Source organism: Novosphingobium sp. PhB165, from assembly GCF_004341845.1.
Classification (GTDB): Bacteria; Pseudomonadota; Alphaproteobacteria; order Sphingomonadales; family Sphingomonadaceae; genus Novosphingobium.
Genome location: NZ_SLVB01000007.1, coordinates 115,343 through 230,685, shown reverse-complemented (window position 1 = coordinate 230,685; position 115,343 = coordinate 115,343). Strand labels below are relative to the sequence as shown.

Sequence of the window (115,343 nt, the reverse complement as noted above, 5' to 3'; positions counted from 1 at the left end):
AGAAGGTCGTTGGAAAGAAGAACCTCGGCGAAACGCCAAAGATCCGCATTATCGATCTGACGCAGCGTCCGCTGAAGATCCTGAGCGTCGGCGACGGTCCGGGACATGGTCTCGACTGGTTCCACGCCGGCGGACGCGATTACGTGCTTCATTCCAATGAATGGGGAACCAGCCAGAAGCAGCCTTACGGCACGCCGGGTGACACCTGCCACCCATACCCACGTCCGACGGCCCTCGGATGGGGCTTCGAAGCCTTCATCAGCGAAGTGACGGGGGATCAGGCACGCGGCGTCTCCATGGTGCATATCGCCATCAATGATCCCCAGTTCTGCGAGGTCAGGAAGGCGTCGGGGCGTGACCCCTGGATCGCCTACCACCTGATCGACAATCCGCTGAACGCCAAGTTCGCCGCCGTCAATTTCGGCGACGCGGGGCTCAGGATTTTCGACATTCGCCAGCCGGAGAAACCGGTGGAGGTAGCCTACTTCAACCACGGGCCGCTCGTGCACGGCGGCATCGGTTATTACGACGCATCGCGCGGCCTTATCTATGCCGCCGGCACCAGCGGTTTCTGGGTGCTGCGCGTCGAACCCCAAGTAAAGGCCCGCTTGGGTCTCTAGGGCCACAGACGGCCCGTTGGGCCGCCCGGAACCCGCACACTGCTCAGTCGCAATTACAACCATCCCTATCCGAATAATCGGAGGGGAAAACCAGGTGAGGACAATCTATGCGCATGTACCGTGCGCTCGCGCTGGCGAGCGTAAGCCTTCTCGCGTCCGCAACATCGGCGATGGCCGAAGAGCAGGCCGCGAGCAACGAAACCATCAGCACCGACGAGATTATCGTCACAGCCCGCAGGCGCGAGGAGCGTTTGCTCGACGTGCCGAAAGCGCTCAACGTCGTGAGTCCCGAGCAATTGTCCCGGAACAACATCACGCGGTTCGAGGACGTTCAGCAGATTGTGCCCGGGCTCAATCTTCAGAACTCGAACAACGGCATGGTCCAGAACACGACCCTTCGCGGGGTCGCATTTGATGTGAATTCGGGGGTTAACGCCACTGTCGAGTTCTACCTCAACGATGCCGGTATCCAGCAGAACTACATCTACCAGTCGATGTATGACCTTGGCCAGATCGAGGTCCTGCGCGGACCACAAGGCACCCTACGCGGCCGCGCTTCGCCTTCCGGTTCGATCACGGTCAGTACCAAGTTGCCAGATCTCGATGACTTCGGCGGGTTCGTCAACGGATCGCTGGGCAGCAAATTCTACGGCAAGAACGCACAGGGCGCCGTGAACATCCCGGTTGTCGAAGGCGTCTTTGCGCTCCGCTTTGCCGGCTCGATCGACGACAACAAGCTCGACGGCGTGCGCAGCGCCTATCCGGACATCTTTCCGGACGGGCCCTATCGGCGTTCCTGGAGCGAACGCGTCAGCGCGCGCTTCCAACCGACCGACACGCTGGAATTCAATGTCGTCTACCAGCACCTCCTGTCGCATCAGCTAAGCTACATGCAGACACAATCGACCTGCCTGTTCGACCCGACCGTCTCCTGCGACGATCCCGGTAACGGCACCTCCTATGTCGGATTGGTCAGTGCCACGGACCGCCTATCAACCGTGAACGGCATTCGCCGTATTCGCCAGACAATGGATATCATCAACGGGCGCGCGGACTGGCACGTTCTTGGTCAGAAGCTGAGCTACGTCGGGCAGTATGCCGTCGCGCACCTTCGCCCTGCCACCCCGCAGGATTTCGGCGGGTACTATACCTCGAGTGCGGCAAGCGGCCTGACCTACGACGGGGTCACGGCCTCGCGTAACGAGTATCAGACGCATGAAGTGCGGCTTTCGTCCGAGCAGCGGATCGCCAAGATTTTCGACTATGTCGTCGGCTATTTCAGGCTCGATACGCCGACCGACAACGCTATCACCAACGCGCCGCAGATCATTCCGGCAGCGACGTTCCCATACGTGCAGCCGATCCTGCCCTTGCTCGGTATCGACGCTGCCACGGACTGCACACTTTTTGCGCCCTTCTACTCGTGCTCATCGGGTTCGAAGACCCTTCAACACGGGAACCGTACAGAATCGGCCTGGTTCGGAAATCTCACGGCACATCCCCTCGATAAGCTCGAGATATCGGGCGGTGCCCGTTACCTGATCGACAAGAATTTCTCGTACTTCCCGAGTTCCGCCATGCTTCCCGTTGACGACCGCCGCGACAGCGCGTGGATCTGGACGGGCTCGGCATCCTACCACTTTACCCCCGATTTCATGGCCTACGTCAACGCCGGATCCTCGTTCCGTCAGGGCACGCAGAGCATTGGGCCGATTGCCGCGGCGCTGGTTTCGGGCTCAACCGTCCCCGATGATGTTTACAACAAGTTCGTCAGCATTAAGCCGGAAACGTCGCAATCCTATGAAGGCGGCATCAAAGTGCAGTTCTGGAATCGTCGCGCCGGCTTTAACCTTAACTATTACCATCAGAACTTCCAGAACTTCCTCTATTCGGTGCCGATCAGCGTCTGGTTCGTTCTTGATAACGGCCTGGTGCGGACGACCAGCGGATTCCTTGCCAACGTCCCAGTCAAGGTCGATGGCCTTGAGGCCGACGGCTATGTGCGCGTGTCACCCGAATTCACTGCCGACTTCTCGCTCAGCTACGCGCACGGCAGGATCAAGAACGGCGTCGTCCCTTGCAACGAAGGGCTCCCCTCCACGCCGACAGCAGCACAGATACAGGCATCCGGAGGCAACATTGTTACTTGCCGGACAAGTGGACCCTCGTCATTCCTGCCTCCATTCACGATTACAGCCAGCGGCACGTACACCCACGATTTCTCAAGCACCGTGACTGGCTATCTGCGTGCACAGGGCACTTTCAACTCGCATAGCCTCTACAACGATCAATCGCCATTCGATTACCAGAACAGCTACGCAATTCTGAACGCGTTCGTAGGTGTACGCAGCCCTGATTCCTCATGGGATGTGTCGCTGTTCGTAAAGAACCTCACCAATACGAAGACGATACTGTCGACGTACGGTGGCAATGTCCCTGCAACGACGACCTTGCCGTCGCTTGCGGGAGGCGCTTCCTACAGCAGCGCCTATTCCTACACGAGCATTACGATGCCGCGCCAGATTGGGGTGACGCTGCGCTATGCATTCGGTTCCCGCTGAACCGCATATCTCGGCTCGGAACTGGCGGTCATTTGTGGCCGCCAGTGCCGAGCGGATCGCTCATTCATGGCCCGGACGAACGGCACCGGTTCGTCAGGTCTGCTCAGTTGCGTGGCCGACAAGGGCATACAATGGACGCGGCCTTCCGTCGTCAGCCGGGGCTTTTGCAGGACAGGGGGTATTAACCGTTGAAGGCAAGGGAAAGGCCAGGCTCATCCCAGCGAAGTCGGGCCAAGCGGCCCGTCCCGGAGAGAGTGACGTAGGCATCGCGCATATCGGCGCCGCCAAATGCGATGTTGGTGACGTAAGTCTCGTCCGGGAAGCAAGTTTTGCTCATCTGACCTTCCGGCGTGAAGGTGCTGATTGCGCCTTCATAGATGGTCGCAACACAGATGTTCCCGGCGGCAGTCACGGCGAGCGAATCGAAACCGACAGGGCCGGGAGCCGTCGCGATGTAATGAGGCTGCTGGGCTTCCGCCCGGTTCTCATAGCGATAGACCCGGGCCTGAAGGGTGTCTGCGACATAGACGTGCGACTGGTCAGGAGAGAGACCGACACCGTTGTAGGCAACCGCGCGCCGATTGACGGCGACAATCGACGAACCGTCACTGCTGGCCGCGAAAAGGCCGCCTGCGGGCCGATGCTCGGCGTAGGGATTGCCGTGCGCAGTGAACCAGAGGCGGCCGCTCGCATCGAAAACCAAATCGTTGGGGGCGTGAAGAGGCTTTCCCTCACAGGCGTCGTAGACGCGCTCGGTACGTCCGGTGCCGAGGTCGATCCGCTCAATCCAACCCTCGCCAAGAGGACTGTCCGCGTCGCGCCCGTTGTTGCAGACCCACAAGGCGCCGTCGGGGCCAATTGCTGCGCCGTTCGGACCGCCTCCGGTTTCGCAGACGGTTTCGGTGCGCCCATTCCAACAGCGTGTGACCCGCCCGGCCATGATCTCAACGACAATGACCGATCCGTCCGACATGACCACCGGACCTTCCGGAAAGACCAAACCTTCCGCCACGATATCCATGAATCCCTCCCTCGTTTTGCGAGAGAATTGCATTGCGAAATGACGCTTTCAATGCCGGAATCGAGATACGTTGTATGGCGGGCACGACGCTCTGGGGCACGGGTAGCTGTGCCCACGGAAGGACGTAGCTCGAATGGTTTGGGCCGTTTTCGAATGTGCGGCGATGGCAGTCTTGCCGCAGAAATTCGCGGTGGATGCGGAGCGCGTCCGGCTGTGCCGGAACTCCGCATTGGAAGGCCTGCGGTAGCCATCGTTTCTTTCATTTCAACGATCACGGGAGCAAGAAATGCAGCGTAAGGCGCGTCTCCTCATTGTGCAGGCTGCGTTGGCTATGGGCGTCTTTAGCGCCAATGCGCACGCAGGAACTTTGCTTGCCGGCACCGGCAAAGTCGAGATTACTCCGGATGCCGGTGATTTCCCCATTACTGCGCCGCGCGAGAAGGATTTCGTGGGCATCCACGATCCGGTCTTTGCGCGTGCGATCGCGCTGGGCGAAGATCAGGATCGTGTTGTCCTCATAAACCTCGAGGTGACCGCTGTGCCCGGCGGCCTCGATACGGTGAAATCCGTTGCTGATGCGCTCGGACTGCCGGTCAGCCACGTGATCCTCTTTGCGTCCCATACGCACAGCAATCCACTCGTGTTCTTTCACGGCGGGACGCCAAGCCCAACGCAGGCGCGCCTTATCGAGCGAACCATCGGCGGTGCCGTTGCGGCCGGCCGATCGGCGCTTGCAGTACTTCAGCCCGCGCGCATCGGCTTCGGCCGCGGGGAAGCCTTCGTAAATACGAACAACGGCGAATTGGCCGGGCAGGGAGGCATCCCCGATCCGCATGGTCCGTCGGACAAGACGCTCAATGTCCTTCGAGTGGAGAGTTTGGACGGCAAACCCCTGGCGCTTCTGGTAAACTATGCGACGCATGCCAAGTGATGTTTCGCAGCGTGACGAAAAAGGGCGGATACGAAGTCAGCGGTGATCTCCCAGGCGCCACTATGCGGTTGCTGGAAAACGCCGGATCAGCGCCGGTAGTTCTCTGGGCGCCTGGCGCTGAGGGCGACCAGCTTCCTCTGTTCAAGTCGCAGCAGCGGGCAGTTGGCAACCTGCCTGCGGTCGATCAGGGCGCTGCCGGCTGGGGGGTGCTTGATGTGCAGGCCCAGCGGCTCGCCCAGGCGGTCAACGATGTGCCGGTTCACATGCGGCCAGCCAAGCGTGACACCATCATCGCCGCCGATACCGGGACCGTCGCCTGTCCGGGACAGACCTGGCCTTACGACCTTGCGACGAACAGTTTCGGGCGGCCTCCCGTCCCGCAAGCCGATGTGACCATACCCCTCACCTGGCTACGTATCGACGACTTCGTTCTTGCCGGTATCGGCGGCGATCTTGGCAGCATGATCGGCAGCAAGGTTCGCAACGCTATGCCTCAAGCTAACTCGATGGTGATGACCCTGACTGCGGGACAAGTCGGCTACATCCTGCCGGACGAGGCTTACGCGAAACCTGGTCACGGCATCTACGCATCCCACCTGAAACCAGGCTGCGCCGCGCCGGCGCTCGTCTCCGCGTTCCGCAAATTCGGCGGTGGGAAATGAACTTGGGGCATTCGGCCCAAGTGCCTGATGGCGCTCGCGCCGATTGGGCGAACCGGGCGGTCCCAAGCAATTCAACTTTTCTTGAACGAAAGCACCTCACGTCATGATGACCTCGATCCTTCGCACGCGGCCCCGGACGGCTGTTCTGGTCGCAGCTCTTACCCTTGGTTCGTCAGGGGTGGGCACGCTCCCGGCGAGCGCCCAGGCCCCGGCTGCAGCAGCGTCGGCATCGCCCAAGGCGACAAAAACGACATTCGTGTCTCTGGGAATGGGGGTGCCGGCGGTCCTGTACGAGCCGGTCAACCCCGGACCGAAGGCGCAGATCGCCTTCTTCGTGATGCATGCGAGCGCTGACTACCTCACTTTTTCTGCCTGCAGCGAACTCTCGAAGCGTGGCTACCGCGTGCTTTGCGCCAACAACTCGACGGATAAGGCGAGCACTTTCAATGACGGGCTTATGGACGACGTCCTGCTGCAGGCGAAGCAAGGCGTAGCCTATCTGCGCAGGCTGCCGGGCGTAAGTAAAGTTGTCCTGTTCGGCCATTCAGGCGGGGCAACGACGATGACCGCCTACCAGGCCATTGCCGAGAATGGACCTGCATTCTGTCAGGACGCTGCGAAGCTTCATAAATGCTCAGATGCGTTGGCCGGATTGCCTCCGGCTGACGGGATAGTGCTGGCCGATGCGAATTGGGGGCAGGCGGCAATGGTGTTGTTCAGCATCGATCCGGCAGTCCGGGACGAGGCCAATGGACAGGATCTCGATCCCCCGCTCGACATGTACAACCTGGCCAACGGGTACAACCCCCAGGGCACGCACTTCAGCCCGGATTTCGTCCATCGCTTCCTCGCGGCGCAGGGCGCGCGTGCAAACGCCATTATCGGCAGGGCCGAGAAGCGGCTCGCTGCGATCGATGCGGGTCAGGGTACGCTTGCCGATGACGAATTGTTCCTCGTTCCTGGCGGGTCGGTCGTCGCAAACAAGCTGTTTCCGGCAGATACGAGCCTGCTGTCACATACCGTCAAGCCCTGGCCGTTGGTGCATTCGGATGGCACCGTCACCACGCAGATCGTCCATTCCGTGCGGGTGCCTTCCGGCGGTCCTATGGGGCTGATGCCTTCGAACACCTATCGCGCCGCGCTGAAGACCACGGTCAAGAATTACCTGTCGAGTTGGGCCATCCGGGTGACCGATGATTACGGATACGGAGAAGACAGCACTATCCACGGCGTCGACTGGCATTCGACCTATGCTGCGCCTCCCGGCAATGTCGAGGGTATTACCGTACCGTTCCTGACGCTGGGCATGACCGGAAACTGGGAAGGGATGGCTGCCGAGACGATCTACGGCCATGCCAAAAGCCGCGACAAGTCGATCGCCTTCATCGAGGGGGCAACCCACATGTATACGACCTGTCGTCGATGCGAGAGCACGCCAGGGCAATTCGGCGATACGCTGAAGACGACCTACGATTTCATCGATGGATGGGCCAGCAAGCCGGGCCGCTTCCAATAAGCCGGCAACATGCCGAGCCCCTGACATGGTTCCGTCCGAGGTGGGTCGCCTTTGTTCCGTGTGCCTTTTCGCACCGGTTCGAAGGCGGCCGGCGCCACGATCGTGGCCGGTCTCAATGATGGAACGGCACTGAAGGTGAGCATCGGGCTCGGTGTTCGGGCTGCAGTGATGAGCTAGAACGTAGATGCCGCAGGCAATGTGCCTCCTCATCGAATATTTGTGTTGCATCGCCCCTCGCGACTGGCCAGCTATCCGCCCCTGAATGGCCCGTCGATTTCCGGATGCCTGCGCCAGAATCGTGCTTGGCTGGGACCAGGCGTCAAGCGTGCACACTTTCGAGCATGGAACGGTGAATAGCGGTTTACTTCAAGTCCTGCTGGAGATGCGACCCGCGCTTGAGCGCTATCTGATGTTGCGGGGCGCGGGCGCGGAGGAGGCAGAAGACGTCTTGCAGGACGTGTCGCTCAAGCTCGCTTCCGCCTCGATCGGCCCGGTATCCGAAATGAAGGCATACCTCTATCGGATGGCGAACAACGAATTCCTGCTAGGGCGGCGGTCGCGGAATCGCAGGACCCGACGGGAAGAAGATTGGGTCGGGATGAACACCGGCGATCCGCCCGAACTCGACGAGCGACCGTCGGTCGAGGCGCAACTGATCGCCGGTGAACAGGTCCAGATCCTTCAATCCGTTCTTGATGGTTTGCCCGAACGAACCGCTTCTGTGTTCCGCCGGTTCAGGGTGGACGGCGAGCCGCAGCGACAGATCGCCGAGGATCTGGGGATCAGCGTAAGTGCAGTCGAAAAGCATCTGGCGCGCGCTTACGAGGCGATCGCGTCGATGCGGCGACGACTTGATGGGGACCATATGCCCGCGCGGCATCTCAGGTCGGGGGCACGACGCGATGGAATCTGAATTGCAGGATGGGATCAACCGGCAGGCCATTGAATGGCACGTGCGCTTGCGACACGGCGATGACGCAGTGTGGGCCGGCTTCGTGGAATGGCTTGCAGAGGATCCGCGCCACCAGGCTGCCTACGACTTCATCGAGCAGATCGATCTTGACCTCGACAAACTGCTGCCTCTTGTCCGCCTTGAAGAGCCCGCGGACAACGTGGAAGTCGGTCCCGTTGGCGGGCCTGCTCGCCGATGGCGCTGGATTTCCGCCGGGATCCTTGCGGCTTCGCTCGTTGGCGTCATGTTCATGTCGATCGGTACGGGCAAAAGCCGGTTCGAAATCGTGACCAGGCCCGGCGAGATACGCCAGTTGGCGATCTCGCCGGGGTCCGAAATCGTGCTGAACGGGAACACCAGGCTGACACTCGATCGCAAGGATCCCCGGTTCGCATCGCTGGCCCAGGGCGAAGCGCTGTTTCGCATCAAGCACGATGCCGCACGCCCCTTCACTCTCGAGGTCGGCGACAACCGCATCCGCGATGTGGGAACGGTGTTCAATGTTGTCCACGATCCGGCCGGCGTGCGCGTGGCCGTTGCGGAAGGCGAGGTTATCTACAATCCCGGCGCCGAAGCTGTGCGCCTCACCGCAGGTCAGGCGCTCGTCGATGCCTCGGCAGACAATTCCGTGCGTGTCAGCGACGTGGCCGCGCCCGCCGTCGGTTCATGGAAGACGGGGCAACTCGTCTATTCCAGCGCTCCGCTCTCGCAAGTGGCAGCGGACCTTGGCCGTTCCCTGGGCATGGAAATTACAGTGGTGCCGCAGATCGCGGACAGGCCTTTCTCTGGCACCCTGATCCTCAGTGGTGATGCTTCCAAGCAACTTCCCATGGAACTTCGGCGCATTGCGCGTGCGCTCGGGGTTGTGATTGAGCCCGCCGGAGGCCACTGGCTCATGAAGCCGCTCTGAAGTGTCGGCCAGCAGATGGGCAAGTCTCGGGGCGGTTTGTGCCGTTGGCGCATTCGCGGCAGGTAGTGCGCAAGCGCAGGATTTCCGCATTGCCCCAGGCCGCCTTGGCGACGTCGCCGCTTCGCTGGGCGCCCAGGCCCGCATCACCGTTGCCGTTCCCGATCCTGAAGTCGCATCGCGGCTCTCGCCTGGGGTGAAGGGCAAGGTTTCGATCCGGACTGCCATCGATCGTATCCTGGAAGGCACCGGAGCAAGGGCTGTCTTCCACGACGCGCGGACGATCAGCATTGTCGCTCAGGCGGTTCCGCGGGCGCCGGTGTCGTCAAGCTCCGAAGGGCCACCTGAAGCGCGCGGCAAGGACATCATCGTTTCCGCCAGCAAGCAGCAGCTCACGGTCGATACTTATCCGGGCTCGGTCGATGTGCTTGAACTTCCTGCACATTGGAGCGCGGCCCGGGCAGCGCAGGGGAGTGCCGCAATCACTGCCCTGGAGCCTTCGCTTGCGGCGACCGACCTTGGCCCGGGGCGCAACAAGCTTTTCATTCGCGGCATTGCCGACAGCAGTTTCAATGGCCAGACCCAGGCGACAGTGGGCGAGTACCTTGGCAATGTCCGCCTCAACTACAACGCGCCCGATCCCGATCTCGATCTCTATGACATCAAGCGGGTCGAGGTGCTGGTGGGACCGCAGGGCGCACTCTACGGGGCGGGATCGCTCGGCGGTATCATCCGTCTCGTGCCCAATGTTCCTGACAGCAGCGCATTTGCCGTAACGGCGGCGGCAAATCTCGGGTTTACCGAACATGGCGGCGTGAGCCGCGACGGGGCCGGAATGCTCAATGTCCCGCTTGCCGACGGGGTCGCCGGGCGGTTCGTGGTTTTTGGCGGGGTCGCCGCCGGCTATATCGACGCCCCTGAACAGGGCCGCAAAAACATAAACAGCGTTCGCCGATACGGGCAGAGGGCGAGTCTGAGGACCGACAATCTCGCTGGCTGGACGCTGGATCTCGGCTTCGTTTTTCAGAACATTACGGGCGACGACGGGCAATATACGCTGCGCGGTGATCCCCCGTTGACGCGGAACGATCCCATCCCCCAGCCATTCGTGAACAATTACCGCCTCGGATACGTCGAGGCACGGCGGATGATCGGATCGCTGGAGCTGAATTCAACGACTTCTCTCGGCTTTCACCAGCTTCGCGCGACCTTTGATGCGACGGGATACGATCGCACCGATACGCCCACCAAATACGATGAGCGCAACGACATCGTTCTCTTCTCGCACGAGACGCGGATCGCGGGAGGCAGCGCGCCGTCGCCGTGGGTCGCGGGCGCCTCGGTGGTGGTCAATTCGAGCGTGCTTTCAAGAGGCCTCTCGTCGGCCGAAGTTTCCTACGATATTCCCGGTGTGGTCAACGAGCAGGCCGAAATGGCGCTGTTTGGGCAAATATCCCGGCCGCTGACCTCAACCTTGACCGGCACCGTCGGCGGACGCCTGACCTTCAGCGACAACAAGGGCTATCTCACGGGTTCAGGCTTCGACGACTTTCCCGAAACACGGCGCCGTGCGGTGCGATTCTCCGGCACTCTGTCGCTCGATTGGCATCCCGACGGCCCGATCTCGGGGTTCTTCCACTATCAGCAGGGCTACAGGGCAGGGGGCCTTGGTTTCGGGCTTGCCGAGAATGGCATCGAGAGCCAGCGCTTCGACGCTGACGATCTCCACATGAACGAACTCGGCGTGCGTGTGGGAGACCCGGCAACTGACCGTCTAACTGTGCGGGCGGCAGTGTTCTTTGCGATTTGGAACAATATTCAGGCGGACCTCGTCGGCACGAGCGGGTTCCTTTACACCGCAAACATGGGGCAGGGGTTCATTCACGGGCTTGATGGCGAGCTCACGTGGCGGCCGCGGCGCGATGTAACGGTGACTGGCTCCGCGTTCCTTAACAACAGCCGCGTCAGCAAGCTCAGCAGCGATATCGTGATTGTCGATGAGAAAGGCGACATCGGCCGTACCTTGCCCAATGTCGCGCGCAGCGGTGCCCGGCTTGCGGCCGAATGGGGCAGCGATCTCGGGCCGCGTACCAGGCTCGAAGTCAGTGGATCGGTGCGATATGTCGGCCGCTCGCAGCTCGGGATCGGGGTACCGCTCGATGTGACGCAAGGCGGCTATGCCGAGGCCGATATCAGCGCACACGTCGCATTCGGGCATTTCGGCGTCACGCTTGGTGTGGACAACCTCACGGATACGCGAGGGAATACCTTCGCGTTCGGTAACCCCTTCGGCTTGTGGCGCCGCGATCAGATCACGCCGCTCCGACCTCGGACGATCCGGCTGGGCATCGACGCAGCGTTTTGATCTCGCCGGGCTCGCTCACTTGCCGCTTCCAGCACCGAATGCCGGTGCTGAAAAGGCGCAGCAAAGAAAGGGGCGGATAAGCGGCAAACTTTTTAGTGAGGGAGCGCTTCAGGGGCGGTGTCTCAGGTCGATGGTGAATAATGCCCCCCAAAATCCAAAGTCTGATCCGATGGACGCTGGACCACGGGCGGCGAGCCTAGCCATCCCTTCATAACCAGGCGCGCCCAGCGGCGCGCATCTCCCCGGAAAGCCGTTCGATGTTCCATGATCTTCCCAAGCGTGCGCGCCGCCTCGCCGGCTGCGCGATACTGGTTTCGGTGCTTTGGGCTCCCGGCGCTCACGCGCAAAGCTCCGTCCGCATGTCTCAGGCCAATACGTCCGATGGCAGCGACGACCATGTCATCATCGGCGCCGGCGTTTCCTACGCTCCGACTTATCAGGGTAGCAATGACTACCGCGTCCTGCCTCTGCCCGCGCTCGACGTCGATCTGGGGCCATTCTACGCCAACCTTCGCAACGGCATCGGCGTGAAAGTGATCAATACCGGCGGCGTGACGATTGGCGGCGGCGTTGCGATCATGCCCGGTTATCGGGCCAAGGACGTGCCGGAGGGCGTTGGCAAGCTGTCCTGGGGTGTCGGAGGCAGAATGTTTGCCAGCGTCGCTCAGGGCGGCGTGGTAGCAACGATCGGGGCCACCAAGGGCTTCTCCGGCGGGACGGAAGGGTTCGTGGCCGACGCGAGCATTTCCTACCCGGTTGCCGTCACGCCGCGTCTCATGGTGATTCCATCCGTCGGCACGACCTGGGCGGACAGCAAGTACAACGACCGCTATTTCGGGATCGACGCAGAGCAGTCGCTCGCGTCGGGACTGGCACAGTACAAGGCGGGCAGCGGGTTCAAGGATGCCTCCGCACTGCTCACGGCGAGCTACCGACTGACCGACCGTATCACGCTTGGCATTTCGGGCGGAGTCACGACGCTCCTAGGCGATGCGAAGGATAGCCCGATCGTCGAAAGCAAGACGCAGCCCACCGGCTTCCTGACCATGGGTTACCGCTTCCGGTAAGCGCGCGTCGGAGGCGCAACAACGATCCGGTTCCCGGAGCTGTTCGATTGGCAACCTCAACCTGCCAGATCAGCTCCGGCGCCCAATCGGGCCGCTGGCTGCTGGGGCTGGGGCTGGGCAAACAATTTCCCCGCGAAACGCGCGATTGCGAATGTGGGCACTATTTTCGCCCCGCAAAAGCGACAGACTAAGGCGGGAAGGGAGCGCGCGAGATGGCGAATCTCGAGCGGGCAAGGTGCTGACGTACAGCATGGCCGCTGCATTCCGCCGTTACGCGCAGCTTGATCGAGGCTGCACATGATTAGAATGATAACATCGGGCGAGTGGCTGATGCACTTGTGGCTGATCGGCACTGTTGCCTCGGCCATTGTGCTCGGCTTCTTTTCGGGCTTTTTCCGCGCGCATAAAATTCAGCCCAGAGGCTTCAAATGGAAGATCCTTGGCTTCGAGCTTGCGGTCGCGGTCTTGGGCGGATTCATCACCGGATTTTTGCTCGGTAACGCCAACCGGCTGCTCACCGCTCATGGCTTCATCCTGTTCCACAGCGAGCCTGTTGCCTGGTGGCGGGTCGCCATCGAATACGTGCTGTACTTCTTCCTGTTCGACACCTGGTTTTACTGGCTCCACCGGTGGATGCACAAGGAGCCGTTCTACTCGCTGATCCACAAGCTGCATCACAAGTCGACTTCTCCGAACCTGCTCACCACTTTGTCGGTCAATCCACTGGAATCGTGCATCAACGGCGGTTTCGTCCCGATCTATCTGACCGCGGCGACCTTGATCCACCTTCCGATCAGCACTGCCGCGGCAGCGCTGATCCTGCCGACAAACATCATCATGGGCCTCTATGTCCACGCCGGGTTCGAATTCTTTCCCAGGTGGTGGAACAAGAGCTGGGCGACAAAGTGGTTCATCACGACGACGTTCCACGATCAGCATCACAAATACTTCAACTGGAACTTCGGTGGCTACACCACGATCTGGGATCGCCTGTGCGGCACCAACCGCGCTAAATTCGAAAGCGATTTCGAAAAGATCTGCGATCGGCGCGGCGATTGGTGGAGGAAGCCATGGCAGCGCAAGCCGAATACGGTCGCGGCGCCGTCACCGGAGGCGTGAGCGCGGGCCGGAAAGGCAATATCACGAATTGATGAGGCGGCGTTGGGCAAAGGTCGGCGACCCTTGCCTCCGGCTGCCAAAACAAGGGTCGCTGGAGAGCGGCTTCGGCGTGCGAACATCTCAAGCCGCAAAAAGCGGCCAGCAGGGGAGGATTAGGATGCAGGTGAAGGCTAAGGCGTTCGCGGCCGCTGTCAGTCGCTTCATGGGAGGAACGGCGGGGATCGCCCTTATTGGCGCCACGTTCGGGATGGTTGAGATCCCGCAGGCGCAAGCGCAGCCGCAATCTCAGGCCACAGGTGTATCGCCCGCCCTTTGCGGGGCCGGCGATGTGCGTGAACCCGGCATCCAGGGCGAAGTTCCGACAGGCCAGACGGCAAGCTACAACTGCGGCGTCAAGGTTCTGGGCTCGCTCCCGGTCGTCGGCAATGTCGCAGGCGTCGGCCAATGCGCTTACGTGCGCACGGGCGGGCAAGGGGGAGCGCCCGGACCGATCGAGATCACGGTCATCGATGTGCGCGACCCGAAGAAGCCCGTTGTGGTCGGCCAGCCGCTTCCGCTTGAACTTCGTTCGGAAACCTTGCGGGTGGTGGCCACAAAAGACCGCGCGATCATGGTTTCCGGAAGTTCGGTTTACGACGTCAGCGACTGTCTGCATCCCAAGCTCGCGGGGCAGATCAAGTGGCCCGATACGACCGTGCCCGGCGTGCGCGCCAGGAACCTGCCGCACGACATTCGGATCAACCGCACGGCCACCAAGGTCTTTGCCTCATTCGGCGTCTGGGAGGCGGACATATCGGACCTGAAGGCCCCTGATACCTGGAAGGTCATCGATCATCGCTGCGAAGTGGCGGCACAGCTGCCCGGACCGTGGCAGGAGGTCCACCGCGCCTCGATCAAGGCCGGACGCAGCCTTTGCGATGACGCTGCAAAGGCCGCGCCGGCGGGCGCCAACTACTCGATGGGAGGCAGCCCATTGCAGGTTTCGATGTTGTGGCCGCAGGTCTCCCATTCTCCCGATTTCAACGCCGACGATACGCGGCTCTATGTCGGCGATCAGGCGGGCGGGAACGGGGCGCTCTGGGCGCCGGTGCCCAAGGTCCGCATCGTCGACATCACCAAGCGGCCATTCGAGGTCATCGGCGAATTGGACGGCGCCGGCCACGGCCTCGACTGGTTCCGCGCCGGAGGACGAGAATACGTAATTCACTCCAACGAGGGCACGAGCGCCATTCCGGGCAAGCCCCATGACGGAGACAGCTGCGCCCCCTATCCGCGACCCTATGCGCTGGGGTGGGCATTCGAAGCCTATATCAGCGATGTGTCGGACCCGGCGCGCGCTCACGACATCTCGATGGTGCAACTTGCGATCAACAAGCCCGAGTTCTGCAACGTTCGTAAGGCTTCCGGCCAAGACCCCTGGATTGCCTATCATCTGATCGACAATCCGATGGATGCCAAGTTCACGGCGGTAAACTTCGGAGATGCGGGCCTTCGGATCTTCGATATCCGCAATCCGGACAAGCCCACCGAGGTCGCCTATTTCAACCACGGCAGGCCCGTCCACGCGCAGGTTGGCTATTACGACGCAGCACGCAAGCTCATCTATTTTTCGGATGGAACCGGTTTCAAGGTGCTGCAGATCGAACCGCAGGTTCGCTCGCGCCTCGGGATTTGATCTCGAAATCCAGTATTTGAGGCATAAGAGAACATAGTTTCCAGGAGAGGAGACGCGCCATGAAGCGGATCATGATGGTGAGCATATTGGCGGCCGTGCTGCCGACGCAGCCGGCGCCGGCGAAGGCCGCACAGGAGAGCCCGCGCGCTGGTTTCTCGCCTGCCCTTTGCGGCTCCGGCGATGTTCGCGAGCCGGATATCCAGGGCAATGTGCCCAAGGGGCAGACCGCAGCCTACAATTGCGGGGTCACGCGGATTGGCGAACTGCCGATTGTCGGGGTGGTTCAGGGCTACGGCATGTGCGCTTACGTGCGCACCGGCAGCGACATGGGTAATAACAGGGGCGGAGAGGTTCACGTTATCGACGTGAGGAATCCCTCCAAGCCAGTGGAAGTCGGCCGGGTACCTGTAAAAATGGCTTCGGAAACCATGCGCGTGATGGTCACGAAGGAGCGGGCGGTCCTGGTCTCGGGCAGCAGTGTCTACGACATCCGGGACTGCATGCATCCCGTCCTGCTGGGTGAAATCAAGTGGCCACCGCTCACGATCGGTGACGGCCCCCCATCGGGCGGCGGCGGCGGGGCCGGCCTGCTGCCACATGATCTGCGGCTGAACCGTACAGGGACCAAAGTCTATGCCTCCCTTGGGTTGTGGGAGGCAGACATTACCGATCTCAAGGATCCGGAAAGCTGGAAGATCACCGATTACCGCTGCGATCTTGCTCCGCAGGTCCCCGGACCGTGGCAGGAAGTGCACCGCCAGGGGCAGAAGGCTGGCATCAATCTGTGCAACGATCTGGCCAACGCAAAGGGAGCCAATAGCCGGGTTGGTGTGAGCCGCATTCAATACGCGCTGGTCTGGCCGACATTGTCGCACTCGCTTGATGTGAATGACGACGGCACGCGCGTCTATCTCGGCGATCAGAAGATCGAAGGCCCGCACAATCTGGGTGAAACACCCAAGATCCGGATTGTCGACATCACCAAGCGGCCGGTGCAGATCGTCGGAGAAACGGATGGACCCGGTCATGGTCTCGATTGGTTCCGCGCCGGTGGGCGGGAGTACATCATCCACTCGAACGAACTGGGAAGCTCGATGGACGCCGCAGCCTCGCCCGGAATTCCCGGCGATACCTGCCGTCCTTATCCGAGGCCCAGCGCCGATGGGTGGGGTTTCGAAGTGTTCGTGAGCGACGTTACAAACGATCAAGCCCGCAATGTCTCGATGCTTCGGATCGCCATCAATGACCCCGAATACTGCGAAGCGCGCAAGGCTTCGGGTCTCGATCCGACGGTTGCCTACCACCTCGTCGACAACCCCGAAAAAGCGACTTTCGCGGCGGTGAACTTCGGCAGTGCCGGATTGCGCATTTTCGACATTCGCAATCCCGTGAAACCAAGCGAGGTGGCATACTTCAACCACGGTCCGATGGTGCACGGCGGTGTGGGCTACTACGATGCAGCGCGAGGTCTCATCTATGCTGCGGGAGGCACCGGCTTTTGGATTTTGAAGCTTGAGCCACAGGTCATCGCTCGGCTTGGGCTCAAGACCTGAGGTTCGCCGGCTTTTGCGCCCGATCGATTGTCGGGTCATAACTGCCGCGAATGGCGGTCCTGGGGAGGATTGGATGACAACGATTTTTTCGCAGTCTCGTCGAGACGTGATCCGGATCGGGTTGGGCGGCACCATGATGCTGACGCTACCCGGCAGCGCGTTCGCAGGCGAGGCCGTGATCGGCAAACCCATCGAGACGATGAGCGGCAAGGTGCGAGGTCGGCGTCGGGACGGGGTTTCCAGTTTCCTCGGCATTCCTTACGGTGACGACACTTCGCAGCGCCGCTTTCTGCCTCCGGTTGTAGCTCCTCCCTGGACCGGAGTGCGCGATTGCCTGGTCCTTGGCCATCAGGCGCCGCAGATGGATCTCGGCGCAACTACGGCGCCAGGCGCCAATCTCACGACGCCGTTCGTGCAGAAGGTGATGGCGGCGGGCGAGCAGGGCATGGAGGTAGGCAACGAGAGCGAGAATTGTCTCGTGCTCAACGTCTATACGCCCGATGCCTCGTCGGCGCGCAAACGACCGGTCATGGTCTGGCTCCACGGCGGCGGATTCGCGATCGGTTCGGCCGGCGATCCGCAGTACGATGGCTCCGCGCTGTGTCGCCGTGGTGATGTGGTGGTGGTGGGCATCAACCATCGCCTCAATGCGCCGGGCTACCTCTATCTCGGCGGGTTCCATTCGGACTTCGTCGACTCCGGCAACTCAGGTCAACTCGACATCGTCCTCGCCCTCAAGTGGGTCCGCGACAATATCGCGCAGTTCGGCGGTGATCCGGGTAACGTCACGATTTTCGGCGAGAGCGGAGGCGGCTCGAAAGTAAGCGTGGTCCTTGCAATGCCTGCAGCGAAAGGCTTGTTCCACAAAGCGATTATCCAGAGTGGCCCGGGCCTGACCATGGTCGAAAAGGCGGTGGCGGAGAAACATGCCGAGGCGACGATAGCGAAGCTCGGAATTGCTCCCGCCGAGGTCCACAAACTGCAAACAATCGATTGGAAGACCCTGATCGCGGCGGCTTCGGCCTCGCAGGCCGGACTTAGCAGGGTGATGGCGCCGCTTGTCGATGGGCGCTCGCTGCCACGTCATCCTTTCGATCCTACGGCTCCAGACGTTTCACGCGATGTGCCAATCATCATCGGCACGACGAAGGACGAGGCAACACTATTCTTTTGTGCCGACGCGCAATTCGGAAAGCTTAGCGAAGAGCAAGTGCGGCAGCGCGCGATGGCGATGGTGGGCGCCAAGGGTAATGTCGCGGTCGACGTGTTCAAGGCTTTGCGGCCTGATTACGCGCCGTTTTACTGGCTCACATCGTTGGCTACGGCTGAGGGCACCTGGATGAATTCGATCCGTCTCGCCGAGCGTAAGCTCGCTCAGAACGCGGCGCCAGTCTTCATGTATCGTCTCGACTGGACCGCGCCATTCGAAGGTGGGGCGCTCAAGAGCCCCCATGGACTCGATACTCCGCTCGTGTTCGACAACCCGCAAACCCGTCCGCTAATGAATGGTCCGGGGCCGGAAGCGGGGAAGGTGGCAGCCGCGATGGCGCAGGCTTGGGTCAACTTCGCGCATAGTGCCAACCCTTCACAGCGAGGGCTGCCCTGGCCGGCGTACGAAGCGCAGGAACGTCGGACGATGATATTCGATGTAGCAAGCCACGTGGCAGGCGATCCGGATCGACAGGCTCGCCTCTTCTTCGGCACCTGAGGCGCAAGAATCTTTGCCCATTTCACTCGACCGGAAGTGGCCGTGAAGCGACCCGCGACTTTCGGACCCAGGCTTAAAGACAGCTGCCGTTCCGCTCTGGTGTCCTAGGATGTCGCTCTGCAATGTAGCTTTAGCCTTGGTGTGGCGCATGTTGGTCGTCCCATCCCTCAGCCTTGCAGATCGCGTCCAACTGAGTGGACAGCTCCGCCAGAGTCACTTCGCCCAACCGGCGCAGCAGTATTGCTTCGGCCTCGCCCGTCGCCTCAGCCAGTGCATGATTGACGACGCGTTCCACACCGCAGGCCGGATCTGAATCGCCGCTGCCCAGCGCGATCACATCAGTCGCCCCGACCGAACGGTGCACATCAAGCAGGGTAATGGTCGTCGGGTCACTCACGAAGCTCCACCCTCCACCCCGTCCGCGCTCCGAGCTTACGAAACCCGCTTCGCGCAGGCCGGCCATGGTGCGGCGCACAACCACAGGGTTGGTACCCAGCATCTTGGCGATCTGTTCGGAGGTGAACGGCGTATTGTGCCGAGCCATGTGTAGCAGCACGTGGAGCATACGCGAAAGCCGACTATCGCCTCTCATATCTTCAGGCCGCCTTCGCCAAACGCAGTTCTTCCACCATCCGCTCAAGCAGATACATTGTGACGACGGGCCCCACCGTGGTGCCTGACGCTGCAGCCTGGGCGAGGTGCGCCCAGGGCTCATCGGCATTCCCGATCGCGAATATACCCGCACGGCTGGTCGCCCCGCCTGCATCGGTCTTCGCGAAGCCAAGTTCGTCCACTTCGCACAACGAAGCAGCAAGGTCCGACGCGGCGCGCGAGTGGAGTGCCACCCAGGTCGCATTGGCAGGGATGGTATCACCGTCAGCCGTGGTGACAGCAACCAATCGATCACCCTCGTGAACGAGCCCAGCGACCTCGTCGTTCCTGATGCGGATGCCAAGCAAGTCCAGCCGCTCTGCCTCGACACCAGTGAAATCATGTCTGCTCACCACTGTCACATCGGATGACCACATCCGTACCCAAGCGGCCATGTGCGCTAGGCGGGCGCCAATACCGAACACCACGAACTTGCCGTTCCGAACTTCATGCCCGTCGAAACAGGGACAGACGCGAAGGTCATCGCCCCACGCTTCGCGCACGCCGGAGATCGGAGGGAGCTCGTCGACGATGCCGGTTGCGAGAACCACAGTCCGAGCGGTCAGCGACCGATCATCCACCTCGATCTTAAAGCGCCCGTCGTCCAGCGGCACGATCCGCTCGACCCGCGCATGTCGGATTACCGCGCCATAGCGGGTCGCTTCCTCGCGCGCGGCGCCCAGGATCTCGGCGGGAGTCATCGCATCGAAGCCGACATACTCGCGCACCTGAGATACCGTCTCGATGCGTGTTGGGCCTCCATCGAAGACGATTGTTGATCGGCCTGCTCGGGCGAGGAACAACGCCGCACTCAATCCGGCAATGCCCGCGCCGACTATCACCGTATCCACCGTGTCACTCATGGTCATTGCTCCACCGGCGGCATCCCGCCTTTTGAATATCGTAACATCGTAAGTTACGAATCTGGAATGTGTCAAGGCAGTCGCATTCGTGTCGGCATCGGCCAACATGGAATGCGTCCCCAAAGGAGGGCCATCGATTATAGACGATAGACTCCCGAAGATTTCTGAGAGGGGGGCATCTGCAGTCCCGTACGCGGAAATACTGAACGAAGCAGTGGAGGCCGTGTCGCTGGCGGGATGCTCGGTTTCCCATTTTGTGGGGCAGCTTGCAGCGGCCAAGGGCTGAAAAACAGCAGAGTCAGGCGATCCAAGATATCGCTTTACTACGCAGTCTGAGTCGTAGGCGCAGCGAGCCAGTTCGCTATTTCCAACCATTCGCCTGATCGCTTTTCGGACTAAGTCGATTGTCAGTCTTCGGGATCGTCAAAAAGTCTGCTGACCATCTGGAATGGGCGCGACGCAGGCAGATAATTTGGAGTTCAAATTAGGGCTATTCAACCACGACAAGTCGTGGCGACTTAAGGGTGTTGCTTCCCGGTGGAGCAGCGAGTGCACGCCCTTGCCGTTGGCGAAATGTCGATGGGCTGGTGCCCACCGCACGGCGAAATGCGAAGGTGAAGCTGGAAGGGGACGCAAAGCCCATCTTGAACGAGATGGATTTGACGCTTTCTCCGTCCATCAGCAGCCGCTTTGCAGCCTCCATTCGTCGTTGCTCGATGTAATCGCCGAGTGAGCAAGCGCGGCTTACGCGAAATCCGCGCGTAAGCTGGCGAACGGAGAGCGAGCATAGGTCGGCAAGCTCCTTGAGTGAGGGGGCTGAAAGGTCCCCGGTCAATCTCTCGTCGATCAGCCTGAGCCGCCAGCCCGCGAGGCCCCCGACCATCGGTCGTCCGGTCAGTTCAAGCCCAAAACGCGCGATTTCGATCGCAAGCTCGCTGCCCAGAAGTTCGATCATACGCTGGGCGGCCAGTCCGGGATACCTGACTTCGGCGGTCATTCTGAACAGAAGCGCGCGGATCTGGGCACCTGCCACGTCGAGTGCGGCGGCAAGATGGCTGTCGTCCCAGTCGAGCTGCCGTCCCGCGATATCGTGGACCAGATCGGCATCGATCGTGCAGATCAGAGAGGCCTGACGACCGCGATCCCCGCGGATGTACAGTGCTTCTCCGGGAGGGATGACGAAGATGTCGCCCAGTCGCTCATATCGATGCGGGCCCCAGCGATCGCGATACCCACCTCGCGATTGCAGGGGGCGAGGGGTCAGGCACATGTCGACATGGTAGCCGTCTGCAACGGCATGGCGTTTATTGGTCGGCTCGGGAATATCGAAACGCACGATCTGTGCATGTATACCGGGCGCAGTCAGTCCGGCGTCCACCGCCATTGTCGGAAGCACGTTTGCCCCGATAGCAGTCATTGCATCTTACTCCCGATGCGCCTGAGGATGAAAAGCTTGGCGGGAAATCCGTCCGGATTTCCAAACTGAGGCCAGATCTCTACTCATTCGCGTGGAAGCGAACAAGCGCCCCGCAACAGCCATCGCACCAACGAAAACCTGACTTGCGGGCCTGGGACCGGCGCCGTGCCCGAATGGCGCGGCGCACTGGAGCGACGGTAGTTGCTCTTGATGCGTGTCACGAACAGGGGGTGTGCGTGCAAAAAATCGGCTTTTCATGCTGCCGGTTGAGCGAAGTCAGCAAGCCCTGTCCGGCGTGCAGATGGTGCTCGGCCTGCGCAGGCAGATCGGCTGCGATTGCCGAAACGACACCGCGCTCGGCTGCGGCGAGGCCGAGGTCGATCGGCTCGTGACACTCAAGGGGAGGGGCCGTTCGAGCGGTGTAGGCGACGATGGCTGAGGCCAGCGTCTTGGTGAGGCGGTCACCTGCGAGTTCGTCGATAGCGTGCTGGAGCGCGACCCACCGGCGTGGTTCGGACAACGGCAGCATCATATCCAGCGTCGATATACACCATTGCTCGCGGCGTTGCGCCGGCGCGGTGCGCAGTTTGGTGAGGGCCAGTCGCAAGATCCCGGCGCGGATGGCGAAAAGCGCTTCCCGGACCTGACCCGGGCTGGTTTGGCGGGAGGCCAGCAAGACGAAAATGCGCCGAACCACGCCCATGAAGCTGGCGGGTTTCAAGATGTACCCACCGCCCCGGCCGCGGCTGACCTGCAGCATGTCGAGATCTTCGAGGATGTTGAGCGCCTGCCGAAAGGTGCGGTGCCCCAGGCCGGTTTCACCGCAGAGTTTCGCTTCGTTGCCGATGCGGACGCCTTCTGCCGGGAGGGGGGAGCCCGCGTTGACGATGATCTCCATCGCAAAGCTTTCGGCGCGATTATCGGATCCGGCGACGATCGACATATCGTCCGACATCATGGCAGCGGCGTGCTTGATCAAGGCCCTGATTGCTTCGCCTGCCGCGGAACGCGGAAGCAGAGGCGCCAGAGTGGCGGCTGCGGCCTCCATCTCCTGCGGGGCGTACCCGTGCGTGCGAAGATAGATGGCAAGAGCTACGGAGGCAGTTTCTACACGAGGTGTCTGCAATTGCAGCCCGCCTCGGCAACCGCGCCGCATTCTCATCGATCCGCGTGCTTCCACAATGCGGATCGCGCCCCGAACTGCGTCGCGACTGGCCTTGAACCGCTCCAGCAGATCCGTCTCGGATCCCAGAGACTTGTTGAGTGGCCATCCGCTTTGCAGCGCAGTGCTTTCGAGCAGCCAGGCGATGTGCGAAGGGCCCTGAATGGGGCCGTCGTCAAATCCGATCGCAAAGGCCTCGATTTCCGGCGAGCTAATGGGCCCGCGAATGTTGGCACTATTTTCCACCCGCAAAACATAACACCTCGGTTCGACAGGTAAAGCGCAAGCCACGAAAGCTGGCGCCCAGAACAGGCGGGAGGGGTGGGATGAGCGATCTGCACATGAGCCGAAGAGAGCTTGTGGCTACAGGTGTCGGCGGCGGATTTCTGCTCGCGCTTCCGGCACGGTCCTGGGCTCAAGTGGCGGTACCCACATCGCCCATCGAAACGCGGCACGGGAGGGTTCGCGGCAGCCAGGTGGGCGGCGTCTCCAGGTTTCTCGGCATACCCTACGGGCAGGACACTCGCGGCACGCGGTTCCAGCCCTCCATCCCCCCGGCTTCGTGGGGCGGCGTTCGGGAATGCACATCCTATGGTCTGCGCGCGCCGCAGAGCGTGACCGGGGCCGCCAGGGCGCTGGATGGTGCCAACCCCGAATACCTTCGCTTCCTTGGCACTCTGTTCGGCGGGAGCACGGGCAAGCCAGAGTCTGATGAGGGCGAAGATTGTCTCGTGCTCAATGTCTGGACGCCGGATGCGTCCTCCCGCCGCAAGCGCCCGGTCATGTTCTATCTCCATGGCGGAGGGTTCACCATGGGCTCCGGGGGCGCTGAAATGTTCGATGGGAGCGCGCTGGTTCGCCGGGGCGATGTTGTAGTTGTGACGATCAACCACCGGGTGAGTGCCATGGGCTACCTCTACCTCGGCGACTTTCACGCCGACTTTGCCGATTCAGGCAATGTCGGTCAGCTCGATATCATCGATGCGCTGAAATGGGTGCGCGACAATATCGAAGCCTTTGGCGGCGATCCGCAGAACGTGACGATCTTCGGGGAGAGCGGCGGTGGCTTCAAGGTCGGCGCTCTGCTCGGAACGCCGTCGGCAAGAGGGCTGTTCCACAAAGCCATTCAGGAAAGCGGGGCGGGCGTCACCATGGTCGACCGCGATGTCGCAGTGGGCGTTGCCGAGCGCACACTGGCATCGCTGGGAATCGCGAAAGCGGATGTGCGCAAGTTGCAATCGATGGATCCCAAGACGATTACCGCTGCCGCCGTCGCGGCACAGGGCCGGGGCGGATCCGGGGATGTCGGCAAGAAGCTGGGTCTCGGGCCGGTCGTCGACGGACGGACCTTGCCCGCACATCCCTTCGAGCCCCAGGCAAATCCCTTCAGCGAGCATGTTCCGGTGCTGATCGGCAGCAACAAGGATGAGCAGACGCTTTTCCTTGCCGCCGATCCCAAGTTCGGCAAATACACCGTAGAGGAGGCGCGGGAGCATTTCGCGGTGGTGGGCGAGCGGGCCGATGCCGCATTCGAACTCTATCGCGGCCTCACGCCGAATGACCCGCCGAGCTACTGGGTAAGCTCGCTGTTGACCGACATCGGGATGCGTGGAAATTCGATCCGGGAGGCCGAGCGCAAGGCGGCGCAGAACGCGGCTCCCGTCTTCATGTATCGGCTCGACTGGGAAACGCCGATCATGGGGGGAATGCTGCGCGCACCGCACGGGCTCGACACGCCGCTGGTGTTCGACAACCCCGAGACGTCGTTGGCACTGCTGGGCAATGGGCCGGATCCGAAGGAACTGGCAACGCGCATGTCGCAGGCGTGGGTCAACTTCGCCCGCACCGGGGATCCGTCCCAGCCGGGGCTTGTCTGGCCGCGTTACGAATTGGCGGATCGCCGGACGATGATTTTCGACATTCCCAGTCATGTGGTGTCCGATCCGGATGGAGCCAGACGGACGTTTTGGTCTGTTTAATGCGGTGGCATTCGTTCGTTGTCACGAAGTAGTATAATATATATTTTACCTGAATACGGGCGGATTTAGAATGGCGTTTATTAGTTAAATGCAATTGTATTACTTATTCACATAAATCGGATTTTATGTTTCTTGAATGTTGCTGCACCGCCCGTGCGATGTTGTTTTAATTCCTGTTATTGTCGTCGAGAGTTGATTCGACTGAACGAACTGCGCGAATTATTATGACTTAGCGCTGCTCATGAGGCGCGTACCCGCCGCGATCCGTGTAATTCGATTTTGGGTTCGTCCTGTCGGAGCGGCAGGCTGAAAGGTCTTGGACCTATGGCCGGCCGCACGTTTCAGTCGCGTGCAAAAATTGGCAGGTTCACGTTCGTGGTTCGAAACACAAATCGGGGGAAATCCGACATTTACTGATCAATACCCAAGGTGCGCAACAACTAGAAAATTGGGGAGGCCATCAAGATGGCAAGAAATGTACGTGCTCTGCTCGTGGCAGCGACGGCGCTTTGCTGCTCGTCCCAAGCATTCGCGCAAAGCCAGCCAAACGTCGATGAAATTGTCGTGACGGCCCGCCGCGTCGAAGAGCGGCTCCAGGACGTTCCGATTTCGATTACCGTCTATAATCAGGACCAACTCAGCAACCGTAACGTCGTTTCGGGCGCGGACCTTGCGACCTACACGCCGTCGCTCTCGACCAATGCTCGCTATGGCGGCGAGACGGCCACTTTCGCCATTCGCGGCTTCACGCAGGAGAGCTTTACGTCGCCTTCGGTGGGCGTTTACTTTGCCGATGTCGTGGGGCCGCGTGCCCAAGGCGGGACGCCGGGCGGCAACGGTGCCGGTGTCGGCATGTTCTTCGATCTCCAGAACGTCCAGGTTCTCAAGGGGCCGCAAGGCACGCTGTTCGGTCGGAACACCACTGGCGGCGCAGTCCTTCTGGTTCCGCAGCGGCCCAAGGACGAATTCGGCGGCTACGCCGAAGGGTCGATCGGCAATTTCGACATGCGGCGGTTCCAGGCCGTGGTCAATGTGCCGCTGGCCGAGACATTCAAGGTTCGCCTTGGGCTCGATCGACAGGTTCGCGACGGCTATCTCAGGAACCGGTCGGGGATCGGGCCGGACGATTTTGGCGATGTGAACTACTGGGCGTTCCGCGGGTCGGTGCTGGCCGAACTGACGCCTGATCTCGAAAACTACACGATCGCGAGCTATACGCGTTCGCGCACCAACGGCACGACCGGCAAGATCGTGGTCGCCAATGCTCCGGGTTGCCGGGACGGCGTTCCCGACCGGTTTGCGGCACCCACGCCGGGATCGACCGCATCGTATCTGGCACCGATGGTGTGTGCAGGAACGCTCGCGCGCGCCTCGGCGCAGGACTACGGATATTGGGACGTCGAGAACGGCCACCCCAATCCGTTCCTGAAGATCGACAGCCTGTCGCTGATCAACACGACGACCTGGCAGGCGAGCGATTCCATTACGCTGAAGAACATCGCAAGCTATCAGGAATTCACCCAGGCACAGGCGTTCAACGTCGGGGCCGACAACCTGACGTATCAAGGATTGCCGTTCACCTGGGTGGGCGTCACGCCGGCGAGAAGCCTTAACAATATCGATCAGTGGACGTTTACCGACGAGTTTCAGCTCCAGGGGCGAACCTCCGACAACAAGCTGACTTATCAGGGCGGCGTCTATTACGAGCGTTCCGGACCGCTCTCCAACTGGCAGGGCACTGTCTCGCAGATCACGACCGTCCTGACGCCGGCCCAGACAGGAATTCCGATCCCTGTCTTCACGACCTCGTCATGTTCCGACGTGGCGAACTATGTCTGCTCCAATCTCAACAGTCTCGGTGCCAAGGCCATTCCGTCGATCCTCCAGAACTCGCTAACGCGCTACTGGTATCGCAACATCGGGCTCTACGCGCAGGCGACCTACAAGCTGATCGATGCACTCTCGCTGACGGGCGGCATCCGATACACCATGGACAGGGTAAGCGGCGAGGGCGGCACGCGGACCGTGCGGATCACCAACGATACGCCGTCCTTCACGTGCGCTGCCTATCCGACGCGGCCCGCTCCGACAGGCGAGGAATGCGTCACGTCGCTCACACAGAAATCGGAAAAGCCGACGTGGCTGATCAGCCTCGACTACAAGGTTACCCCCGATGCCATGCTCTATGCCAAGTACGCGCGCGGCTACCGGCAGGGCAATATCCACGTCTCGAATACCGTGCCTGTGGGCTGGGGCCCCGAGAAGGTCGATGCCTACGAAATCGGCGCCAAGGCAAGCTTCCGCGGTGCCGTATCGGGCTATCTGAACGTTGCCGGCTTCTACAACGATTTTAGCGACCAGCAGCTCTCCGCGAACCTCATTCCCGACGGCACCGTCGCGGGCGCCTCGCCCTCGCAGGTGATCGTCAATGCCGGTAAATCGCGCATCCAGGGTCTTGAGGCGGAAGCTGCGATCAACTGGATGGGCTTTAACCTGACGGGCGGATACACCTGGCTCGATACCAAGCTGGAATCCTATTCGCCGCCGTCAATTCCCGGATATCTGCCTCCCACGACAGGTGCGGCGGTTGGCGGCGAGCTACCGCTTTCTCCGAAGCATCGCATCACGCTCACCGGCACATACACTTTGCCGATCGACGAGAGCGTAGGTCGGGTATCGATCTCGGCGACCTATACCTACACCGCCAAGCAGCTTGCCGCGAACGATAGTCCGATCGGCTGGCTGCCTTCGACCAACCTCTGGAATCTCAACGCGAACTGGAATTCGGTCGCGGGCAGTCCCGTCGATCTCTCCGGCTTCGTCACCAATCTGACGAACGAGAAATATCCGGTCTTCGTCGGCAACGCCTGGAATTCGACGGGCTACGATTCGCTGATCCTCGGTCAGCCGCGCATGTATGGCGTAAGGCTGCGGGTCCGCTTCGGCGGGGACGCCAACTAAGCCGCCAAAGCCAGTTGGCCGGGCGCGATGTCGCAATTGCGCCCGGCCAACCGGTCTGGTCGTTGGCCGGGAGTTATGCCCGCCTTACAGTTGGAGCTGCCGGGTAGCCGGAAGGCGACTGGCCGTGGGCTTCCGCACTGGTGAGCGCAGCTGCTGCGCATAGGCGTGCAGTGTATCGTTCAAGTTCTGACACGGAGACGCCGGGCGCAAACCCGCTCAGCGTCAGTTCGAGATCCACATTGCCGCCGGGTCCGAACACGGGCGCGGAGATCTGGAACACCCCGTCCGGCACAGTCTCGGCAAGGTTCTTCATCTGGATTTCAGGCTGCGTGAGCGTTTCGATCAATTTGCCGATTTCGGCCCAGTAAGTCTCGTCGCGTCGGGCGGCAGGCCGCTCTGCGAGCGCACGCAACAGGGCGGACACATGGGGGCCGTTGGCAACGATAGAATAGCCGCGCGCTCGGACCATCTCAAGCGATTGGCGGCAATAGGCGGCGATTTTTGCGCCGGCCTGGACGGGCGCGCCGGCGAGATAGGTATCGAGCGTCGCTTGAGCGGACCAGGCAACATGCGTGAGGCCGAGAGGTGGCACGAAAGGACGGTGTTCGCCAACCCGTCCAAGCCCCGTATGGCTCTGGGCAGCCCCCTCCTTGGCGACAAGCAGCAGTTCTCCATCTGCAATGGCGTAAGCGGAGCACTGCGCCCTGGTGTCCTCGCACAGGCGGGCCATCTCGCGGCGGGCGATGTCGATGCTGCGATGTTGGGCAAGTGCGGCCTGGCCAATCATCACCAGGGCAATACCTAGCGTGTAAGTCTTATGCTTCGGATGGCGCAACAGATAGCCCGCCTGCGTCAAAGTCGTCAGGACGCGATGGGCAGATCCATGACTAAGCCCCAGGTTTTCTGCGATTTCCGAGAGCCTGAATGATTCGGTGGGATGCGTTGCGAGGAAATTGATCACCTCTACCACCCGACCGTTCGACGTATCCGACATTCGCTTCCCTTGATTGACAACCCGAAGCGTTATGCCAATTCTTCCGGAATTAGACAACAAGCGTCCATATTTGGAAAAGTGATTTCGGGCATTTCTCGCGGCGATCGAAAGCGCACGGCACGGGAACCGACCGCCAGAGATTGCCCGGCTTTGCCAATGGACGAAAACGAGGTTGGGTACCGATGGCAAAAGAAGATCTGCTCGATCTGGATGGGCAGTTTGCACTGGTTACAGGCGCCGGGCAGGGCGCGGGGCGCGGGATCGCCCTTGCCTTGGCCAAACACGGAGCGGGCGGCGTTGCCGTGAACGATTTCGTTCTGGAGCGGGCGGAGGCTGTAGCTGGCGAGATCAAAGCACTCGGCGTCAAGGCCGTCGCTGTCCAGGCAGACGTTGGCGATCACCAGTCGGTAACGCGCGCCTTCGCGGAGGCTTCCAGCGCACTCGGACCGATCACCTTGCTGGTCAACAACGCCGGCAATGCAGGCCCCGATGCGACCATGCGCCATTCCCCGCTGTTCTGGGAGACGGCACCGGACGAATGGGATCGCTATTTCCGAACCAATCTGCATGGAGTGATGAACTGCTGCCACGTGGCGCTGCCGGTCATGGTCGAGCAGAAGCGTGGGCGCATCGTTACGGTGGTCTCGGATTCCGGCCGCGTCGGCGAAGCCCGTCTTGCCGCCTACGCCGCCGCCAAGGCGGGCGCTGCCGGTTTCGTGCGTTCAATCGCCAAGGAAGGCGGTCGCTATGGCATTACCTGTAATGCGATTTCGCTCTCCACGCTGGAGCCGCCCATGAGCCCCGAGCAGATGGAGCACTTCATGGCGAGCGATCGGACTAAGGCCCAGCTTTCCCAGTACACCATCCGCCGGTTTGGCACGCCAGACGATGTCGCGGGGATGGCGCTCTTCCTGTGCTCGGATGCGGCCTCGTGGATCACCGGCCAGACCTATCCCGTGAACGGAGGATACAGCTTTGCAGTCTGATGTTGCGCTCACCAAGGAAGCCCCTGCACTGAAGCCGCTGTCCGGCATCAGGGTTCTGGATTTTACGGCGTTCCCCCCCGGCGCTGCCTGCACCGTCATGCTGGCGGATCTTGGGGCGGACGTGATCCGCGTCGAGCCGCCCTCGCAGAAGGGTAAGCCCAGCCTTGTCATCGGCCAGGTTGCCCTGAGCCGCGGTAAGCGATCGATGACGCTCGATATGCGCAACCCTTCGGCAAACGATGTTCTCCTGCGTCTCGTGCGCAGCGTCGATGTCGTGGTCGAAAACGCCAAGCCCGGATCGATGGAGGCGCGCGGTTTCGGATATAGCCAGGCGCGCAGTGCCAATCCCAAGATCATCTGGTGCGCGATGACCGGTTTCGGGCAGTCAGGGCCCTACGCCGAGCACGCCGGCCACGATCTCAGTTATGTCGCCCATTCAGGCCTGCTCAATGCATTGGCACCGGAATTGCCTTGGCATCCCGCCACAATGATTGCCGGACCGGCCGGCGCGCAGGCCGCCGTTATCGCGATCCAGGCCGCATTGCTTGAGTTGGCGCGTACCAAGGAAGGGGCGTTTCTCGATATAAGCCTTTCGGAGGCGACTGGGTGGTTCCTGACGAGCGGAATGAATGCCCTCTCCGACAAACCATACAAGATCTCGGCCAGTCCCGACCGGCGCCTTTATACCTGCGCCGATGGACGGTTCGTGGCCGTCACATCGGCCGAACCGCGGACCTGGCGCGCGCTCTGTGACGGTATGGGCATACCCGAACTCAAAAGTGCCCTGCACCAGCCTGATCCGAACGGAGAGGTGACAGCGCGCCTTGCTGGCATTTTCGCGTCGCGGCCTGCGGCTGAATGGGTCGAACTCCTGGCTCCGGCAGGCGCGGCGGTGGCGATCGTCAATTGTGCGAGCGAGGTGCCGACCGATCCTCATGTACTTGCGCGCGGATCGGTGGCCGAGTGTGCCGGCGTAAAGGTGCCGGCCAGCCCGATCCGTATCGAAGCCGCCTCCGGCGCCCGGAGCGCTACGACAACGGATGCCCCGCACTGCGTCGGAGACGATACGGCCGACATTCTCGGCATGGCCGGGTTTAGCGAAGACGTCGTGCGCACTTTGCTGGAGCAGGGCATTATCTGAGTGTCCCGAAGCGGTGTTCGGGCACTTGCCCAGCGCCGCTTCCAACCGCCAATCCCGCGAGGTCCAGCCTCGGTACCGGCAACTGCGATTTTGATTCTTACTCGGCCTTGTCGGCGCTCGATTGCTTGTGGGCGACGCGATCAAGTACGCCGCGCCTGCGGTTGGCCGGTCGTCGCGCGCCGGATTGATTGCGACACCGGCGCGCTTGATTGCCTCTATCGCTGTTCGTCGGCGGCCCGGATGACGCGGTCGAGCATGACCTGGCAGGCTGCCTGAAGGGCTGTCATCGCGGTATCGTCGGGAGACGAGAGGTCGCGGGCATGAAGCACGTCCTTGGCCAGCAGGTCGTGCATGTCGTCGAGATAGGCTGCATCGGCATTGCCGCGCCAGCCAAGAAGACCTGGAACTGCTTGCAGCGCAAAGCCCTGCGCCGAGCCTAGCATCAGCGCCTGCCGAAGCTGCTCGCGGTCGAAATCGAGCGAAACGCCGAGATCGAGGATCGAGGCCGCCATGCCGTAATAGGCGATCGAGACGAGGTTGTTGAGGAGCTTGCCTTCCAGGCCCCGACCGACCGGGCCGAGGTGGGCGAGGGTACCGATTGCATCGAGGAACGGACGCCCCTTCGCCACATCCGCCTCGTCGCCGCCGACAAAGAGCGAAAGCTTGCCCTCAAGCGCCTTCGGGCCTCCCCCTGAAACGCCCACGTCGATGAAACCGACGCCCTGCTGCGAGGCGCGGCGGGCCAACTCGCGCGCGAGATCCGGCGCGACTGTCGAGTTGAGGATGACGAGTTTGTCCGGTCCGAGTGCCCGGAAGATAGCGTCCTCCCGGCAGAGTGCTTCGAGCTGCGCGTCGGTCCTGACGCAAATACCCAGGATGTCGGCGCCGTGGGCGGTCTCTATCGGATCGGCCTCGCACGTTGTTCCGGGCTCGTCGAATGCCGCCAGCGCTTCGGGCGAAACGTCGCAGCCGGTAACAGCGAAGCCGGAACGGGCGAGGCGTCGCGCGATCGGCGCACCCATGGAACCAAGGCCGATAAAACCGATCTTCATGCAGGATCTCCGGGGCATCAGCCCTGTTTGCGATAGGAACTTGGCGTTTCGCCGCAGGCGCGCCGGAACGCGGCAGAAAAGGCGGACGGATTGCTGAAGCCGACCTTCCGGGCGATCTCGGCAACTGGAAGCATGCTCGAACGCAGCATCTGCCTCGCGCGTTCGAGGCTGACATGCTGGACGTAGTCTCCGACGGTGCGGCCAGTCTCGGCGTGGAAGGCGCGGACCAACTGGCGAAGGCTCAATTGGCACAGGCTCGCCAATTCCGGCAGGCTGGGTGCTGTCTCGCCGTGGCGCACGCGTTCTTCGATTAGCCTCAGATTGCGCGCCGACAGGCCGCCCTTGCGGACACAGCCTTCGTTGGCGCCGCGCAGCGCGCGCGCCGTCTCGACGAGCAGGCTGAGGCATAGACCGTCCAGCAGCAAGGCCGAGGCGAAGCCTGGCGCGGCCACTTCGCGCTCGATCCGCGCGAGGAGGCCGCGAAGGCTTTGCCCTTTGAGGCTGAGGAAATGGGGCAGGCCTTCTGCGATCGCCGTGCCAATCTCGTCGCCCTCCACGAGGCGGGCCGGCTCGATGACGACAGCAAGCGACTTTTGCCGGCCCCGGCCGCCCTGACCGGCATAGTGATAGCCTGCCGGCGCGAACAGGATGGGGCCGACCGGCCGGTCCTCGCCGCCGTCTTCGACAAAGTGGCCGAGCGCGCCCTTGGGACGCCGCCCCAGGGTCATGTCGAAATAATGGAGGTCGCGCGAATACCATGTACCTGCGACCGCATCGCCTCGCTCGTAGTCGACGATCATGGCCGAACTCGCGCTGCCGACAAGGTGGCGTGCCTCGATGACGGTACCTGGAGGATAAACGGCCCCGATCCGTCCCAGATCGGCAGGCGCCGGCTGCCTGCTCCCGCTCTGCGAGGAAATGCCGCCTGCTTCTGCTCCTCTGCGGGTTGCCGCGGGATAGGGTGTGGGACTTGCCATGCTGGATTCCGATCAACGCGGCACGGCCGAAGCCGTCAAGACGGGGAAGCTTGCCCGGCTTTCGCGGATTGGCCAGATTTATCGTGAACGCGCCGTCAAATCGCGCAGGGGCGCTGCCCGCATGGCTTCATATCGATGCAGGTGGCAGGCAGGCCTGAAACGCGGCAAGACTAGAACAAGCTGGCACCGGAAAGGTGCAGACGAGAGGAAATTCTGATGAATCCATCCGACGTGGCGGACCGCTATTTCGAAGTCGTTCGCGCCCGGGATATCGAGGGCCTGATCGCACTTTACGCCGATGACGCAACGATCACGCTGCCCAACGGAAAAGTGATCGAAGGGGCAGATGCGATCCGGGCCTTCCAGACCGATGTCTTCAACCGGGGGGCACCCTATCCGACGCCGGGTTCGCGCGTTGTCGGAGCGCAAGAAGTCTCGGTCGAGATCAAGGCGAAGCTCCCGGATGGCAGCGTGCGCAGCACGGCGAATTTCTTCTATGTGAATGGCGATGGGCGTATCCAGCGCCTCAGCGTCTACGCCCAGGGCGGCTGAGGCGCGCGTTCGCGTCAGGGGCATTCATGTGCGAGCCTTCGATGGCTGACTGGAACCTTGGCACAGGCGGGCTGCGGATCGAATGCGAAGGACCGATCGCCTGGTGCTTCATTGACCGGCCCGAGGCGCGTAACGCGATGACGCCGGCGATGTATCTGGGCCCCAAGCGAGCCGTTCTCGCGGTGAACCGCGATCCCGTTGCAAGGGCGCTCATCATCACCGGCGTCGACGACGTCTTTGCGCCGGACGGAGACATGGGCGGCAAAAAAGTCGCTGGCGACGAGCCGGTTCCGGAAGAGCTTACCCATGAACTCCTGGCGTTTCTGGCCATTCACGATAGCACCGCGCCTTGGGCTCGTCTCACGCTTCGTGCCGCATGAACGGCTGCAGGGGAAGCACGCAAGGCGGCACGGGAAATCCTGCGGACCGCACCCGAGGCACGCGCACACACCAAGCTCATGCTCAACGGGCATTATCGGCCGATCGACTATCAGATGATGTTCTGGTGGTTTCAGAACTCGGCCGAACCGCGAGAAGGGATGCGTGTTTTCATCGAGAAGCGGTCGCCAAGCTGGATTCCCGAGGAAACGGGCGAATAGGTATCGCCACATCGATCTGGTGAATACGCCCGAGAGGGGCGAGCAGGGAGAGCATTCTTTTTATCGCGCCATCCACCGTTCGAGCGGTCATACCATGGCCTTGTAAGAGAAGGCTGAGCGATGCCGGTTACCCGATGGGACGCCGGCATTGTCCAAGGCTCGCGGGGAAGGCAGTGTTCGGCGGACCATGAAAATCTTGCTTGCAGAGGATGATGAGCAGCTGGCTTCGAACCTGGTGCAGCTTTTGCGCCGCGAGGCCTATGCCGTCGATTGGGTGCGCACCGGCGTCGATGCCCAGCATCTGGGCGAGACCGGCTCGTACGATTGCTGCGTCCTCGATCTGGGGCTGCCGGCGCTTGAGGGCCTGGCGGTCCTGCGCGCCTGGCGGGCAAACGGGTGCGAATTTCCCGTCTTGATCCTGACCGCGCGCGATGCCTGGATGGACAAGGCGGAGGGCTTCCAGAGCGGCGCCGACGACTACCTCGTCAAGCCGTTCCTTCCCCAGGAACTGATCCTGCGCGTGCGCGCGCTGGTCCGGCGCTCGCGCGGGCAGGCGGCCGAAGTCGTCCGCTGCGGGGGCCTTGCCTACTATCCGGGAAGCGGCAATTTCCAGCTTTCCGAGAAGCCTCTCTACCTGACCGCTTTCGAAATCCGGATCCTCGCCAAGCTCATCCAGTTCCCTGAAGTTCTGGTCGAGCGCGAGACGCTGTTTGATTGCATCTACGAGTACGAGGCCGAAGTGCCGAACAACTCGCTGGAGGTTCTGATCGGACGGCTTCGGCGCAAGATCGCGCCGGTCCGGATCGTGACGGCGCGCGGGCACGGCTACCGCCTTACCGCCGAGGCTGCATGAAAGCGCCGCTCTCGCTCCACGGGCGGCTCGCGGCGCTGACGATCGCCGTGGTCTGCGTGCCGCTAGGGATAGCAACGCTGGTCATCTACGACCTTGTGACCGTGGTCAGCGACACGATGGATACCGCGCTCGACGTGCAGGTCCGGGTGCTGGATCAGGCCATCGCGCCGGACGGGTCATTTGCGGAAAACCATCTCGCCACGCTGCCCGAACTGGTCCGGCCCCGTCCCGGCTGGGGCTGGCGCGTGAAGACGCCGCGCGGCGAGTGGAGCCGGGCCTTTCCTGCCGGGCGCATCCACTATCCTATCCCCCACGTCCATCCGATTGACGGCATCTACAGCGGCTACGGTGCGGCGAATTCCAGCGAGGCCCTTCATGTCCGGCGGCTCGATCGGCGCCTTATGAACGGCCCGGCCTCGGTGACGGTCATTGCGCCTTCCCGGCTTATCGACCAGCCGATGGAGCGCGTACAGCGCAGTGTCCGGCTGATGCAGGCCTTGGTGCTGGGCGTGCTGGTCTGCGCCATGGCGCTCCAGCTCCATTTCGCGCTTCGGCCCTTGCGCATTCTCGTCAAGGCGGTCGCGCGCGTGCGTTCGGGCGAGGCGCAAAGTCTTTCGCTTCGCCAGCCCGCAGAGCTGGCGCCGCTCGCGGACGAGATCAATTCGCTCATCGAGCGGAACAAGGCGCAGCTCGAAACAGCCCGGCTCAATGCCGCTAACCTCGCCCATGCCGTCAAGACGCCGCTTGCCTCGCTGGTGCTCCAGCTTGAGCAGGAAGGCGCCAGCGCCAGCAGCCGTGCGCTGGTCGAGCAGATTTCCGCGCAAGTTGCGCACCACTTGCGCCGTGCGCGCAGTGCCGGGGGGCTGGGCGGAAGGCCGCAGGCCGATGCACATGCCGTCGTCGAGACGATCCGCCCGGTGCTGGTGCGGCTGCGCCGCGACCGTTCGCTTGAAATCGACAACCAGCTTCCCGCTTCCTGTCTCGTCGCGGTCGATCACGGCGATCTCGGCGAAATGCTCGGCAATCTTCTCGAAAATGCCTGCCGCTATGCGGAACGGCGAGTCCGGCTGCAGGCGGTCGAGGAGGGGGGAGCGGTGACACTTGTCATCGAAGACGACGGCTGCGGCATTCCCGACGATCAGAAGGCCGATGTCCTCCAGCCCGGCGTGCGACTCGACGAGGTCAATGTCGGTTATGGCTTTGGCCTTGCCATCGTGCGCGAGCTTGTCGAGCTCTACGACGGTACGCTGATCCTCGCCGATTCCGCAGAATTGGGCGGCCTTCGCACAATTTTACGCCTTCCCCGTCCGGCCGCTTCCCCCGTTTAGGTTCGGTTTCGAATCGCGCTGCTAGGGTGCGCAAGCGATGAGAACGGGAAGACCGGCGCATTGCAACTGACCGCCTCGGCGGCAGCTCAAGATAGACATTTGCGTGAACCGAGAGACGGGCAGGGGGCACTCCCTTCTGCGCGATAGGCTCGAACGCGCCTGGGGGAGAGATGTTGATGACGAAGCACAAGAGTGCCTCGGCGTGGCTGCTTTGCGGGCTGGGGGCAATCATCGCTCCCGCCATTGCGCCCACGATGGCCAAAGCACAGGCCGCAACCGATGAGCAGGCACCGGCGGCCGCTCAGGACGCAGAGACAGGATCGGCGCAGCCGACACCCGGCGAGATTATCGTGACTGCCTTGCGCCAGTCGCAAACGGTCCTGAAGACCCCAGCGGCGATCACCGCGATTACCGGCGGCGATCTGCTGGCACGCGGCGTCAACAATCTTGCAAACCTTCAGAACGTGGCGCCCAGCGTGAACATCGCAAGCGGGCGCGACGGCCTTCAGATCGCCATTCGCGGCGTCACCACCACGGACACGTCGAGCAAGGGCGAGCAGGACATTGCCTTCAGCGTCGATGGGGTCAATGTCGGCCGCGGCAAGGCACGCGCCGGTGCGTTCTTCGATGTCGACCGCGTGGAGGTGCTGCGCGGCCCGCAGGGCACGCTTTACGGCCGCAGCGCCACCGGCGGCGCGGTCAACGTCATCACCAACAAGCCCAAGCTGGACGAGCTTTCCGGCTACCTCCATGCCGAATATGGCAACTACGACACCAAGCGTGCGGAAGGCGCGCTCAACATCCCGCTTGGCGATACGGTCGCCGTCCGCTTCTCGGGCGCGTTCAACGACCGCGACGGTTACTCGAAGCCGATCGACAGCAGCACAACCTTCGGCGGCACGACGTACAATGTTTCCGCCAATCAGGCGCAGGCGCGCAATGACCAGAAGGATGCGGTCGGGCGGGCATCGCTGCTTTTCGAGCCCGGGCCGGATCTGACGCTGCGGCTGACCGCAACGGTCGGACACCAGGGCGGTGCGGGTAGCGCGCCGGCGCTGGAAACCCAGCTTGAGGCGCACAACGAGACAGGCTCTCCCGCGCTTTCGATCCTCGCCAATCCGGTGAGGGCCTTCCTCGATAACAATTTCCAGCAGTACGACGGCTCGCTCAACTGGAAGTTCGGCGGTCTCCAACTGGACCTGCTCGGCTCCTACCAGCACATGCACTATGTGCAGCAGGGGCCCGGCGTGCAGGATACAGGCGCCAATGGCGGCGGCGTTACCTCGACGACCTTCAGCTTCGATGCGTTCGGTCCGACCTACCAGTTCTTCCTTCAGGACGATCTCTACAAGACCACCCAGTTCGAGGCGCGGATCTCGAATGCCCTGCCGGGACGCGTCGATTTCGTCGCGGGTGCCAATTACTTCCGCGAGAGCGCGGGCGAGAACGGGCAGAACTGGAATGCCCTGCTTGGCAATCCGCTCGATAGCTCTACCTACATCTTCAATGCGGGCCCCGTGAACACTACCGTTCACAAGGCCGTGGGCCTGTTCGGGCAGGCGACTTTCCATGCGACCGACGAACTGAGCTTTGTTGGCGGGCTGCGCTATACCCATGACGAACTCGACCGCGTCGGTACCTTCGGCCTTCCCTTCGACTTCAGCGCGATGCCGCCCACGCCTTATGGCGATGCGGTGACGGGCGCGGCAGTCTGCAGCTATCCGCATGTCTGCGACGGCGGCCCGGACAGCGGCAGCGAGCGGGACAACAAGGTGACCTGGCGGATCGGCGCCAACTGGCAGCTTACACCCAACGATCTGTTCTACGGATCCATCGCTACCGGCTTCAAGGCGGGCGGCTTCAACGACTACGATCCTGCGACCGGCGGGATCGGGCCCTACAAGCCTGAATCGCTGACCGCATACGAGATCGGCTACAAGGGCCGGCCGCTGCCGGGCGTGACGTTTGCAAGTTCGCTCTTCTACTACGATTTCTCGTCAATGCAGATCAATGGCGGGGTCTACGAACCCACCGTGCTGCCGGTCTTCGTGGTCTATACCTTGTCGACCCCGACGAGACTTATGGGCTGGGAGAACGAGGCGAGTTGGCAGGTCGATGCCAATACCACGCTCAGCGGATCGCTGGTCTGGATGCACACCAAGTTCCGCAATCTGCAGACCGGTGAATATGCCCTGCAGGGCAATCCCATCGACTTCAGCGGAAAGCCGATCGACCGCGCGCCGTCCTTCGAGGCCATGTTGTCGGCCAGCCACACCTTCCAGCTGAAGGACGACCAGGCGCTCGTCCTTCACGTCGGCAGCAAGTATTCGTCCGGCTACTACCTCACCGACTACGCCGATGGCGTGCGCTTCCGGCAGCCGCACTATACGCGCTCCGATGCCAGCCTGACTTACGAGTTCGGCGAACAGAAGTACTCGGTTCAGCTCTTCGTCTCGAACATCGAGAACAAAGTGCAGCGCACGAGTATGCTTGGATACAGCACCAACAGCCCGAATATGCCTTATGGTGGAGACAACTTCTCGATCCCGGCCAACATCCCGGCAAATTACCTCGCCTTCTATACGACCGACCCGCGTTTCTATGGAATCCGGGCCAGCGTGAAGTTCTAAGAGCTGTCGATCTCCGGCGGGCCCAGCCGCCGGAGATCGGCTTCGTGTGAGGTTGATCGGAGATCCTATGACGTATCCCGCGCTGCTGCGAACTTTGTTACGCCAGTTCCGGTGTCAGTTCCGTCTTGGGGGATTGGCGCTCGTTGCACTGTACTCCGGCATGCTTGCGCTGCCGGCAGCCGCGGAGGCCCGCACTCCGGCCGATCCTGCGGCCGGTCCTGCCGGTAGAAGCACCTGCGCGCAGCTTGCCCATCTCGCCTTTCCCGATGCCGCGGACGTTCGCGCCGAGGAGGTCGCCGCCGGTTCCTTCAGCGCGCCGGGAGGGGGAGGGCGCCTGTCCTCGATACCGGCAATGCTTCCCTCGGGAACTGCGAAACCGATCGCCAATCCCGCCTTCTGCAGGGTCACCGCCAGCCTCAGACCGAGCGGCGATTCCGACATTCGCGTCGAGGTCTGGCTTCCTGCCCAGGGCTGGAACGGCAAGTTCCTGGCGGTCGGCAGCTTCGGCTGGGGCGGCATGATCATGTACGGGGGCCTGCTTGACGGGCTCGCGCAAGGCTATGCGGTTGCCAACAACGATACCGGGCATCAGGCCACGCTTGGCGCGGCTGGCGCGGGCGGCGAATTCGCGCTCAGCCACCCGGAAAAGCTCATCGACTATGCCTGGCGCGCCAATCACAGCATGGTGGTCTACGCCAAGGCGCTGGTGCGGGCCCGCTACGGCAAAGGCCCGACCAAATCGTACTGGATCGGATGCTCGCTCGGCGGCCTTCAGGGGCTGATCGAGGCCCAGCGCTTCCCGGCCGATTTCGACGGCATTGTCGCGGGCGCGCCGCCAAACCCCATATCGAGCTTCAACGCGAGCCAGATCTGGGCCAGTTGGCTGATCCAGAGCGATCCTGCGCGCGCTATGCCCAAGGCAAAACTCGCTCTCCTTCACGATGCGGTGGTCAAGGAATGCGGCGGCGTCGTCGGCGCCCAGCAGGGGTTCGTCGAGGAGCCCGGCAAATGCACGTTCGATCCCGGCGAATTGCAGTGCAAGGGCGATGACGCGCCGGACTGCCTGACCGCTGCGCAAGTCTTCCTGATGCGCCAGCTCTACGAAGGTCCGCGCAACAGCCGCACCGGAGCCAACATATATCCCGGCCCGGCGCGCGGCAGCGAGCTCACGCTCGACATGTTCACGCAGGCAAAACCGATGCCGGTCGCCTTCGACATGTTCCGGGTCGTTGCTTTCGAAAATCCCCAGTTCACGCTCGCGGAAATGGATTTCGGGGCGAAGTTCGAGGCTGCTGCGGCGAAGATCGATCCGCTGCTTGGCGTCGGCTCGAACCTTGCCCCGTTCTTCAAGCGCGGAGGCAGGCTCCTGTTTTACGTCGGGTGGAACGACTTCCACAATCCGACCGAGCTTGGCTCCTATTACCAGCGCCTTGCACAGGACAGCGGGCGCCTGGCGGGGCCCGGTACGCGGCTCTTCGCGGTTCCCGGCATGAACCACTGCATGGGCGGCGAAGGCTGCGACACCTTCGACAAGCTCGGCGCGATCGATGCCTGGGCCACAACCGGGCGCGCGCCCGAGGAGATGGTCTCGGCCAAGTACGATCCGAAGGGCGAGGCCATCCGCACCCGGCCGATCTGCGCATGGCCCAAGGTCGCGCGCTACCGCGGTACCGGCAACATCGCCGCCGCTGCGAGCTTCGCCTGCGTGGCACCTTGAACGTGGCCCTCCGGACCTTCGCTCCCTGCCAATCGACGATGGGACTTTCCTGAATGACGCTGCTTAAAATTCACCGTTGGATCGCGTTGGTGGCGGTGATCTTCACCCTCTACCTTGCGGTTACCGGCACACTGCTTCAGTTGATCGACCTGACCGGCATCCTTGGCCATGCTTCGCCCTATAACGCGAACATGCAGGCAATGCGCGGCGATCCCAACGGGCCCGGCGACTACGCGATGATCGGCCCGGCCGACTATCTGGCGCCCCGGCTTCCCGCCGATGCCGATGTACCCGCGCTTCTGGCAACGACCGCGCAGGCCGCGCGGGCCGCGGCCGGGGCAACGCCGATCCGTTCGCTCGATCTGCGCATGCGTGACGGCCAGGTGATCGGCATTGCCCAGCTTAACGACCAGCTTCCGCCGCTGCCCGGTAGCGAAGGGCCGCCGATGCCGCGCCACACGATCCTTGTCTTCGACGCAGTCAGCGGCAAGCCGCTGCCGACCGGCGAGATCCCGCAGCACAATGTCGAGCGACAGGATTCGCTGCGCGTCATCGTCAAGTCGCTCCACCGCCTCACGACTTTCGGTAACAATGCCCTGTGGATCAACGTCTTCGTGGGCGTGGGACTTGCCGTTCTTATCGTGACTGGTGTCTGGGTCCACATCAAGCAGTACCGGGCCCGTGCGAAGATGGGACGCAAGGCGTTCCTCTGGAAAGCGCAGGACTGGTGGCGGACATTGCACCGGGCATTCTCGGTGATCTGCGCGCTGTTCCTGACCGTGCTCGTCGCGAGCGGCCTGTGGTTGGCGGTCGAGAGCCTCGTCTTCGGTTACTACATGTCCGACCAGATCGCACAGGCCATGGCGACGCATCGCCCGCCGCCGATGTTTGCCGATCATTTCAGCCCGCTCAAGGATGGCGAGGCCTATGCGCTCGCCAACACTACCATGGGGGCCTATGCCGCCGACCGTCCGGGCATTCCGCCCCGCGCTGTCCGGCTACGCGTCTTTGCAGGCTACACACAGGGTGTGATCGTGAGCGGCGATGCCGGCGATCAGAGCGCGCAGCAATTCGTTTACAACGCCCGCACCGGCGAGACGATGCGCGAGACGGAGCCGGGCTACCCCGAAGTCGGCTTCCCGTTCGGCTGGCAGGCGCACCAGTGGGCGAAGTCCGTCCATAACGGTAGCCTCATCGGCCTGACGGGGCGCGGAATCGGCCTCCTCGCGGGCCTTTGCATGTTCTACCTCTCGATCTCGGGCATCGTCATGTACGTGCGGATGTGGCGTCGGCGCGCGGCGAACGGCAAGCGGCAGTTCTTCTGGTGAGCGCGCGCTTCTCTCTGCTTGCCGCCGCTGCCGCAATCCTCGCGGTATCCGGCGCCGCCTGTGCGCAGACACCTTCGCCTGCCTCCGGTCCGCCTTCAGCGAATGCGCCCGAGCCCGTGCCAAGTCCTGCGCCGGGGGTATCCACGCCTGCAACGGTTTCGGCGGTCCCGATAACCGCTGCGGCGAAGGCGCTTCTGGCTGCCGAGGATCTCCGCTTCGAGGCGGAGCTGAAACATGATGTACCGGCACTTGGGCGCATGACGGCAGACGACGTCGTCTACAGCCACTTCACCGGGCAGCGACAGGACAAGGCCGCGATCCTCCAAGGCGCTGCCCATGCGCCGTTCCAGAGCATCACGCCTTCGGATCGCTATGCGCGCGTCATCGGCGATGTCGGCATCGTGCGCGGCAAAGTGGCCCGGCAGTTGCCCGGTCGCACGCTGACGGATGGATATCTGGCGATCTACGTGCGCCGTGCCGGCCGCTGGCAACTGCTCGAATGGGTCACGGCCTCGCCCCAGAACCCATCAAAACCATGAATGTCGGTCGCGAGAGGAGAGACCTGAAATGAAAACGGCGCTCAATCACTTGATTGCCGGCCTGCTGCCGCTGGCCGTGCTTGCGGCAATGCCGCTGCCCGCGCTGGCGCGGGACGCCGCTGCCCCGGCTGCTGCCAAAACGCGGCAACTGGTCTATTTCGGCACGCACGGATCGGAGCCGGGCAAGGAACTGTTCGGCGCATGGTTCGATCCGCGCAGCGGTATGTTGACGCCGCTCGGCGAAGTCGCGCAAGTCTATCTGCCGACCTGGCTCACCGTGATGCCGGGCAAGCCGGTACTGTTCTCGGTGAGCGAGGCGGGCAATGACGGCAAGAGCGAGGGGCGGCTGTTCAGCTTCAGCGTCGATCGCGCTACCGGCAAGCTGACCCCCATCAACGATGTCAGCGCGGGCGGCGGCGGCACCACCCACCTCGATTACGATCCGCTGTCACATTCGTTGTTCGCGGCCAACTTCGGGAGTGGTTCGGTCACCGTTGCACCGGTCTCCGCCGACGGCAGGTTGGGTGAGGTTACCGGCCGGGGCCAGAACGAAGGCACGGGGCCGCAGCCACGCCAGAAGGGGCCCCACGCACACGGTGCGACGGTCGCACCCGGCGGACAGTATGTGCTGGTGCCCGATCTCGGGGCCGATCGCACGTTCGTCTGGCGCTTCGATCCCAAGGCGCGCACGATCTCTGCGAACGAGCCGCCCTTTGCCCAGTCGGCGCCGGGTACGGGTCCGCGTCATGTTGTCTTCGGGCGCAGCGGCCGCTTCGCTTATCTCAACACCGAACTGACCGCGCAGGTCGTGACGTACGACTGGGATGCGAAGCGGGGCACGCTGACACCGATCCAGACGGTCGACGTCATGCCTGCCAGTATCGAGGGCAGGCGAAGCGGAGGCGAGATCGCCGTGAGCGACGACGGGCGTTTTCTCTACGTCTCGGACCGCGAAGGCGAGAGCGGGGTCGGCGTCTTCGCCATTGACCAGGCCAGCGGCAAACTCACCGAAGTCCAGCATCTCCAGGTAGGCGAGCGCCCTTGGAGCTTTGCGCTGGCGCCGGGGGGGCGCTGGCTGCTGATCGCGGAGGAAGGCGCCAGCAACATCTCGATCTGGGCGCGTGATTCGGCGACCGGCAAGCTCAGTGCGACCGGGCGCGGGCTTGCGATTCCGAAGCCCGTCAGCGTGGCCTTCATGCGATAACGGCCAGAGGCCCGGGGAGATGTCCTCGCCGGGCCCTGCCGTCGTCGCTTTGCTGTCCAGATCCTCGCTGCAAGCGCTTTCCAAGCCCTCCTCAAGTTTTGCTTATCTGAACGAGTTTCGACATGCTTCGAATGATCTATTCCGGCGAATGGTTGATGCATCTGTGGCTGATCGGGTTCGTCGCATCGGCCATCGTCATTGCTTTTTCGACCGGCTTCCTGCGCGCGCACAAGATCCAGCCCAGAGGCTTCAAATGGAAGCAATTGGGCTTCGAGGCTCTGGTCGCCGTCATCGGCGGGTACGTGACCGCCTTCATCTTAGGTAATGCCAACCGGCTCTTGACCAGCTACGGCTTCATCGCCTTCGATAATGCGCCGGTTGCCTGGTGGCGGGCAGCGATCGAATACGCTGCCTACTTCTTCCTGTTCGATACCTGGTTCTACTGGCTCCACCGGGGGATGCACAAGGAGCCGTTCTATTCGCTGATCCACAAGATCCATCACAAGTCGACCTCGCCGAACCTCCTTACCACGGTGTCGGTCAATCCGCTGGAATCGGTGATCAACGGCGGGTTTGTGCCGATCTTTCTGACGGTAATGACGCTGGTGGGCCATCCGGTCGGCGCGGTGGCCGCAGCGCTGATCCTGCCTACGAACATTGTCATGGGCCTCTACGTCCACGCGGGCTTCGAATTCCTCCCGCGCTGGTGGCACAAAAGTTGGGCCACCAAGTGGTTCATCACCTCGACGTTCCACGACCAGCACCACAAGTTCTTCAACTGGAACTTCGGCGGCTACACAACGATCTGGGATCGCATTTGCGGAACCACCCGCGCCAAGTTCGAAACCGATTACGACAAGATCTGCGATCGCCGTGCCGAATGGTGGCGAAAGCTTTTTGCCCGCAAACCGTCGTCCGCGCTCTCACCCGTGAATGCGATCGCCGACGCGGAAGCAATGTAGAGCGCGCTTCTCGGAATGTGGGCACTATTTTTCGCTGGCCGGACCGAACAATCCAGATCACTCGGCATCGCGAGATTGCAGAATGTGGGTCCTGGCGAAGCGAATGGGAAAGCCGGCCGACCGAACGATCGAGTGCAAGCCTCTGGCTCTTTGCGGGACGTCCGTGAGTGCCAGTCCAATACCATAATGGAAGGACACAAGATGAAGACGAATTCCCTGATCGTGGCACTCGCCGTGGCCGTATCGCCGCTGGCAGTCTCGCCCGCTTTCGCTCAGGCCCCGGCAGCAGCGCCCGCCGCGACCAGCTACACCACGGCGAAGACAGACCTCGGCACGCTGCTCGACAATCCCGCAACGAAGGCCGTGCTCCAGAAGTACATCCCGAACCTGATCGCAAATCCTCAGATAGATCAGGCCCGGGGCATGACGCTGAAGGAAGTCCAGTCCTATGCGGCCGACCAACTGACCGACGATACGCTTGCCAAGATCGACGCCGATCTCGCCAAGATCCCGGCCAAGAAGTGACACCGGTGTGGTTCGGGGAGGCATCATAGCGTCAGGCGCGCTTCTCCGAACCGCAGCGTTGGGGGCCTACGCGGCAATATGCGCAGGATCGTATCGTCATGCGCGAAAACGCGATTCCGCCTGCGCGTTGGAGAACGCTTGCGACAAGCGCGCATGGAACTTCCGATGAAGGGCACGCCAGACTTTTGCGGTCGCATAATGAAGACAGATCGGCGCGCGAACGCGAACGCGATCGGGAAGGAGAAGCAGTGACCTATCTGGCGGAGTTGAAATCGAATTGGCGTCCATTGCTGGCAGCGACCATCGGTGTCGGTACGGGCATGTCGCTGGCAGGGACAATCACCAGCGCGATCGCGCCCAGCATGATTGCCGCCAACGGCTGGTCGAAAGCCGATTTCGCTCTGGTCGGAAGCCTCGGGATCGTCAGTTCACTCGCGTTTCCGTTCGTCGGGCGCATCGCCGATGTGCTGGGTGTCAGGCTCACCGCCCTGATCGGTCAGGTGGCCCTGCCGCTGGTTTATCTGGCCTATAGCCTGATGAGCGGCTCGCTGCGCAGTTACATCGTCATTTTCCTTGTCCAGAGCGTGATCTGCCTGACCACGACCGCGACCGTCTACTCGCGGCTTCCCGTCCAGTGCATCTCGGTTGCGCGAGGGGCCGCCCTTGCCATCGTCGCCTCGGGGCCCGCGCTGGTCAGCGCGATCGGCGGACCGATCCTCAATGATTACGTCGAAGCCCATGGCTGGCGGGCTGCCTATCAGATGCTCGCGATCTTCGCGGCGATGGCGGGAACCATCACTTTCCTGCTCATCCCGCCTGAAGTCGACCGTGAGGCCATCGTCGGCGCACCGCGCCGGCGCGCGCGAGAGGACTATCCGATCATCTTCAATGCTCCGGCGTTCTGGATTTTGCTGGCGGCGATGCTCCTTTGCAATCTCCCGCAAGTAATCATGCTGACCCAGCTCAAGCTGGTGCTGCTCGACAATGGGGTGACCGGGCGCGGCGCATCGGTAATGATCAGTGCGTTGTCGATCGGTATGTTGACCGGCCGGCTTCTGACCGGCCTCGCCCTCGATCGCTTCAATCCTTTCGTTATTTCCTTCATAACGCTAGCCTTACCGAGCCTTGGGTTGTTCATAATCGCGTCGAGTTTCGATGCGCCTGCGGTCCTGACGACTGCCGTGTTCTTCCTTGGTTTCGCGTTCGGTGCCGAAGGTGACATCATCGCGTTCCTGGTGGCTCTGTGCTTCCCGATGAGAATCTACGGCTCGGTCATGGGGCTGATGACCGCGGTAATGTCTGCTTCGGCGGCCTTGGGCGCAGCCTTGCTCAGCCTTACCCTGGCCAGGACCGGGGGATTCAACATGTTCCTGGTAATCTCGGGAACGGCGGTCCTCGCAGGCGCGACGCTTCTGATGACTTTGTCGCGGGCCCCGCGCCCGCTCGAACGGGAGGCCTGCGCACTATAGCAGGATCGCGGCGGATGGCGTGCCGGGGGCGGCGGCGTGCATTTTGGCGCGACGTTTGCCTTGGTGAAACCGGCGCACCGCGCGTGGTCTCGAAGCTTCGGTGCGGTCAATGAGGGCAATGTGCTGGGGCGTGAGACAGTGGGCGCATCCTGACCAGCCGTCGCGTTCCAGAGACACGTGCACTGCGCAGACGGCAAGGATGAAAAGAGATGCCACCGGGAAAGCAGTTCCTCACTTAATAAATTTGTTGCCTAAAGCGTCGAATTCGGAACATTTTGCTGCACGCGCTTTGCTCGCGTCGAGCCCTTTGGGTCGCAGCTGAAAGGCTTCAGCAAGCAGATCGCGTGTCTGTTGGTGCCGCATTGAATCGGCACTTGCAAAGTAACTTGCGGACGCAGCATTGCCGGGACCATGCCCCCGTTTGGGCCGGTAATGCTGCGTCTCTGCGGCCATGCGATCGAGAGCACCCATCGCGCTCATGTTCGTCTCATCGACGAGTGCGGGCCGCTGCGACGGGGAGGAAATCTGCGTCCGGGAATTTTCCGCAAAGGGTAGGGATAGTGGCCGCTCGTGGTCAGTCCGCAGCATAGATCGCGTGGCTGCGCTCGATCGGAGGAGCGTCTACAAGGCACTGGCGCATCACGGTGCCGACGGTCTTGATGATCTCGCTCGAGCTTGTCGGTTCGTTCTGGCCGTAGATAAGATTGAGTGCCATCGGTCTGTCGTCGGGCTGCCGCGGCATCAGTGTCGAAAAGCCCCAGGCGTTGCTACCAAACCCGATTGGCCCGACTAGATAACGCCGCGCACCGGCAGCCTGGATTTCTGCGAGCACTTCGGCAACCTGGAACTTCCTGTCATCAGGCGCCTCGGCATTGAGGCGGCGCACAATGCCTTCCCGGCGCTGCATCGGAATTGTCGAGAGCATGAGCAATCCCGCAGCGCTCTGCTGAGCCTGTTCCTTGACCCCGCTGGCCAATTCGCGCGTCGACGCCATGGCCTGCGGGCCGTGGCGCCAATGAACGATCTGGCTATCGAGACCCACCAGCGTGGTCAGCGATACCGACAGGCCCGTCTTCTCGACGAGCCTGTCGATCAGGCGGACAATGCTGCCGTCGCGGACGAACTGGTGCTGACCGGCAGTGCCGATGAGCGCAGTGCGCGGCGTAGGCTTGTAGGCCCGGGTAACATGGTCCTTTTGAAGCAGGCCGAGTTCGACCATCGACATCATCAATTCCGACGTGCTCGACTGCGGACGGTCGTAGCGCCGCACGAGATCCATCACAGTAGCTTCCGGGTGGGCTTCGTCGAAATACTCGAGCACCTCGACAACCCGGCGAGCAATCTTCGCCTTGTTGGAGGCTGGTAAAGGCGTGGCTGGCTTGGCCATCTGGCTGATCCTCTCATAGAACTAGGTCGCTCGATCCGGGTCTTGTGCCATCAAGGGAGAGCGACTCGCTATTTACTAAGGATGGTTAGCATTGCGTCCGATAGGGCTTCAAGTGCTAATAGCCCTTGGTCCCGCATTAGCGAGGCAAGGGACGGCGGCGGCACAAGGGTTGATAGAGCCTGCCGTCGTTGCTGAATCGGGTCGCGCCTCCCACTCCGGTTCTTCCTTCACGGAAGACGGTCACCATGAACAAGCAGAACTGGCCGGCAACCATCAAAACGGATTAGCGCTCGGGATCGAAGCTACAGGTCCAGCGACCATGTTTCGCTTCCGATGTCCTGTCCGAAGTGGCGCTCGCGTTTGGTTTCCCGCCGCTTGAAGCCCGCGCGCTCGTAGAGCCGACGCGCGGCCGCCAGTTGACTATCGGTCCACAGATCCAGTCTCGCGTAACCCACGGCACGGGAGCGGTCGACGCAGGCCTCGATCAATCGTCCGCCTACGCCCGTTCCGCGAGCCTCGGGCTCGACATAGAGCAGGCGAAGTTTGGCAACGCCTGGCTCAGCGGTGCGAACGAGGAAAATCGATCCAGCTATCCCCAAAGTTCACATCGCTGTTTGAGCAGATAAGGCTGAAGCTCCCTAGCCGGATTGTCCGCTGAGTCGGCGGCTCCGAACAGGCAGCTAACAGGTTAAAATCTTGAAAAGCCGCCCTTCGGCTGAACGACCGACCGCTCCTGGCACCCGAAGCAAGCGCCGCCAAAGTCGGAAAAGTTGGGGCAACCGGACGTCAACGCGCAGATCCAACTCTGGAGCAAGCTGCAGCGTTCAATACATAACTATTGAACCAAACACTCCCTTTGCCGCGCCCCACCTCGTGATCCCGGAGAGCACAATGGCTGTACCCACGTGCGGTCATGTACCTGTCGATCAGAGGTTCATCAAACGTTGAATCCGCAGTGAATCCGCCAGCGATGATAGAGAAAATGAATATGAATTGCGGCCCCTTTTTTGTGATGTCGGCCTTCAATGCCATTCCGATGCTGGCGATCACGAAGGCACATCCTACCATGAATACTGTTCTCAGGCCGGCGATATCAATATCGATGGCCGGAACTTGAGCATTTGCTGATCGGATACCGGACATGAGCAATATGATCCCGCCGCCATTAATCTGGCCCACTAGGTCATTTATAAAGAGGAAGACTCCTACAATCCCTACGGCCGTGTAGAGAATTGTGCGCCGTTCCCTTCCGCCTACGTATCGATCTTTTTCATGCTCCATAAAGGCATTGGTGCATTATCGGCAGGGCTTCGAAAAGACGGCCTCTGAAGTTGTCCAGATTCCGCTTAGTTGGCGTGTCCGGAACGGCATCTGTGGATGGCTCCCGCGTTGCAAGCACATTTTGAGGATCTGGCTTTTGGACGGGTGCAGTCAGCTAGGGACTGCTGGCCCTGATGGGGTTCGCGAACGAGGTTCCTATCAGCTTAGCAGGCTATATACGCCTTAGCCGTTCCATGGATTGTCCTCGCTCCGGTCCGCCCGGTTTCGCCATCACTTCTCTTTGCACTCAAAACGTCATTGGGCCGATCGCCTCAGCCCGATCTCCATGTCATGCCGCCAATGCCGGCAGGTGACGAGCGTGGTAGACCTCGCCACGTGTCATGATAGCCCAGGCGATCCGCGCGATTTTATTGGCCAGAGCGATACTCGCCAGCTTCGCAGGCTTTCTCGCCAGAAGAGCGATCAGGCGCGGATCGACCGCATCGGGTTTGTCTTTGGCGCGCCGGATCATCGAAGTCGCGCCGATCACCAGCAATTGCCGTAGGTATTTGTCGCCCATCTTGGTGATGCTCCCCAAGCGCTCCTTGCCGCCGCTCGATTTCTGGCGTGGGGTCAGCCCAAGCCACGCCGCAAACTGCCGGCCCGAACGGAACTGGTGCGGGTCAGCAACCGTCGCGGCCAGCGCAGTTGCACCGACAGGGCCAATTCCCGGGATCGTTGACAGACGACGCGCCACGTCATCGCTACGTTGGATGGCCCCTATACGCAGATCGATTTCGCGAAGTCGCGCATGGATCTCCAATGCTTGCCTAGCAAGCAGGGCGATGATTTCACTCGCAGGGTCGGGTAGGTCAAACGCTACCTCATCATCAACAAGCTGCCGCGCCTTGGTCAGAGCCTGCCCTAGTCCCGTCGGGATTGCGAGGCCGAACTCGCCAAGCTGGCTTCGCATCAAATTGACCAGTTGCGTGCGCTGCCTGATCAGAAGGCTGCGCACTCGGTGCAACGACAGGCCAGCTTGTTGTTCGCGCGACTTAACCGGTACGAACCGCATCGTCGGGCGCGTCACCGCCTCACAGATTGCCTCCGCATCGACGGCGTCATTCTTCCCCGCTTTACATATGGTTTGACGTAAGCTGGCGGCATCAGCCGGACCTCGTGACCGAGCCTTGTCAGCTCCCGGGACCAATGATGCGACGTGCCGCACGCTTCGATGCCGATTAGGCAAGGCGGGAGCTTCTGGAAGAATGATAGCATCTGAGAGCGTCGCAATGACTTGCCGACAACTGCCTTGCCCTGCGTATCAACACCGTGAATCTGGAAAACGTTCTTGGCCAAGTCGAGGCCGATCGTGCTAATCTCCATCTGGGTGGCTCCCATCTGCTCGTGAATGCCTGATAGCCTTCACACTTTGGCACCTAGATGCCGTGAGCGGGAGCCATCCACCTCATCTGCTTCGCAGAGGCGAAAGGGGAAGCCGACATACAATTGCCTTGGTACCAGCTTCCGTGACCGATCCCACTGGAATGCAGATCGGAGTGCCAGACAACGGGCACGTCCGTCCTGCATTAAAAGTTCGCCGCTCTCCGTCCGCTCGATGATGTGGGTGCCGCCGTCAAGCCAGGAATACTGCCATGCTGTTCCTGTTTTGGTACTTGCCGTTACCTCGCCGGCTATCCGTCGAAATTTCTTTGCCCTTCATCCTCCACCGCTTCGAACACTGAGCCGTTCCATGGCTTACCGAAACAAGACGCACTCGAGCCGGATAATCGTGTTGCGACTGACTTCTCGCCAGCTGTCACGATACGAGGTCATGGGCGTCACTCCCAGCGCCTTCCACGCCCTGATGATGAACTGCAAAGGTCAGAAAGTCGATGATACCTAGGCGGATCGCGTCTAGGGACGTGGCGCAACGATGTAGATCGGGTTTCCGATCAGGAGACGCTTGCCTGACTGGTCGCGGATATCGGCCCTGAACCAGCGCGCCCTGGCGGACGCCGGAAGGCGAAACTGTAGCGCGGCCTGGCCGCTCGCCAGACTTTCGCCGCCGCTGAGCGTTTGATGGCGGCCATCGACAATGAGATCGACCCTGTTGCCCTTCATGCCGTCGACCGTGATGAGCGCGTCGACCGAGCCGCCGGGCCGGCGTTCCAGCGTTCCGCCCATCACGGCCTCGCTCTTGCCGCTGGTGGCGGACATGTCGAGCAGGGCTCCGCGATGCGATCCGTCCACGTCGATGAAGACCCGACCGGACTGGATGCCCTTGAGGATATCGGGCTGCGAAAGCGACTGTGCATGGACCACTGTGGTCGGTGTCCCGATGGGCGATTGTCCGCCCACCGGCGAACTGCCGCGATGCCCGTCGACGGGATCGTGGTTGTCGCTGCCGCCGACGCCGGTGAGGTGGAAGCCCTTGGAGAGCAGGTCTTCCCAATAGGCCGTGCCGGAGCCCTTGCCGTCATCGAAGGCGCCGTTGTTGTCAGCCGCGATGCCGCCATTGGCGACTTCCATCGATGTGACGCGGCTGTAATCGGTGTTCGGCGCGCTCCAGCCGCAGCCGAGGCAATCCTCGCCCGTGGGAATCTCGGGATGGTTCACCGAAATCAGCGCGCCGGTCTCGGCCGAGGCATCGAACAGCGCATTGATATCGGCGGCGCCGGGCGCGCCAAGCCGGAAGTCCACGAAATCGGTGATGCCGAGCAGGTTGTAATGGCCGTACTGGGTCGTCATTTCCCGGCCGGGGATCACCAGCATCCTGTCGAAATAGGGAGCCAGTTCCGCGAGGAAGGGGACCTGCGAATTCACGTTGTGATCGGTCACCACCACGAAATCGAGGGCGCGATCGGATGCCTGCCTGAGCGAGAAATAGACCGGGCAGGGGATGGCCCGGCCGCTCTGGCTGCGGCACGCGGCGTCGCTTTGGCCGGTGTGCACATGCAGGTCGCCGCGATACCAGCCGGGAGCGGCATTGACCGGGACCGGCGAGATGACTTGCGCGGCAGGGCCGCGATCGTAGTGCACCGTCATCTTATAGTGCGAGGTCTGACCCGGGCGGATGCTTGCGACCGAGAGGCTCAGTCGCCACCGGCCCGCGCGAATGGGGCCGGGCAGGTAGGACGAACTGGCGAAAGTGTTGGCCACCACGATGTGCGGCTTGATGCCCCCGCCCCAGCCCCGCAGGCGCTCGGGATCGTAGAGCCCCGTCACCAGGATCGTGCCGTTCTCGCGCCCTTCCCAGGCGATATCGACGGTGATCTTGCTGGTTCCTTCAGGCACGTCGAACGGCAGCTCGCGGTAGCTGCCGAGGTCGCCGCGCTCCAGCACGCCGGAGAGCACCGTGTCGGGAAGGTCGGTCGCCGCATGCGCGGGCGCGGCAAAGGCGAAAGTGGCGAGTGCGATAGAGGGCCAGGCGGCGTGCTTCATTGAAAATTCCAAACTCGCATCTGACGAAAAACGGCGGGGCCGGAAGATCCCGGCCCCGCCCCTGGAGTGAAGGTTCGTTAGAAGTTCAGCGATGCCGAAAGGTTGAAGAAGCGCCCGGTGGCCACATAGGAGCCGTTGCCGCCTCCGTCCTGCGTGCCGAGGTATTGCTTCGACTTGCCCAGCGTCTTGTAGAACAGCACGTTGTTGGTGAGGTTCTGGACCGAGCCGCTGATGCTCACGTTGCCGAAGGTATAGCCGACACTAAGGTCCAGCGTCTTCGAGGGTTGCAGATAAGTGTCGAGGTTGTTGCTGGTCAGGCCGAGCAGCTGCAGCCCCTGATACTGGTAGGCAAGGTTGGCGTGAACGCCATGCGCGTCGTAGAACAGGTCGAGATTGTAGATGGTCTCCGGCGCGCGCGGCAGCCAGGTCTTGCGGCCGTAATGATCGGTCCGACCGCTGTCCGCGCTCGAGCGCTGGAGCGTGAGCGTGCCGCCCACGCCGAAGCCGCTCAGGAAGCCCGGCAGGTCGCGCAGGTAATGGCGGGCATTGAGCTCGATGCCGTAGAGATCGGCGTCCTTGCCGTTCTCGGGGATCGAGGTGGTGACACCGCCGTTGTTGCTGGTGGCATTACTTGCCGACGGCAGCGCGCCGGTGGAACTGGCGGAGTAGATGAAGTCGTTGATCGTCTTGTAATAGCCGGCAACGGAAAGGACGGTGTCATGCGCGCCGTACCATTCGGCGGACAGGTCGTAGTTGTTGGCGGTCGAGGCCTTGAGGTCCGGGTTGCCCGCGCTGATGCCGGAGATATCGCCGGTGATGTCGTTGCGGGAAATGACGACCGGGCTGGCGAGCAGGCCGAAAGCCGGGCGGGTGAACGAACGGCGCGCCGCGCCGCGCAGCACCAGTTCGGCGTTCGGGCGGTACGAAAGGATCAGGCTCGGCAGCAGTTCGCCGTAGTTGTTGCCTGATTTCTGGAAAGCGCCGGTATCGCCGTCCACCGACCACTGGCTGCTGCTGAAGTGCGTGTATTCGTAGCGCAGGCCGGCGGCGGCGGTCAGGTCGCCGATCTTGAAGTTCGCGGCGGCATAGGCGGCGTAGATGTCCTCCTGCCCCTTTACAGTATAGCGGTTGTAGTCGTTCACCGTATAGGCGCCGGGGTTGCCCACTACATTGCCATCGGCGTCGAGCGCGTATTGATCGGTGTAGATATAAGGCAGGACGCCGTTCTCGAAGGTCGAACGGTCATAGACGCGGAACGTGCCGGCGTAGTTGCCGAGTATCGAGGACAGGTTACGGCCTGGCAGCGCCGAGGAAACCGGCCCGGCGGGATTGTCGAACGGGCGCTTGACCCCGTTGCTGTCGACGATGACGAAATTGTCGCCATTGTCGCCGAAGAACTGGTGCTGATACTGGTTACGGTCGGTGGCGCTGACCTTAAAGCCCGCGACCAGCGTGTCGAGGATGCCGCTCTTCACGTCATAGGTCGCATCGAAGCGGCCGGTGTACATGTTGGCCGCGCTGCTGCTGTCCGAACCCTGGAATTTCCAGAGGCTGACGCCGTCGGGGTTCAGCGCGTAGTCGCGCGTGGCATCGGAATCGTAGCTGACCTTGGTGTTCGCCGGATTGCTGAGATCGATGCCGGTCGCATAGCCGGTGGTGTTGACCGTGCCGTAGAGACTGCCCTCGATATAGTTCGGCCGGGCCGTGGTGCTGCGCCCGAACGAGCCTTCGTAGGCGAGGTGAAGCTTGCCGAGGTCGGTCGTGCCCTTGGCCTTTACCGTGATCATCTGCTCGGTCTGGTCGCGCAGCTGGAAATAGCCGCCGGGCATGATGCCGACCGGGCTGTAGGTGGTACCGTTGGAATAGAGGCTCTTCTGGCCGTTGAGGATGCTGTGCTGCGTCTCCTCGCCGGTCATCTTGTAGCGGGCATAGGACCCTTGCAGGCTGAACGTCTGCGTGGCGCCGCGATAGTCGAGCGAGGCGTTGCCGCCGAACCGCTTGATGTTGCTGACGTAGTAGTCATAGCGCACGCCCGTGGCGGTCAGCCCGCTGATGTCGCGATAGTTGGTGTCGCTGGCTTCCGAAGCGAGATCGGGCGCATAGCCGGTGGCCTCGACCGTCTGGCCGGCGGTGTTCTTCTCGTCGTAGAAGGCGGTGGCGTAGATACCCCATGCGCCATTGCCGAACCGGCGTGCGAACTCGGCGGAAGCACCGCCGCCGCCCCAGTCGGCACCGCTCCTGCGGGCGAGCTGGGCGCCATGACCCTGCACGTTGATGCCGATGTGCGGGCCGTCGTAATCGAACGCGGTCGGCGTGCGGATGTCGATGATGCCGCCGATGGCGTCCCCATCCATGTCGACGCTCGGGGTCTTCGATACGACGACCGACTGGATGCCGTTGGGCGGCAGCATCTTCAGCGACAGCGCGCGGGAATTGGGATCGGCCTGCGGCAAGCGCACGCCGTTCATCGTATAGGCATTGTAGGAGGAATCGATGCCGCGGATCGAGACGAATTCCTGCTCGCCGGTCGCCGCCTGGCCAAGTCCCATGTCGCTGGAGCCCGAAAGGCCGGGCAGGTGCGAGATCACATCGACGACGGTCGCGCCCGCGCGCACTTTCAGTTCGTCGCGCGACATGACTTCGCTCACGCCGATGGCATCGCGCTTGGCGGCAATGGCGTCGCTGGCGCGGGTGCCGGAGACGAGAATGCTGGAGTCCGACGCTGCCGATTCCAGTGCGTCGCCCGAATTCCCGGCCGATGCGGCGTCGTCTGCCGTAGCGTCAGCGCCGCGGGCCATCGCCGGCGTTGCCAGCGCTATCGACAATGCGAACAGACTGGCGATGCCGGGAGCCGTCCGGCGAGTTAGATCAAATGACATGTTTTCCCCAACGAGAGCGTTTCATGGGTCCGCCGGTTTGGACGGACCTCGCTGGGGGAAACGGAGCCGCCCGGGCGACCCTCAAAACTTAAATAAAACTGCAACAAAAAACTTTGGAGGGGCCTCAATCAGCGAGGGCGACGATCTCGATGCCATCGGGCGCCTGCTCGACTTTCACCGGAAGCGTCGCTTCGAACGCGGCCGACCAATCGCCGGGCATGTCCCAGCGCAGCACGCCGGAAAACCGCAGCTTGCCTGCCGCCGGGCTGCGGATGCCGACGCGGCGTCCGCTGTAGTAGGACAGTTTCGCGGCCACTTCGCTCAGCGGCATGTCGTTGAACACGAGGCGGCCGGACCGCCAATCGGCCGCTGCCGGATTTGCCGCCTCGATCCGGGGATGCGCGCCGCCGACGAAGCGTTGTCCCGCGGTCAGGAAGACCGGCTGGTCGCCGGGGCGGTCGGTCTCGATGCGCAGGCGGCCTTCCAGCAGGTCGATCTGCGTTCCGGTGGGGTCGGGAGAAACATTGAAGCGCGTTCCCAGCGCCGTCACGCGGTAGCCGGACGTTTCCACGGTGAAGGGCCGGGTGTGGTCCTTGGCCACCTCGTAATAGGCTTCGCCCCCGATCTGCTGCAGCACCCGCCGATGCTCCTCCATCCGCACCAGCACTTTGCCGTCGCGCGAGAGCGAAACCCGCGAACCGTCCTGCAAGGTCGTGGTCATCGGCGCATCGGTCGCGGCGATCAGCACGGGCTGCACGGCTTGCGATCGCAGCATGTGAACCGCAAGACCGCCGCCAACCGCTAGAACCACGACAGCGGCGACCAGGCCGACGATGCGGCGGCGCCAGCCATGGCCGCGTTCTTCGGTTTCCGGCACGGCCGCGTATTCCTCGGTCACCGGCACGTCGAGATCGGACGTGGCCGGCGTGCCGCGCGGGTCTCCGGCAATGCCGGCGAGCGTCCAGCGGTCCACAAGCTCTTCGGCAAAGCACCCGCCGTTCGGCGTCGTCTCGATCAGGCGGTCGAGTTCGGCGGAATCCTCCGCGCTCAGCGGACCGGCAAGGCCGCGCGTGACGAGTTCGGCAATGGCATCGAAGGCGGGATCGCGAGCCCCGGCCTGCCTTTCGTCATTCGTCATCGGATCCGGCCATCGGGTAACCCAATTTCTCCAGCGCTGCGGCTATGTATTTTTCTACAGAACTTACGGACACGTTCATTCGCCGGGATATCTCAGCCTGGGATAACTGGTCGAAACGATGAAGAATGAACGCACGCGAAAGCTTTGATGGCAAGGCAAGAATTCTCTTGCGTATAACGCGCAGATTTTCCCGATCCTCAACAATGCGATCCTGAAGCGGCGCGTCGCATGCCAAATTCTCGTCGAGCGCGGTAGCCAGCGCGCCGATCGGCCTGACCGAAAGGCTGCGGCGATGATCGATGAAGACGCTCGCCGCCGCGGAGAAGACATAGCCGTCCGGCACGTCGGCGTTTTCCGTCTTCATCTTGTCCAGCAGCTTGAGGAAGACGCATTGCGTCAGGTCCTCGGCTTCCTCATGCGTGGCGCCGCGCCGCCGGAAATAGCGTTCGAGCGGCATGCGGTGCCGCTGCACGAAAGCGTCGAACGCACGCGCTTCCTCCAACCGCCGGCTGAACGACAAGGGACCATGCTGACCGTCTGGCATCAGGGGTTCAACTTCCAGGTAGCGGAAAGGACAAAGCGGCGCCCGAAGATATTGACCTCCTTGGGCTGGCTGGCATCGATGCCGTAGAGATATTTCCGGGCGTCGGTAACGTTGGTTGCGCCGAAACTGAAGACGAGATTGCGGGGTCCTGCCCAGCTTATCTGTGCATCCAGCGTGCCCAGCGGCGCGACGTACTCTTCGCCCACGGTGCTGCTGCCGTAGGAATTGAGGTAGCGGTTCCGCCAGAAATAGCCGAGATTGAGGCTCCAGCGATCCCGCGTGTAATGCGCCCGCGCGGTCAGGCTCAAGCGGGACAGGCCCACGAGTTCGTTGCGGATGACGCGGTCCCCGGCATCGAAACTGGCGCGCACGCCGTTGAGCGTGACCGATCCGTCCAGTGCCAGCCGTCCGCCCAGCGGATGGGGCAGATCGACAGGCACGGACCAATCGGCCTCGATCCCCGAAACCACCGCGGCATTGCCGTTCACGGTAATGCTTTCGATCAGCGTGCCATAAATCGGCACGTCCACCGGCTTGTTCTGCGATGTCAGATAATTGTCCAGATAGCGCTGGAACAGCGTGAGCGTCGCCGAACTGGTGCCCGGCCCGTAGTAGCTCAGCGCGATATCCACGTTTGTGCCGGTGAAGGGTTTGAGGTCCGGATTGCCGCCCGAGGCGGTGCGGTTCTCCAGCGAGGTGGTGAAACGCGGAGCGATATCGGTGAGATTGGGCCGCGTGAAACTGCGCGCGGCGGCCAGACGGAGCACCCACGACGGACCGAGATCCAGCCTGGCCGCCACGCTGGGTAAAGCGACGACATAGCGCCGCGAATAGGAGACCGGATAGGCCGTCTCGCCGATTTCCTGATAGCCGCTGGAGCGCTGCCGGGTATCGCTGACCCGCAGCGCTGCCGTGGCCGTAAGCGGCAGATCGCCCAGATTGCTCGCGAAGTCGGCGGCGAGATAGCCCGCCCGCACGTTCTCGACGATGTCGTACGTGGCGGCAAGATCGTCGGCGGTGAGCGGCTGGCTCAGCACACCGGGCGTCAGCAGCATATCGGCAATGGCGCCCGCTTTCGGGACCAGCCATTCGTGGGGAATCCCGCCCTCGCCGGAAAACGCATCGCTCACCGGCATCGTGACGATGGAACCTGCGGGCAAGTCGCTCAGCGGCGTGCCGACCAGATCGTTCACGAAGTAATCCCGGCGCCAATATCGCCTTGTCCTGCGCTCGAACGTGATCCCCGCGCGAAGCGTGGTGGCCACGGACGAGAGGCTGCGCACCACGTCCACCCGCCCCGAGGCATCGGTATCGCGCGAATCCTTGGGCGCGTAATTGTAGATCCAGCCCTGATAGGTCGCGGGGTCGAGCAGGTTCACATTCGTCGCAAGGCTGGCGATCTTCTTGTAACCGCCGGAAAAATCGAAGGTCAGCGGCGCAAGAAACGCGATGCGCTCGCGCGAGGTGCCTTGTCCGTCCGGGTGATAGCTGTGGGCATTCGAATAGGCGATATCCGCGCTCCACTGCCATGCCGCTGCCGCCCCGGTGTACTTCAGGCCCGTGACCAGAAGATCGTGGCGGTTGAGGCTCGTCTCCTGCGAGCCCATCCAGCGGACATTGTCGATAGTGCCGGCAACCACGGTATTGCCGACCAGTTTCGCCGTGCCCGGAACGAATTCGGGATCGTTGTAGGTCGGATCGTCGGGATAGATGTCGAGGCCGAACTCGTCGTAGTGAACATCCAGCCGAGTGCGCAGCGCCGTGAGTTCCAGCTGATGCCCCGGGGCGGGTTGCCATTGCAGCGCGACGAAAGCGGATTTCTGCCGCCGATCCTCAAGCTCGATAGTGGGCCGCACCCGGCCGGGCGTGTAGGTCCCCGCCGGGAACAGGTCCGGCCAACGGTCCTTCGTCCATTCGAACTCCATCAGGCGGTCGTTGCGCAGATGGAGGTTCCGGCTCGCCAGAACGCCCAGAATGCCGAAATTGCCCGCCTCGTTGACCCAGCTCGCCAGCCCGGAAATCGCGTTCGCAGGCTCAGGGCGCAGTTCGCTGCGCGTCTGTTGCACGGCCAGCACCAACTGGCGTCCAGTGGTGAAAGGGCGGGGTGTCTTCACATCGGCCGTCACGCCGATGGTGGGATCCATGTCGCCGGTCGCATTGGTCTTGGTGACCGCGATCGTGTCGATCAGCTCCGGAGGCAGCATCTCGAAGCGGAAACTGCGCCCCATCGGCGTGCCGTTCTCGATGAGATCGTTGATCGCCACCGTCCGCCCATCCAGTTTTGCCAGATGGAACGAGGAATCGAGGCCGCGCGCGAACAGGTAGACCTGCACGCCGCGCTGGTTGTCGAATTGCAGGCCCGGGACGAGCCGCAGCGCATCGGCGGCGCTGGTGGCGGGGAGCCGCCGCATCGTGTCTCCGCTGACCATGTCCGTCGGCGCCGTCGCCAGCCGGGAAACCATGCTCGCCGCCGCTTCGTCGTCGCGCCGCGCCATTACGACGATGCTGTCTTCGGGCGCGGCGATGGTCTTGGGCGCGGCCGGTGCCTTTGCCGGGCCGCGCGCCGGTTGCCGGTCATTTTCCCGCGCGGCAGGGAGCAGCGCATAGAGATTGGGACGAAGCGTGACGAGGCGCAGGTTCGCCTGTCTGGCAAGGTCTGCCAGTGCCTTCATCGCGTCCCTCTGATCGGGCCGGGAGACGCATCGATTGGGAACGCGCGCTGCGTTGAAGGCCAGTGTGATGCCCGACTTCTGCCCCAGTTCCACCAGCGCCTGAGACAGTGAGATGCCGGTGCAGCGATCTCGGCTCATCGCCGGCGTGGGTAGACAAACGGCTCCCGCCACCAGGGAGAGGGCCCATGGCGTCAAACGTCGATAAGGATTACTTCTGCACTGGATAGCGACCACGGCAAGCCGGCGGTTATGAGCCAATTGTTGCAATCTGACGTAATGGGACGCTCAACCGAGCTTTTGCTGCCCATGCGCCCGGGCCGCCTTTAACTCACACCTGACCAAGGTTTTTGGGAGGAGTTCCCGGGCGCTGCGTGTCGGCTGCGGAGGCGGGCTAGGAAATCTCACTCGATCGACAGGGAAACGACGTCGAGTCAGCCCCCGCCACTACGCTTCGGGAGCGGATGATCGAGGACATGAAGGTCCACCGTCTTTGCCGGACCACGCAGCGCAACTACTTGCGCGATGTTGAACGGTTCGCGATCTGGCTTGGACGGCCGCCTGACACGGCGACCGATGGAGATTTGCGCGGAGATGGGGGGAGGCGCCCCGGCCATGAACACCGCGGTATCGGCGCTCCGGTTCTTTTACATATGAACGCTCGATCGCCCTGACTTGACCTGACCCGCAAGCTCCACCGGGGTGACGCATCCCCCCGGGTTGCCGACCGTACTCAGCCGCGATGAAATGGGCCGGATGCTGAATGCCACGACCAGCATAAAGCACCAGGCGATCCAGTCCGTTGCCTATGGAGCCGGCCTGCACGCGGGGGAAGTGTCCCGCCTCAAGGTTCGGGACATCGACAGCGAACGCATGTTGCTCCGGGGCGAGTGCGGTAAAGGCGGCCGGGATCGCAATGCCGTGCTCGCCCATGACTTGCTCGTCCTCTTGCGGGAATGGTGGAAGATCGGGCGCAAAGAGGGCCCGGAAGAGCGGATCATGTTTGACCATGACTACGGCCTTGAAATCAGGCAGTAGATCATCTGATGTCCCAGGAATGACATTGGCTTGACGATGACATGACCAGACTATCAAGATGGGGTTCTTGATTGTCCGGCAATGGCGCGGTTGAGATGACCCGACCTGAGAACGACACGGCGATTTCGATAGAGTCGGCAAAGCGCATTCTCGATTCCGAAGCGCACGGAGCCGAGGTGGAAGCTTACATCAACCGTGTGGGGTTAGGTTGGACGCGGATCGTCGGGATTAATTTCGAAGCGGATCACATCTACTGCAGCTACCGCCTCGCCCTTGACGATTTCTGGATTGATGGGATGATCCTTTGCGCGCCCGCTGACATCCTCGCGGTAAGGGTGGTGCCATGATCCCTCATTGCTGCAGCGCGCCCCGATCGGTGTCTGTTAGAGCTTAGCGCAAGGCGCGTAGCTGCGCATCAGGCATACGGCGGCTTCTTGAGGATCCCGCAGTCGGTCCGCGTTGCCGCGGATAATTGGAACGGACATGGAAATCAGACTGGCTCAGCCCAACGAATACAAAACTATCGCTGCCATTTGGTATGAAAGCGCTAGCCTGATGGATGGAGGTGCACCTGCCCTCGATGATCCACGCACTTTGCTGGACCGCATTAGCATCGAAAATGGCTGGTGTTTGAATGTTGCTGTGGTTGACGGTCATATCGTCGGGCTGCTTGCGACCATCCCTGAGCAAGGCATTCTCGATCAGCTTTTCGTCGCGCCAGACGCTCAACGCCAAGGCATTGGCGCTGCGCTGCTCGATGAAGCGAAGCGGCAGCTTGCAACAGGCTTCACACTTCGGACGCCCGTGACCAATGCCGCCGGGCACCGCTTCTATGAGCGACACGGTCTACGGGTTGTGGAGGATACAGCCCACCCGATTACTGGAGCGGCAGTCCGCTGCTTTGGATGGAAGCAATAGCCACGACCCATTGGCAATAGAATATGTCGCACGTACCAAACGTTGTCGCTCTTGCGGAGACGGATGCACGATCAATCCCGTTGAATCGGCAAAGTGTCGGCAGCCCAGTCAGCTGAAGTTCTCCAACATCAGATCGCGGCAGCAGCCTTAATCCTTGACCTTGGGCCGGAAAATTCTGGTCCATCACCCTGGCTCCATCTCCAGCAGCGTGAGCGCGCCGTCCACGAGCCGTATGATCTGCCGCTCGGTCAATGTCGTGCGCAGTACCGCGACGTGGAAGATGATCGTGCCGATCAGCGTGTTGAACGCGAAGTCGCGCACCTGTTCGGACGTACCGGGACGGGCGCGTTCGAACTCGCGCAAGTAGAAGGTCTGCTCGTTCATGCCGTGGCGGGCGATGGCGGCGGCCAGTTCGGCATGGTGCTCGGCGCTGAACGACATCATCAGCGTTGCCGGGCCGCGCGGACCTGCCATGTAGGTGCAGAGCGCGCGGGCATGCGCGATCAGCACTTCGCGCGGGCTCATCGAATCGTCGATCCTCGGCTCGATCCGGCGCGAGGTCTGGCCCAGCGTCGCCTCGACCAGTTCGGCCTTGTTGGCGAAGCGGCGATAGAGCGTCGAGCGGCTGCATCCCACCAGTTCCGCCACGCTTTCGAACGTGAGCGCTTCATAGCCTTTCTCCGCCAGAAGCCGCCATGTGGCCTCGGCGATGGCCGCGTCCTTTTCCTCGTCGCGCGGGCGGCCACGGCCCCGTGCGGGCGTCGATACCGGCTCCAGTGCTTTGCTTCCTTCCGTCATTCCCGTCCCCCGTAAACCTCTAACGTCTCACAATTCTGTCATAAAATAACGATACACGCTCGTCTCGTAAATCGCAATCGAAGTAGGGATTCGGGTCGTGATCAAGAAACTTGCGTTGTTTTCGAGTGTCCTCGCGCTGAGCGTCGGACAAGCCTATGCGGAGGAGGCTCCGGCGCAACCCGCAGATGCGGACGGCGGCTCGCAGGCCGACATCGTCGTCACCGCGCGCAAGACGCGCGAGCGGATCGGCGACGTGCCGCTGGCGATCACCGCGATCGGCGGAGACGACCTGCGCCGTAACGATCACATCCGTCTGGAGGACCTGAACCAGCTCGTCCCCAGCACCAATGTCGTCGTCACCAATGGTCACCAGACCAGTATCTCGATCCGCGGCATCGGCAACAATCCGGGCAGCGACGGGCTGGAGAACAGTGCTGGCGTCTTCGTCGACGGCGTCTATCTCGGCCGCCCGGGCATGGCTGCGTCCGACCTGATCGACATTGCGCAGATCGAAGTGCTGCGCGGTCCGCAGGGCACGCTGTTCGGCAAGAACACCACCGCGGGCGCCGTCAACATCACCACCGAACTGCCGCAATTCGACTGGAGTGGCCGCGCGGCGGTGACGTACGGCCGCTTCAACTACCAGCAGTATCAGGGCACTCTGACCGGCCCGATCACCGACAACCTTGCCTTCCGCCTGACGGGTTACGACACCACGCGCGACGGGATCGTGAAGGACATCGCGAACGGCAAGAAGGTCAGCGACCTGGGCCGTCGCGGCGCGCGGCTCCAACTGCTCTACAAGCCTTCCAACGATCTCAGCGTGCGCCTGATCGGCGAATATGCGCGGGAGCAGCAAAGCTCCGGCGCGGTTACCGTGATCCCCAGCTGGGGTCTCACGCCGGCCGCGATCCAGACCAAGCTCGATGCCACCGGCGCGATCCTGGCGGTCGATCCCGACGGCCTGACGACGGCTGCGGGCGGGCCTTACAGCACGGGCACCCGGCAGGGCGCGGGCTCGGCCGAAGTCAACTGGACCTTCGGCGACGGCTTCACGCTCACCTCGCTGACGGCCTATCGCTACTGGCAGTACGATTCCGCGTCGGACACCGAGGGCAGCAGCGCCGATGCCCTGTACGGCGGCTACCACATCAAGGATCGCCAGTTCACGCAGGAAGTACGTCTCGCGCTTCCGCGCATGGGCAACTTCGATGCGGTCGGCGGCCTCTACTACTTCCACCAGAAGGTCGATACGACGCAGTACGTTTCCTACGGGGACCAGGCTGCCGCGTGGCTTGCCGGCATGCCGACCGCGACGCTCAAGGCCTATGCGCCCTATTCGCCCGCACTGGCGACCCTGCTGGCCTATAACGGCACCCGTTGGGACACCAAGGCCGCGCCCGAGACCAACAGCATTGCCGCTTTCGGTCAGGTCAACTGGCACGTCACCCCGCAGTGGAACGTGACCGGCGGCCTTCGCGTGACGTATGAGACCAAGGAAGAAGACGTCACCCGCCCGGTCCCGGTCAGCAATGCCACCGGCGATCCGGTCGCCGCGCTTGCCTCGCAGGCGGCAGGCCCGATCCACGCGCGCATCAGCAATACCGCGCCGTCGTTCCTGATCAGCACCGACTACCGCTTCAATCCGCAAGTCATGGCCTATGCCCTGATTTCGCGCGGGCAGAAGGCGGGCGGCCTCAACACCACGCTGCCGCCGGCCGGGCTCGATGCCGAGGCGCTCAAGGTCCTGCCCGAGACGGCGACCAACTATGAAGTCGGCATCAAGGGCGACTTCCTGAGCCATGCGCTGACCCTCAACCTCAGCGTGTTCAATACCGACATCCGCAATTATCAGGCCAACGTGCTGATGGAGGTCAACAACCAGGTCGTGCAGCTGCTGACCAATGCCGGCAGCGCGCGCACGCGGGGTGTCGAGTTTGAAGGCACGGTGCGTCCGGTGAACGGCCTCTCGATCCATGGTTTCGTGGCCTACAACGACGCCAAGTACCGCGAATATTCCGCAGGTCCGTGCCCCATCGAAGTGACGGGGCAGGCTACTTGCGACCTTTCGGGCCGTCCGATCGCCGGCGCGCCGAAGTGGACCACGGGCATCAACGGCGACTACCAGCATGAACTGACCTCCGGGCTGGTGGGCTATGCCAGCGCGGAATACTCGTTCCGCTCGAAGTATTACGGCTCGCTCGACGATTCCGAACTGACCAAGACCGGCGGCTACGGCCTGCTCAACTTGCGCGTCGGCCTGAAGCTTGACGACCGTTGGGACCTGTCGGTCTGGGGCCGCAACGTCACCGACAAGAAGTACGCCAGCAACTACTTCAACTACGGCTCGGTGCTTCCCGGCACCTACGTCGCCTTCTTCGGCGATCCGGCGACCTACGGCGCGACCCTGCGCTTCTCGTTCTGACCCTTTTCCTGAGACCCTTCGGAGTTAAGCCCATGAAAACGCTTTCCCGCCTTCTCGTCGCCTGCACCTGCCTTACCGGCATCGCTCTTGCTGCTGCGCCCGCCCAGGCCAAGGACGACAGCTTCACTATCGCGGTGATCCCCGACACGCAGAACTACGTCGATTACACGCACCAGACGGCCGAGGGCTTCACGTTTGACGCCAGCAAGCTGTTCCTTGACCAGATGGCCTTCGTTGCCGCCAACCTGAAGAGCGCCGGCGGCGACATCGCCTTCGTCGACGGGCTGGGCGACAACTGGCAGCACCAGTCTATGATGATCGATCCGGCGCATGCCGCGCGCGGTTTCAAGCGCGCGCCCAACCCGATGATGGAGGCGCACTTCGCGCCCACCGAAAAGGTCCATACGGTCGAAATGCCGACCGTTGGGCAGGGCTGGGACATGCTCGTGGGCAAGGTGCCGTTCTCGGTCGTGCCGGGCAATCACGACTACGACGCGATGTGGACGGATTCGAACCATCCGCCTGCCGCGCAAGTCCGCAGCGCGGCGGACGTGGGCATGCTGCATTCGGGCGGGCTTTCCAACTGGAAGAAGGTGTTCTCGGACCAGTCGAAGTACTTCAAGGGCCAGTCCTGGTACGTCGCCAGCCATGACGACGGTGCCGACAGTGCCCAGATCTTCACGGCGGGCGGCTATCGCTTCCTCCACATCGGCCTGCAGTTCGATGCGCCGAACGATTCGCTGAAGTGGGCGGCGGAAATCATCAAGCGCTATCCCGGCCTGCCGACGATCGTGTCCATGCATGACTTCCTCGACACGGCGGGCAACCGCCTGCCGAACCCGATGATCGACAATGCCGCCGTCGATCCGGAGGACAACAGCCCGCAGATGATCTGGGACAAGTTCATCAGCCAGAACGACCAGATCTTCATGGTCCTTTGCGGCCACGAGCATGCGCAGGCCTTCCGCACCGACAGCAACCGCTTCGGCCACCCGGTCTATCAGGTCCTCGCCGACTATCAGGACCGCGCGCAGACCGCCAAGGATGCCGGCGCGAAGCTGGAGCCCGGCATGGGCATCGGCGATGGCTGGTTGCGCCTGATGACGTTCGACATGGCGCCCAGGGTACCGCAAGTGAAAGTCCGGACCTATTCGACGCATTATAAGGTCAACAGCGTCGAAGCGCCCAAGTATGCCGAATGGTACAAGGCCGGTGAGAAGCCCCAGCTTTCCGACGCCGACTATATGAAGGCGGACGATTTCACCATCGACCTGACAGACTTCCGCGCGCGCTTCGACAAGGTGGGCAAGATCGCCGCGAAGTAGCTATCGCTTCGAGCTTGTTTGGAAATTCACTGAATGCGAATTTCGCGGCTCCGCTCCTCTTCTGTACCCTGTGGTGTTCGGATGGGGAGGGGCGGAGCTGCGCCGAAAATGTCTGGATGGGCATTTTCCAAACAGACTATAACAGGGAGCCTGCCAAAGAGACTCTAATATGAGCTGCATATCAAACATTTATGCTTTTAGAATACTTGCTGTCAACGGCCCTCAGTGTCCTCTTCTCGTTGGCGCCGACATATCTGAAGGCGCGCCAGCGCAACCGACCGACCTACGTCATCGTGACGGTCGCGGGATTTGGGCAGTTGCTATTGCTACTGACCCTGGTTCCGCGCTTTGGTGCCACCGGTGCGGCGCTTGCCCATGCGCTTGCAACGTGCGGCCTATATGGCGTGTCTGCCCTGACGGCCCATCGCGAACTGATAGAAGTGCGGAAGAATCGTACTACACGTAGCCAGTCCAAAACGGGCGCGTAACTCCCACACATCGTTGGAAGCAGGATGGTCGACGGCAATCTCGCGCTCGAACAGAGATCGCATGCCGACAAATTTTGATTGGGCACTTCTGGATAGATCAGCCCCTGATTTTCACACGACCATGTGACAGTTTTTTGAAGTAGCGCCGTGGCCGTAGATAGCTTGCGGCCACGGTTTGCTATTCAGCAGCGATCCCCAGCATCCACGTCGTAAGGGCGGTCAAGCCCACCAGTCATAAGCAGCTTTTTGCAGGCGCCGCGAGACAACCTTGGCGCAAGGCGTACGGTTAGAAGGAACGCGGCAAAGCCCACAATTATTGCGGGGATGGATGCTTCTGGGCCAAATGCCCCGCCCGTAAACAGATCAGCGGATCCCAGGCTCGGCATACTGACAAGCAAACTTCCTTCGCTCGTCATGCCCGAGACACGCGCTCCGAAAAGCCCGCCAAGCAAGAAATTCCAGCCCGCGTGGATTCCAGCGGACATCCAGATACGCCCGGTGAGGAAGTAGAAGCCCGCGAAGAGAAGCCCCGCTTCAATCGCGATTGCAAATGCGGCGAGCGGGGAGGAATTCTGGTTGGCCAGATGCGCGGCGCCGAATGCCGACGCCGAAACAAGGAAGCCGGCAGGCACCCCGAAAGCCCGAGCGAGCAGGCGGAAGAGGATCAGGCGGGCAAGTAGTTCCTCGAGCAGACCTGTGCCGATCGCTTCGCGAAGGTCATGCCCCCAGTCCGACCAGTTGCCTCGGGTGATGTCGTACTGCCCCGCCAGCCAGAGCAATCCGATCACCGTAGTTATGATCGCTGCGCCGACGAGAAATCCAGCGAAATACTCGCGCAACAGTGGACGGACAGCCAACTCACTTGGTCGGCGACGTTCGCCGTAATGCACCATTGCAAAATAAGCTGCATAGGCGAGAAAGGTACAGACGAAGGCCATGGCAAGGGTAACGGAATCGTTGCTGATCAACGATTTTACGATCGATTGTAGGGACAGGATGGCGCCCACAACGACAAGCATCGCCACCATCCAGCCCAGACTTCGTGCCCTGGTCCATTTGCCATTCCGAAGAATACCTTCGTTGCCAAGCACGATGCTGCCTTGTCTGCCCCATGCGGCGCCACGAACTTCAGCCTTCATTGTTGCTTGGTACTCCATTTCCATGTGGTTGAGCGGTTCGCGATGGACCGTTTGGCTTGACCTCGAACGACCGGCGTTATCCCCGATTTTGGGGCAGCATTTGGGCTGCTTGGCGATATGCTGACCTCACGAAGTCATCAGAACGATGCCCGTTTTGCCGGGCCATTCGACGTGCGAGGCTGCATCGCTGGCATTCGCGAGATCGTAGCACGCAGACACAGGGAACAGTTCGGGATGGCGCCGGGCAAGGTCGATCGCAAACTGCAAATCTTCCGCTCGCTGCGCGGCGGGCAACTGTGCCCATGTACCCACGGTCACACCGAAAATGCGGATGTCGCGCGTAGAGAACGCCAGCGCGGATAGCGAGATAGGCTCGCCTGAAAGGTCGCCGTAGGAAATCAATGAACCGCCGTTGGTCAGAAGGTTCGCCAATTCGCTGGCCAATGCGCCCCCCACTGGATCGAGCACCGCTTTGATGGGGCTGGAGCCAATAGTGTCCGCAAGCTTTTCCTTCCAATGCGGATTGGCCGTCGAATGCACGGGCAGCCAAGGCATCCGGCCACGAAGTTCCTGTGCGCCCCGGTCGCTGCGCACGAGGCCGACTACCGCGATGTCGGCTGCGGCGAGGGCAGTGATTGCCAATCGTGCGACGGCCGAACCGGCGGCGGTAAGAACGACGACGTCTCTGCCTGGCACTATTCCGGCTCTATCGACGGCTCGTCGTAGTAGAGCGGCGGTGAGGGGATTTACGTGCAATTGGGCGCCGACTTCGTCAGGCACGTCGTCGGGAAGCGGCGTAACGAATTCGGCTGCCACCGTGGCGTATTCGCTCCAGGCGCCGCGACCTGGGAAGAACGCAACACGCGTTCCGGGCTGTAGGTCGACACCTTCTCCAACGAATGCGATCTCGCCCAGACCTTCGAAGCCGACCCGATTGCCCTCAGGCGGCACGGACAAGTCGCCACCGCTGCGATAACGGCCTGCTATACCGAGCAGATCGCCATAGTGAACCGGGCGCATGCGAACACGCACGACAACGTGACCTGGCGGTGGAGGAGGCAGGGCGGGGACCTCCACCGTTTCCAGCACTTCGGAGGGAACGCCATGTCGGTAGTAGAGGACGGAACGCATGGAGCTTCTTTCCTGAAAGCGGTTTGACGCCCGGTTGCCGTGCGGAGGGGGGAAGCGACCGGGCGCCTGGCGGCTTGGCTCAGGATCAGACCTGTGCCTGTCCGCCGTCAGCAAACAGCTCCGCGCCGTTTACGAAGCTGGCATCGTCGCTGGCGAGGAACAGGACGGCCTTGCCGATCTCTTCCGCCTCCCCGACGCGGCCCAGCGGAATGCGCGAGGCGAGGTAATCGAGCAGACCTTGCTGCGCTGCTTCATCCTCGCCTGCCAGTTCCACGAGGCCGGGCGTGCGCGTCGCGCCGGGGCTCACTACGTTCACGCGGATACCGCTGTCCTTGAGATCGAGAGCCCAGCTGCGCGCAAGGTTGCGCACGGCGGCCTTGGATGCGGAGTAGACGCTGAAGGCGGCGGTGCCTTCGGTTCCGGCAGTCGAGCCGGTGAGGATGATCGAGCCGCCCTTGCCCATCAGCGGGAGCGCCTTTTGCACAGTGAAGATCACGCCCTTGACGTTGCGGTCGAAGGTGTCGTCGACCTGCTCCTCGGTGATCTGGCCGAGCGGGAGCATGCTGCCGCCGCCTGCGGCGGTGTAGAGGACGTCGATCCGCCCGGCTTCGGTCTTTACTTGCGCGAAGAGGGCGTCGAGATCGGCCATGCTGGCGGAATCCGCGCGGATGCCGATCACATCGCCGTCAATCTCGGCGACAGCCTTGTCGAGGACATCCTGTCGGCGCCCGGTAATGAAGACTTTCGCGCCTTCGGTCGCAAAGACCTTTGCGGTGGCAAGGCCGATGCCGCTGGTGGCGCCGGTGATGAGGGCGATCTTGCCGCCGAGACGTTGGGTCATGGTCAGGTTTCCTGTCTATCGATGGGGAGTGTTAAGGCGTCAGGCCTGGCGCATCGTGCGGAAGGCGCGGCGCATCTCTTCGGAGAAAAGCTGGGGCTGTTCGAATGCGGCGAAGTGTCCGCCGCGATCGACCTCGTTCCAATAGAACATGTTCGGCCAGCGGGCCTCGGCCCAGGCCTTGGGCGCTCGGTAGATCTCCCGTGGGAAGATCGTGGCGGCCATTGGCAGTTCGATCGTGCCGGCATCGAAGCCGCCGCCGTTCCTCGTGTTCTCCCAGTAGATCCGGGCCGAGGATGCGGCGCTGTTCGTGAACCAGTAGAGCGATATGTCGTCGAGCATCTGGTCAAGGCTCAGGGCGTCCTCGGGATTGCCGCGATTGTCCGTCCAGGCCTGGAACTTCTCGTAGATCCAGCTCGCCTGACCGATGGGCGAATCCGCGAGCGCATAGCCGACGGTCTGGGGCCGCGTGCCCTGTTCCTTGAAGTAGCCGAACTGACCGTTCAGGAATGCGGCGATGGCTGTCATGCAGGCCTGTTCGTCGGGCGCGAGCGTGGCGGGAGGTTGGGCCGGGATAACCAGCGGCCAGTTCACATGGGCGGCGATCAGGCCGGCAGGCCGGACATGGCCGAGCGCGTGAGTAACGCCTGCGCCCCAATCTCCGCCTTGTGCGACCCAGCGATCGTAGCCCAGCTGCTGCATCAGCGTGCCCCAGGCCTTGGCCGTGCGAACGACGTCCCAGCCAGTCGCCGCGGGCTTGTCCGAAAACCCGAAGCCGGGCTGGGAGGGGATCACGACGTCGAAGGCATCCTCCACCTTGCCGCCGTGCGCGGTGGGATCGGTCAGCGGGCCGATGACATCGAGGAATTCCACGACGGAACCCGGCCAACCATGCGTGAGGATGATCGGTAGAGCGCCGGGATGGCGCGAGCGGACATGGATGAAGTGGATGCCCAGTCCGTCGATCTCGGTACGGAACTGCGGGTAGGAATTGATCCTGCGTTCGAACCGGCGCCAGTCGTAATGGTCACGCCAGTAGGCGATCAGCGCCTGGGCCCTGGCAAGTGGTACGCCCTGCGACCAGTCGCCGACAGTCTCGCGTTCGGGCAGGCGGGTCAGGCGCAGGCGCAGCTTTAGATCGTCGATCGCCACTTGCGGCACTTCCACGCGGAAGGGCGTGATCGCGGGTGAGACCGGAGCGAGGCGCAGTCCTTGCGCTTCGGCAATTGCCGGGGCCGCCGTCGCCGCTACGGCAGCGAGCGTTGCGCCTTTGCCGAGTTCGACAAAGGCCTGGCGGCGGGAGTGACCGGATGTCATGCAGTTCGTCCTTTTCGGCGGAAGTGATCGTTCCTCCAGCTAGGATATCGGCGTGGCCGCGACGATCAGACGCGCAGGTCTGCCCGTCGAACTCCAGGTGTCATGAACTCATACGCAGGTATGACTGGGGCGCTTGCGGGCGTGATTGGGATTGGCGAAACGGATCCCTAGTTGGGATCGCTGGCCGTTCACGCTCTGCCCGGGCGGTGGCCGCTCGATAATTCAACAGATCAAGAGGAGGCCGCGATGGCCGACCATGACAAGACGCTTTCCACCGAAGTCACCGTCAGCGCCTATTACCGGGTCCATCCGGAGGATCGGCGGGCCTTCATCGATGCGGTCATTCCCGAAATGACGGCGGCGCAGAAGATGCCGGGCTGCGTCTACTACGCCTTTGCCCAGGACCTGACCGATCCGAACACCTTCCACCTGCTCGAAGGCTGGGCCGATCAGGACGCCTATGAAAACCATGAAGAAGCCGAGAGCTTCCTCTCGGCGCTGTCGACGGTCGTGAAAACCGTGCGCATTCTCCACCGGGAAGGTGTGCGCTACGATATTGCGCGGATGCATATCGACGATCCGCGCGGCAAGGTCTCGTGACAGGGTGAGGAGCGCCCCAGGTGCTCGTCACTGACTTGCGGTAAAGACGAGTTCGATCTGCGAACCCCAGGGGGTGAGGAAATAGAACCAGCGCGAACCGTCGGACAGTGTCACGGGTTCGTTCAGGACAGGCAGGCCCATCGCCTTGACCATCGCCACCGCGCGGGCAGGATCGTGGGCCTTGAGTGCGATATGGGTCGCGCCGGCATCGTCTTCGTGCGGTTGCCGCCGTGAGGCATGGGGCGAGGCATATTCGAAAAGCTCGATCTTGGAGCCGTCTTCGGTCTCGATCATCGTGAGGCGGCGCAACCGGGCACCTGCGCGCCAGCGAAAGCGGCGCTTCCACTGCCGATCGACCGGGGCGGGGCGCCAGTCGGACACGACGCGCGTGCCGATCAGGTCATGGAAGAACGCGGCGGCCTTTCCCGCATCCGGCACGTTGATGCCGACATGATCAATCCCGCTGACTTCGAGGGCGGGTGTCGAAGCGTCATCGAAGCGGCTTGTCTCTTGCGCACATGCGGCGGCAACTGGAGTTGCCGCCGCAAGCAGGATCGCGAGTGGAATACCGCGTTTTACCACAGCGTTGGGGCGGCGCGGCGCAGTTCCTCGGTAAAGATCTCGGGCTGCTCGAACGCCGCGAAGTGTCCGCCGTGGGGCGCCTCGTTCCAGTAGGTCAGCTTCGAATAGACCCGTTCGCCCCAGACCTTCAGCGGGCGGAAGATCTCGCCGGGGAACACGCTGACCGCGACCGGAATGTCCAGTTTCTGAGGTGAGAAGTCGGTCGTGAAACTTTCGGCATAGAGCCTTGCCGACGAGGCGGCGCTGTCCGTCAGCCAGTAGAGCATGATGTTGTCCAGCATGCGATCCCGGCCGATTTCCTGTTCCGGGTGGTGGCCGGAATCGCTCCAGGCTGCCAGCTTTTCGTAGATCCAGGCGGCCTGTCCGGCAGGCGAATCCGCAAGCGCATAGCCGATTGTCTGCGGCCGGGTGCCCTGCAGGAGCGCGTAGCCGGATTCGTCGGTGCTGTACGCCACGAGCTGCGCAATCGAGGCTTGTTCCTCGGCCGTGGGGGCGCCTGCCAGCGGCGGCGGAAACAGGATCGGCAAGTTGAGATGCACGCCGGCCAGTCCGGGGACGTGCTGCTTCGCCATCCAGGTCGTGACACCGGCACCCCAGTCCCCGCCCTGCGCCAGGTAGCGGTCGTAACCGAGGCGGTTCATCAACGTACCCCAGGCGCGGGCGATGCGTGGCAGGCCCCAGCCGCGCTCGGTCGGCTTGTCGGAGAACCCGAAACCGGGAAGCGAAGGAATGACGACATGAAAGGCATCCTCGGCCTTGCCGCCATGGGCGGTAGGGTCCGTCATCGGGCCGATGACCTCAAGGAATTCGACTATCGATCCCGGCCAGCCGTGCGTCAGGATGATCGGTCGGGCCTGCGGATGGCGCGAGCGCACATGAATGAAGTGAATGCCCAGTCCGTCAATTCGGGTGCGGAATTGGGGCAGGGCGTTGAGCTGCCTTGCCAGTCGTGTCGGATCGTAGCCGGTGCGCCAGTAGTCCACCAGCGCACGGGTAGCGTTGAGCGGAGCGCCTTGCGTCCAGTCGTTGACGGTTTCCGGTTCGGGCCAGCGAGTAAGCGCGAGACGCTGGCGTAGCTGTCTGAGTTCCGTGTCTTCGACCTCGACGCGGAATGGGGTGACGACATCGCTCGCGGCCGGCAGCAAAGGCTGCGAGTGGCCGTCAGCCAAGCGAGCCTGCGTTACGCCGGGGAGGACCACGGCCGCGCCTGCGGCCGTGAGTGCGCCGCCCAGAAAATGCCGACGATCGGCTTCGATATCGCCGGGCGGAGAGGACATGAGAGTCATGAGAGGATCCTCGCTGAGAAGCCGCGGCTCAATGTTCCAGCGCTGCTTCGAGGTTTCCGAATACGCCGAGTTGAGCGAGGAGGACGGTGGCCGCTGTATAGCAGTGGAACGAGGCTACCTTGCCGTCCTGCAAGTGGAACACGTCGCAGCAGGGGGCGTGAATTTCGTTGCCGGTGGCCCTGATCGTTCCTGCCGGAAGGCGCAGATCACCGCGATGCGTGCCGTTGAGGCTGAGTTCGACAACGACGATATCGCCGTGGACGATGAACTTCTCCAGCTTGCGATGCATGTCCGGAAAGGCCTCGGCATAGATGTCGACGGTATCGCCGATATCCTTGCCGTAGTACTTCTGCCCGGCGGCGACATCCCAGAAGTAACCGTCCTCGGTGAACAGGGAAACGAACTGCACAGTGTTCCTGCCGCTGCCCTCGGCGCTGGCGTAGAGCGAACGGATCACGTCTTCGTTGGTCGGCATTTCGATGGTCCTTTCCAAGGAGGAAGCCCCGTCTCCTTCGGCATCCGGCTACGCCGGGCGAAGGAGACGGGGGAACATCACGATGATAGGAAAGGAGCGTCGGCAGTGCGTTCAGGCGCGCGTATCGGTGGCTGATACACGCGGGCTAGGATATCATACGCGGGTATGACCGGCCGCATGCATAGCCGCAGGGCGCGCGGCCATCTTCTTTACAGAATATCTTTCACAGCTTCTGCCATCTTCACGAAGTCCGCCAGATTCCTGGCGCCCATCTTGCGCATGGCATTGCCGCGATGGATCTTGACGGTGATTTCGCTGAGTTCGAGATCCCAGGCGATCTGCTTGTTCATCCGGCCCTGGGCGACGAAGCCCATGACCTCGCGCTCGCGCGGCGAGAGTTGGACATAGCGCTCTCGCAGTTCCTGGGAACCCTGCTGCTCAGCGCGCTGCCGGGCATCGCGGGCAAGTGCGGTGGTGACGGCGTCCAGCATGTCCTGTTCGCGAAACGGCTTGGGGAGGAAGTCCACCGCACCAGCCTTCATCCCGCGCACGCTCATCGGGATATCGCCGTGGCCGGTCATCAGGATGACCGGCATCTGCACGCCGGCTTCGGCAAGCTGGACCTGAAAGTCCAGCCCGCTGATGCCGGGCAGCCGCACATCAAGGATCACGCACCCCGCGGCCTGAGCGGATCCGGAAGCCATGAATTCCGAAGCACTGGCAAACGTGCGAACCGTGTAGCCGACCGACCGGAACAAACCGTCGAGCGCGACGCGGATCGAAGGGTCGTCATCGACGACGTGGATCGTTTGAGCTTCATCGGGGCCGGTCATGATGGGCAAGCTCATGTCACGCCTGCGCCATCGGCGTCCAGCGCGGCGTGACGGGGTGCGATTTCGGATTGTCCATCGTCACTCGCCGTTGCCGTCGAGGAAGACGATAAGAGTGGCGATCCGGCCGTTACTGGCGATCACGACGTCCCACCCGGTATAACGGGGAGGTTCGCCAACGGGACCTGAACCCCAGGCAAGCCGGCCTGCATCGTGCAGGATTTGCGGCTCGCCAAGCGGCGTATAGACGAAATCGGGATGCGCGATGCGAAGCTGGCCGGCGAAGGCATCGATCGCCTCGCGGCCCCGGATGACGCCGGGCGGAACATGCAGCGTACAATCCTCGGTCCAGAGTTCGTTCAGTGCCGCTCGCCGGCGGTCCGGATCGTTTTCGCCGAACACTTCGCGCAGATTGCGCTCAAGCAACTCTTTCATGCGCGCCGAAGACATCGGCAGTTCGGCACGGCTAACGGCAGGCTGATTCACGCGTTCAATCCTCTGCTGTGCGGCGTACCGCATGACGTGGGTCAATGTGGCTCATCCCGGCGCCTTGCGAACATCATACACAGGTATGAGCGCTGCGATACGCAATGGCGTCAGCATGCGCATCCCCCCGTTCGGGGGGGCAATCCTTCCCCTCGGACGCGCGATTGTTGCTCTCGCAAGCGGTCAATATCATCGCGTCGGATACCGCTCTCCGGTTCCGGGCCGCTTGGTGCCGGTCGCCGCGGCTGCAAAGTAACGACGCGAGGCACGCCGGAATGTTGGACACAAGAGCAGAGCCCCGGGCCGCCGACTACGGTGTATCGACGGCCGATGCGGTTCCGGCGCTGATCTCGTTCTTCGATGCCGCGCATGTCTGCCGTTTCGCCAACGATCACCATATCCATTGGTACGGGCGGACGCCGGAGCAACTTGTCGGCAACCATATGCGCGACTTTCTCGGTGATGCTCTCTATGCCCAGCGGCGCCCCTATCTGGAGCGGGTTGCCGGCGGTGAGACGGTCTCGTTCGAGGCCGATGTCCCGCATTGCAGTGGCGGTTCGCGCGAGGCGGCGATCCGCTACGTTCCGAGGATTGCCGAGGGAGAGTTCGAGGGGTTCCACATCCTCGTGTTCGATCTCTCGCGCGAGCAGAACCGGTTTCGCAGCGTGTTCGACGGCACGATCGTCGGCTTCGTGGAGATCGATCTTCGCGGCGTTCGCCGGGTCATGGCGGAACTGGAAAGCGAGGTGGGGGATGTTGCCGCTCACATTGCGTCCGACATCACTGTCGTCAGGCGCGTGCTCGATCGCACGCCGATTGTCGGCCTCAACGAGAAGGCCTGCCAGATGCTCGGCGTGGTGCCGACCGAGGCGGTGGGCAACCCGCTTGGCATGTGGTGCCCGGACGAGACAATGGCGGTGTGGAACCGTGTCTTCCTCGATTACATCGCCCGAAAGGTCAGCCATGAGGCGGAAACGGTGATCCGCCGGAAGGATGGCTCCAACCTCGACGTTATCCTGAGCGCCGCCTATCCGAAGCGGCCGGAAGAGCAGGTCTTCGTTGTCGTGGGCCTCGTCGACATCAGTGAGCGGATCGCCCGGGAAAAGGCGCTTGCCCGCGCGCAGCTGGATCTTGCTCATGCGGGACGCGTCTCGATCCTCGGGGAACTGGCAGCATCCATCACCCACGAAATCAATCAACCGCTGAGCGCGATCATGACGAACGGCCATGCTGCGCTGCGCTGGCTGAACAGGCCGGTGGCCGATCTCGACGAGGCACGCGTGGCCATCGGTCACATGATCCTGGAAGGGGAGCGCGCGTCCCGGATCATCGCGCGTACTCGCGCCATGGCGATGAAGGGCAGCGGTGAGCGCACTGTCTTCGAGCTGAAGCCGACTCTGGCGGAAGCGATCGAGATCACGCGGCGCCAGATCGGTATCCTGGGCGCTTCCTGCACGCTGGCCGGCGGCGACGCCCCGATCCGGATCCTGGGCGACCGGGTGCAACTGCAGCAGGTCATCATCAACCTCATCGTCAATGCGGCGCAGGCCATGTCCGAAGGCGGCAGTCAGAAAAGGGTGGTCGAAGTCGAATTCCAGGCGGATGGCCAGCGCGCAATCATCCGCGTTGTCGATACCGGGCCGGGGCTGGATGCCGTCGCCGCAGCGCGATTGTTCGAGGCGTTCTTCACCACCAAGGCCGATGGCATGGGGATGGGCCTGTCCGTTTCCAAAGGAATCGTCGAGGCCCATGGCGGCACGATCGTCGCTTGCAACAACGCTGGCCCTGGATGCACGTTTACGATCGATATCCCGATCGCGACGGCAGATGAGCGAGACCTCTATGATGGATCGGCGACACTACGGCTTGCGTGATGCAACAAGGGCACCTGTGAGGGCGAGCCCACTGCCGATCATCCAGGCCTTTCCGACTCCGCCGTGATCGATGCTCAGCCCTCCGACAAGGGCACCGATCGCCACGGAAGACTGGAAAACCGTGTTGGTAAGCGCGGAGCTTGCCTCGAAATTGCGTGGTGCGGCGCGAAGCGTCCAGACCTGCAGGCAGAGCGGAAGCGCGCCGAAGGCAGCTCCCCAGGCAAGAATGGTGGCCGCCGCCATGGCAGGCTGGGCTTCCGCCGACAGGGCGGTGGCGATCGCGAGGCCTATGACCAGCATGGCGCCTGCAAGCGCCCAGCGCGGGCTGACGCTGCTCGCCCATGTTCCCAGCCAGACGCCGATCAATCCGGCCAGCCCGTAGCCGGCCAGCAACCATGCCATCATTGCGCCGGAAACCCCTCGTGCCGCCAGAAATGGTTCCAGATAGGCATAGGCGCTGAAGTGCCCGGCAACGACGAGCGCCGTAGCAAGAAAGCCGATACGAATAGCCGGGATGCCCAGCACCCCCGTCATGGACTTCATAGTGAGGCGTTCGCTTGCTTCGAGCGGTGGGATGATCATTGCCTGCAGCACAAATGCGATCAGGGCGAGCAGGGCCACGCAGTCGAAGGCCGCACGCCAACCCATGAGCCCGCCGGCCATAGTTCCGAGCGGTACGCCGAGTACCGTGCCGACGGATATGCCGCCCATGATGATTGCGGCCGCGCGGTTGCCATCGTCCTGCGACACCAGTCTGCGCCCGATTGCGGCGGCGAAAGTCCATACTCCGCCGAGGGCCAGACCCAGCAGCACGCGTCCGGCCAAAGCCATCCACAGGTGAACCGAATGGGCCACCACCAGATCGGAGAGCGCAATGCTGAGGGTCAGGCCTGACAGCACCATGCGCCTGTCGAGGCGGCCGGCAAAGATGGCGAAGGCAGGCGCGCTGATTGCGGCGACGAGGCCGGGTACGGATAGCAAAAGGCCGGTTCGGCCTTCCGAAGCGCCAACGTCTTGCGCGATCGATCCGAGCAGGCCGACCGGCAGGAACTCGCTCGTCACCATGACGAAAGTCCCAAGGGCAATGGCGCACACGGCAGTCCAGCGACGGGAGAAGGATTCTGCAGGCGGGGCAATGGAATTGGACATGGCGTTTCCGTTCCCCGGAGTTTCCGAGCGCGCCGGATGGTCGGCGGGGATGGAACCCTAAGAGCGAAAGCGCTGCGTCCTGTCGATCATGCCTGCGTATGACCGGCTAACCTCCATCGGCGATGCTACGTGCCTGCCGCAGTTGCGTTCAGTCTGCGCGAGGCAGGGTGAACTGGAAGCTCGCGCCGCCTTGCGGCGAGGTGTCGACCCGGATCGTGCCGCCATGCGCTTCGACGATCGTGCGGGTTATCGAGAGGCCCATGCCCATCCCGTCGGGCCGGGTGGTATAGAAGGCGTTGAAGACCTGTTGGCCCGCCGTCTCGGGAATGCCCGGACCTTCGTCATCGACATGGATTGTGACGAATGTGCCGCTCGGGCGAGCGGAAAGGCCTATCCGGCGCGGCGCGGGGATGGTGGCCATGGCCTGCGCGGCGTTGACCAGCAGGTTGATGAGTACCTGTTGGATCTGCACTTTGTCCGCGTGCACCTTGTCGACATTCGCAGCGATGGTCACGTCGATTTCCGCGCCGAGGCTTGCCAGTTGCCAGCGGGTTATCGTCAGTGCTTCCTCGACAATCGTCGCGAAGTCATGAGGCGCGCGCATGCCGTCGCCCTTGGTCGCCATGCGGCGGGTACGGGCGAGCACTTCGCTGGCGCGGGTCCCGTCCTCGACGATGCGCGAAATGGCCTCGATCGCTTCCTCGAGGTCGGGCGTTGGTCGCCTGAGCCAGCGCATGGCCGCATTCCCATTCGCGACGAGTGCCGTCAGCGGCTGGTTGACTTCATGGGCGATGGAAGCGGCCAGTTCGCCCAGAGTGGCGACGCGGGCCGCCCTGATCAGCTCGGTATTGAGCCTTGCCAGTGCTTCCTCGCGCTCGATGCGATCGCTGATGTCCATGACGGCGAAGGTGCCTGCCGGTGGAGACACCGGTTCCTGTGGAAACGCCGTGCTGACATGGACGGGGAACAGCGAGCCGTCCGCCCGCATCATCAGCGCCTCGCCCTCGTAACCTGCTTCGCCGGTCAGATAGGCCATGAGGTTGTCGAACAGCATCGTCTCCGCCTGGGGCGGGCACCAATGCCCGAAAGGCGTTGCCAGTGCGGTTTCGCGGTCGACTCCGAAAAGCACCTGCGCCCGTGTGTTGAGATCGAGAACGCGGCAGGTGTCGATCGATTGGCGGATGAAGCCGGGATTGGCCCGGACATAGTCGGCCGGTTCCAGTCCGCTTTCCCGGCACCTTTCGGCCAGCATGGCCTGCATGTCGGCCAGATCGATTTCCCAGAACGCGACAACCGTGGCTTCGAAGATGCGGTGATAGCGGTGAGCTTGGGTACCGGGGTCGGATTCTGGAAACTCGGGTGCCGAAGTCATTCGCCCGCCTTGGGTTGCGGTACCGGAAACTCCGGGGCACCGGGATCATCGGCGGGTGCGAATACGTCGAAGTCAGAAATTTCACTATCGGCTTGCGGAGGTTCCGAAGGGCTTGGCGGCGTTCCCACCGTCATGCTGCGCAGCACGCCGTCCTTGCGGATCAGGCCATGGAACAATGCGGCGCAGAGGTGGGCGAGGATCAGCGCGAAGAACAGCACCGCGATCACCGTATGCGCCTGCCGCAGCCACGCGTAGAGCCACAAGTCGTGTGGAGCGATCGGCGGCAGTATCAGGCCGGAGAACAATTTCACGGGATAGCCGCCGGCGGCCAGCATGGCCCATCCGATCAGCGGCATTGCCGCCATGCTGGCATAGAGCAGCACGTGCGAGCCCTTGGCCGCCAGCACCTGCATGGGCGGCAGGTCAAGGGGCAGAGGCGGGGATCCCGTGACGAGGCGCAGGGGAAGGCGCAGCAACACCAGAATCAGGATTGCGATGCCGACCGGTCGGTGCAGTTCCAGCAGGGTAAGATAGGCGGGACCGGTGGTGGAGACCATGCCGACACCGATGAACAGCATGGCGAGGACCATGGCCGCCATGAGCCAGTGAACCACGCGCAGCAGCGGATGGAAATCATGAGGAGGGCGGTTCATCGCGCAGCCTCCTTGTAAGCAGGGTCTTTGGCAAGGTCTTCGGCAAGATCGCCCCCCACCGCGCTCGGATGCGGCCCTTCGCCGGCGCGGCGCTGGAAGGAGGAGGAATAGACCTTCGATCGTGCCGCCAGCAGCGGGTCGTCGGACAGGCCGATGCCGGCCGGCAGGATCGTGGGATCGAAGTTGAGATCGCGGCAGGCGCCGACCTCCTCGGGCATGACCTTGTCGACGGTGAGCACACCGGCGTCGATGGTCCGGTGCGGACCTGACCAGGCCACGGTGGCACTGTCGGTACGGTCACCGGGGTTCGCGATCGTCAGGATCAGGTGCCAGCGCGATGGCTCCCTGGCCGTCCGATCGATCATTTCGCGAAAGAGCGCATCGCGCGGCAAAGTGTCCAGATGGGCCTTGTCGAGCCCGCTGAGCGGTGCCTCCGGCGTGAACTGCCAGCGCACGAAGCGTGCGTTGCCGGTGCTGTCGGTCAAGGTGAAGGCATTGATCGAGTAATAGGTCGCATTGGCGAAGCTGCTCGGAAGCACCGCTTTGGTGAGATAGTCCTGGAAGGCCTTTACCGAAGGATACTCGGCGATCAGGGCCTTCATTTTGGCCGGATCGGGTTTGCCTGTCGCCGGGTCGGGCCGCGTGGCGCGTTGCAGGGCAATGAAACCTGCCGCGCTCGGTACCGGGAAGATCGGCGTATGATCCATCGCCATGCGCCACTCCTGGCCGTCGGGCGTGTTCAGGAGCAAGGCCATGGAATGGAAGACATTGCGCCCATCGGTGGCAAGCGGATTGCCGCCTGCGACCGAGAAGCGGCCGATCACGGGATACGTCCCGGGTTCAAATGCCTTGGCTGTGGAGACCGCGCTTCCGGCGCCGTTGGCCGTGAAATTGCCCGACAGGCAGAGGCCCTTGGCATGGGCGCGGCGGAACCCGGGCTGCTTCTTGCCGGTATTGTACTCCAGCGCGCGGGTGACATCACCGCCGTTGATGCGCTTGGGGCCGATCCATCCGGCCGCCCACAGAAAGGGAAGCACGAGCAGGGCGGCGATACCGCCGATGACAAGGAGGGGGCCGGCAGGAACCGGTTTTCTGGTGGACATGAAATCTCCGTGCCGCCGTTGGCGTTGGGCGTGGGATCGGACGGGCTTATGCCATGGTTACGGGAAATGCTTTTATACGCGGGGATGATCGAGATCACCTGCGCATCTGGTACGGCGACGAATGCTTATTCCTCATCGCAGGCACGAGGAAGTTCGAGTTCGATATCGATGCCCGTTCCCTCACCGTTGCGGGTAACTCGGATGGAGCCGCCATGGAACTGCGCGATGGCGCGGCAAAGACTGAGCCCTCCGGCTGAAAGATGGGCGGGTTGTCTATCCGAAACCCAGGGCACCGCCGGTTCCGTGAAAGCGCTACAGGTGATGTTAAGTCGTACATACGAGCCATCGGCAGATGTCGCGATCCTTATCGCCCTTTGCTCTTCGGGGCAGTGCGAGGCATTCAGTCCGCCGCCAATCAGGCTGGAGACGAGACGCTCCAGCAGCTGAACCTCGCCCAGTATGTACTCGTTGCCATCTCCAAGCGTCAGGTCGAACGAGGTTGTCGGGTGCCGCGTTCGGATAGCCTCGGCCGCGCGCCGGATGAGAGGGGCGAAAGGCACGAGCGACCTTTCCAGACGGCCCCGTTCCACCACTTCATGGACCTGGGCAATGACCTGAGTGGCATCCTCTCCGGCATGTTGTGCTTGTGCAATGACCCGGCGCGCTTCGGCGAGATCCGGGGGGCGCCTGTCGAGCCAGCGCCGGGCGGCGGCGAGATAGGCGTTGATCGAGGATAGCGGTTGGCTGACCTCGTGCGAAATCGACGTGGAGAGGCCGCCGATGATCGCGCGGTGCAGCGCCTCGTCCCGTTCGAGCCGCGCAGCTTCCAGGTTCTTTTCCATGCGCTTGCGCTCGGTAAGATCGAGCACGCTGCCACAGACGCGATCATAGCCGTTGCCATCGGTCGGCAGACGCATCGCAATGAAGATGGGTATGAGCTCGCCTTGGGCCCCGCGGACCAGGCATTCGGTCTCGAACGTCGGGCTGCGCCGGCCGAGGGCGAGCAGGCCTTCCACGAAACTCTTATCCTCTTCGGGTAGAAAGTCGGAAAGGTGCTCGAAGAATCCTGCCTTTCCCGTCCTACCCAACAGCCGCATCGCCGCATCATTGGCATGCGTGATCCTCACCAGGCCGCACAAGTGCGCGACCTGACCGGGATTGTCTCGCAGATGGGCTTCCAGATCATCGACGCCGCTTGCCTTGAGAGCGTTCAGTTCGGCCATGACCTGCGTGAAATCATGCTCCCAGATGGCAAGAGCAAGCGAATTGAAGATTGTTTCGTAACGGAGGTCGCTGGCCCGGACCTTCTCACGCAGTCGCCGGTTCCGGGCAAGGAGCAGGGCAGCAATGGTGACGGCGGCAAGGCTGGCCACGAGGCGCAGCATTTCGTCCGTATCGGCGCCGCCACCGTGATTGATGAGAAAGCTGATTACGGCAAGGACGGCGCAGGGATAGGCCCAGCGAGAGGGACGCAGCCGTGAAGTCCCGTCGTCGGCTATCAGCAGCACCAGCGCATAGAGCACCGCGACGGCGCTCTGCAGGCGCGTGAACGTATCGATGACGAAGACGGCTGCCGCTGTCAGCGCCGCGAGAGAAACTCTCGTACGGTCCGTGAAGGGCGTGACCATGGTCAGGCTTGTCCGGCCCCGCCCAGCAGACCTTCGATCATGGCAATGACGGCATCGGCATCCAGGGGTTTGGCAAGGAAGCGGTACGCGCCCTTTTCAAGAGCGCGCTGGCGCCACTCGGCATCGGGGAAGGCGGTCATCAGGGCTACCGGAAGATCGGGCGCTATCGAATGGATGCGGTCCAGCAGCTCGATTCCCGAAAGTCCGGGCATTTGAATATCGCTCAGGACAAGGGTGAAATGGCTTAAATCGTGTTCGAGAAGACGGAGGCCGCTTTCGAACAGGTCCGAATGCACGTCGACCGACCGCAACAGACCGGCAAGGGCCGTACGGACGCATTCCTCGTCGTCGACGATCGCCACGCATGGGTAAGGGGGTGATGTGCGGTTCATTGAAAAGCCTTCCGATCGTCCGTTCCTAGGCCCGATGCTTCCCCCCGAGCAATTATACGCGGGTGTGAACGGGCCGGGGGCGAAGGTTCGATCTTCGTGCCGCCACCTCATACCGGCGCATGAGTGCATCACCGTCGGCTCGGTGCTAGGGGCGAACAGGCCGTGCTGCGTCGCCACGCGGGGTTAAGGAGAAACGCGTGGTGTTGAACGCAGTGGGGCGGCCGGGCCGAGCAGGATTGTTGCGGCAGCGGAAAAGGCTGTCCCGCATTGCCTTGCTGATTGCGTCCAGCCTGATGTGCGCGACAAGCGGCGGCGCCGGGGCCGGAACTCAGCCACTGTCCTCCCTCGAAATGCAAGGTTGGCAGCATAGCTTCACGGGGCCGCGGGAGGGCGCTCCGGCCGGAGTTCGGTCTCTGGCGCAGACGCCCGACGGGATCCTGTGGATTGGCGCCAGTGATGGCCTCTACAGGTACGACGGCCGGAGTTTCGCGCGGCTACCGCCTTCCAGCGCGAAGCCGATCCAAGCCGATACGATCGGGCCGCTGTTGGCAACTGCCGATGGCGATCTGTGGGTAGGTCACGATTACGGCGGACTCTCGCTCGTGCGTTCGGGTCGGCATGTCGCTCTGACCGGTCTGCGAATGAGTACTGTCTGGGCCTTGCCAGCGAACCGCGCCGGCATGGCGTGGGCGGTGGGCAGCGACAGCAGGCAAGTCTACATCGCCCGTCTGGTCAATCGCAAATGGGTGTCGTGGACCGAGTTCAAGTCCGATCTGTTCTATGGCAGCGCCATCGGCGGCGATGGAACGCTGTGGCTGCTGGTGGGCGACCGGCTCATCGCCATCTCCGCAAGCGATCATCGTGTGCGGATCGTTGCGCGCGGGATCCGTTCCTCCAGCCTTGCGGACGGTCCTGACGGCCGTGTCTGGCTGGTCGGGAAAAACCGCCTCACCGAACTGGGGGCGACCGAGGGCGCTGATGGCAAGGCCTTTGTGATCGAAGGGTTCAGCCGGAAGGGGGACGCACCCGTCCGGTTCGAGGATGCCCGTCATTTCTGGATCATTCAAAGCGACAACGTGCTGGAGCGCTACGAAATCGGAGCGTCCGGGCGTGCAGTGCGTATTGCCGCATGGCCCAGCGGCTATGCACTGACCGCATCCGTATTGCCGCTGAGCGCGCTGCCGTCGATGATCGATCGCGAACAGGCGCTCTGGATAGGGACGAGCCAGGGGCTGGAACGCTTCAGTCGCAGTTCCTTCGTGTCGGTGCTGGCAGGCGCCAACAACACGGTCGAAAACCGCTCTCCCGCATTCGCTGCCGCTGACGGGCTCGGCACCGTTTGGGCCTGGAGGCATGATCGCCTGTTTCGGTCGGGCCTTGGCAGAGGCTTCACCTCCTGGCCGGGAACACGCCCAAGCGGGGTCGCGCCATGCGCGGCCAGGTCCGGAGGCGTCTGGGTGTTCAACGGGACGGACGGTTTCACACGCATCGGCGGACCTTCACCGGCGTCGCTCCCTCTCGGTCAGGAAGGGGCAAGGCTTGCCAAAGAGCTGGGCTTCAATGGATGCCTTGAAGATGCGCGGGGCCGCCTGTGGGGAGCTGCCGATCGCGGCCTTGCTCTGCTGGGATCAGGGCGCTCCGCCGCGGTCGCTCTGGGTGAAGATTCCGGCTATTCGATCGGCACGTATTCCGCGTGGCGCGACGGGTGGGTGCTTGCCTATATCGGCAACGGCAATCTGTGGCTGACCGATGGCGAGCATTCCCGTATCGTATGGCGCCATGACGACAATACGCTGGGCTTTATCGAAGCCCAGTATCGCAGCGGAAATGCGACACTGCTGGGCGGCGACCGCGGCCTTGGCCGGTTCGACGGCCGGTCGGTCAAAGTGGTGTCGAGTGCCCGCTTCCCCTGGCTCAATTTCGTCGCCGGAATCGTGCAGACGCCGCGCGGCGAGACGTGGCTGCAGACCAGCAGCGGGATCGTCCGACTGCGGACGGTCGATCTCGATCGCACCTTTGTCGATCCGCATTTCCAGCCCGATGTGCGTATTTTCCGCGCTGCAGACGGCGTGCCCGGTCCGCCGACTTATGCGAACATTTCGGGTCTGGCCGCCGACGGCAGCGGACGTGTCTGGGTTTCGACGAGCAACGGGATCGCTGTATTCGATCCGGCCACTGCGCCTGCGGACGGGCCGCCACCGCCCGTGCTCGTCACGGCAATCGAAGCCGATGATCGGGTCATGCCGGTGGGCCCCAGACTGGAACTGGCGTCCGGCACCGGCCGGCTGCGGATACAGCTTGCCGTCGTCGATTTCGACAATCCCATGGCGACGCGCCTGCGCTACAGGCTGAAGGGCATGGACCCTGAGTGGGTCGACGCCAGCGAGCAGCGCGCGGCAATGTTCACGCAGTTGCCTCCTGGACATTATCGCCTCGAAGTCATGGGCGCCAATTCTCACGGCGTCTGGAATTACAAGGGGCAAACCATCGAGATCGATGTGGCGCCGCACTTCTGGCAGACTTGGTGGTTTGCAGTATCCGCAGGGCTGGTCCTGTTGCTTGGTCTCTGGCTTGCCGTGCGTTGGCGTATCGCACAGGTCGCGCGGCGATTGCGCAGCCAGGCAGCCGAACGCGCAAATGAGCGTGAGCGCATCGCTCGCGACATTCACGACACCCTGCTGCAAGGCATGCAGGGGCTGGTCATGCGCATTCAGGCGATTACGTCCAGGATGCAGATTCCCGACCCCAATCGACAGGAATTGGAGCAAAGCCTCGACCGCGCGGATGCACTCATTGCCGAGGGTAAACTGCGTGTTCACAACCTGCATCTGGAGGACAGCCCCGCCGACCTCCATGCCATGCTGCAGCAGGTCATGATGGAGATGCCGTTTGCAGCGGACGTAGAGCGGTCCGTTTCGGCAAATGGACAAGCGCGATCGGTCGATGTCGTGGTTATTCGCGAAGTTCGCGAGATCGTGGCGGAGGCGTTGTTCAACGCGGCGCGCCATGCGCGGGCGCAGAGCGTTTCGGTTTACCTGACGTTCGGTTCGCGCGCTCTGGAGGTTCTCGTGGCCGACAATGGGTCGGGGTTTGAGAACAGCATGGATGCCGCCTCCGGCTATGGCCTGGTCGGGATGCAAAAGCGTGCAGAGAGCATCGGGGCCAGACTGACGGTCGAAACCCGGCCGGGGGAGGGCACTTCCGTCCACATGAGAGTTCCGGGACGCAGGGCATATCCGGTTCGCATGGATTTGCCGGCTTGGCTGACGAGATAGTTCTCGGGCCGATCAGATCGTCAGCATGCCTCGCCGCAGCGCCTCGGTAACCGCGTGGGTGCGATCGGAGACATTGAGCTTCGTGAAGGCGCTCTTGAAGTAATCCTTCACGGTTTCCTCGGAAATACTCAGGATCTTTGCAATCTCGCGGTTGCCGTTGCCTCTTGCCGCCTGTGCCAGCACCTGCGTTTCGCGCGCGGTCAACGGCCGATCGCCGACATGGATGGCGATTTCCGAAGCGACCGACGCATCGATGTAGCGCTTGCCGGCGTGAACATCGCGGATCGCCTGCGCTATGACCTTGCGGGCATTGCTCTTGAGCATGTAACCGGCCGCGCCGATCTTTAGAGCGCGCGCCGCCGACGCATCTCCGGCATATGTCGACAAGACAATGATCCTTGCCGAAGGCGCGTCCGCCAGAATGGTCGCGATGGCTTCAGCGCCGCTCGCTGTGGGCATCTGCATGTCCATCAAGGTGACGTCGGGTCGGAGCGCCGAGAACTGATGTACGGCTTCGATCCCGTCGCCGGCAGTGCCGACGATCGTCAGATCCCCCTCGCTTTCGATGATTGCGCTCAGGCCCTCACAAACAACGGGGTGATCGTCGACCACCAGTACACGGATCATCGCTGTATCTCTCAGGTGTCAGGAAGGGTCAGGAAGTGATCCTAGACGCGCACTGCATGGAGGGACAACCGGATTTCCACTTCGGACGGGTTTCGGCGTCGAGGTTCGTGGGACACCGTGATCTGTTCGATCGGTGTCCGGCGAGAAACGGGCATGGGCCAATTGCCCCCGGGATGCCGATGGGCCATCCCGGGGGCTATGGTTCAGCCCTGCACGAAAGCGAGCAGGTCGGGATTGATGGTATCGGCGTTGACGGTGAGCATGCCGTGCGAGAAGCCTTCGTAGATCTTGAGCGTCGCATTCGGCAGGATCTCGGCCTGAAGCACGCCGGCGTTCTTGTAGGGCACGACCTGATCGTCATCGCCATGGAGCACGAGCGTGGGCACGGTGATCGCCTTCAGATCTTCGGTCTGGTCGGTTTCCGAGAAGGCCTTGATACCCTCGTAATGGGCCTTGGCGCTCCCCATCATGCCCTGACGCCACCAGTTGTCGATCACGGCGGGCAGCACGTTCGCGCCTTCACGGTTGAAGCCGTAGAACGGCCCGGCAGCAACATCGCGGAAGAACTGCGAGCGATTGGCGGCAAGCCCGGCGCGCAGGCCATCGAACACTTCGATCGGCAGGCCGCCCGGATAAGCTTCCGTCTTGAGCATGATCGGCGGCACGGCGCTGACCAGCACGGCCTTGGCGACGCGGCCCTGAGGAATGCCATAACGGGCGACGTAGGCCGCGACTTCACCGCCGCCGGTCGAGTGGCCGATATGAACGGCGTTCTTGAGGTCGAGGTGTTCCATCACCGCCGCGGCATCGGCAGCGTAATGGTCCATGTCGTGACCTTCGCTCACCTGCTGCGAGCGACCATGGCCACGGCGGTCATGGGCGACGACGCGGTAACCCTTGGAGAGGAAGTACAGCATCTGGGTATCCCAGTCGTCCGACGAGAGCGGCCAGCCGTGGTGGAACACGATCGGTTGGGCATCTTTCGGGCCCCAATCCTTGTAGAAGATTTCGACGCCGTCCTTGGTGGTCACATAAGCCATGATGCTGGTCCTTGGTTGTATTGGGTCAGGCAGATAAGGGGCGAAGCCGTTCCTCTTCAGCCGGTGAGGTGACCTCTGGCGAAGATCGAGATTTCGGAAAAGTCAGATAAAATCACATCGTTATTTCGATATATTGGAACAATTGGATTGCCCGCTAGGTTTGCCTTGGCTGGATTTCACCAGAACAACGTTCAATCCGAAATCATCCCTGAGTATGCCTGACGTAACATCTGAGGAGGAGGCGCTGGGGGTTTGGCTGCGGGCACCGTCGCGCGAATGGTGCTGGCAGTCGGTCGATGATGGTGCTGATGAAAGCGTGAACCCCTCGCCATGTGTTCGGCATCATGCGAGCGTTCTGGCGGATGCAATCATTGCCGGACAGTCTGCGAAGAGATCGTCCACGAGGGTGACCATGCGAAACGCGGATCTCCGTGCGGAGCATCGCAGGCCTTCAATCATCGTTCCTCTTGTGGAACGCTGAGTCACAATTTTGCTGTCTACAGCCAATATCGTTCCGGACGCATTCGTTCTCCAGCGGCAGGGAAACGGTTCCCGCCAAATGCACGAATGGAGAATGACATGGCTGACAAGTTCGAAAACAAGGTTGTCGTAGTCACCGGTGGTACGACCGGAATTGGTCTTGCGACGGCAAAGGCCTTCGCGGATGAAGGTGCGTCGGTGTTCATCACCGGACGGCGGCAGGAAGCTCTCGACGCGGCGGTCAAGGCGATCGGCGGCAAGGTCACCGGCGTACGCGGCGACATGAGCAAGCTGGTAGATGTCGACCGTCTCTACGACGCGGTCCAGCAGCAGCACCCTGCGATCGACGTAATCTTCGCCAATGCCGGAGGCGGCGAATTCGCACCGTTGGGTGCGATCACCGAGGAGCATTACGAAAAAACCTTCGACACCAACGTAAAGGGCGTGCTGTTCACCGTGCAGAAGGCCCTGCCGCTGCTGCGTGACGGCGCCTCTGTCGTCCTGACCGCCTCGACCGTCAGCATTTCGGGAACGCCTGCGCTGAGCGTCTACAGTGCCAGCAAGGCGGCCGTGCGCAACTTTGCGCGTAACTGGATCCTCGATTTGAAGGATCGCCGCATCCGCGTGAACGCTGTCAGCCCAGGCGTCACCGATACTCCGGGTGTCGACGAACTGTTCGGCGGCGGCGAAAATGCCGAGAACACCAAGGCCTATCTTGCAGGGCTGATCCCGGCCGGTCGTATCGGCCAGCCCTCGGAAATCGCCAAGGCCGTGCTGTTCCTGAGTTCGGATGAGGCAAGCTTCATCAACGGCGTCGAACTGTTCGTCGATGGTGGGCAGGTCCAGATCTGAGCAGGGTTCCTGCGGTCCTCAAGCGCCCGTCCGCCGGCACCGGCGGCGGGCGCTAACCACAAGCAACTCATACCCAGGAATGAGCGAAGCAGCCGCATGGACGAGGTTGGCGCCCACGCGTCTGGCAGCGCGCATGGTGCGCTGCGCTATTCGAATAAAGGACCGACGCCGCAGCCGTTCAGGCTCAAGGAGCAGCATAACATGATCCGGAACTTCACTTTGCGAATTGCACTCATGGTGCTTTCGGCCAGCCCCGTAATGGCGGCAGGCTCGGCCCTGGCAGCTTCGCGCAGCGTAACCATGACGGCCGCGACATCCGATGAAGCGTTGCTCAGGCATTTGCCCGGCTTTCGCCAGGGTTTCGTGGAAGTCGACGGGGTGCGTCTTCATTACGTCGAAGGAGGCACGGCAAACAGCGCAAACCCTCCGTTGATATTGCTGCCGGGGTGGCCTCAGACTTGGTGGTCGTATCACAAGGTCATGCCGGCGCTTGTGCGAGATCGACGGGTGATCGCGGTCGATCTGCGCGGGATGGGCACCTCTGACAAGCCTGCCGGCGGTTACGACAAGAAAACCATGGCTGCGGATATCGCAGGTCTAGTGCGTCAGCTTCACCTCGGTAAGGTCGATATAGTCGGCCACGACATCGGTTCGATGGTAGCCTACAGCTTTGCGGCCAATCATCCAGAACTGACCAGCAAGCTGGTACTTCTCGACGTCGCTCCGCCGGATGCCGGACTTGCGACCTGGCCCATGCTGCCGGCGCTGGGCACGTTTGGCGACAAGGTCGGAGACGGTTCACATGCCTATGTCTGGTGGTTCGCTTATCACCAGGTTCCCGAATTGCATGAAAAGATGGCGGGCGATGGGCGTATCCGGATGGAGCAGGACTGGTTCTTCCATTACTTGACCAAGGACGAACGTTCGATCGACGCGCTTGACAGGAAGGTTTATGCTGCGGCGTACACATCAGGGGACGCCATCCGGGCGGGTGATGGTTGGTATCAGGCCTTTCCTCAGGACATCGTCGACAACGATGGCTATGCGCCGCTTACGATGCCGGTGCTGGCACTTGGTGGGCCGGGTTATGCGTGGCTGAAAGGCGTCCTTGCAACCAAGGCACCCGGCGCCGAAGTGGTCAGGGTCGATAGCGGGCACTTCATACCTGACGAAATTCCTGAAACGCTGGTTGAGAAGATCGAGGGCTTTATCCGACAATGATGGACTCCAAGCCGGACCAATGCCGACATTCGGCTTTCCGTCAGTGCCATCAAGGCGGACGCAACGGATTTCCTGCCCCGCCCTTTCGATGAGCTCAACTTGCTCGATGCCGTCGAGCACGCGCGGGCGATCGACCTTGAAGGTTGTTCCAACGTTCAACGTCAGCGGGCTGTTGCCCAGCGTTTCGACGGGCTGACCGAGCGTGAGCGGCAGGCGATGGAAGGCGTCGTGCGCGGGCTGATGAAGAAGCAGATCGCCTGGGAATTGAAGATCAGCGAGATAAACGCGAAGCTTCATCGCTCCAGCCTGATGCGCAAGATGGGCCTACGACCCGTACCTGTTCTCGGTTTAAGGGCGTCCTTGCCCCTTTCGCCGCAATCCGTTCGGCTCCAATCCGCAATCGAGACGCGATCCCATGCGCCATCTCAAGGTGACACATGGGATCGTTCAGCCTCTTTGGCGGGAAGATCAGTCCGCCGTCTCAGGCACGGGCGACAGTGCGGGATTGACGTTCATCCGCAAAGCCTTTGCAACGCCTTCGCCGTAAGCCGGATGGCAGCGCGTGCAGTTGTCGATGTGCCGTTGCTTGATGAAATCGGGCGCATCGCCCATCGCGCGGGTCGTGTTGGCGAAGAGCCGCTCTTTCTCATCCGCGCTGTAGAGTTCGAACAGGGCGCGGGGCTGGCTGTAATAGTCGTGGTCATCCTCGCGGAAGTCCCAGAAGTCCGCATTCCCGTCGATCTTCATGGGCGGCTCACGATATTCGGGCTGCCCCTGCCACTGACCGAACGAGTTCGGGTGAAAATGCGGAAGGCCGCCGTAATTGCCGTCCACCCGGCCTTGGCCGTCGCGGTGGTTGGTGAAAACGGGACAGCGCGCGGCGTTCACCGGGATCTGGTGATGGTTCACGCCAAGGCGATAGCGCTGCGCGTCCGAATAAGCGAAGAGGCGCGCCTGCAGCATCTTGTCGGGCGAGACGCCGATGCCGGGGACGAGGTTGGAGGGCGCGAAGGCGCTTTGCTCGACATCGGCGAAGAAGTTCTCCGGATTGCGGTTCAGTTCCATCACGCCGATCTCGATCAGGGGATAGTCGGCATGCGGCCAGACCTTGGTGAGATCGAAGGGATGAAAACCGCAGGTGGCGGCTTCGACTTCGGGCATGATCTGGACCTGTACCGTCCACTTCGGGAATTCACCGCGCTCGATGGCATCGTAGAGATCGCGCTGGTTGGATTCGCGGTCCTTGGCGACGACTTCGGCCGCTTCACCATCGGTCAGGAACTCTACGCCCTGCCGGGTCTTGAAGTGGACCTTCACCCAGAAGCGCTCACCTTCCTCGTTCCAGAACGAGTAGGTGTGGCTGGAATAGCCGTTCATGTGGCGATAGCTTTTGGGAATGCCGCGATCGCCCATGACGTAGGTGATCTGATGGAAGGCTTCGGGCAGCAGGGTCCAGAAATCCCAGTTGTTGGTGGCGCTGCGCATGTTGGTGCGCGGATCGCGCTTCACGGCCTTGTTGAGGTCGGCGAATTTGCGCGGATCGCGCACGAAGAACACTGGCGTGTTGTTGCCGACCATGTCCCAGTTGCCTTCCTCGGTATAGAATTTCACCGCAAAGCCGCGAATGTCGCGCTCGGCATCGGCCGCGCCACGCTCACCGGCGACGGTAGTGAAACGGGCAAAGAGTTCGGTCTGCTTGCCCACTTCGCCAAGGAATTTGGCACGGGTATATTTCGAGACGTCACCGGTGACCGTGAACGTGCCGAATGCGCCGGAACCCTTCGCATGCATGCGCCGTTCGGGGATCACTTCGCGATTGAGGTTGGCCAGCTTTTCCAGCAGCCACACATCCTGCATCAGCAGCGGGCCGCGCGGGCCCGCGGTCATCGAATTTGAGTTGTCGACAACAGGCGCACCGAACGCGGTGGTGAGCGGAGTGGCACCAGAGACGGCACCATGGCCGAACGGGCATTTTCCGCCGCTGGGGTTCGATTCGGTCATTGCTTCACTCCTTGAATCTGTCGGTCTTGTAAAGGGTTACGAGACCGGTCTAGCGGAGCGGGAGTGATTGCCTAAACTATACCATGATATGATTGTGATCGACTGAAGCGATTAATCGGCGCGCTGCCGGAGTTGTTCCTGGAACTGCTCGACCGCGCCGGAAAGCCTTGCCGCTCCGACGTCGAACACCCAGCGCTGCAGGAGTGGCTTTCCAGCAAGGCCCAAGTCGACGAGCTTCGACCTGGCGCGAAGGGCTGCGGCAAGGCCGTCGATCATGGGAGCGCTGGCGCCGACGGTAGCGCCTGGCGTAATGCCGCTGTCGAGCATACCTGGAGCGAACGCTGCGCTATGGGCGCCGATAGCGAGGGCGAATTCGGCGGCGGCGCGGACGGTGTCTCGCAATCTGTTCACCGACCAGTCGGCCGGGTCTCCCATCCCGACTAGCAGCAGGCTTTTCGCCTTGATGCTGCCGGGCGGGCAGGGGAGGAGCAGGCACTCACCCGCCGCAGCCGTGAAGATACCTTGCTCGCGTAGTTCGAGAAGATGGCCATCGAGAGCGGCATTCAGGTGAGCAAGGCCACCGGTGATCAGAGCTCCATCCGCCTCCCTAATGAACATGGCCGCACAGGAAAGCTCGACATTGGCGCCGGCTGCGTCCCACGCCGCCACTTCTATCGATATGCCGAAAGCGGATCCAACTTTAGTCATGGAAATGTCCCTTGCCAGCATTGTAGTACCATTGAGTACGGGAGAGATGCGGGTTCCTCCCAGCACCGTGTCCGGCGGCACTTTCCATGGCGATTTCACTATATTCGAAGGCGGTGAAGTGGATGACATCCAGATCTTTGATTGCCGCGCCTCCTTAGCCCAGTCTTATCCTGGTCACATCAATTTTGTATGAAACCAATCTGAAGTTCCGAGAGCTGCTTGGGAGTTCCAGGTTTCTGTGACGGCGAAAGCTGAACATCGGCAGCGGGATAATCACATCGAGCCAGGAACGGTCGGCCGCATTAATGTAGGGCAGGTTTCAGGGAGCGCGCTTGCCCCGTCCATGTCTGTTATGTTGGCGGCTAAAGCCCGTTAGGCGCTCAATCGGCGGTAATGATCGAATATTCAAGCCGAACATCGTCGAGCAATCGCTCGATTGCAGCGCGCTGCGCATCGGTGCCACCAAGCCTGACATCCCAATTGCAATGGGCATGCGTCGCCATATCGCGCACGACGAGCTTGCCAAGCGCCCGCCGCCATGTCTGGGACGTGCCGCCTCTCTCCCGCATGAGGCGCGCAATGAGCAGAAGTTCGAGGTCGGAAGCAGTCATACACACCGCTTAGTCGTTGTCGGCGGCTAAGCAAGCAGAGCTTCGCTCGCAAGCTTGAAGGATCAACGGCAGGTTTCGAGAATCAGTCGCGGAGCCGCCGACGTCGGCTCTGTCGGCGGTGCTCGAGAGGTCCCGTTTGCGCCGAGGCCGATTTCCTCGCCATGTCTTTTGCGCCTATCGCAATCCGCTTGATCACCGTGCTTCGAGTGGCGCTTCGGCTTTGACACCGACTTGGCCTGAGGAGCGCTCAGTCGATCTCAGACCGCTTCCCGTCTCTCCAAAGGCGCCTATTCGCTCCAGCGGGAGCATGGAAAAGCGGAGATGACTATGAGCACCTGTTCACCGGAGCGCCGAGATCACGATATTCCCCTGACTGATGAGGCCGTTCTCCATAAGGATGTTCGTCTCGGACTGCAGATCTGCCGAGCCAACAGTCTATCGCTCACGCGGCTTCAGCTTGCGCTGAGAAAGGGCGACAGGCGCTGCGTGCTGGAAGCGATCGACCGGCTGCATGACCTGGATGCCCAGATCGGCCGTCTGCTCGAACGACCGCCCATATCCGCCAACGATGATCCGGAAACCCAAGCGATCTGCAAATATATCGACGAGCAAAGGATGGCGGTCGCGTTTGAAAGGCTTGCGCTTGTAAGTCAGGTAAGCGGTCCGGATATGCTATCGCCCACCGGCCACTGGAGCGTCCCAAATCAGTCGAGAACATCCGACGGGCGTTCTACCGAACAAGCTGGTTCACCGATCACAACGCTCCGGCAGTTCTCGCCCAAGACACTTGGCTTCGTACTAGCGCTTTTGGTGTTTGCGGCTGCAGTCAGTGTGATCTTTTTTACTTCAGTCGTTTAGGGCAACATTGCAAGAGTGGGGAGTTCGTGACCCAATTGTCGCCGTCCTGGCCCGGCACCTTAAATGGCTGCTCTCGCTGAAGTCGGCCGTTCGCCTCCTGTAGACCCGCTCAGCGCCGTGAACTGCGGCCTTGTTAGCGTTATTGTCGGCTTGGGCGTGGGCCGGCCGCTTTAAACAGTAAATTCTGCTTCAGTGTCCGTAGTTTCTTGAATCAATCTCTTCATTCGGTCGGCGGTTTCCGCCGTCGCCGGATTGTAGACCATCATGGTGAGATCGGGGCGTCCCTCCACTGCGAAAGTCGAGAATTCCAGCTCGATGGGCCCGATCCTGTGATGGGAAAGACGCTTTACGCCGTCGCCGTGGCCCACGACTTCATTGTCGCGCCAGAGCGCCGCGAATTCGGGGCTCTGGCGCGAAAGTTCCTCCACCAGTTGCGCGATCTCCGCGCCCGCGCCGGCGCGGGCGGCATCGGCCCGAAACGCGCCAACGACGTATCGGGCCACCGTTCGCCAGTCGTCCTGCGCGGCCTGAATGCGTTCGTTCGAGAACATCAACCGCAGGATATTCCTTCCTTCGCGCGGGAGCGTGGAATAGTCTGTCAGCACGGCTGCCGCCGCCACGTTCCAGGCGAGCACGTCCCAGGTCGCGGTGCGGATGATCGCCGGACTGAAAGGGAAAGCATCGAGCACGCGTTGCAGGCGCGGAGTAATCCCCTCCGACTGGCGGTAGCGGGCTTCGGGTGGGTGGCCGAAAGCAAGGATGAAGAGGTGTTCGCGCTCCGGCTCCGTCAACATCATGCCGGCGGCGAGGCGGTCAAGGACATCCGGGGAAGGCGCGCCGCCGCGCCCCTGTTCCAGCCAAGTGTACCAGGTGGCGCTGATGTTGGAGCGCTGTGCCACTTCCTCGCGCCGCAAGCCCGGCGTGCGGCGACGTTCGGCAGGGAAGCCGAAAGTCGTGGGATCGAGGCGCATCCGGCGATCGCGCAGGAAAGTCCCGAGAGCGTTGTCTTTAGCGCTGGCGGACTTTTGCGGCACAGGCGATCCTGTTGATGGTTATACCATGATAAGATCACTACTTTAACAGGAAGACGCGAAGGCCGAAAGAGCAACTCCCCAATCGGAGTTTCCACACATGCGCGTATTCCTGACAGGCGCCACGGGTTTCATCGGCTCCCGCATCGTGCCCGAACTGCTGGCCGCCGGACATCAAGTCGTCGGCCTCACGCGGTCCGACGCGGGTGCTGCTTCCCTGCTGGCTGCAGGTGCCGAAGTGCATCGCGGATCGTTGGAGGATCCGGAGCACCTTGCCGCCGGCGCGACCGATGCTGACGCAGTGATCCACACCGCTTTCGACCACGACTTTTCCAATTTCGTTGCCAATTGCGAAAAGGACGGTCGGGTAATCACGGCGCTCGGCGCCGTGCTGAAAGGATCGGACCGTCCGCTGGTGATCACCTCCGGCACAGGCATGGGCACGCCTGCGGATGGTGGGCTGGCGCGGGAGGACGTGTTGAATCTGGACCACCCCAATCCCCGCACGATATCGGAACGGACCGGGCAGGATCTGCTCGACGCCGGCCTGAATTTATCGGTCATGCGGCTGCCGCAGGTCCATGACACGGTGCGACAGGGACTGATCTCCCCCTATATCGACATCGCTCGCGAAAAGGGCGTCGTCGCTTATGTAGGGGAGGGTGCGAACCGCTGGCCGGCGGCACATGTGCTGGACGTGGCGAAGCTTTATGTTTCGGCTGTGGAGAGCGGCGAGTCCGGCGCTCGCTATCATGCCGTGGCCGAGGAAGGCATCTCCGCACGGTCGATTGCCGAAGTGGTCGCGACGGGGCTGGACTTGCCGCTCGTCGGGCTGAAGTCGGAGGATGCGGCTGCGCACTTCGGCTGGTTCGCGATGTTCGCCAGCCTCGACATGCCGGCTTCGAGCGCGTGGACGCGCCAAGCGCTTCGCTGGTTGCCAACGGGGCCAGATCTCCTCAGTGACTTGCGAGCCATGGATTATGTCCTCGATCTCCATGCCGGGGCCGGCAAAGCGCAAATCCAATAGCCTGCAAAACTATCATAAATTAGAAGGTTGAGAGCCTCTCCCGCTGATTCACGACAAGGAGCTCCCATGGCCTTTCATTCTCGCGTCATTGCTCTCGCCGCACTCCTTGCGATGGCCGTGCCTTCCGCCTCAGGCGCACAGTCGACAGGGCTGGAAGATATGGTCGGAGCCCGAGCCGGCCAAGCCGAAGCAGAGCTTCATCGGAGGGGCTATCGCAATGTTGGTGGAGAGAAGGGCGACGATCGCAGCTACACCTATTGGTGGAACGAGGATCGCCATCAATGCGTGTCAATCTCAACCATGAATGGCCACTACGAAACGGTGACGCAAACCCCGCCACCGGACTGCCACAGGAATGCGAGCGGGAATGATCGTCGCTCCTATGAAGCCGACCGCCATGGCTCGCAGGCGCACGGTTATGTCGCTGGGGACGATCTGTCTCGGACCTGCCGAAACGAAGCAAGTGCGCGGTTTGATCGCCGGCCGAGCGAAGTGACTGCGAATGCCCCGATCCAGCAGCGGAGCGGTTACATTGTCCAGGGATGGTATGATCCCCGTGACGGCAGCAAGGGGACCAAGTTCTTCAATTGCCGCTTTGACGAAGATGGCCGCTTCCTCAGCGTGAATTAACGGGAAACGCCGGTTCGGGAGAGGGCGCTCAGCGCAGTGAACGGCGGCTATGTCGGCGGATCTCGCGAGGGGACTATTACTTCATGAATGCCAACGAAGCGTTATCTAGCTGATTGGTCGACGTGTTTTTACGAGCCAAGAAGCATCGAAGGCACGAAAGAACGAAGGGACCGAACATGATGAAAGCTCGCGCTTTATATGGACCATCGTTGATGCGTGGTCTCATTCCGCGCGACATCGCATCTCATCAGTATAGATCGAGACCCGTGCTAATACGTGTAGCGCAGTTCTGCGTTTTCGCCTGGTGCCAGTGTCTGAGACCATGTCGCGACGCCATCAACTTTAAGCAGCGTCTCATTGTCTGCGACGATTTTCTGACCGGCTGAGCCAATGGGGATATCCACACTGACCGGGAACGCGTTGGCGTTAGTGACGCTAAGTACCCTGCCCCTGTTCCCCGCCGATTTTTGACTGACCATGACCTGCGTGCTTTTGCCGGCAGACAGGCGGAAAGTCTCTCCTTCCGCTCGATCGGTCAGCGTGCCCAAGCCGAGAAGCTGACGGCCTCGCGGACCTTCCGCATAAAGCGCCGTGGTGCCCTGCGGCAGCGCAAGGCCTAGCCCCGCCGCGCTTTCATTGTGGAGGACCAGCACGACTGCCGTCGGCGCGGCATCCAGCGTCTGCCAGGGAGAAACCTCACGGCGGTAGCGGCGCTCGAACTGCACCTTGTCACGGGAAAGGAGCGCTACCTGCTTCTGTGCGTGCGGGGCCACGGTCACGCGTTCCGGCACCCGATACAGCTTGAGATCGCCCAAATCCTCCGGCGGAGGGGGCGGCGGCGGTGCTGGCGGAGCAGCCGGCATGGCCATGCTCAGCGGCACTGGTACCCCCCCGAACCGGCGGCTCGCGGTCACCATGATTTCCTGCTCTGGCGCCTCGCGTGACTTCAGGTCGGAGGTCGTGGTTCCAAGCGGATAGCAGGCGAGGGTAAGCTTGGAGATTGCAGCCAGTAATTGCGGGGTCTCGACGCGGTTGAGGCGGCCGGCCACGGCATTGACTTCAGCCTGGGGGAAGGTTTCGCCATTGCCATTCGCCAGCGTAAGCCAGGCGAACAGGTTGAGCGTGCGTCCGTCCGCTGCTTGGGTCGCGACGTAGCTGGCGCGCCAGTCGAAGCCCGAGGCAAGGTAGCTGAGCCGCACGGTGACCGTGCGCGCGGCGGGACTGTCGGTCGTCACGCTCAGCACCGGCTTGCTGGACAGGCCGGAGGGGATGGAATCGAACGCGAGCCTTTCCGGCAGGCCCGAGCAGTGGAGTGTCTCGATCCCGGACGGCGTGCGCAGGACGACGCCGGCCCGCGGCCCGGCAATAATTGTAGCCTCCTCACTCACCTTGCGACCGGCGGCCTTCTCGATGCGGGTAATTGTTACCTCGCGGCCCAGTGTTCCGTCGATCAGAGAGGCCGGCGAGAGCAGGCGCGCGTCGCGGTTCTTCTCGATCGTGCCGCCCGGTAATCCCTCGATCACCGCGCTGACCGGGATGATGCCCCCCGCCACTCCTTCAAAGCGTAGTTCGGCGCGGCCGCGCGGCAGCCGCACCTTGCGCGTTTCCGTGACCATCGCGAAGCCCTGCGGATTTGCGCGGTCGATCTCGCCATTGCCATAGCCTTCGCGATAGACGGTCAGGGCCACGCGCTCCGGCGCAGCAGAAATGACCGTGCGCGTCTCCTGCGCGGCAAGCATCGACGGCACCACCGCCACTGTCAGCAGGACCGCGAGACGGAGCCAGGACATCAGTAGCGGGTGTCGAATGTCGCGGTGACGATCGCTTCTCCGTTCGCTGGCACAGGCACCTGCCAAACGGCGGTGCCTGCATCGCGGCGTTCGCTCTTGCGGTTTTCTTCGGTGATCCGGGTGTCGGTCCAGTCCAGCCCGCCTTGCACCAGCTCAACTGTCACGCCGCGTGAGCGCGCATTGGTGAGGCGATAGCGCATCTGCGTTTGCCAGCGATTGGCATTGATCCGGGTGCGCGAGACCACGACGGGCTGCACCTTCACGTCGAAGGCATCGCCGGTCGGTAGCGCGATGGTCGAGCCTTGCGGCGTGTGGTCTATGGAGTTTTCACCGATGAACTGCGGCTGGCCGCGTGCGTCGCGGATATAGACGCGCACGGTGCCGGCGGGCAGGGCGTCGCCCAGGCCGCCGGCACCTGAATTGGCGAAACTCAGCACGCTTTGCGCGCTTCGGGCATTTTCCGAACTGTTGAGCCAGCTGTTCTCGAAACGAAAACCCGAACTGGCGGCCGCGCCCTTGACGTCGAGGAAACTGACCTGCTTGGTTTGCCTGTCGGCGATCGTCGTGCGCTCAGCCAGGGGGTAGAGGTAGAAGTCTCCCAGTTGCTCGCGATCGGTGCTTTCAGAGCCGGGACGGATGTGCGTGGCGCGACGCGGCTGCGGCATGTAGCCATTGTTGTCGTTCGTACTGCCAACATCTCCGGCCACGAGGAGCGTCCGGGCATTGGTGAATGTCGTGCCGCTGTTGTTTTGCAGCGTTACCCAACCCTGCACGTCGATCTTGCCGTTGTTTTCGTCGAACAGGGCAACGTAATCTGCGTTCCAGCGCAGTCCGCCGCTCAGGTACGAGAGCGTTGCCGGACGCGATCCCGACCGTGTGCTGGCGAGCGTGACCGAAAGCGTTGGCCGCGCGCGGAGCGATTGCGGCACTCGGTCGAACACCGCCCGGACCGGCAGGCCATCGTCGCGAAGCACCTCGATCCGTCCGCCGATGTCGAGCACGACGCCCCCGTTGACCGCCAGCACGCGCGATCGCTCGCGCGTCTCGGCCCCGGTGGCGGGATTGGTGCGGACGAGGGTGATCTCCTCTCCCAGCGATTTTTCCATCAGGCTGGAGGGGGAGAGCAGGTCATAGTCGAAATTCTGTTCAACGATCACCGCGTCGGGCACCGTAGGCGATACCGTCGCGGGACGAATCTGGGCGCTGACATCGGGGAAATCCTGCCGAACGCGCCCGTTGCCGAGGCTCAGAGTGCGGACGTCCTGCACGAGCGCGACATCGTTGTTGTAAATCGTGACCGAAAGATCACCCTGTGCCGATGGCGCTCCGGGGACGGATGCCTCCTGCGCGGTCAGCGGGGCCGAGGCTGAGGCGAGGAGCGCTGCCCAACCGAAGAACCTCTGGCGCATTGAATTTCCCCCGTTGAACTCAGCATTGTTCGCGCCGGCACCATGTCGAGGCGCGACGCTGAAGGCCAGCATAATTCAGATATTTGGAAAAATCTTTGCAGGATATCGTGGTATTTACGTTCGGCAGGCGCACTTCGAGCAACTTGGGCGATTGTAACCCCATTGCGTATCGGCACCGGCACGCAAGCGACGATCGTTGTCGGAACCGTTTTTTTTGGGCAACCTTGTAGGCAGCAGGAATGTCCTACGAAGCGCCGGATGGATGACAGGCCGCTTTTGTGATTTAAGAAAACTGGCCTCCGGCAATCTCGGTGCGGTTCACTTCGCGGCCATGATGATGAATTTAGACCATCCCGTGATGGGACAAACACCTGTTATTGCTGCCAGTCTCGCGTCTGAGTCGAGGGAAGAGCAACTTATCGAGATCGCGTTGCGACCAAGTATGATCAACTTCTCGTCGCCCTTCAAGCCCTACAATTGACTGCACATCGCCATCCTGAAGAGTAGTGAATAGAGGCAGGCGTAAAACTTGCCGCTTCGACGGCACTCGTAATAAGTTCGTAGATCTTACAAGTAATATATGCCTGTGTCGTGTTTTCTGCTCCTCTAAAGCATTGAGGAGATCTCCGCAGCCTTGGCGAATGCATCCGTCGCAAGCTCGCGCAGCCATTTCTCTCCACGTCGGTGGGCCTCGGCAATCAACGGCGCGCTCAAGGACAAGCGCAGGGCGCCTTCGCCGTGCGCCATGGCGACGGGCTGGCCCAGTTCGAAACGCCGCCGCAAGTGCCGCGACGTGCCCGCCGGAACGGGCATTTGGCGGTACACCTGCCGCGCCTGTTCCATCGTGGCACGGCGCTGCCCGGTGCCGGTCCGCCGTACCAGGTAGAACGGAAAAATCGTCCGCAGGTCTTCGCCGAAGCCGTCGCCGAGCGCACGGGGGTCGACATGATCCAGCACCGGTTCGATCGCCGGGTTGCTCTCCATGGCTGCCAGCACGGCCTGGCCGAAGCTCATGGCGATGGCGCGCGTGGCCTGCTCGTCGATCTTGCCGTAGGGGCGCATCTCGGCCAGCGCCGCTTCCCACCGCAAGAGCAGGCCGGTGTTCGCGGGGGCGCTCAGCGTTTCGGCTGCCCGCCATGCCTCGTCCCAATCGCACTGCGCAGAATAGCCCGCCAACGCCGGCGGCATCGGCAGGGCGCGAAGCCTTGTCCCCACGGTCGAGGGCAGCAGCAGCGCGCCGGAAAAGATCGGGCCGCCCATGAACTTTGAGCCGGTTATCGCCAGGGCACAGCCGCTGTTGAGATAGCGGTTCAACCGCTCCGGCGAGAGGCGGAATTGGCAGGCATCGACCAGCACCTCCACCGCGTCGCCATGCGCAGCTCTTACTGCCAGCACGCAACCCGGGCTAGGCGCGACGATGCCCGTCTTTGAAACATCGATCGCAACGAGCAGGACGCGGCGCCCCGCCGCCACTGCCTCGACAATCGCGGCGGTAATCTCGGCATCGATTTCCGCCAGATTGCGCGCCGATCCGTCTGGTTCGCGCAGCGCATAGCGCCGTGTTTCGATCGGTGCGCACGGCGATACCAGCGCGCCCTTCGTGACATCGTTGCCCATGGCCGCATGGTCGGCAAAATGCCTGCCGGCGAGCGCGCCGGGCACGCCGCTGCCGGATTCGGCCGGCTCGGGCATCAGCACCAGCCAGGGAGCGCCGGGGCGATGCAGTGTCATCTGGGTGAAGATCAGGTGCGCATCGGTGCCCGACGCGGCGAGAATGGCCTCAACCCCCGAGTTTCGCTCCACCCCGGCGAGATCGAGAATGCCGCGCCGGATGCGGGCGGCGGCGGCCGCCGCGATCCCCCGGCGGAACCCGCCACGGGTGTCGAGCCCGAGACGTTCGAGCAACTCCTCGGCGGCGGCAAAGCCTGCGGAACCAATCGTGGAAGCCGTGGAGGAGCCGAGCCGCACCAGATCGGGATCCGGTTCGGCGATGCAGCCATAGCTGTTGCGGGCGGTCACCGGGTCCAGCGTGATGCGCTGGTCTCCACCCTGGGCAAGCGCATCGGCCAGGCAGGCCCTAGCGGGAGGAAAGGCCTCGCAAAGATGGGCCGGGACCCGGCTGACCGCTGTCATTATCGAAACTCCATCGGGAAGAACCACGCGGGCATCACCCCGGCGGAGGTCGCAGCGCACGCGTTGCCAACGCATTCTCCATCATAGCGCGGCGGCAGATCGGGCGGCGCCTGGACGCGCCCAATTTTTGGCGGGCGCTGTGCGGAAAGGATCCGCCGAAATATGCGCCGGTTAACCAAGCCATTCAGTGGGCGCCTATAATGGGGTGCATGAACGCGTTCTCTGCTACCCCTGTTCCGGCCGATATCCCGCGATCGCATCCGCCCGCTGGGCATCCTGGCGCGGTGGCTGCCGTGGAAGGGGTGTCGCTCGATCCAGAGGACTGGACGACGCTGCGGGCGCAGGGTCACAAGATGCTCGACGATCTTCTCGACGCGATGGAAACCGTGGGCGAGCGTCCCCTATGGCAACCCATTCCGGAACCGGCGCGCGTACGCATGCAGCGGCCCTTGCCCGCGCAGCCGACGCCGCTGGAAGTGGTACATGAGGACTTCCTCCACGATATCCTGCCATATGGCAGCGGCAATGCGCATCCCGGCTTCCTGGGATGGGTGCAGGGCGGAGGAACCCCGGTGGGCATGCTCGCCGAAATGCTCGCAGCCGGCCTGAATGCAAATCTCGGCGGGCGCGAGCACATGCCGATCCATGTCGAGCGCCAGATCACGGCGTGGATGGCGGAACTGTTCGGCTTTCCCGCGGATGCCAGCGGCCTTTTCGTGACCGGGACGTCGATCGCAAACTTCATGGCCGTGCTGATCGCGCGGACGCGGGCGCTCGGCACCGGATCGCGACACACCGGCATCGCGGCAGCGGGGCGGACGCTGACCGGCTACACGTCCCGGGTGGCACATGGGTGCGTCGGCCAGGCGTTCGAAATGGCGGGGCTTGGTTCGGAATCCCTCCGCGCCATCGGCGTCGACGATCAGCACCGGATGGATGTCGCGGCCCTGCGGGCGGCGATCGCTGCCGATCGCGCGGCCGGGCTGACCCCCTTTCTGATCGTCGGGACCGCGGGATCGGTCGATATCGGCGCAACCGACGACCTGGCCGCGCTGGCCGAGGTGGCGCGCGACGAGAATCTGTGGCTGCACATCGACGGCGCCTTTGGGGCGCTAGCGATCCTGGCGCCCGAACTCGCCCCGCGCCTGGCCGGCATCGAGCAGGCGGACAGCCTGGCGTTCGATTTTCACAAATGGGGGCAGGTTCCCTACGATGCGGGCTTCCTGCTGTGCCGCGACCCGGCCATCCACCGCGCTACCTTCGCCGCAGACGCGCCCTATCTCCAGCGGGCGACGGACGGCATGGCGAGCGGCACGCACTGGCCCTGCGACTATGGCCCGGATCTTTCCCGCGGCTTTCGCGCGCTGAAGACCTGGTTCACGCTCCGTACCTACGGTTTGGCCGCGATCGGCGAGTCCATCGCGCGGTCATGTGATCTTGCGCGGCGGCTGGAACAGCGGATCGCCGCTGCCGAGGGGCTGAGCCTGATGGCGCCGGTCCAGCTCAACATCGTCTGTTTCGGCTTCACTGGCCCGGATGCCGACCGCCGCAATGAAGCTGCCGTCGCGCGGTTGCAGGCAGGCGGGCGCGTCGCGCCGTCGCTGACCCGGATCCACGGGCACCCTGCGATCCGCGCCGCCTTCGTCAATCACCGCACCAGCGAAGCCGATGTCGACGCGCTTGTCGACCTGCTCCTTGCCATGCCCGCCTGACCATTCGGAGGAATCCCGTGATCCATTCCGCCATCGCCCGCGCCCTGCCTACCACGCTCGGGCCCGCGCGCCTGGGCCGCATGTTCGAAAACAAGCAGGATCTCTCCGAGCTCGTCGACACGATGATCGGGCGGATCTCATCAGAGACGATCGATGCCGGCGCGATGCTGGACCTTTCGTTTCTTATCCAGTTCATCGGCAATCGCGAGGAAGGTCTTTCGCTTCAGGCGCAGGCGATCGCGCAGCAGCGCATCTTCGAAAACGTCTATGGTGACGGATCGGACATCCGGGTGCTGGCGCTGCTCGCTCCTGGCGATCTGACCGCAAATACGCCGCTCGATTTCCTGCTCGAACATTCGAACGTTACGCTGATCACGGCCTACCTCGATCTCGAGGCGGACAATCCGCTCGACCTGCCGTTCCCCGAGCATGACATTGCGATCATCGCGGCGGGTGAAGCACCGGAGAGCCAGGCGCTGCTGCGCCGGATCGACGGTCTGACCGCGCAATGGCCGCGTCCGATCCTCAACGGGCGCGCTATCAATATCGCCAACCTGACGCGCGACGGCGTGGCTAACGCGCTTGCCGACGTGCCGGAGATCCTGGCTCCTGCCACGCGATCCCGGACGCGCGCGGACATCGCGCTGGACCCGCCGCGCTTTCCCAGCACGATCCGGCCAGCCGGCACGCAGGCCGGGATCGGCCTGGAAAAAGTGGAGAACCCGGAACAGCTCGCCGACTATCTGGCGCGCCATCCCGAGGGGCAATTCTACGTTGCCGACTTCATCGACTATAGCGGCCCCGACGGCTTGTTCTGCAAGCAGCGGATCGTGTTCATCGACCGCGTGCCCTACATCAGCCATCTCGCGGTCTCGGACCATTGGATTGTCCACTATATGAGCGCCGGGATGGCCGAGAATGCGGGGCGCCGTGACGAGGAAGCGGCATTCATGGCAGCGTTTGATCAGGACTTCGCCGCGCGCCACGCGCGCGCCTTCGACAGTCTCTGCGACCGGATTGGACTGGACTATTTCGGCATCGATTGCGGTGAAACGCCCGACGGCCGCCTGCTGCTGTTCGAGGCCGACGTCGCGATGATTGTCCATTCGATGGAGGACGCACCCGAGTTCGCATACAAGAAGGTGCCTATGACCAGACTGTTCGACGCATTCATCGCGTTTCTCCGTAAAATGAGTCACGGTCAGTAACTTTGCGCGAACGATGTGAATGCGAGGGCGTGATATATTTACGCCCTACGATCCGGAATTCCAAAAATCTTTGAAGGTCCGCTTCCACCAGGAGCTGACCTTCGCCATCAAGCTTGCGAACGGCGGTTTCGTCCTATTCTTGGCCAGGTCAAAATCAAGAACGCCACATCGCTTACAGATTGACAAGAGTATTACTGCTAATCAAATGGTCAGCAATGCTAAGTAATTGGTCAGCATAGGTCCAGACGCCGGCGACCGAGGAGAGAGCGTGACCGCGAGCATCCACGAACTGTCGCTGACGAACCTGCCGATCGAGGATCGCGCGTTCGGTGCCGATCCCGAGCCGTGGTTCGCCCTAGCGCGCGAGCAGCATCCGTGGCTCGCGAAGTTCACGCACGGCTACATCGTTCACGGGCACCGCGAGATCCGCGACCTCATGCAGATGGACGACCAGCTGCATATCGCCACCGACGACGTTGTGGAGATCATGGGCGCCACCGACACACCGTGGGGCGACTTCATGAAGGCGCTGCTCATCGCCCGCCACGGCGCCGACCACAAGCGCATGCGCGATGCGCTCAAGCCTTTCTTTAAGCCGCGCCGGATCGCCGATCACGTCGATCTCATCCGCGAGGTGGTGACGACGCTGCTTGATGACTGGGCGCTCAAGGGAGAGTTCGATTTCACTGAATTCGCCTCTAACTTTCCGGTGGCGGTGATGTTCGGCCTGATCGGTGCCGACCTTGCCGATCTTCCCAAGATCAAGTGGGCGTTGGAGGTGCAAGGGCTCAGCTATAGTCTCGATCGCTCGCTGCTGCCCGAGATGGAAAAGGCCCATGCCATGATGATGGCATTCAATTCCGATCTGGTGGCAAAGCGCCGCGCCAGCGGCGAGCTTCGCGATGACCTCTTGCAGGAACTGATCCGGGCCGAGGATGCCGGCGTGCTGTCGCACCAGGAGGTCTGCGAGCAGCTCTTCTTCCTATTCGCGGCGGGTTACGACACTTCCAAGAACCAGCTAGGCATGACCGCGCTCCTTCTGTTCCAGCAACCCGGTCTCTGGGAGCGCTGCGCGCGTGACCGGGACTTCTGCACGCTCGCAATTGAGGAGGGGCTGCGCCATTCGAGCCCCAGCAGTCCGCCTCGGATCGCGCTCGAGGACATCGTCTACCAGGATGTGCTGATCCCCAAGGGCACGCACCTGATGTTCCTGCTCAATATCTCGGGACGCGATCCGCGGGCCTTCGACCACCCGATGCAATACCGCCCGGGGCGCGAAGCGGCAAAGCATCACCTCGCCTTCGGCAAGGGTGCGCACATCTGCCTGGGCCTTCATCTCGCGCGGTTCCAGCTGGAAGAAGGCCTTCACCTGATCGCCCAGCGGCTCAAGAATCCGCAGCTGGCGGGCGAGCCGACTTGGCGGCGTTTTCCCGGAGTATGGGGGCTGGAGACGCTGCCGATCCGCTTCACCCCGGCCACAGCCGACACCGGCCTCGACCCTGAATCGCGCTGACGCTGTTCCAGCTCTGCCTCTGGCAGGATCGGCGCCAGAGCGCTGGGGATCGGCCGCGGCAAGACGTTCACATTTTGGATCAGGCGCAAAGGGCCAATCCTCGCTTTTCCGCTCACAAGGCCGAAGTGCTGATAGGCCGTATGATGAAACGGTATTGCAAATAGCGGGAACTTTAGTACCCAGTCGACAGGAGAGTGTCAGGAGAGGAAACGCGGGTGCGCAAGAGAGGCATCAAGTCGATATTCTATGCGCTTGCAGCAACCCTGGCATCGATCGGCGTGGCCGAGGCCGCTCCTCGTGAGATTACGCCGCTACCGGACGGCTGGCGTTTCATCCAGTCAGATCCTGAGGGCGCCGAAACGCCCACACTGGACGATGCAGCCTGGCAGGTTGTCTCCGTTCCGCATGACTGGGCCATTGCCGGCCCATTCGACCCCAATGCCAAGGCCGCAGGAGAGAATGGCTTTCTGCCCAGCGGAGTTGCCTGGTATCGCAAGAGGCTGGACCTGACGCCGCAGCCGGGACGGCGCTATTTCATCGAATTTGACGGCATCATGGAGCGCAGTGGCGTCTGGGTGAACGGCCATCATATCGGCTATCGCCCGATGGGCTATGTCAGCCAGCGCTATGACATGACGCGCCATCTGCGCGCGGACGGCCACAATGTGATCGCGGTCCGCGCCGATACCTCTGCCGCGCCCTCATCACGCTGGTACACCGGGTCGGGCATCTATCGACACGTCCGCCTGATCGAGACGGACGACGTCCATATCCCGCAGGGCGGCGCTTATGTGCGGGCGACAGCGATCAGCGACGATCAAGCGACAATCGCGGTCACCACGGATGTGCAAAATGACACCGCCGCCGCGACCGAAGTGAAGATCGAGCTCCGGTTGACCGATCCCGATGGGCGTGAAGTCGCGCGCACCGTGTCGTCGGCCACCAGCATCGCGGCCGGACGGACCACGATCCTGCCGGTCGAAGTTGCATTGCCTCGCCCGCGCCGCTGGGATGTAAACGACCCGGCGCTCTATCGTGCCTCCGTCCGCGTGCTGGCCGCCAACGGCACGCTGCTCGACAATGAGGATGTCCGCTTCGGCGTGCGCGAAGCCCGGTTCGATCCGGCGACCGGCTTCTGGCTGAACGGCCGCAACTTCAAGCTGAAGGGCGTGGCGCTTCATCACGATGGCGGCGCGGTGGGAGCCGCCGTCCCGCTGGCCGTCTGGCGCCAGCGGCTGAGCACGCTCAAGGCGCAAGGCGTCAACGCAATCCGCACCGCGCACAATGTCCCCAGCCCCGAATTTCTCGACCTGGCCGACGAACTGGGGCTGATCGTAATGGACGAACTGTTCGACCAATGGAATGTCGCCAAGACGCCGGAAGATTATCATCTCTTCTTCGGCGATTGGCACAAGCGCGACACGCTGGACATGGTGCGCAGAGACCGCAACCATCCAAGCATAGTGTTGTGGAGCGCGGGCAACGAAATCCATGACACCGCCTATCCGGTCCAGGCCAAGGCCGCGCTGCGCAGCATCCTGGACATCGTCCATGCCGCCGATCCATCACGGCCGGTAACGATGGCGCTGTTCCGGCCGAACGTGACCAAGGATTACGACAACGGGCTGGCCGACATGTTGGACGTGGTCGGCCAGAATTACCGCGAGAATGAACTGATCGCGGCGAGCAAGCAAAACCCGAAACGCAGCATCATCGGAACCGAAAATGCGCTTAACCGCAGCAACTGGGTGCCGGTGCGCGACTATGCGCCCTTCTCGGGCATGTTCCTGTGGACCGGCGTCGATTATCTGGGCGAGGCGAACCGATCCGGCTGGCCCAATATCCAGAATCCGGCCGGGCTGCTCGATCGCACCGGCCGCCAGAAGATCAGCGGGATGGAGCGCGAAAGCTGGTGGTCGGATCGACCCGTGGTCCATGTCGTGCGCAATGCCGATCCTGCGGCGGCCGGCCCATCGACCGACGGCGCGGGCGGTCCGAACCAGCCCGTCCTGCCAACCATGATCGCCGTAGCAACGCCCAAGCCCAAGATTGCCTTGTTCGACGACTGGACGCCGCAAGACCGCAGTCCACACGACGAGACGATCGAGGTCTACAGCAATTGCCGACAGGTCGAGGCCTTCCTCAATGGTCGCTCGCTGGGTACGCTGCCGATCAATGCGGATGCCTCTCCTCGGCGCTGGGCCGTGCGTTATGTGCCGGGGGAGGTGCGCGCCACCTGCCGCGACCCCGGTAGCGAGACCGTTTCAGACAGCCTGCGAACGGCGGGAAAACCCGTCGGCATCGAATTGAAGCCGGATATGCCGACCGTCGGCTCCGCATTCGACGACATGGTCTACGTCCGCGCGCGGGTGGTCGATGCGAACGGTGTCACCGTGCCTTCCGCGAACAATCGCCTGCATTTCGCGATCAAGGGCACCGGGCAGTTGATCGCGACCGACAATGGATCCTCGGTCGATCATACCCCTTTCCCTTCGCCCGACCGCGCAGCGCAGGACGGTCTCGCCGTCGCCCTGGTCCGGGGAAAGGGCAAGGGCCATTTCACAGTCACCGCCACGGCCGAGGGACTGAAGGGAGGCACCGTGGATCTGAGAGCGACAAAGTGACAGCGCGTGTTCGCACGGCGGAGCGGGTGTTCGGCGGCTATGGCCGGACCAATTGGACGGTCAGCCTTGCGGAGATTTAACCCAGAACCGCTTTGGCGGCGTGCGCCGCTGTTGCGGACATGGCGTGGTGCGATACGTTATCGGCCATGCAGATACGCCAATTGGGACTTGTTGGGTTGGGCCCACCCGCTCTTGCCGTAGCCTTATTCGTTGCCTCTTATGCGGTATATCCCGGCACGGGCGGAAGTGACGTTCAGCCAATGCCGCAACGCGGCAAGTCAAGCATCCTTCATCTCGTCAACAAAGGCTCAAGCCTCCGCTTCCATGATCGGTTCGGATTAACCCTCGAACAGAAAGTTGAGCCTGGAACAGGTGTCGGCATGCCAGATCGGCCGTCGATTCACTGCAATTTTCAGGTAGAGATTATCGGTAATTCGGGCAGACGCTCCGTTGTGACCTTTGATCGCCTCCGCCATGCCGGAGAAGATGACGCCGATCATACCGCGTTCTTTGTGTCCGATTTATTCTATGTTCCAGCTGGCCATAGCACGGCCATGGTTTCGAATTTGGGTTGCAGTCCCGGCATTCCTGATCCCAAGGGGCTGCTTTCAATTGAACCGGTGGGCGAACACCTGATGTTGCCGATTGCGGCAGACCTACTCCGTGACCTTGGCTGGGCGACTGCCGTTTGGGCGCTGTTCTTGGCTGCAAAGCGGTTTGCGGTAAGGCGGAAAATAGCACTGCAATAACCGCTCTCCCGCCAGAACGCCCGCTTCCAAGCGTGACCAAAAATTCGATCGGGCGGCGACAAAGAGGTGAATAGCTGCATGGCGGCGGATTGCCTCGCGGCGTCTGACCTGCCGGGCGAGCGGTCTGTCTGGAAGCAGTTGCAAGCCAGTTGCGCTCGGCTACTTTCGAAAACTAACCAAGGAAGAGCACGATGACGCTGACCAATCGCGAAATGCGGAGCCGTATCGATCAGGATGGAACCTTGACGCTTTCGCTGGAAAGTGTCGCTCTCGGCGAGCCGGGAGATGACGAAGTGATCGTACGGATAGAAGCGGCTCCCATCAATCCCAGCGATCTCGGCCTTCTGCTCGGCCCGGCCGATATCACCACCTTGGAGACCGCAGATGGCGGCAGCCTTCGTTTTCAAGTGCCGGAGAGCCGCCTTCCCGGCGTGAGCGGAAGGATCGGTCAGTCGTTGCCGATAGGTAACGAGGGCGCTGGAACAGTGATCGCCGCCGGCCGTAATGCCAAGGCTCTGCAAGGAAAGCTTGTCGGCATGATCGGCGGGGGAATGTACGCCGACTATCGCCGGATCGCCGCGCGCGATGTCGTCGTGCTTCCGGAAGGTGCCAGCGCCGCTGACGGCGCGGCTATGTTCGTGAACCCGCTGACGGCTCTCGGCTTTGTCGAGACGGCCCACCGGGAAGGCCACAAGGCCATCGTCCACACTGCCGCCGCCTCGAACCTTGGCCAAATGCTCCAGAAGATCTGCCTTGCGGACGGAATTGCGCTCGTCAATGTGGTGCGCTCGCCCGAGCAGGCACAGATCCTGCGCGACATCGGTGCGCAGCATGTGGTCAATAGCCGGGACGAGGACTTCACCGCGCAGCTCACCGCTGCGATCCGGGAAACCGGCGCAACGATCGCCTTCGATGCCATTGGCGGCGGCGCATTGGGCAGCGACATCCTGAGCGCGATGGAGCGAGCCGCAGTGGATAATTCGAGCAGCTATAGCCGTTACGGCTCGGACACGTTCAAGCAGCTCTACATCTATGGCGCGCTCGACCTTGCGCCCACGACGCTCAACCGCATGACGTTCGGCTTTCAGTGGTCTGCCGGCGGCTGGCTGCTCTTTCCGTTCCTGCAAAAGGCGGGAGCGGACGTCGCTGCCCGGCTGCGAGCGCGCGTATTGGCCGAACTCACGACGACGTTCGCCAGCCGGTATACCCAGGTCGTCGGCCTGGCGCAGGCGTTGCAACCGGACGTCCTGCGCGGCTACGAGCGCAAGGCCACTGGAGAAAAGTTCCTTATAGATCCACGGCTTGGGTGAAGGGGAACTTCGCGCTCCGGAACGGAAGCTTCGTCCACTTTTCGTCTGATGCTGTCCAGCAGAGAGCCCACAATTCTAGCCACACCGGGAACGTCGTGCCGCTGACCGCCAGACAGACGCTTGCCAGCTAGGCGAACGGCTAAACGACTAAATTGCGTACGCATCGTAATGCGCAGCTTGGAACTGCAGCAGACTGAGAATCCGCTGTGGCGCAATATCAGGTCGGAATTGCATTTGCGACTTCCTTTGGCTCGGGCGGACGCATGCTTTTCAGTCTGCAAAGACCGGGGGAATACCGTCAGACGGGTAGAGCATGAGGCACGAGGGGTGATCCTGCGTATGCAGGATTTCGACGTCGTTTGCGGCCATCTGCGTAGCTGTCGCGAGAGGTTCGCCCGTGCCACAGTTGCGCGCATAGCGCGGGAAACAGGCGCTGGTGACGTAGATCCGCAAGCGGGCGCCTGCAGGTAACAACCATGCGGTCGGCCAGCACCGAACGGTGACCTTGCGCACGCCATCTGCGTCCGCGGGTGAAACATGCTCGTCCAGGCGAACGTAACCGTCGCAGATATGGATGGCCGAACCGTTTTCGTGCACTTGGCAAAATGCGACGTAGAAGTCCGTCCAAGGCCTGCTCGTGCGGACATAAAGTTCGGCGTCCACCGCGCCGATGATCTCGAAATCCTTCCGGAGCGACGGCGAGGTGAATTTCGCCCGGTCACTGCACATGTCATAAGCGGATAAGTCGCGCGATTTTGCCGGGACCGTGACGGGACCGTAGAGCGAAGGCGTAGGATCGGAGGGATCGTACCTGTAGTGCGTCGACCCCTCGTGCGCGTCAGCGGCATTGTGTGAAAGACCGCCGTCTGCATGAAGATGCATTCGAAGCGGCGCGCCTGAATGGGGTGGCCATTGCTCGTATTCCTGCCACTCGCCAGCGCCCTGGACGTAAAGCCTTACCGGTGCCCGCTCTAGCGGGTTTGCGGATGTTCCTCGTGCAAGGCTGGTCAGGAATTCGATTGACTGACGTTGCCCCTCGAACAATCCGGATGGCCCGCCATGCTCCCAAGGGCCGATCGTGATCCAGGTTGGCAGGCCGGCGGATTGGCGTGCCGCAAAGTCGTCGAGTTGGTATGGCAGGAACAGATCCTGCCAACCAGCGACAAGCAGGACGGGCGCATCGAGACGTGTCACGCCGCTTGAGAAGTCCATCGCTTCCCACCAACGGTCATCGGGATCATGTACAATCCAGTCCTGCCACCAGCGGTTCGTGACCTGAAACGCGTTCTTGTCGATCGAACCCAGTGGCAGGTGCGAAAAGGCTGAAGGGGCAAGCATCTTGCCGCCGAAGAAGGGGGACTTGCCCGTACTGATGCTGTCATGCATCTGTCTGGTCCAGCTGAGCGCGGTGAAGAGTGCGAGCCCGCCTCCTTCGCGCAGTGCTTGCGCAAAGTTAGAGGAGGTCACGGTGAGCGCCGCACCGTCCACGAGGTCGGGGCGTTCGCTTGCAAGGGCCCAGGCAACGAAGCCGAGGTAACTGCCACCAAAAAGGTAAAGCTTGCCCCCGAACCACGGCTGGTCTCGAACCCAGAGTGCTGTGTCGACGCCGTCATCGCGTTCCTGACGGACCGGATCGAATTCTCCACCCGATCCGTCAGTGGCCCGAACACTCTGGACGACAACATTGAGCCCCCGTTCGGCGAGCAGGGCTGCCGAAAATCCGATGATGAAGCCGCGCCCGTAGGGGCTCCTCATGAGGACTGTCGCGCGGGCTTTCCCTTTGGCCGGAAAATAGCGGTCGGCTACCAGCGTCGTGCCATCGCGCATGGGGATCCCTAACGCCTTCTCCCTTCGGATGGTGTTCGTTCTGGGAGGCAGCTTGAGCAGGCGGCCTGCGATGCCGCGCAGGACATATTGCACAATCATGCCAAGGTCTCGCGGGTGCGAATGCGACTGGCGTTCCAGAAGGGCGAAGCAACCATCCGTCTACTCCCAAAAGCAGCATCTTGCCTGCCGCGATTGATCTACTGAACGGTTGGTAACTTTGCCCTGGATTTTTGCAAGCCTTCCTGCGTCAGGCTCGGGCCTCCTTGATCACAGCCAGAAGAGCGCGGTGCTGCCCTCCGTCCTTCCGATCAGTCGCCCGAGATCCACTCTCGGCCGCCGTTTGGTTGGGAATGCCGCATCGATGCGGCATTCCAACTATCTCAGAGCTTGGGCGGGGGAATTCCCGCAGGGCGGCGCGCTGGATCGAGCTGCAAATTTTGCCGCAGTGATCAGGTGGCCGACAAACAGGTCAGGTTCTTACTTCCGCTCTGCCAGTTTCCGTGCGTACAGCGCCGCCCCATATCCTGGCGCGAACCGAGGCTCGCTGGCTGAAAACCCCCGTTCGTGGACGATACGCAAAAACTCGTCCCGGACCCGGGCTTCCCGGCTCAACACACCGCCCGACCACGAAAGCGGAACTGCCTCGCCTTCGGGGAAACGCAGTTCCGTGCGAAGCGCCGTCGCCATGTCGGCCAGTTCACATGCCGCCTTGTCGAGGATGGCCCGCGCCGCATGGTCGCCGGCGGCAGCCGCCTCGGAGACCAGCCCCGCAAGACCGGCGATTTCACTGCGACCCATCCCTTCGGGTCCCATGATCCGTCCGCAAAGGTCCAAATCGTCTTCAAGCGAGAGCGCCGCGACGATCCTCTCGTGCAGCGGGCCGCGAGGGGTGCGCCCGTCGCTCATGCGAGTGAACAGCGAAAGACCCTGAATGGCGATCCAGTAGGCCGATCCCTCGTCGCTGAATACTTCGCCCCAACCGCCGACCCGGGC

Annotated in this window: 94 protein-coding genes and 1 pseudogene (2 of these 95 running past the window's edge); 50 read left to right on the top strand and 45 right to left on the bottom strand. The window is 62.4% G+C overall.

Going from position 1 to position 115,343, the window contains the following annotated elements; translation table 11 throughout:
- Both EDF56_RS20400 and EDF56_RS20395 read left to right on the top strand, forming a co-directional pair.
- Positions 1 to 620: the end of a hypothetical protein gene (locus EDF56_RS20400; RefSeq protein WP_165912292.1), read on the top strand. It extends 844 nt beyond the left edge of the window; the window shows 620 of its 1,464 coding nt (coding positions 845–1,464); its start codon lies beyond the left edge, outside the window; it ends in the stop codon at positions 618 to 620.
- A gap of 113 nt (positions 621 to 733) precedes the next feature.
- Entirely contained in the window at positions 734 to 3,181 is a 2,448-nt protein-coding gene (locus tag EDF56_RS20395) for a TonB-dependent receptor (protein ID WP_165912291.1), read from the top strand.
- Between the two features lie 181 nt (positions 3,182 to 3,362).
- Here EDF56_RS20395 and EDF56_RS20390 read toward each other — a convergent pair whose 3' ends face one another.
- Positions 3,363 to 4,202 (bottom strand): SMP-30/gluconolactonase/LRE family protein, encoded by an 840-nt coding sequence (locus EDF56_RS20390; RefSeq protein ID WP_132390966.1) that lies wholly within the window; start codon positions 4,200 to 4,202, stop codon positions 3,363 to 3,365.
- Positions 4,203 to 4,488: 286 nt separating this feature from the next.
- Between EDF56_RS20390 and EDF56_RS20385 the strand changes: the two genes are divergently transcribed.
- From EDF56_RS20385 to EDF56_RS20335, 11 genes are all read left to right on the top strand, one after another.
- Positions 4,489 to 5,133, top strand: a complete 645-nt coding sequence (locus EDF56_RS20385) for a hypothetical protein (RefSeq protein ID WP_132390964.1) — start codon at positions 4,489 to 4,491, stop codon at positions 5,131 to 5,133.
- Positions 5,133 to 5,795 carry a hypothetical protein gene (locus EDF56_RS20380; protein WP_132390962.1) on the top strand — a complete coding sequence of 221 codons (663 nt, stop codon included), beginning with the start codon at positions 5,133 to 5,135 and terminating at the stop codon, positions 5,793 to 5,795. The genes EDF56_RS20385 and EDF56_RS20380 overlap by 1 nt, the downstream gene beginning before the upstream one ends.
- A gap of 106 nt (positions 5,796 to 5,901) precedes the next feature.
- Positions 5,902 to 7,311 (top strand): alpha/beta hydrolase, encoded by a 1,410-nt coding sequence (locus EDF56_RS20375; RefSeq protein WP_165912290.1) that lies wholly within the window; start codon positions 5,902 to 5,904, stop codon positions 7,309 to 7,311.
- Positions 7,312 to 7,573: 262 nt separating this feature from the next.
- A complete protein-coding gene (locus EDF56_RS26475) occupies positions 7,574 to 8,224 on the top strand; it encodes an RNA polymerase sigma factor (RefSeq protein ID WP_132390958.1) in 651 nt (216 codons plus the stop codon).
- On the top strand, positions 8,166 to 9,173 hold the full coding sequence (locus EDF56_RS20365) for a FecR domain-containing protein (RefSeq protein WP_347812996.1): 1,008 nt from the start codon (positions 8,166 to 8,168) through the stop codon (positions 9,171 to 9,173). The genes EDF56_RS26475 and EDF56_RS20365 overlap by 59 nt, the downstream gene beginning before the upstream one ends.
- 1 nt (position 9,174) lies before the next feature.
- Entirely contained in the window at positions 9,175 to 11,535 is a 2,361-nt protein-coding gene (locus EDF56_RS20360; protein WP_132390954.1) for a TonB-dependent receptor, read from the top strand.
- Positions 11,536 to 11,792: 257 nt separating this feature from the next.
- Positions 11,793 to 12,602, top strand: coding sequence for a MipA/OmpV family protein (locus EDF56_RS20355; protein ID WP_132390952.1), 810 nt, complete (start codon positions 11,793 to 11,795; stop codon positions 12,600 to 12,602).
- Between the two features lie 330 nt (positions 12,603 to 12,932).
- Positions 12,933 to 13,721, top strand: coding sequence for a sterol desaturase family protein (locus EDF56_RS20350; RefSeq protein WP_243652735.1), 789 nt, complete (start codon positions 12,933 to 12,935; stop codon positions 13,719 to 13,721).
- Positions 13,722 to 13,878: 157 nt separating this feature from the next.
- Complete coding sequence (locus EDF56_RS20345) at positions 13,879 to 15,396, top strand: hypothetical protein (protein WP_132390948.1); 1,518 nt, start codon at positions 13,879 to 13,881, stop codon at positions 15,394 to 15,396.
- An 86-nt stretch (positions 15,397 to 15,482) separates the two neighbouring features.
- Positions 15,483 to 16,949: a hypothetical protein gene (locus EDF56_RS20340; RefSeq protein ID WP_165912289.1), complete on the top strand. Its 1,467-nt coding sequence runs from the start codon at positions 15,483 to 15,485 to the stop codon at positions 16,947 to 16,949.
- Between the two features lie 73 nt (positions 16,950 to 17,022).
- Positions 17,023 to 18,657, top strand: coding sequence for a carboxylesterase/lipase family protein (locus EDF56_RS20335; protein WP_165912288.1), 1,635 nt, complete (start codon positions 17,023 to 17,025; stop codon positions 18,655 to 18,657).
- Between the two features lie 130 nt (positions 18,658 to 18,787).
- On the opposite strand, the gene EDF56_RS20330 is transcribed toward EDF56_RS20335, so the two are convergent.
- The 4 genes from EDF56_RS20330 to EDF56_RS20315 all read right to left on the bottom strand — a co-directional run bounded on the left by EDF56_RS20330 (position 18,788) and on the right by EDF56_RS20315 (position 22,996).
- A complete protein-coding gene (locus EDF56_RS20330) occupies positions 18,788 to 19,249 on the bottom strand; it encodes an Rrf2 family transcriptional regulator (protein WP_132390943.1) in 462 nt (153 codons plus the stop codon).
- 4 nt (positions 19,250 to 19,253) lie between these two features.
- Entirely contained in the window at positions 19,254 to 20,171 is a 918-nt protein-coding gene (locus EDF56_RS20325) for an NAD(P)/FAD-dependent oxidoreductase (protein WP_132390941.1), read from the bottom strand.
- Positions 20,172 to 20,661: 490 nt separating this feature from the next.
- Positions 20,662 to 21,588 carry a helix-turn-helix transcriptional regulator gene (locus EDF56_RS20320; RefSeq protein WP_207904815.1) on the bottom strand — a complete coding sequence of 309 codons (927 nt, stop codon included), beginning with the start codon at positions 21,586 to 21,588 and terminating at the stop codon, positions 20,662 to 20,664.
- A 217-nt stretch (positions 21,589 to 21,805) separates the two neighbouring features.
- Positions 21,806 to 22,996 carry a hypothetical protein gene (locus tag EDF56_RS20315; RefSeq protein WP_165912287.1) on the bottom strand — a complete coding sequence of 397 codons (1,191 nt, stop codon included), beginning with the start codon at positions 22,994 to 22,996 and terminating at the stop codon, positions 21,806 to 21,808.
- 80 nt (positions 22,997 to 23,076) lie between these two features.
- Here EDF56_RS20315 and EDF56_RS20310 point away from each other — a divergent pair, with 80 nt between their 5' ends.
- Together EDF56_RS20310 and EDF56_RS20305 are read left to right on the top strand one after the other, a co-directional pair.
- Entirely contained in the window at positions 23,077 to 24,729 is a 1,653-nt protein-coding gene (locus EDF56_RS20310) for a carboxylesterase family protein (RefSeq protein ID WP_132390937.1), read from the top strand.
- A 564-nt stretch (positions 24,730 to 25,293) separates the two neighbouring features.
- A complete protein-coding gene (locus EDF56_RS20305) occupies positions 25,294 to 27,690 on the top strand; it encodes a TonB-dependent receptor (protein WP_243652727.1) in 2,397 nt (798 codons plus the stop codon).
- Between the two features lie 73 nt (positions 27,691 to 27,763).
- Here the strand turns inward: EDF56_RS20305 and EDF56_RS20300 are convergent, their stop codons facing one another.
- The gene (locus tag EDF56_RS20300; RefSeq protein WP_132390933.1) at positions 27,764 to 28,684 is read right to left on the bottom strand and encodes a helix-turn-helix domain-containing protein; all 921 of its coding nucleotides are present in this window, start codon (positions 28,682 to 28,684) and stop codon (positions 27,764 to 27,766) included.
- 182 nt (positions 28,685 to 28,866) lie between these two features.
- On the opposite strand from EDF56_RS20300, the gene EDF56_RS20295 reads away from it, so the two are divergent.
- Together EDF56_RS20295 and EDF56_RS20290 are read left to right on the top strand one after the other, a co-directional pair.
- On the top strand, positions 28,867 to 29,670 hold the full coding sequence (locus tag EDF56_RS20295; RefSeq protein WP_132390931.1) for an SDR family NAD(P)-dependent oxidoreductase: 804 nt from the start codon (positions 28,867 to 28,869) through the stop codon (positions 29,668 to 29,670).
- On the top strand, positions 29,660 to 30,811 hold the full coding sequence (locus EDF56_RS20290; protein WP_132390929.1) for a CaiB/BaiF CoA-transferase family protein: 1,152 nt from the start codon (positions 29,660 to 29,662) through the stop codon (positions 30,809 to 30,811). Before EDF56_RS20295 ends, EDF56_RS20290 begins: the two co-directional genes overlap by 11 nt.
- 215 nt (positions 30,812 to 31,026) lie before the next feature.
- Here EDF56_RS20290 and EDF56_RS20285 read toward each other — a convergent pair whose 3' ends face one another.
- Positions 31,027 to 31,863 carry an NAD(P)-dependent oxidoreductase gene (locus EDF56_RS20285; protein WP_165912286.1) on the bottom strand — a complete coding sequence of 279 codons (837 nt, stop codon included), beginning with the start codon at positions 31,861 to 31,863 and terminating at the stop codon, positions 31,027 to 31,029.
- 17 nt (positions 31,864 to 31,880) lie between these two features.
- Complete coding sequence (locus tag EDF56_RS20280; RefSeq protein WP_132390925.1) at positions 31,881 to 32,840, bottom strand: AraC family transcriptional regulator; 960 nt, start codon at positions 32,838 to 32,840, stop codon at positions 31,881 to 31,883.
- 216 nt (positions 32,841 to 33,056) lie between these two features.
- Between EDF56_RS20280 and EDF56_RS20275 the strand changes: the two genes are divergently transcribed.
- The 12 genes from EDF56_RS20275 (at position 33,057) to EDF56_RS20220 (ending at position 46,546) form a co-directional block, all read left to right on the top strand.
- The gene (locus EDF56_RS20275; RefSeq protein ID WP_132390923.1) at positions 33,057 to 33,392 is read left to right on the top strand and encodes a nuclear transport factor 2 family protein; all 336 of its coding nucleotides are present in this window, start codon (positions 33,057 to 33,059) and stop codon (positions 33,390 to 33,392) included.
- A 26-nt stretch (positions 33,393 to 33,418) separates the two neighbouring features.
- Positions 33,419 to 33,772 (top strand): hypothetical protein, encoded by a 354-nt coding sequence (locus tag EDF56_RS26235; protein WP_207904812.1) that lies wholly within the window; start codon positions 33,419 to 33,421, stop codon positions 33,770 to 33,772.
- Between the two features lie 406 nt (positions 33,773 to 34,178).
- On the top strand, positions 34,179 to 34,844 hold the full coding sequence (locus tag EDF56_RS20265) for a response regulator (RefSeq protein ID WP_132390921.1): 666 nt from the start codon (positions 34,179 to 34,181) through the stop codon (positions 34,842 to 34,844).
- Positions 34,841 to 36,172, top strand: a complete 1,332-nt coding sequence (locus tag EDF56_RS20260; RefSeq protein WP_132390919.1) for a HAMP domain-containing sensor histidine kinase — start codon at positions 34,841 to 34,843, stop codon at positions 36,170 to 36,172. Before EDF56_RS20265 ends, EDF56_RS20260 begins: the two co-directional genes overlap by 4 nt.
- 176 nt (positions 36,173 to 36,348) lie before the next feature.
- Positions 36,349 to 38,802 carry a TonB-dependent receptor gene (locus EDF56_RS20255; RefSeq protein WP_165912285.1) on the top strand — a complete coding sequence of 818 codons (2,454 nt, stop codon included), beginning with the start codon at positions 36,349 to 36,351 and terminating at the stop codon, positions 38,800 to 38,802.
- 160 nt (positions 38,803 to 38,962) lie between these two features.
- Complete coding sequence (locus EDF56_RS20250; RefSeq protein WP_165912284.1) at positions 38,963 to 40,519, top strand: tannase/feruloyl esterase family alpha/beta hydrolase; 1,557 nt, start codon at positions 38,963 to 38,965, stop codon at positions 40,517 to 40,519.
- 53 nt (positions 40,520 to 40,572) lie between these two features.
- Entirely contained in the window at positions 40,573 to 41,847 is a 1,275-nt protein-coding gene (locus tag EDF56_RS20245) for a PepSY-associated TM helix domain-containing protein (RefSeq protein WP_132390913.1), read from the top strand.
- Positions 41,802 to 42,386 (top strand): DUF4440 domain-containing protein, encoded by a 585-nt coding sequence (locus EDF56_RS20240; protein ID WP_347812995.1) that lies wholly within the window; start codon positions 41,802 to 41,804, stop codon positions 42,384 to 42,386. The genes EDF56_RS20245 and EDF56_RS20240 overlap by 46 nt, the downstream gene beginning before the upstream one ends.
- A gap of 28 nt (positions 42,387 to 42,414) precedes the next feature.
- Entirely contained in the window at positions 42,415 to 43,590 is a 1,176-nt protein-coding gene (locus tag EDF56_RS20235) for a lactonase family protein (RefSeq protein WP_165912282.1), read from the top strand.
- Between the two features lie 122 nt (positions 43,591 to 43,712).
- The gene (locus tag EDF56_RS20230) at positions 43,713 to 44,552 is read left to right on the top strand and encodes a sterol desaturase family protein (RefSeq protein WP_132390906.1); all 840 of its coding nucleotides are present in this window, start codon (positions 43,713 to 43,715) and stop codon (positions 44,550 to 44,552) included.
- 201 nt (positions 44,553 to 44,753) lie between these two features.
- Complete coding sequence (locus EDF56_RS20225) at positions 44,754 to 45,077, top strand: hypothetical protein (RefSeq protein ID WP_132390903.1); 324 nt, start codon at positions 44,754 to 44,756, stop codon at positions 45,075 to 45,077.
- A gap of 248 nt (positions 45,078 to 45,325) precedes the next feature.
- Complete coding sequence (locus tag EDF56_RS20220; RefSeq protein WP_132390901.1) at positions 45,326 to 46,546, top strand: MFS transporter; 1,221 nt, start codon at positions 45,326 to 45,328, stop codon at positions 46,544 to 46,546.
- A 231-nt stretch (positions 46,547 to 46,777) separates the two neighbouring features.
- On the opposite strand, the gene EDF56_RS20215 is transcribed toward EDF56_RS20220, so the two are convergent.
- From EDF56_RS20215 to EDF56_RS20170, 10 genes and pseudogenes are all read right to left on the bottom strand, one after another.
- Positions 46,778 to 47,026, bottom strand: a complete 249-nt coding sequence (locus EDF56_RS20215) for a hypothetical protein (RefSeq protein ID WP_132390899.1) — start codon at positions 47,024 to 47,026, stop codon at positions 46,778 to 46,780.
- Between the two features lie 94 nt (positions 47,027 to 47,120).
- A complete protein-coding gene (locus tag EDF56_RS20210; protein WP_132390897.1) occupies positions 47,121 to 47,933 on the bottom strand; it encodes a helix-turn-helix domain-containing protein in 813 nt (270 codons plus the stop codon).
- 302 nt (positions 47,934 to 48,235) lie between these two features.
- Positions 48,236 to 48,532, bottom strand: a complete 297-nt coding sequence (locus EDF56_RS20205) for a GNAT family N-acetyltransferase (RefSeq protein ID WP_132390895.1) — start codon at positions 48,530 to 48,532, stop codon at positions 48,236 to 48,238.
- Between the two features lie 187 nt (positions 48,533 to 48,719).
- Complete coding sequence (locus tag EDF56_RS20200) at positions 48,720 to 49,214, bottom strand: hypothetical protein (RefSeq protein ID WP_165912281.1); 495 nt, start codon at positions 49,212 to 49,214, stop codon at positions 48,720 to 48,722.
- Positions 49,215 to 49,542: 328 nt separating this feature from the next.
- A pseudogene (locus EDF56_RS20195) lies at positions 49,543 to 50,579 on the bottom strand (IS110 family transposase).
- Positions 50,580 to 51,110: 531 nt separating this feature from the next.
- On the bottom strand, positions 51,111 to 52,637 hold the full coding sequence (locus EDF56_RS20190; RefSeq protein WP_132390891.1) for a CehA/McbA family metallohydrolase: 1,527 nt from the start codon (positions 52,635 to 52,637) through the stop codon (positions 51,111 to 51,113).
- A gap of 77 nt (positions 52,638 to 52,714) precedes the next feature.
- On the bottom strand, positions 52,715 to 55,516 hold the full coding sequence (locus EDF56_RS20185; RefSeq protein ID WP_132390889.1) for a TonB-dependent receptor: 2,802 nt from the start codon (positions 55,514 to 55,516) through the stop codon (positions 52,715 to 52,717).
- A 124-nt stretch (positions 55,517 to 55,640) separates the two neighbouring features.
- Positions 55,641 to 56,654, bottom strand: a complete 1,014-nt coding sequence (locus EDF56_RS20180) for a FecR domain-containing protein (RefSeq protein WP_132390887.1) — start codon at positions 56,652 to 56,654, stop codon at positions 55,641 to 55,643.
- Positions 56,644 to 57,174 carry an RNA polymerase sigma factor gene (locus EDF56_RS20175; RefSeq protein ID WP_165912280.1) on the bottom strand — a complete coding sequence of 177 codons (531 nt, stop codon included), beginning with the start codon at positions 57,172 to 57,174 and terminating at the stop codon, positions 56,644 to 56,646. Before EDF56_RS20175 ends, EDF56_RS20180 begins: the two co-directional genes overlap by 11 nt.
- Positions 57,175 to 57,197: 23 nt before the next feature.
- Entirely contained in the window at positions 57,198 to 60,008 is a 2,811-nt protein-coding gene (locus EDF56_RS20170) for a TonB-dependent receptor (RefSeq protein WP_132390883.1), read from the bottom strand.
- Positions 60,009 to 60,331: 323 nt separating this feature from the next.
- Between EDF56_RS20170 and EDF56_RS26690 the strand changes: the two genes are divergently transcribed.
- From EDF56_RS26690 to EDF56_RS20155, 4 genes are all read left to right on the top strand, one after another.
- A complete protein-coding gene (locus EDF56_RS26690) occupies positions 60,332 to 60,541 on the top strand; it encodes a hypothetical protein (RefSeq protein ID WP_347812994.1) in 210 nt (69 codons plus the stop codon).
- 82 nt (positions 60,542 to 60,623) lie between these two features.
- Positions 60,624 to 60,905 carry a tyrosine-type recombinase/integrase gene (locus EDF56_RS26685; RefSeq protein ID WP_347812993.1) on the top strand — a complete coding sequence of 94 codons (282 nt, stop codon included), beginning with the start codon at positions 60,624 to 60,626 and terminating at the stop codon, positions 60,903 to 60,905.
- Positions 60,906 to 60,976: 71 nt separating this feature from the next.
- Positions 60,977 to 61,252: a hypothetical protein gene (locus tag EDF56_RS20160; RefSeq protein ID WP_132390881.1), complete on the top strand. Its 276-nt coding sequence runs from the start codon at positions 60,977 to 60,979 to the stop codon at positions 61,250 to 61,252.
- A gap of 136 nt (positions 61,253 to 61,388) precedes the next feature.
- Positions 61,389 to 61,823, top strand: a complete 435-nt coding sequence (locus tag EDF56_RS20155; protein ID WP_132390879.1) for a GNAT family N-acetyltransferase — start codon at positions 61,389 to 61,391, stop codon at positions 61,821 to 61,823.
- 183 nt (positions 61,824 to 62,006) lie between these two features.
- On the opposite strand, the gene EDF56_RS20150 is transcribed toward EDF56_RS20155, so the two are convergent.
- Positions 62,007 to 62,621: a TetR/AcrR family transcriptional regulator gene (locus tag EDF56_RS20150; protein WP_132390877.1), complete on the bottom strand. Its 615-nt coding sequence runs from the start codon at positions 62,619 to 62,621 to the stop codon at positions 62,007 to 62,009.
- Between the two features lie 97 nt (positions 62,622 to 62,718).
- Here EDF56_RS20150 and EDF56_RS20145 point away from each other — a divergent pair, with 97 nt between their 5' ends.
- Positions 62,719 to 65,046 (top strand): TonB-dependent receptor, encoded by a 2,328-nt coding sequence (locus tag EDF56_RS20145; RefSeq protein WP_132390875.1) that lies wholly within the window; start codon positions 62,719 to 62,721, stop codon positions 65,044 to 65,046.
- Positions 65,047 to 65,078: 32 nt separating this feature from the next.
- Entirely contained in the window at positions 65,079 to 66,371 is a 1,293-nt protein-coding gene (locus EDF56_RS20140; RefSeq protein WP_132390873.1) for a metallophosphoesterase, read from the top strand.
- 670 nt (positions 66,372 to 67,041) lie between these two features.
- Here EDF56_RS20140 and EDF56_RS20130 read toward each other — a convergent pair.
- From EDF56_RS20130 to EDF56_RS20115, 4 genes are all read right to left on the bottom strand, one after another.
- Positions 67,042 to 68,022 (bottom strand): type II CAAX endopeptidase family protein, encoded by a 981-nt coding sequence (locus EDF56_RS20130; protein WP_132390870.1) that lies wholly within the window; start codon positions 68,020 to 68,022, stop codon positions 67,042 to 67,044.
- A gap of 102 nt (positions 68,023 to 68,124) precedes the next feature.
- Positions 68,125 to 69,129 (bottom strand): zinc-binding dehydrogenase, encoded by a 1,005-nt coding sequence (locus EDF56_RS20125; protein WP_132390868.1) that lies wholly within the window; start codon positions 69,127 to 69,129, stop codon positions 68,125 to 68,127.
- An 85-nt stretch (positions 69,130 to 69,214) separates the two neighbouring features.
- The gene (locus tag EDF56_RS20120; protein ID WP_132390866.1) at positions 69,215 to 69,970 is read right to left on the bottom strand and encodes an SDR family oxidoreductase; all 756 of its coding nucleotides are present in this window, start codon (positions 69,968 to 69,970) and stop codon (positions 69,215 to 69,217) included.
- 39 nt (positions 69,971 to 70,009) lie between these two features.
- On the bottom strand, positions 70,010 to 71,284 hold the full coding sequence (locus EDF56_RS20115) for an epoxide hydrolase (protein ID WP_132390864.1): 1,275 nt from the start codon (positions 71,282 to 71,284) through the stop codon (positions 70,010 to 70,012).
- 246 nt (positions 71,285 to 71,530) lie between these two features.
- Between EDF56_RS20115 and EDF56_RS20110 the strand changes: the two genes are divergently transcribed.
- Positions 71,531 to 71,884 carry an antibiotic biosynthesis monooxygenase family protein gene (locus EDF56_RS20110; protein ID WP_132390862.1) on the top strand — a complete coding sequence of 118 codons (354 nt, stop codon included), beginning with the start codon at positions 71,531 to 71,533 and terminating at the stop codon, positions 71,882 to 71,884.
- A 27-nt stretch (positions 71,885 to 71,911) separates the two neighbouring features.
- Here the strand turns inward: EDF56_RS20110 and EDF56_RS20105 are convergent, their stop codons facing one another.
- The 5 genes from EDF56_RS20105 to EDF56_RS20085 all read right to left on the bottom strand — a co-directional run bounded on the left by EDF56_RS20105 (position 71,912) and on the right by EDF56_RS20085 (position 75,543).
- Positions 71,912 to 72,466, bottom strand: a complete 555-nt coding sequence (locus tag EDF56_RS20105; RefSeq protein ID WP_207904809.1) for a VOC family protein — start codon at positions 72,464 to 72,466, stop codon at positions 71,912 to 71,914.
- Complete coding sequence (locus EDF56_RS20100; protein ID WP_132390860.1) at positions 72,460 to 73,752, bottom strand: epoxide hydrolase family protein; 1,293 nt, start codon at positions 73,750 to 73,752, stop codon at positions 72,460 to 72,462. The genes EDF56_RS20105 and EDF56_RS20100 overlap by 7 nt, the downstream gene beginning before the upstream one ends.
- A gap of 28 nt (positions 73,753 to 73,780) precedes the next feature.
- Positions 73,781 to 74,227 (bottom strand): nuclear transport factor 2 family protein, encoded by a 447-nt coding sequence (locus tag EDF56_RS20095; protein ID WP_132390858.1) that lies wholly within the window; start codon positions 74,225 to 74,227, stop codon positions 73,781 to 73,783.
- 209 nt (positions 74,228 to 74,436) lie between these two features.
- On the bottom strand, positions 74,437 to 75,075 hold the full coding sequence (locus EDF56_RS20090) for a response regulator transcription factor (RefSeq protein ID WP_243652726.1): 639 nt from the start codon (positions 75,073 to 75,075) through the stop codon (positions 74,437 to 74,439).
- 63 nt (positions 75,076 to 75,138) lie between these two features.
- Complete coding sequence (locus EDF56_RS20085) at positions 75,139 to 75,543, bottom strand: nuclear transport factor 2 family protein (protein WP_207904800.1); 405 nt, start codon at positions 75,541 to 75,543, stop codon at positions 75,139 to 75,141.
- 275 nt (positions 75,544 to 75,818) lie between these two features.
- Between EDF56_RS20085 and EDF56_RS20080 the strand changes: the two genes are divergently transcribed.
- Positions 75,819 to 77,417, top strand: a complete 1,599-nt coding sequence (locus EDF56_RS20080) for an ATP-binding protein (protein ID WP_165912278.1) — start codon at positions 75,819 to 75,821, stop codon at positions 77,415 to 77,417.
- On the opposite strand, the gene EDF56_RS20075 is transcribed toward EDF56_RS20080, so the two are convergent.
- The 6 genes from EDF56_RS20075 to EDF56_RS26045 form a co-directional block, all read right to left on the bottom strand.
- A complete protein-coding gene (locus EDF56_RS20075; protein WP_132390854.1) occupies positions 77,403 to 78,566 on the bottom strand; it encodes an MFS transporter in 1,164 nt (387 codons plus the stop codon). The two genes, EDF56_RS20080 and EDF56_RS20075, sit on opposite strands and share 15 nt — an antisense overlap.
- Before the next feature lie 148 nt (positions 78,567 to 78,714).
- Entirely contained in the window at positions 78,715 to 79,938 is a 1,224-nt protein-coding gene (locus EDF56_RS20070; protein WP_132390852.1) for an ATP-binding protein, read from the bottom strand.
- A complete protein-coding gene (locus tag EDF56_RS20065; protein ID WP_132390850.1) occupies positions 79,935 to 80,591 on the bottom strand; it encodes a cytochrome b/b6 domain-containing protein in 657 nt (218 codons plus the stop codon). Before EDF56_RS20065 ends, EDF56_RS20070 begins: the two co-directional genes overlap by 4 nt.
- A complete protein-coding gene (locus tag EDF56_RS20060; protein WP_132390848.1) occupies positions 80,588 to 81,694 on the bottom strand; it encodes a catalase family peroxidase in 1,107 nt (368 codons plus the stop codon). Before EDF56_RS20060 ends, EDF56_RS20065 begins: the two co-directional genes overlap by 4 nt.
- Before the next feature lie 125 nt (positions 81,695 to 81,819).
- Positions 81,820 to 83,217, bottom strand: coding sequence for a PAS domain-containing protein (locus EDF56_RS20055; protein ID WP_165912277.1), 1,398 nt, complete (start codon positions 83,215 to 83,217; stop codon positions 81,820 to 81,822).
- Between the two features lie 107 nt (positions 83,218 to 83,324).
- Complete coding sequence (locus EDF56_RS26045) at positions 83,325 to 83,684, bottom strand: response regulator (protein WP_165912276.1); 360 nt, start codon at positions 83,682 to 83,684, stop codon at positions 83,325 to 83,327.
- A gap of 380 nt (positions 83,685 to 84,064) precedes the next feature.
- On the opposite strand from EDF56_RS26045, the gene EDF56_RS20045 reads away from it, so the two are divergent.
- Positions 84,065 to 86,989, top strand: coding sequence for a sensor histidine kinase (locus tag EDF56_RS20045; RefSeq protein ID WP_165912275.1), 2,925 nt, complete (start codon positions 84,065 to 84,067; stop codon positions 86,987 to 86,989).
- Positions 86,990 to 87,001: 12 nt separating this feature from the next.
- Here the strand turns inward: EDF56_RS20045 and EDF56_RS20040 are convergent, their stop codons facing one another.
- A complete protein-coding gene (locus tag EDF56_RS20040; RefSeq protein ID WP_132390840.1) occupies positions 87,002 to 87,616 on the bottom strand; it encodes a response regulator transcription factor in 615 nt (204 codons plus the stop codon).
- A gap of 203 nt (positions 87,617 to 87,819) precedes the next feature.
- Complete coding sequence (locus EDF56_RS20035; protein ID WP_132390838.1) at positions 87,820 to 88,656, bottom strand: alpha/beta hydrolase; 837 nt, start codon at positions 88,654 to 88,656, stop codon at positions 87,820 to 87,822.
- Between the two features lie 579 nt (positions 88,657 to 89,235).
- On the opposite strand from EDF56_RS20035, the gene EDF56_RS20030 reads away from it, so the two are divergent.
- Positions 89,236 to 89,988, top strand: coding sequence for a glucose 1-dehydrogenase (locus EDF56_RS20030; RefSeq protein WP_132390836.1), 753 nt, complete (start codon positions 89,236 to 89,238; stop codon positions 89,986 to 89,988).
- Between the two features lie 96 nt (positions 89,989 to 90,084).
- Positions 90,085 to 91,209, top strand: a complete 1,125-nt coding sequence (locus EDF56_RS20025) for an alpha/beta hydrolase (protein ID WP_243652725.1) — start codon at positions 90,085 to 90,087, stop codon at positions 91,207 to 91,209.
- Between the two features lie 468 nt (positions 91,210 to 91,677).
- On the opposite strand, the gene EDF56_RS20015 is transcribed toward EDF56_RS20025, so the two are convergent.
- The 3 genes from EDF56_RS20015 to EDF56_RS20005 form a co-directional block, all read right to left on the bottom strand.
- The gene (locus EDF56_RS20015; protein WP_132390834.1) at positions 91,678 to 93,210 is read right to left on the bottom strand and encodes a catalase; all 1,533 of its coding nucleotides are present in this window, start codon (positions 93,208 to 93,210) and stop codon (positions 91,678 to 91,680) included.
- A gap of 111 nt (positions 93,211 to 93,321) precedes the next feature.
- Positions 93,322 to 93,939 (bottom strand): M17 family peptidase N-terminal domain-containing protein, encoded by a 618-nt coding sequence (locus EDF56_RS20010; RefSeq protein WP_165912274.1) that lies wholly within the window; start codon positions 93,937 to 93,939, stop codon positions 93,322 to 93,324.
- A 359-nt stretch (positions 93,940 to 94,298) separates the two neighbouring features.
- Entirely contained in the window at positions 94,299 to 94,529 is a 231-nt protein-coding gene (locus tag EDF56_RS20005; protein WP_132390830.1) for a hypothetical protein, read from the bottom strand.
- 321 nt (positions 94,530 to 94,850) lie between these two features.
- On the opposite strand from EDF56_RS20005, the gene EDF56_RS20000 reads away from it, so the two are divergent.
- Positions 94,851 to 95,387, top strand: coding sequence for a hypothetical protein (locus tag EDF56_RS20000; protein WP_132390828.1), 537 nt, complete (start codon positions 94,851 to 94,853; stop codon positions 95,385 to 95,387).
- A gap of 170 nt (positions 95,388 to 95,557) precedes the next feature.
- Here EDF56_RS20000 and EDF56_RS19995 read toward each other — a convergent pair whose 3' ends face one another.
- Positions 95,558 to 96,421, bottom strand: coding sequence for a helix-turn-helix transcriptional regulator (locus EDF56_RS19995; RefSeq protein WP_279389725.1), 864 nt, complete (start codon positions 96,419 to 96,421; stop codon positions 95,558 to 95,560).
- 97 nt (positions 96,422 to 96,518) lie between these two features.
- Here EDF56_RS19995 and EDF56_RS19990 point away from each other — a divergent pair, with 97 nt between their 5' ends.
- Entirely contained in the window at positions 96,519 to 97,445 is a 927-nt protein-coding gene (locus tag EDF56_RS19990) for an SDR family oxidoreductase (protein WP_132390826.1), read from the top strand.
- 66 nt (positions 97,446 to 97,511) lie between these two features.
- Positions 97,512 to 98,075: a hypothetical protein gene (locus EDF56_RS19985; RefSeq protein WP_132390824.1), complete on the top strand. Its 564-nt coding sequence runs from the start codon at positions 97,512 to 97,514 to the stop codon at positions 98,073 to 98,075.
- A gap of 269 nt (positions 98,076 to 98,344) precedes the next feature.
- On the opposite strand, the gene EDF56_RS19980 is transcribed toward EDF56_RS19985, so the two are convergent.
- Both EDF56_RS19980 and EDF56_RS19975 read right to left on the bottom strand, forming a co-directional pair.
- Positions 98,345 to 99,865, bottom strand: coding sequence for a hypothetical protein (locus EDF56_RS19980; RefSeq protein ID WP_132390822.1), 1,521 nt, complete (start codon positions 99,863 to 99,865; stop codon positions 98,345 to 98,347).
- Positions 99,865 to 101,274, bottom strand: coding sequence for a DUF4139 domain-containing protein (locus EDF56_RS19975; protein ID WP_132390820.1), 1,410 nt, complete (start codon positions 101,272 to 101,274; stop codon positions 99,865 to 99,867). Before EDF56_RS19975 ends, EDF56_RS19980 begins: the two co-directional genes overlap by 1 nt.
- Positions 101,275 to 101,536: 262 nt before the next feature.
- On the opposite strand from EDF56_RS19975, the gene EDF56_RS19970 reads away from it, so the two are divergent.
- Complete coding sequence (locus tag EDF56_RS19970; RefSeq protein WP_132390818.1) at positions 101,537 to 101,755, top strand: hypothetical protein; 219 nt, start codon at positions 101,537 to 101,539, stop codon at positions 101,753 to 101,755.
- Positions 101,756 to 101,880: 125 nt separating this feature from the next.
- On the opposite strand, the gene EDF56_RS19965 is transcribed toward EDF56_RS19970, so the two are convergent.
- Positions 101,881 to 103,407 (bottom strand): hypothetical protein, encoded by a 1,527-nt coding sequence (locus EDF56_RS19965; RefSeq protein WP_132390816.1) that lies wholly within the window; start codon positions 103,405 to 103,407, stop codon positions 101,881 to 101,883.
- A gap of 284 nt (positions 103,408 to 103,691) precedes the next feature.
- Between EDF56_RS19965 and EDF56_RS19960 the strand changes: the two genes are divergently transcribed.
- The 6 genes from EDF56_RS19960 (at position 103,692) to EDF56_RS19935 (ending at position 112,523) form a co-directional block, all read left to right on the top strand.
- The gene (locus EDF56_RS19960; RefSeq protein ID WP_243652724.1) at positions 103,692 to 105,119 is read left to right on the top strand and encodes a pyridoxal-dependent decarboxylase; all 1,428 of its coding nucleotides are present in this window, start codon (positions 103,692 to 103,694) and stop codon (positions 105,117 to 105,119) included.
- A gap of 17 nt (positions 105,120 to 105,136) precedes the next feature.
- A complete protein-coding gene (locus EDF56_RS19955) occupies positions 105,137 to 106,327 on the top strand; it encodes a tetratricopeptide repeat-containing protein (RefSeq protein WP_243652723.1) in 1,191 nt (396 codons plus the stop codon).
- 268 nt (positions 106,328 to 106,595) lie between these two features.
- A complete protein-coding gene (locus tag EDF56_RS19950; RefSeq protein WP_132390812.1) occupies positions 106,596 to 107,840 on the top strand; it encodes a cytochrome P450 in 1,245 nt (414 codons plus the stop codon).
- A gap of 215 nt (positions 107,841 to 108,055) precedes the next feature.
- Positions 108,056 to 110,464, top strand: a complete 2,409-nt coding sequence (locus tag EDF56_RS19945; RefSeq protein WP_207904798.1) for a glycoside hydrolase family 2 TIM barrel-domain containing protein — start codon at positions 108,056 to 108,058, stop codon at positions 110,462 to 110,464.
- Between the two features lie 146 nt (positions 110,465 to 110,610).
- Positions 110,611 to 111,213 carry a hypothetical protein gene (locus EDF56_RS19940; RefSeq protein WP_165912273.1) on the top strand — a complete coding sequence of 201 codons (603 nt, stop codon included), beginning with the start codon at positions 110,611 to 110,613 and terminating at the stop codon, positions 111,211 to 111,213.
- A gap of 191 nt (positions 111,214 to 111,404) precedes the next feature.
- Entirely contained in the window at positions 111,405 to 112,523 is a 1,119-nt protein-coding gene (locus EDF56_RS19935) for a zinc-binding dehydrogenase (RefSeq protein ID WP_132390808.1), read from the top strand.
- A gap of 270 nt (positions 112,524 to 112,793) precedes the next feature.
- On the opposite strand, the gene EDF56_RS19930 is transcribed toward EDF56_RS19935, so the two are convergent.
- On the bottom strand, positions 112,794 to 114,449 hold the full coding sequence (locus EDF56_RS19930; RefSeq protein WP_132390806.1) for a CocE/NonD family hydrolase: 1,656 nt from the start codon (positions 114,447 to 114,449) through the stop codon (positions 112,794 to 112,796).
- Positions 114,450 to 114,827: 378 nt separating this feature from the next.
- Positions 114,828 to 115,343, bottom strand: the 3' portion of a protein-coding gene (locus EDF56_RS19925) for a BadF/BadG/BcrA/BcrD ATPase family protein (protein ID WP_132390804.1). 417 nt of this gene lie beyond the right edge of the window; 516 of the gene's 933 nt are visible here — the last part of the coding sequence; its start codon lies off the right edge, out of view; the stop codon is at positions 114,828 to 114,830.

Excerpts from the sequence above, each read along its gene's own strand:
- EDF56_RS20395 (WP_165912291.1), top strand. The coding sequence starts at position 734 with ATGTACCGTGCGCTCGCGCTGGCGAGCGTAAGCCTTCTCGCGTCCGCA.
- EDF56_RS20390 (WP_132390966.1), bottom strand. The coding sequence starts at position 4,202 with ATGGATATCGTGGCGGAAGGTTTGGTCTTTCCGGAAGGTCCGGTGGTC.
- EDF56_RS20385 (WP_132390964.1), top strand. The coding sequence starts at position 4,489 with ATGCAGCGTAAGGCGCGTCTCCTCATTGTGCAGGCTGCGTTGGCTATG.
- EDF56_RS20380 (WP_132390962.1), top strand. The coding sequence starts at position 5,133 with ATGTTTCGCAGCGTGACGAAAAAGGGCGGATACGAAGTCAGCGGTGAT.
- EDF56_RS20375 (WP_165912290.1), top strand. The coding sequence starts at position 5,902 with ATGACCTCGATCCTTCGCACGCGGCCCCGGACGGCTGTTCTGGTCGCA.
- EDF56_RS26475 (WP_132390958.1), top strand. The coding sequence starts at position 7,574 with ATGGCCCGTCGATTTCCGGATGCCTGCGCCAGAATCGTGCTTGGCTGG.
- EDF56_RS20365 (WP_347812996.1), top strand. The coding sequence starts at position 8,166 with ATGGGGACCATATGCCCGCGCGGCATCTCAGGTCGGGGGCACGACGCG.
- EDF56_RS20355 (WP_132390952.1), top strand. The coding sequence starts at position 11,793 with ATGTTCCATGATCTTCCCAAGCGTGCGCGCCGCCTCGCCGGCTGCGCG.
- EDF56_RS20350 (WP_243652735.1), top strand. The coding sequence starts at position 12,933 with ATGCACTTGTGGCTGATCGGCACTGTTGCCTCGGCCATTGTGCTCGGC.
- EDF56_RS20345 (WP_132390948.1), top strand. The coding sequence starts at position 13,879 with ATGCAGGTGAAGGCTAAGGCGTTCGCGGCCGCTGTCAGTCGCTTCATG.
- EDF56_RS20335 (WP_165912288.1), top strand. The coding sequence starts at position 17,023 with ATGACAACGATTTTTTCGCAGTCTCGTCGAGACGTGATCCGGATCGGG.
- EDF56_RS20330 (WP_132390943.1), bottom strand. The coding sequence starts at position 19,249 with ATGAGAGGCGATAGTCGGCTTTCGCGTATGCTCCACGTGCTGCTACAC.
- EDF56_RS20325 (WP_132390941.1), bottom strand. The coding sequence starts at position 20,171 with ATGAGTGACACGGTGGATACGGTGATAGTCGGCGCGGGCATTGCCGGA.
- EDF56_RS20320 (WP_207904815.1), bottom strand. The coding sequence starts at position 21,588 with ATGACTGCTATCGGGGCAAACGTGCTTCCGACAATGGCGGTGGACGCC.
- EDF56_RS20310 (WP_132390937.1), top strand. The coding sequence starts at position 23,077 with ATGAGCGATCTGCACATGAGCCGAAGAGAGCTTGTGGCTACAGGTGTC.
- EDF56_RS20300 (WP_132390933.1), bottom strand. The coding sequence starts at position 28,684 with ATGTCGGATACGTCGAACGGTCGGGTGGTAGAGGTGATCAATTTCCTC.
- EDF56_RS20295 (WP_132390931.1), top strand. The coding sequence starts at position 28,867 with ATGGCAAAAGAAGATCTGCTCGATCTGGATGGGCAGTTTGCACTGGTT.
- EDF56_RS20285 (WP_165912286.1), bottom strand. The coding sequence starts at position 31,863 with ATGAAGATCGGTTTTATCGGCCTTGGTTCCATGGGTGCGCCGATCGCG.
- EDF56_RS20280 (WP_132390925.1), bottom strand. The coding sequence starts at position 32,840 with ATGGCAAGTCCCACACCCTATCCCGCGGCAACCCGCAGAGGAGCAGAA.
- EDF56_RS20275 (WP_132390923.1), top strand. The coding sequence starts at position 33,057 with ATGAATCCATCCGACGTGGCGGACCGCTATTTCGAAGTCGTTCGCGCC.
- EDF56_RS26235 (WP_207904812.1), top strand. The coding sequence starts at position 33,419 with ATGTGCGAGCCTTCGATGGCTGACTGGAACCTTGGCACAGGCGGGCTG.
- EDF56_RS20265 (WP_132390921.1), top strand. The coding sequence starts at position 34,179 with ATGAAAATCTTGCTTGCAGAGGATGATGAGCAGCTGGCTTCGAACCTG.
- EDF56_RS20260 (WP_132390919.1), top strand. The coding sequence starts at position 34,841 with ATGAAAGCGCCGCTCTCGCTCCACGGGCGGCTCGCGGCGCTGACGATC.
- EDF56_RS20255 (WP_165912285.1), top strand. The coding sequence starts at position 36,349 with ATGACGAAGCACAAGAGTGCCTCGGCGTGGCTGCTTTGCGGGCTGGGG.
- EDF56_RS20250 (WP_165912284.1), top strand. The coding sequence starts at position 38,963 with ATGCTTGCGCTGCCGGCAGCCGCGGAGGCCCGCACTCCGGCCGATCCT.
- EDF56_RS20245 (WP_132390913.1), top strand. The coding sequence starts at position 40,573 with ATGACGCTGCTTAAAATTCACCGTTGGATCGCGTTGGTGGCGGTGATC.
- EDF56_RS20235 (WP_165912282.1), top strand. The coding sequence starts at position 42,415 with ATGAAAACGGCGCTCAATCACTTGATTGCCGGCCTGCTGCCGCTGGCC.
- EDF56_RS20230 (WP_132390906.1), top strand. The coding sequence starts at position 43,713 with ATGCTTCGAATGATCTATTCCGGCGAATGGTTGATGCATCTGTGGCTG.
- EDF56_RS20225 (WP_132390903.1), top strand. The coding sequence starts at position 44,754 with ATGAAGACGAATTCCCTGATCGTGGCACTCGCCGTGGCCGTATCGCCG.
- EDF56_RS20215 (WP_132390899.1), bottom strand. The coding sequence starts at position 47,026 with ATGAGCGCGATGGGTGCTCTCGATCGCATGGCCGCAGAGACGCAGCAT.
- EDF56_RS20210 (WP_132390897.1), bottom strand. The coding sequence starts at position 47,933 with ATGGCCAAGCCAGCCACGCCTTTACCAGCCTCCAACAAGGCGAAGATT.
- EDF56_RS20200 (WP_165912281.1), bottom strand. The coding sequence starts at position 49,214 with ATGGAGCATGAAAAAGATCGATACGTAGGCGGAAGGGAACGGCGCACA.
- EDF56_RS20190 (WP_132390891.1), bottom strand. The coding sequence starts at position 52,637 with ATGAAGCACGCCGCCTGGCCCTCTATCGCACTCGCCACTTTCGCCTTT.
- EDF56_RS20185 (WP_132390889.1), bottom strand. The coding sequence starts at position 55,516 with ATGTCATTTGATCTAACTCGCCGGACGGCTCCCGGCATCGCCAGTCTG.
- EDF56_RS20180 (WP_132390887.1), bottom strand. The coding sequence starts at position 56,654 with ATGACGAATGACGAAAGGCAGGCCGGGGCTCGCGATCCCGCCTTCGAT.
- EDF56_RS20170 (WP_132390883.1), bottom strand. The coding sequence starts at position 60,008 with ATGAGCCGAGATCGCTGCACCGGCATCTCACTGTCTCAGGCGCTGGTG.
- EDF56_RS26690 (WP_347812994.1), top strand. The coding sequence starts at position 60,332 with ATGATCGAGGACATGAAGGTCCACCGTCTTTGCCGGACCACGCAGCGC.
- EDF56_RS26685 (WP_347812993.1), top strand. The coding sequence starts at position 60,624 with ATGCTGAATGCCACGACCAGCATAAAGCACCAGGCGATCCAGTCCGTT.
- EDF56_RS20155 (WP_132390879.1), top strand. The coding sequence starts at position 61,389 with ATGGAAATCAGACTGGCTCAGCCCAACGAATACAAAACTATCGCTGCC.
- EDF56_RS20150 (WP_132390877.1), bottom strand. The coding sequence starts at position 62,621 with ATGACGGAAGGAAGCAAAGCACTGGAGCCGGTATCGACGCCCGCACGG.
- EDF56_RS20140 (WP_132390873.1), top strand. The coding sequence starts at position 65,079 with ATGAAAACGCTTTCCCGCCTTCTCGTCGCCTGCACCTGCCTTACCGGC.
- EDF56_RS20130 (WP_132390870.1), bottom strand. The coding sequence starts at position 68,022 with ATGGAAATGGAGTACCAAGCAACAATGAAGGCTGAAGTTCGTGGCGCC.
- EDF56_RS20125 (WP_132390868.1), bottom strand. The coding sequence starts at position 69,129 with ATGCGTTCCGTCCTCTACTACCGACATGGCGTTCCCTCCGAAGTGCTG.
- EDF56_RS20120 (WP_132390866.1), bottom strand. The coding sequence starts at position 69,970 with ATGACCCAACGTCTCGGCGGCAAGATCGCCCTCATCACCGGCGCCACC.
- EDF56_RS20115 (WP_132390864.1), bottom strand. The coding sequence starts at position 71,284 with ATGACATCCGGTCACTCCCGCCGCCAGGCCTTTGTCGAACTCGGCAAA.
- EDF56_RS20110 (WP_132390862.1), top strand. The coding sequence starts at position 71,531 with ATGGCCGACCATGACAAGACGCTTTCCACCGAAGTCACCGTCAGCGCC.
- EDF56_RS20100 (WP_132390860.1), bottom strand. The coding sequence starts at position 73,752 with ATGACTCTCATGTCCTCTCCGCCCGGCGATATCGAAGCCGATCGTCGG.
- EDF56_RS20095 (WP_132390858.1), bottom strand. The coding sequence starts at position 74,227 with ATGCCGACCAACGAAGACGTGATCCGTTCGCTCTACGCCAGCGCCGAG.
- EDF56_RS20090 (WP_243652726.1), bottom strand. The coding sequence starts at position 75,075 with ATGAGCTTGCCCATCATGACCGGCCCCGATGAAGCTCAAACGATCCAC.
- EDF56_RS20080 (WP_165912278.1), top strand. The coding sequence starts at position 75,819 with ATGTTGGACACAAGAGCAGAGCCCCGGGCCGCCGACTACGGTGTATCG.
- EDF56_RS20075 (WP_132390854.1), bottom strand. The coding sequence starts at position 78,566 with ATGTCCAATTCCATTGCCCCGCCTGCAGAATCCTTCTCCCGTCGCTGG.
- EDF56_RS20070 (WP_132390852.1), bottom strand. The coding sequence starts at position 79,938 with ATGACTTCGGCACCCGAGTTTCCAGAATCCGACCCCGGTACCCAAGCT.
- EDF56_RS20065 (WP_132390850.1), bottom strand. The coding sequence starts at position 80,591 with ATGAACCGCCCTCCTCATGATTTCCATCCGCTGCTGCGCGTGGTTCAC.
- EDF56_RS20060 (WP_132390848.1), bottom strand. The coding sequence starts at position 81,694 with ATGTCCACCAGAAAACCGGTTCCTGCCGGCCCCCTCCTTGTCATCGGC.
- EDF56_RS20045 (WP_165912275.1), top strand. The coding sequence starts at position 84,065 with ATGCAAGGTTGGCAGCATAGCTTCACGGGGCCGCGGGAGGGCGCTCCG.
- EDF56_RS20040 (WP_132390840.1), bottom strand. The coding sequence starts at position 87,616 with ATGATCCGTGTACTGGTGGTCGACGATCACCCCGTTGTTTGTGAGGGC.
- EDF56_RS20035 (WP_132390838.1), bottom strand. The coding sequence starts at position 88,656 with ATGGCTTATGTGACCACCAAGGACGGCGTCGAAATCTTCTACAAGGAT.
- EDF56_RS20030 (WP_132390836.1), top strand. The coding sequence starts at position 89,236 with ATGGCTGACAAGTTCGAAAACAAGGTTGTCGTAGTCACCGGTGGTACG.
- EDF56_RS20025 (WP_243652725.1), top strand. The coding sequence starts at position 90,085 with ATGGACGAGGTTGGCGCCCACGCGTCTGGCAGCGCGCATGGTGCGCTG.
- EDF56_RS20015 (WP_132390834.1), bottom strand. The coding sequence starts at position 93,210 with ATGACCGAATCGAACCCCAGCGGCGGAAAATGCCCGTTCGGCCATGGT.
- EDF56_RS20010 (WP_165912274.1), bottom strand. The coding sequence starts at position 93,939 with ATGCTGGCAAGGGACATTTCCATGACTAAAGTTGGATCCGCTTTCGGC.
- EDF56_RS20005 (WP_132390830.1), bottom strand. The coding sequence starts at position 94,529 with ATGACTGCTTCCGACCTCGAACTTCTGCTCATTGCGCGCCTCATGCGG.
- EDF56_RS20000 (WP_132390828.1), top strand. The coding sequence starts at position 94,851 with ATGACTATGAGCACCTGTTCACCGGAGCGCCGAGATCACGATATTCCC.
- EDF56_RS19990 (WP_132390826.1), top strand. The coding sequence starts at position 96,519 with ATGCGCGTATTCCTGACAGGCGCCACGGGTTTCATCGGCTCCCGCATC.
- EDF56_RS19985 (WP_132390824.1), top strand. The coding sequence starts at position 97,512 with ATGGCCTTTCATTCTCGCGTCATTGCTCTCGCCGCACTCCTTGCGATG.
- EDF56_RS19980 (WP_132390822.1), bottom strand. The coding sequence starts at position 99,865 with ATGTCCTGGCTCCGTCTCGCGGTCCTGCTGACAGTGGCGGTGGTGCCG.
- EDF56_RS19975 (WP_132390820.1), bottom strand. The coding sequence starts at position 101,274 with ATGCGCCAGAGGTTCTTCGGTTGGGCAGCGCTCCTCGCCTCAGCCTCG.
- EDF56_RS19970 (WP_132390818.1), top strand. The coding sequence starts at position 101,537 with ATGACAGGCCGCTTTTGTGATTTAAGAAAACTGGCCTCCGGCAATCTC.
- EDF56_RS19965 (WP_132390816.1), bottom strand. The coding sequence starts at position 103,407 with ATGACAGCGGTCAGCCGGGTCCCGGCCCATCTTTGCGAGGCCTTTCCT.
- EDF56_RS19940 (WP_165912273.1), top strand. The coding sequence starts at position 110,611 with ATGCAGATACGCCAATTGGGACTTGTTGGGTTGGGCCCACCCGCTCTT.
- EDF56_RS19935 (WP_132390808.1), top strand. The coding sequence starts at position 111,405 with ATGACGCTGACCAATCGCGAAATGCGGAGCCGTATCGATCAGGATGGA.
- EDF56_RS19930 (WP_132390806.1), bottom strand. The coding sequence starts at position 114,449 with ATGATTGTGCAATATGTCCTGCGCGGCATCGCAGGCCGCCTGCTCAAG.